Source organism: Pseudomonas sp. ATCC 43928 (assembly GCF_005938665.2).
Taxonomy (GTDB): Bacteria; Pseudomonadota; Gammaproteobacteria; order Pseudomonadales; family Pseudomonadaceae; genus Aquipseudomonas.
Genome location: NZ_CP041753.1, coordinates 3,926,707 through 4,038,902, shown reverse-complemented (window position 1 = coordinate 4,038,902; position 112,196 = coordinate 3,926,707). Strand labels below are relative to the sequence as shown.

At 60.0% G+C, this 112,196-nt stretch carries 110 protein-coding genes and 6 pseudogenes (2 of these 116 only partly in view); 65 read left to right on the top strand and 51 right to left on the bottom strand.

Annotation, left to right across the window (positions count from 1 at the left end; genetic code table 11):
- The 3 genes and pseudogenes from FFH90_RS18400 to FFH90_RS18390 form a co-directional block, all read left to right on the top strand.
- Window positions 1–1,357, top strand: partial view of a potassium transporter Kup gene (locus FFH90_RS18400; RefSeq protein ID WP_050563969.1) — the 3' portion only. 545 nt of this gene lie to the left of the window's left edge; only the last 1,357 of its 1,902 coding nucleotides appear in the window; its start codon lies beyond the left edge, outside the window; it ends in the stop codon at window positions 1,355–1,357.
- A 20-nt stretch (window positions 1,358–1,377) separates the two neighbouring features.
- A pseudogene (locus FFH90_RS30405) lies at window positions 1,378–1,548 on the top strand (LysR family transcriptional regulator); the annotation flags it as partial.
- A 235-nt stretch (window positions 1,549–1,783) separates the two neighbouring features.
- Window positions 1,784–2,833 carry an alpha/beta fold hydrolase gene (locus FFH90_RS18390; RefSeq protein ID WP_138867797.1) on the top strand — a complete coding sequence of 350 codons (1,050 nt, stop codon included), beginning with the start codon at window positions 1,784–1,786 and terminating at the stop codon, window positions 2,831–2,833.
- Between the two features lie 136 nt (window positions 2,834–2,969).
- Here FFH90_RS18390 and FFH90_RS18385 read toward each other — a convergent pair whose 3' ends face one another.
- A complete protein-coding gene (locus tag FFH90_RS18385; protein ID WP_018930247.1) occupies window positions 2,970–3,131 on the bottom strand; it encodes a DUF2986 domain-containing protein in 162 nt (53 codons plus the stop codon).
- 229 nt (window positions 3,132–3,360) lie between these two features.
- Here FFH90_RS18385 and FFH90_RS18375 point away from each other — a divergent pair, with 229 nt between their 5' ends.
- Window positions 3,361–4,083, top strand: coding sequence for a tetratricopeptide repeat protein (locus tag FFH90_RS18375; protein WP_064618422.1), 723 nt, complete (start codon window positions 3,361–3,363; stop codon window positions 4,081–4,083).
- Window positions 4,084–4,202: 119 nt separating this feature from the next.
- Here the strand turns inward: FFH90_RS18375 and FFH90_RS30400 are convergent, their stop codons facing one another.
- The 3 genes and pseudogenes from FFH90_RS30400 to FFH90_RS18360 form a co-directional block, all read right to left on the bottom strand.
- Complete coding sequence (locus FFH90_RS30400; protein WP_230139441.1) at window positions 4,203–4,601, bottom strand: hypothetical protein; 399 nt, start codon at window positions 4,599–4,601, stop codon at window positions 4,203–4,205.
- 227 nt (window positions 4,602–4,828) lie between these two features.
- A pseudogene (locus FFH90_RS18365) lies at window positions 4,829–5,056 on the bottom strand (transposase); the annotation flags it as partial.
- Window positions 5,057–5,419, bottom strand: coding sequence for a helix-turn-helix domain-containing protein (locus FFH90_RS18360; RefSeq protein WP_018930252.1), 363 nt, complete (start codon window positions 5,417–5,419; stop codon window positions 5,057–5,059).
- A gap of 112 nt (window positions 5,420–5,531) precedes the next feature.
- On the opposite strand from FFH90_RS18360, the gene FFH90_RS18355 reads away from it, so the two are divergent.
- The 4 genes from FFH90_RS18355 (at window position 5,532) to FFH90_RS18340 (ending at window position 7,901) form a co-directional block, all read left to right on the top strand.
- The gene (locus FFH90_RS18355; RefSeq protein WP_018930253.1) at window positions 5,532–6,266 is read left to right on the top strand and encodes an SDR family NAD(P)-dependent oxidoreductase; all 735 of its coding nucleotides are present in this window, start codon (window positions 5,532–5,534) and stop codon (window positions 6,264–6,266) included.
- A 59-nt stretch (window positions 6,267–6,325) separates the two neighbouring features.
- A complete protein-coding gene (locus FFH90_RS18350; protein WP_138867796.1) occupies window positions 6,326–6,925 on the top strand; it encodes an NADPH-dependent F420 reductase in 600 nt (199 codons plus the stop codon).
- A gap of 83 nt (window positions 6,926–7,008) precedes the next feature.
- Window positions 7,009–7,437 (top strand): ester cyclase, encoded by a 429-nt coding sequence (locus tag FFH90_RS18345; RefSeq protein ID WP_230139440.1) that lies wholly within the window; start codon window positions 7,009–7,011, stop codon window positions 7,435–7,437.
- Window positions 7,438–7,484: 47 nt separating this feature from the next.
- Window positions 7,485–7,901, top strand: coding sequence for a nuclear transport factor 2 family protein (locus tag FFH90_RS18340; RefSeq protein ID WP_111453437.1), 417 nt, complete (start codon window positions 7,485–7,487; stop codon window positions 7,899–7,901).
- A gap of 60 nt (window positions 7,902–7,961) precedes the next feature.
- On the opposite strand, the gene FFH90_RS18335 is transcribed toward FFH90_RS18340, so the two are convergent.
- Window positions 7,962–8,414 carry a helix-turn-helix domain-containing protein gene (locus tag FFH90_RS18335; RefSeq protein ID WP_018930255.1) on the bottom strand — a complete coding sequence of 151 codons (453 nt, stop codon included), beginning with the start codon at window positions 8,412–8,414 and terminating at the stop codon, window positions 7,962–7,964.
- A gap of 161 nt (window positions 8,415–8,575) precedes the next feature.
- On the opposite strand from FFH90_RS18335, the gene FFH90_RS18330 reads away from it, so the two are divergent.
- The 4 genes from FFH90_RS18330 to FFH90_RS18315 all read left to right on the top strand — a co-directional run bounded on the left by FFH90_RS18330 (window position 8,576) and on the right by FFH90_RS18315 (window position 11,466).
- The gene (locus tag FFH90_RS18330; protein ID WP_138867795.1) at window positions 8,576–9,211 is read left to right on the top strand and encodes an NADPH-dependent F420 reductase; all 636 of its coding nucleotides are present in this window, start codon (window positions 8,576–8,578) and stop codon (window positions 9,209–9,211) included.
- A gap of 47 nt (window positions 9,212–9,258) precedes the next feature.
- Window positions 9,259–10,224, top strand: a complete 966-nt coding sequence (locus tag FFH90_RS18325; RefSeq protein WP_138867794.1) for an SDR family oxidoreductase — start codon at window positions 9,259–9,261, stop codon at window positions 10,222–10,224.
- A 114-nt stretch (window positions 10,225–10,338) separates the two neighbouring features.
- Window positions 10,339–10,959, top strand: a complete 621-nt coding sequence (locus FFH90_RS18320; RefSeq protein ID WP_138867793.1) for an NADPH-dependent F420 reductase — start codon at window positions 10,339–10,341, stop codon at window positions 10,957–10,959.
- A gap of 90 nt (window positions 10,960–11,049) precedes the next feature.
- On the top strand, window positions 11,050–11,466 hold the full coding sequence (locus FFH90_RS18315; protein WP_086946188.1) for a nuclear transport factor 2 family protein: 417 nt from the start codon (window positions 11,050–11,052) through the stop codon (window positions 11,464–11,466).
- 91 nt (window positions 11,467–11,557) lie between these two features.
- Here FFH90_RS18315 and FFH90_RS18310 read toward each other — a convergent pair whose 3' ends face one another.
- Entirely contained in the window at window positions 11,558–12,172 is a 615-nt protein-coding gene (locus tag FFH90_RS18310) for a LysE family translocator (RefSeq protein WP_064618408.1), read from the bottom strand.
- Window positions 12,173–12,402: 230 nt separating this feature from the next.
- On the opposite strand from FFH90_RS18310, the gene FFH90_RS18305 reads away from it, so the two are divergent.
- A complete protein-coding gene (locus FFH90_RS18305) occupies window positions 12,403–12,981 on the top strand; it encodes a DUF4337 domain-containing protein (protein ID WP_018930261.1) in 579 nt (192 codons plus the stop codon).
- Window positions 12,982–13,190: 209 nt separating this feature from the next.
- Window positions 13,191–13,574: a tautomerase family protein gene (locus tag FFH90_RS18300; protein ID WP_138867792.1), complete on the top strand. Its 384-nt coding sequence runs from the start codon at window positions 13,191–13,193 to the stop codon at window positions 13,572–13,574.
- 166 nt (window positions 13,575–13,740) lie between these two features.
- Here the strand turns inward: FFH90_RS18300 and FFH90_RS18295 are convergent, their stop codons facing one another.
- Entirely contained in the window at window positions 13,741–14,199 is a 459-nt protein-coding gene (locus FFH90_RS18295; protein WP_230139439.1) for a DUF6196 family protein, read from the bottom strand.
- A gap of 127 nt (window positions 14,200–14,326) precedes the next feature.
- Here FFH90_RS18295 and FFH90_RS18290 point away from each other — a divergent pair, with 127 nt between their 5' ends.
- The 3 genes and pseudogenes from FFH90_RS18290 to FFH90_RS18280 all read left to right on the top strand — a co-directional run bounded on the left by FFH90_RS18290 (window position 14,327) and on the right by FFH90_RS18280 (window position 18,730).
- Entirely contained in the window at window positions 14,327–15,223 is an 897-nt protein-coding gene (locus tag FFH90_RS18290; RefSeq protein WP_018930328.1) for a LysR family transcriptional regulator, read from the top strand.
- 47 nt (window positions 15,224–15,270) lie between these two features.
- Window positions 15,271–15,950 (top strand): annotated as a pseudogene (locus tag FFH90_RS18285) (transposase); the annotation flags it as partial.
- 68 nt (window positions 15,951–16,018) lie between these two features.
- Window positions 16,019–18,730, top strand: a complete 2,712-nt coding sequence (locus tag FFH90_RS18280; protein WP_138867791.1) for an AAA domain-containing protein — start codon at window positions 16,019–16,021, stop codon at window positions 18,728–18,730.
- A 599-nt stretch (window positions 18,731–19,329) separates the two neighbouring features.
- Here FFH90_RS18280 and FFH90_RS18275 read toward each other — a convergent pair.
- Entirely contained in the window at window positions 19,330–20,271 is a 942-nt protein-coding gene (locus FFH90_RS18275; RefSeq protein WP_138867790.1) for a LysR family transcriptional regulator, read from the bottom strand.
- A 98-nt stretch (window positions 20,272–20,369) separates the two neighbouring features.
- Between FFH90_RS18275 and FFH90_RS18270 the strand changes: the two genes are divergently transcribed.
- From FFH90_RS18270 to FFH90_RS18245, 6 genes and pseudogenes are all read left to right on the top strand, one after another.
- Window positions 20,370–21,584: an MFS transporter gene (locus tag FFH90_RS18270; protein WP_064618398.1), complete on the top strand. Its 1,215-nt coding sequence runs from the start codon at window positions 20,370–20,372 to the stop codon at window positions 21,582–21,584.
- Between the two features lie 397 nt (window positions 21,585–21,981).
- Window positions 21,982–22,818: an AraC family transcriptional regulator gene (locus FFH90_RS18265; RefSeq protein WP_064618396.1), complete on the top strand. Its 837-nt coding sequence runs from the start codon at window positions 21,982–21,984 to the stop codon at window positions 22,816–22,818.
- A 108-nt stretch (window positions 22,819–22,926) separates the two neighbouring features.
- Window positions 22,927–23,523, top strand: a complete 597-nt coding sequence (locus tag FFH90_RS18260) for a LysE family translocator (protein WP_064618394.1) — start codon at window positions 22,927–22,929, stop codon at window positions 23,521–23,523.
- Window positions 23,524–23,741: 218 nt separating this feature from the next.
- Window positions 23,742–23,921, top strand: a pseudogene (locus FFH90_RS30395) (integrase); the annotation flags it as partial.
- A gap of 211 nt (window positions 23,922–24,132) precedes the next feature.
- The gene (fabV, locus tag FFH90_RS18250) at window positions 24,133–25,329 is read left to right on the top strand and encodes an enoyl-ACP reductase FabV (protein WP_018929787.1); all 1,197 of its coding nucleotides are present in this window, start codon (window positions 24,133–24,135) and stop codon (window positions 25,327–25,329) included.
- Between the two features lie 321 nt (window positions 25,330–25,650).
- Complete coding sequence (locus FFH90_RS18245) at window positions 25,651–27,510, top strand: ABC transporter ATP-binding protein (RefSeq protein WP_138867788.1); 1,860 nt, start codon at window positions 25,651–25,653, stop codon at window positions 27,508–27,510.
- Between the two features lie 122 nt (window positions 27,511–27,632).
- Here the strand turns inward: FFH90_RS18245 and FFH90_RS18240 are convergent, their stop codons facing one another.
- Window positions 27,633–28,151 carry a cysteine hydrolase family protein gene (locus FFH90_RS18240; protein WP_105345673.1) on the bottom strand — a complete coding sequence of 173 codons (519 nt, stop codon included), beginning with the start codon at window positions 28,149–28,151 and terminating at the stop codon, window positions 27,633–27,635.
- Window positions 28,152–28,542: 391 nt separating this feature from the next.
- Entirely contained in the window at window positions 28,543–29,397 is an 855-nt protein-coding gene (locus tag FFH90_RS18235) for a LysR substrate-binding domain-containing protein (RefSeq protein WP_138867787.1), read from the bottom strand.
- Between the two features lie 104 nt (window positions 29,398–29,501).
- On the opposite strand from FFH90_RS18235, the gene FFH90_RS18230 reads away from it, so the two are divergent.
- The 3 genes from FFH90_RS18230 (at window position 29,502) to FFH90_RS18220 (ending at window position 31,193) form a co-directional block, all read left to right on the top strand.
- Window positions 29,502–30,143, top strand: coding sequence for an FMN-dependent NADH-azoreductase (locus tag FFH90_RS18230; protein WP_138867786.1), 642 nt, complete (start codon window positions 29,502–29,504; stop codon window positions 30,141–30,143).
- A 404-nt stretch (window positions 30,144–30,547) separates the two neighbouring features.
- A complete protein-coding gene (locus FFH90_RS18225; protein WP_138867785.1) occupies window positions 30,548–30,823 on the top strand; it encodes a hypothetical protein in 276 nt (91 codons plus the stop codon).
- Window positions 30,824–30,905: 82 nt separating this feature from the next.
- The gene (locus tag FFH90_RS18220; protein WP_086946202.1) at window positions 30,906–31,193 is read left to right on the top strand and encodes a hypothetical protein; all 288 of its coding nucleotides are present in this window, start codon (window positions 30,906–30,908) and stop codon (window positions 31,191–31,193) included.
- 62 nt (window positions 31,194–31,255) lie between these two features.
- On the opposite strand, the pseudogene FFH90_RS30740 reads toward FFH90_RS18220, so the two are convergent.
- From FFH90_RS30740 to FFH90_RS18210, 3 genes and pseudogenes are all read right to left on the bottom strand, one after another.
- A pseudogene (locus FFH90_RS30740) lies at window positions 31,256–31,456 on the bottom strand (Lrp/AsnC ligand binding domain-containing protein); the annotation flags it as partial.
- 9 nt (window positions 31,457–31,465) lie between these two features.
- A pseudogene (locus FFH90_RS30735) lies at window positions 31,466–31,618 on the bottom strand (helix-turn-helix domain-containing protein); the annotation flags it as partial.
- 21 nt (window positions 31,619–31,639) lie between these two features.
- Entirely contained in the window at window positions 31,640–32,500 is an 861-nt protein-coding gene (locus FFH90_RS18210) for a LysR substrate-binding domain-containing protein (RefSeq protein ID WP_138867784.1), read from the bottom strand.
- A 240-nt stretch (window positions 32,501–32,740) separates the two neighbouring features.
- Between FFH90_RS18210 and FFH90_RS18205 the strand changes: the two genes are divergently transcribed.
- The 9 genes from FFH90_RS18205 to metC all read left to right on the top strand — a co-directional run bounded on the left by FFH90_RS18205 (window position 32,741) and on the right by metC (window position 42,831).
- Complete coding sequence (locus FFH90_RS18205) at window positions 32,741–33,583, top strand: transporter substrate-binding domain-containing protein (RefSeq protein WP_138867783.1); 843 nt, start codon at window positions 32,741–32,743, stop codon at window positions 33,581–33,583.
- Window positions 33,584–33,648: 65 nt separating this feature from the next.
- Window positions 33,649–34,500, top strand: coding sequence for a transporter substrate-binding domain-containing protein (locus tag FFH90_RS18200; RefSeq protein WP_138867782.1), 852 nt, complete (start codon window positions 33,649–33,651; stop codon window positions 34,498–34,500).
- Window positions 34,497–35,921, top strand: a complete 1,425-nt coding sequence (locus FFH90_RS18195) for an FAD-binding oxidoreductase (RefSeq protein WP_138867781.1) — start codon at window positions 34,497–34,499, stop codon at window positions 35,919–35,921. Before FFH90_RS18200 ends, FFH90_RS18195 begins: the two co-directional genes overlap by 4 nt.
- Window positions 35,918–37,129: an aminotransferase class I/II-fold pyridoxal phosphate-dependent enzyme gene (locus tag FFH90_RS18190; protein ID WP_018929772.1), complete on the top strand. Its 1,212-nt coding sequence runs from the start codon at window positions 35,918–35,920 to the stop codon at window positions 37,127–37,129. The genes FFH90_RS18195 and FFH90_RS18190 overlap by 4 nt, the downstream gene beginning before the upstream one ends.
- Window positions 37,126–37,860 carry an amino acid ABC transporter permease gene (locus FFH90_RS18185; RefSeq protein WP_086946206.1) on the top strand — a complete coding sequence of 245 codons (735 nt, stop codon included), beginning with the start codon at window positions 37,126–37,128 and terminating at the stop codon, window positions 37,858–37,860. Before FFH90_RS18190 ends, FFH90_RS18185 begins: the two co-directional genes overlap by 4 nt.
- Complete coding sequence (locus tag FFH90_RS18180) at window positions 37,850–38,638, top strand: amino acid ABC transporter permease (protein WP_111453457.1); 789 nt, start codon at window positions 37,850–37,852, stop codon at window positions 38,636–38,638. The genes FFH90_RS18185 and FFH90_RS18180 overlap by 11 nt, the downstream gene beginning before the upstream one ends.
- Entirely contained in the window at window positions 38,625–39,461 is an 837-nt protein-coding gene (locus FFH90_RS18175) for an amino acid ABC transporter ATP-binding protein (RefSeq protein ID WP_138867780.1), read from the top strand. The genes FFH90_RS18180 and FFH90_RS18175 overlap by 14 nt, the downstream gene beginning before the upstream one ends.
- A 17-nt stretch (window positions 39,462–39,478) precedes the next feature.
- Window positions 39,479–40,075, top strand: a complete 597-nt coding sequence (locus tag FFH90_RS18170; protein ID WP_064618368.1) for a hypothetical protein — start codon at window positions 39,479–39,481, stop codon at window positions 40,073–40,075.
- Window positions 40,072–42,831: a cystathionine beta-lyase gene (gene metC / locus FFH90_RS18165; RefSeq protein ID WP_138867779.1), complete on the top strand. Its 2,760-nt coding sequence runs from the start codon at window positions 40,072–40,074 to the stop codon at window positions 42,829–42,831. The genes FFH90_RS18170 and metC overlap by 4 nt, the downstream gene beginning before the upstream one ends.
- Here the strand turns inward: metC and FFH90_RS18160 are convergent.
- The 4 genes from FFH90_RS18160 to FFH90_RS18145 all read right to left on the bottom strand — a co-directional run bounded on the left by FFH90_RS18160 (window position 42,828) and on the right by FFH90_RS18145 (window position 46,186).
- Window positions 42,828–44,015, bottom strand: coding sequence for an MFS transporter (locus tag FFH90_RS18160; RefSeq protein WP_138867778.1), 1,188 nt, complete (start codon window positions 44,013–44,015; stop codon window positions 42,828–42,830). The two genes, metC and FFH90_RS18160, sit on opposite strands and share 4 nt — an antisense overlap.
- A 53-nt stretch (window positions 44,016–44,068) precedes the next feature.
- Complete coding sequence (locus FFH90_RS18155; protein ID WP_018929765.1) at window positions 44,069–44,767, bottom strand: dienelactone hydrolase family protein; 699 nt, start codon at window positions 44,765–44,767, stop codon at window positions 44,069–44,071.
- 47 nt (window positions 44,768–44,814) lie between these two features.
- Window positions 44,815–45,330: a DoxX family protein gene (locus tag FFH90_RS18150; RefSeq protein WP_018929764.1), complete on the bottom strand. Its 516-nt coding sequence runs from the start codon at window positions 45,328–45,330 to the stop codon at window positions 44,815–44,817.
- Window positions 45,331–45,544: 214 nt separating this feature from the next.
- Window positions 45,545–46,186, bottom strand: a complete 642-nt coding sequence (locus FFH90_RS18145) for a ferric reductase-like transmembrane domain-containing protein (protein WP_086946210.1) — start codon at window positions 46,184–46,186, stop codon at window positions 45,545–45,547.
- Between the two features lie 228 nt (window positions 46,187–46,414).
- Between FFH90_RS18145 and glsB the strand changes: the two genes are divergently transcribed.
- The 4 genes from glsB (at window position 46,415) to FFH90_RS18125 (ending at window position 50,616) form a co-directional block, all read left to right on the top strand.
- Window positions 46,415–47,323 carry a glutaminase B gene (gene glsB / locus FFH90_RS18140; RefSeq protein ID WP_018929762.1) on the top strand — a complete coding sequence of 303 codons (909 nt, stop codon included), beginning with the start codon at window positions 46,415–46,417 and terminating at the stop codon, window positions 47,321–47,323.
- Between the two features lie 89 nt (window positions 47,324–47,412).
- Window positions 47,413–48,531, top strand: coding sequence for a DUF3616 domain-containing protein (locus FFH90_RS18135; protein ID WP_138867777.1), 1,119 nt, complete (start codon window positions 47,413–47,415; stop codon window positions 48,529–48,531).
- Window positions 48,532–48,614: 83 nt separating this feature from the next.
- Window positions 48,615–50,117, top strand: coding sequence for an aldehyde dehydrogenase family protein (locus FFH90_RS18130; protein ID WP_138867776.1), 1,503 nt, complete (start codon window positions 48,615–48,617; stop codon window positions 50,115–50,117).
- A 148-nt stretch (window positions 50,118–50,265) separates the two neighbouring features.
- Window positions 50,266–50,616, top strand: a complete 351-nt coding sequence (locus FFH90_RS18125) for a BON domain-containing protein (RefSeq protein ID WP_081625598.1) — start codon at window positions 50,266–50,268, stop codon at window positions 50,614–50,616.
- A 118-nt stretch (window positions 50,617–50,734) separates the two neighbouring features.
- On the opposite strand, the gene FFH90_RS18120 is transcribed toward FFH90_RS18125, so the two are convergent.
- Both FFH90_RS18120 and cynS read right to left on the bottom strand, forming a co-directional pair.
- Window positions 50,735–51,394 (bottom strand): carbonic anhydrase, encoded by a 660-nt coding sequence (locus tag FFH90_RS18120; protein ID WP_019579449.1) that lies wholly within the window; start codon window positions 51,392–51,394, stop codon window positions 50,735–50,737.
- 92 nt (window positions 51,395–51,486) lie between these two features.
- The gene (gene cynS, locus FFH90_RS18115) at window positions 51,487–51,954 is read right to left on the bottom strand and encodes a cyanase (protein ID WP_018929757.1); all 468 of its coding nucleotides are present in this window, start codon (window positions 51,952–51,954) and stop codon (window positions 51,487–51,489) included.
- A gap of 118 nt (window positions 51,955–52,072) precedes the next feature.
- Between cynS and cynR the strand changes: the two genes are divergently transcribed.
- Complete coding sequence (gene cynR, locus FFH90_RS18110; RefSeq protein ID WP_086946213.1) at window positions 52,073–52,957, top strand: transcriptional regulator CynR; 885 nt, start codon at window positions 52,073–52,075, stop codon at window positions 52,955–52,957.
- A gap of 1 nt (window position 52,958) precedes the next feature.
- Here the strand turns inward: cynR and FFH90_RS18105 are convergent, their stop codons facing one another.
- The 4 genes from FFH90_RS18105 to FFH90_RS18090 all read right to left on the bottom strand — a co-directional run bounded on the left by FFH90_RS18105 (window position 52,959) and on the right by FFH90_RS18090 (window position 56,832).
- Entirely contained in the window at window positions 52,959–53,261 is a 303-nt protein-coding gene (locus FFH90_RS18105) for a hypothetical protein (RefSeq protein WP_018929755.1), read from the bottom strand.
- Window positions 53,262–53,413: 152 nt separating this feature from the next.
- Window positions 53,414–53,743, bottom strand: a complete 330-nt coding sequence (locus FFH90_RS18100) for a hypothetical protein (RefSeq protein ID WP_018929754.1) — start codon at window positions 53,741–53,743, stop codon at window positions 53,414–53,416.
- 537 nt (window positions 53,744–54,280) lie between these two features.
- Window positions 54,281–54,820, bottom strand: coding sequence for a GNAT family N-acetyltransferase (locus FFH90_RS18095; protein WP_138867775.1), 540 nt, complete (start codon window positions 54,818–54,820; stop codon window positions 54,281–54,283).
- A gap of 62 nt (window positions 54,821–54,882) precedes the next feature.
- Window positions 54,883–56,832, bottom strand: a complete 1,950-nt coding sequence (locus FFH90_RS18090) for a DNA topoisomerase III (protein WP_138867981.1) — start codon at window positions 56,830–56,832, stop codon at window positions 54,883–54,885.
- A 38-nt stretch (window positions 56,833–56,870) separates the two neighbouring features.
- Between FFH90_RS18090 and FFH90_RS18085 the strand changes: the two genes are divergently transcribed.
- From FFH90_RS18085 to FFH90_RS18075, 3 genes are all read left to right on the top strand, one after another.
- Window positions 56,871–58,523 carry an alkaline phosphatase D family protein gene (locus FFH90_RS18085; protein ID WP_138867774.1) on the top strand — a complete coding sequence of 551 codons (1,653 nt, stop codon included), beginning with the start codon at window positions 56,871–56,873 and terminating at the stop codon, window positions 58,521–58,523.
- A gap of 24 nt (window positions 58,524–58,547) precedes the next feature.
- Entirely contained in the window at window positions 58,548–59,309 is a 762-nt protein-coding gene (locus FFH90_RS18080) for a hypothetical protein (RefSeq protein WP_138867773.1), read from the top strand.
- Between the two features lie 131 nt (window positions 59,310–59,440).
- Window positions 59,441–59,803, top strand: a complete 363-nt coding sequence (locus FFH90_RS18075; RefSeq protein WP_018929751.1) for a DUF427 domain-containing protein — start codon at window positions 59,441–59,443, stop codon at window positions 59,801–59,803.
- Window positions 59,804–59,869: 66 nt separating this feature from the next.
- On the opposite strand, the gene FFH90_RS18070 is transcribed toward FFH90_RS18075, so the two are convergent.
- Together FFH90_RS18070 and FFH90_RS18065 are read right to left on the bottom strand one after the other, a co-directional pair.
- Window positions 59,870–61,492 carry an MFS transporter gene (locus tag FFH90_RS18070; protein ID WP_018929750.1) on the bottom strand — a complete coding sequence of 541 codons (1,623 nt, stop codon included), beginning with the start codon at window positions 61,490–61,492 and terminating at the stop codon, window positions 59,870–59,872.
- Between the two features lie 80 nt (window positions 61,493–61,572).
- Window positions 61,573–63,222, bottom strand: coding sequence for a GMC family oxidoreductase (locus FFH90_RS18065; protein WP_138867772.1), 1,650 nt, complete (start codon window positions 63,220–63,222; stop codon window positions 61,573–61,575).
- A 133-nt stretch (window positions 63,223–63,355) separates the two neighbouring features.
- Between FFH90_RS18065 and FFH90_RS18055 the strand changes: the two genes are divergently transcribed.
- Window positions 63,356–64,252, top strand: a complete 897-nt coding sequence (locus tag FFH90_RS18055) for a LysR family transcriptional regulator (RefSeq protein WP_018929748.1) — start codon at window positions 63,356–63,358, stop codon at window positions 64,250–64,252.
- 235 nt (window positions 64,253–64,487) lie between these two features.
- Here the strand turns inward: FFH90_RS18055 and FFH90_RS18045 are convergent, their stop codons facing one another.
- The 7 genes from FFH90_RS18045 to FFH90_RS18015 are packed head-to-tail and all read right to left on the bottom strand — an operon-like array spanning window position 64,488 to window position 70,791.
- Window positions 64,488–65,864: an ATP-binding protein gene (locus tag FFH90_RS18045; RefSeq protein WP_138867771.1), complete on the bottom strand. Its 1,377-nt coding sequence runs from the start codon at window positions 65,862–65,864 to the stop codon at window positions 64,488–64,490.
- Entirely contained in the window at window positions 65,861–66,523 is a 663-nt protein-coding gene (locus FFH90_RS18040) for a response regulator (RefSeq protein WP_018929746.1), read from the bottom strand. Before FFH90_RS18040 ends, FFH90_RS18045 begins: the two co-directional genes overlap by 4 nt.
- Before the next feature lie 11 nt (window positions 66,524–66,534).
- Window positions 66,535–67,179, bottom strand: a complete 645-nt coding sequence (locus tag FFH90_RS18035) for a tetratricopeptide repeat protein (protein ID WP_111453473.1) — start codon at window positions 67,177–67,179, stop codon at window positions 66,535–66,537.
- Entirely contained in the window at window positions 67,176–67,985 is an 810-nt protein-coding gene (locus FFH90_RS18030; RefSeq protein WP_138867770.1) for an SDR family oxidoreductase, read from the bottom strand. Before FFH90_RS18030 ends, FFH90_RS18035 begins: the two co-directional genes overlap by 4 nt.
- Window positions 67,972–68,646: a TenA family transcriptional regulator gene (locus tag FFH90_RS18025; RefSeq protein ID WP_138867769.1), complete on the bottom strand. Its 675-nt coding sequence runs from the start codon at window positions 68,644–68,646 to the stop codon at window positions 67,972–67,974. Before FFH90_RS18025 ends, FFH90_RS18030 begins: the two co-directional genes overlap by 14 nt.
- The gene (locus FFH90_RS18020; RefSeq protein ID WP_138867768.1) at window positions 68,643–70,124 is read right to left on the bottom strand and encodes an AMP-binding protein; all 1,482 of its coding nucleotides are present in this window, start codon (window positions 70,122–70,124) and stop codon (window positions 68,643–68,645) included. Before FFH90_RS18020 ends, FFH90_RS18025 begins: the two co-directional genes overlap by 4 nt.
- On the bottom strand, window positions 70,114–70,791 hold the full coding sequence (locus tag FFH90_RS18015) for a thermostable hemolysin (RefSeq protein ID WP_138867767.1): 678 nt from the start codon (window positions 70,789–70,791) through the stop codon (window positions 70,114–70,116). Before FFH90_RS18015 ends, FFH90_RS18020 begins: the two co-directional genes overlap by 11 nt.
- A gap of 186 nt (window positions 70,792–70,977) precedes the next feature.
- Here FFH90_RS18015 and FFH90_RS18010 point away from each other — a divergent pair, with 186 nt between their 5' ends.
- The gene (locus FFH90_RS18010; RefSeq protein ID WP_026286689.1) at window positions 70,978–71,550 is read left to right on the top strand and encodes a cytochrome b; all 573 of its coding nucleotides are present in this window, start codon (window positions 70,978–70,980) and stop codon (window positions 71,548–71,550) included.
- 83 nt (window positions 71,551–71,633) lie between these two features.
- On the opposite strand, the gene FFH90_RS18005 is transcribed toward FFH90_RS18010, so the two are convergent.
- Window positions 71,634–73,442: a monovalent cation:proton antiporter-2 (CPA2) family protein gene (locus tag FFH90_RS18005; protein WP_018929739.1), complete on the bottom strand. Its 1,809-nt coding sequence runs from the start codon at window positions 73,440–73,442 to the stop codon at window positions 71,634–71,636.
- A gap of 193 nt (window positions 73,443–73,635) precedes the next feature.
- Here FFH90_RS18005 and FFH90_RS18000 point away from each other — a divergent pair, with 193 nt between their 5' ends.
- Window positions 73,636–74,550, top strand: a complete 915-nt coding sequence (locus FFH90_RS18000; RefSeq protein WP_018929738.1) for a LysR family transcriptional regulator — start codon at window positions 73,636–73,638, stop codon at window positions 74,548–74,550.
- On the opposite strand, the gene FFH90_RS17995 is transcribed toward FFH90_RS18000, so the two are convergent.
- From FFH90_RS17995 to FFH90_RS17985, 3 genes are all read right to left on the bottom strand, one after another.
- Window positions 74,540–75,316 (bottom strand): substrate-binding domain-containing protein, encoded by a 777-nt coding sequence (locus FFH90_RS17995; protein WP_018929737.1) that lies wholly within the window; start codon window positions 75,314–75,316, stop codon window positions 74,540–74,542. The two genes, FFH90_RS18000 and FFH90_RS17995, sit on opposite strands and share 11 nt — an antisense overlap.
- A gap of 32 nt (window positions 75,317–75,348) precedes the next feature.
- Window positions 75,349–76,641: an MFS transporter gene (locus tag FFH90_RS17990; protein ID WP_018929736.1), complete on the bottom strand. Its 1,293-nt coding sequence runs from the start codon at window positions 76,639–76,641 to the stop codon at window positions 75,349–75,351.
- Window positions 76,642–76,812: 171 nt separating this feature from the next.
- Window positions 76,813–77,886 (bottom strand): sensor domain-containing diguanylate cyclase, encoded by a 1,074-nt coding sequence (locus FFH90_RS17985; RefSeq protein ID WP_018929735.1) that lies wholly within the window; start codon window positions 77,884–77,886, stop codon window positions 76,813–76,815.
- Between the two features lie 165 nt (window positions 77,887–78,051).
- Here FFH90_RS17985 and FFH90_RS17980 point away from each other — a divergent pair, with 165 nt between their 5' ends.
- The 3 genes from FFH90_RS17980 (at window position 78,052) to dmeF (ending at window position 79,919) form a co-directional block, all read left to right on the top strand.
- On the top strand, window positions 78,052–78,390 hold the full coding sequence (locus FFH90_RS17980) for an FKBP-type peptidyl-prolyl cis-trans isomerase (RefSeq protein ID WP_018929733.1): 339 nt from the start codon (window positions 78,052–78,054) through the stop codon (window positions 78,388–78,390).
- Window positions 78,391–78,705: 315 nt separating this feature from the next.
- On the top strand, window positions 78,706–78,981 hold the full coding sequence (locus FFH90_RS17975; RefSeq protein WP_019648873.1) for a metal/formaldehyde-sensitive transcriptional repressor: 276 nt from the start codon (window positions 78,706–78,708) through the stop codon (window positions 78,979–78,981).
- A gap of 11 nt (window positions 78,982–78,992) precedes the next feature.
- Window positions 78,993–79,919, top strand: coding sequence for a CDF family Co(II)/Ni(II) efflux transporter DmeF (gene dmeF / locus FFH90_RS17970; protein ID WP_064618335.1), 927 nt, complete (start codon window positions 78,993–78,995; stop codon window positions 79,917–79,919).
- Window positions 79,920–79,927: 8 nt separating this feature from the next.
- On the opposite strand, the gene FFH90_RS17965 is transcribed toward dmeF, so the two are convergent.
- Complete coding sequence (locus tag FFH90_RS17965; protein ID WP_138867766.1) at window positions 79,928–81,031, bottom strand: cytochrome P450; 1,104 nt, start codon at window positions 81,029–81,031, stop codon at window positions 79,928–79,930.
- An 81-nt stretch (window positions 81,032–81,112) separates the two neighbouring features.
- Between FFH90_RS17965 and FFH90_RS17960 the strand changes: the two genes are divergently transcribed.
- Window positions 81,113–81,877 (top strand): helix-turn-helix transcriptional regulator, encoded by a 765-nt coding sequence (locus FFH90_RS17960; protein ID WP_111453480.1) that lies wholly within the window; start codon window positions 81,113–81,115, stop codon window positions 81,875–81,877.
- On the opposite strand, the gene FFH90_RS17955 is transcribed toward FFH90_RS17960, so the two are convergent.
- Window positions 81,874–82,482 carry a LysE family translocator gene (locus tag FFH90_RS17955; RefSeq protein WP_138867765.1) on the bottom strand — a complete coding sequence of 203 codons (609 nt, stop codon included), beginning with the start codon at window positions 82,480–82,482 and terminating at the stop codon, window positions 81,874–81,876. The genes FFH90_RS17960 and FFH90_RS17955 overlap by 4 nt on opposite strands.
- 105 nt (window positions 82,483–82,587) lie before the next feature.
- On the opposite strand from FFH90_RS17955, the gene FFH90_RS17950 reads away from it, so the two are divergent.
- Entirely contained in the window at window positions 82,588–83,511 is a 924-nt protein-coding gene (locus tag FFH90_RS17950; RefSeq protein WP_138867764.1) for a LysR substrate-binding domain-containing protein, read from the top strand.
- Here the strand turns inward: FFH90_RS17950 and FFH90_RS17945 are convergent.
- The 6 genes from FFH90_RS17945 to FFH90_RS17915 form a co-directional block, all read right to left on the bottom strand.
- Entirely contained in the window at window positions 83,501–83,842 is a 342-nt protein-coding gene (locus tag FFH90_RS17945) for a hypothetical protein (protein ID WP_138867763.1), read from the bottom strand. The genes FFH90_RS17950 and FFH90_RS17945 overlap by 11 nt on opposite strands.
- A 135-nt stretch (window positions 83,843–83,977) precedes the next feature.
- On the bottom strand, window positions 83,978–84,997 hold the full coding sequence (locus tag FFH90_RS17940; RefSeq protein WP_018929727.1) for a branched-chain amino acid aminotransferase: 1,020 nt from the start codon (window positions 84,995–84,997) through the stop codon (window positions 83,978–83,980).
- 316 nt (window positions 84,998–85,313) lie between these two features.
- The gene (gene lpdA, locus FFH90_RS17930; RefSeq protein ID WP_064618326.1) at window positions 85,314–86,699 is read right to left on the bottom strand and encodes a dihydrolipoyl dehydrogenase; all 1,386 of its coding nucleotides are present in this window, start codon (window positions 86,697–86,699) and stop codon (window positions 85,314–85,316) included.
- A 3-nt stretch (window positions 86,700–86,702) separates the two neighbouring features.
- The gene (locus tag FFH90_RS17925) at window positions 86,703–87,977 is read right to left on the bottom strand and encodes a dihydrolipoamide acetyltransferase family protein (protein WP_138867762.1); all 1,275 of its coding nucleotides are present in this window, start codon (window positions 87,975–87,977) and stop codon (window positions 86,703–86,705) included.
- Complete coding sequence (locus FFH90_RS17920; protein ID WP_138867761.1) at window positions 87,978–89,036, bottom strand: alpha-ketoacid dehydrogenase subunit beta; 1,059 nt, start codon at window positions 89,034–89,036, stop codon at window positions 87,978–87,980.
- A gap of 1 nt (window position 89,037) precedes the next feature.
- Window positions 89,038–90,273: a 3-methyl-2-oxobutanoate dehydrogenase (2-methylpropanoyl-transferring) subunit alpha gene (locus tag FFH90_RS17915; RefSeq protein WP_018929723.1), complete on the bottom strand. Its 1,236-nt coding sequence runs from the start codon at window positions 90,271–90,273 to the stop codon at window positions 89,038–89,040.
- Window positions 90,274–90,458: 185 nt separating this feature from the next.
- Between FFH90_RS17915 and bkdR the strand changes: the two genes are divergently transcribed.
- Window positions 90,459–90,947: a Bkd operon transcriptional regulator BkdR gene (gene bkdR / locus FFH90_RS17910; protein ID WP_017339472.1), complete on the top strand. Its 489-nt coding sequence runs from the start codon at window positions 90,459–90,461 to the stop codon at window positions 90,945–90,947.
- A gap of 57 nt (window positions 90,948–91,004) precedes the next feature.
- Here bkdR and FFH90_RS17905 read toward each other — a convergent pair whose 3' ends face one another.
- Window positions 91,005–91,868: an MBL fold metallo-hydrolase gene (locus tag FFH90_RS17905; protein WP_138867760.1), complete on the bottom strand. Its 864-nt coding sequence runs from the start codon at window positions 91,866–91,868 to the stop codon at window positions 91,005–91,007.
- Between the two features lie 163 nt (window positions 91,869–92,031).
- Between FFH90_RS17905 and FFH90_RS17900 the strand changes: the two genes are divergently transcribed.
- From FFH90_RS17900 to nahK, 4 genes are all read left to right on the top strand, one after another.
- Window positions 92,032–92,838: a sulfite exporter TauE/SafE family protein gene (locus FFH90_RS17900; protein ID WP_111453485.1), complete on the top strand. Its 807-nt coding sequence runs from the start codon at window positions 92,032–92,034 to the stop codon at window positions 92,836–92,838.
- Between the two features lie 208 nt (window positions 92,839–93,046).
- Window positions 93,047–94,231 (top strand): porin, encoded by a 1,185-nt coding sequence (locus FFH90_RS17895; RefSeq protein WP_064618320.1) that lies wholly within the window; start codon window positions 93,047–93,049, stop codon window positions 94,229–94,231.
- Window positions 94,232–94,495: 264 nt separating this feature from the next.
- Entirely contained in the window at window positions 94,496–95,659 is a 1,164-nt protein-coding gene (nosP, locus tag FFH90_RS17890) for a nitric oxide-sensing protein NosP (protein WP_019648886.1), read from the top strand.
- Window positions 95,589–98,225 carry a hybrid sensor histidine kinase/response regulator NahK/ErcS' gene (gene nahK, locus FFH90_RS17885; RefSeq protein WP_372240827.1) on the top strand — a complete coding sequence of 879 codons (2,637 nt, stop codon included), beginning with the start codon at window positions 95,589–95,591 and terminating at the stop codon, window positions 98,223–98,225. The genes nosP and nahK overlap by 71 nt, the downstream gene beginning before the upstream one ends.
- A gap of 144 nt (window positions 98,226–98,369) precedes the next feature.
- Here nahK and FFH90_RS17880 read toward each other — a convergent pair whose 3' ends face one another.
- From FFH90_RS17880 to FFH90_RS17855, 6 genes are all read right to left on the bottom strand, one after another.
- Complete coding sequence (locus FFH90_RS17880) at window positions 98,370–99,035, bottom strand: response regulator transcription factor (RefSeq protein WP_111453489.1); 666 nt, start codon at window positions 99,033–99,035, stop codon at window positions 98,370–98,372.
- A 57-nt stretch (window positions 99,036–99,092) separates the two neighbouring features.
- Window positions 99,093–99,650 carry a PQQ-dependent catabolism-associated CXXCW motif protein gene (locus FFH90_RS17875; RefSeq protein ID WP_138867759.1) on the bottom strand — a complete coding sequence of 186 codons (558 nt, stop codon included), beginning with the start codon at window positions 99,648–99,650 and terminating at the stop codon, window positions 99,093–99,095.
- A gap of 124 nt (window positions 99,651–99,774) precedes the next feature.
- On the bottom strand, window positions 99,775–100,566 hold the full coding sequence (locus FFH90_RS17870) for an ABC transporter permease (RefSeq protein ID WP_064618314.1): 792 nt from the start codon (window positions 100,564–100,566) through the stop codon (window positions 99,775–99,777).
- A complete protein-coding gene (locus FFH90_RS17865; RefSeq protein WP_064618312.1) occupies window positions 100,563–101,306 on the bottom strand; it encodes an ABC transporter ATP-binding protein in 744 nt (247 codons plus the stop codon). The genes FFH90_RS17870 and FFH90_RS17865 overlap by 4 nt, the downstream gene beginning before the upstream one ends.
- Window positions 101,303–102,262 (bottom strand): YVTN family beta-propeller repeat protein, encoded by a 960-nt coding sequence (locus FFH90_RS17860; protein ID WP_138867758.1) that lies wholly within the window; start codon window positions 102,260–102,262, stop codon window positions 101,303–101,305. The genes FFH90_RS17865 and FFH90_RS17860 overlap by 4 nt, the downstream gene beginning before the upstream one ends.
- Window positions 102,263–102,295: 33 nt before the next feature.
- Window positions 102,296–103,480, bottom strand: coding sequence for an ABC transporter substrate-binding protein (locus FFH90_RS17855; protein WP_138867757.1), 1,185 nt, complete (start codon window positions 103,478–103,480; stop codon window positions 102,296–102,298).
- Window positions 103,481–103,730: 250 nt separating this feature from the next.
- On the opposite strand from FFH90_RS17855, the gene pedF reads away from it, so the two are divergent.
- The 9 genes from pedF to pqqC form a co-directional block, all read left to right on the top strand.
- Window positions 103,731–104,192: a cytochrome c-550 PedF gene (pedF, locus tag FFH90_RS17850; protein ID WP_018929707.1), complete on the top strand. Its 462-nt coding sequence runs from the start codon at window positions 103,731–103,733 to the stop codon at window positions 104,190–104,192.
- Between the two features lie 3 nt (window positions 104,193–104,195).
- Window positions 104,196–105,074 carry an ABC transporter substrate-binding protein gene (locus FFH90_RS17845; protein ID WP_111453491.1) on the top strand — a complete coding sequence of 293 codons (879 nt, stop codon included), beginning with the start codon at window positions 104,196–104,198 and terminating at the stop codon, window positions 105,072–105,074.
- Window positions 105,071–105,820: a quinoprotein dehydrogenase-associated SoxYZ-like carrier gene (locus FFH90_RS17840; protein ID WP_138867756.1), complete on the top strand. Its 750-nt coding sequence runs from the start codon at window positions 105,071–105,073 to the stop codon at window positions 105,818–105,820. Before FFH90_RS17845 ends, FFH90_RS17840 begins: the two co-directional genes overlap by 4 nt.
- Window positions 105,821–105,835: 15 nt before the next feature.
- Entirely contained in the window at window positions 105,836–106,774 is a 939-nt protein-coding gene (locus tag FFH90_RS17835; protein WP_138867755.1) for a quinoprotein relay system zinc metallohydrolase 1, read from the top strand.
- A gap of 183 nt (window positions 106,775–106,957) precedes the next feature.
- On the top strand, window positions 106,958–108,733 hold the full coding sequence (locus FFH90_RS17830; protein ID WP_018929703.1) for a PQQ-dependent methanol/ethanol family dehydrogenase: 1,776 nt from the start codon (window positions 106,958–106,960) through the stop codon (window positions 108,731–108,733).
- 302 nt (window positions 108,734–109,035) lie between these two features.
- Window positions 109,036–110,556 carry an aldehyde dehydrogenase family protein gene (locus FFH90_RS17825; RefSeq protein ID WP_019648895.1) on the top strand — a complete coding sequence of 507 codons (1,521 nt, stop codon included), beginning with the start codon at window positions 109,036–109,038 and terminating at the stop codon, window positions 110,554–110,556.
- Window positions 110,557–110,872: 316 nt separating this feature from the next.
- Window positions 110,873–110,944: a pyrroloquinoline quinone precursor peptide PqqA gene (pqqA, locus tag FFH90_RS17815; RefSeq protein ID WP_081499480.1), complete on the top strand. Its 72-nt coding sequence runs from the start codon at window positions 110,873–110,875 to the stop codon at window positions 110,942–110,944.
- Window positions 110,945–110,997: 53 nt separating this feature from the next.
- Window positions 110,998–111,912 (top strand): pyrroloquinoline quinone biosynthesis protein PqqB, encoded by a 915-nt coding sequence (gene pqqB / locus FFH90_RS17810; RefSeq protein WP_138867754.1) that lies wholly within the window; start codon window positions 110,998–111,000, stop codon window positions 111,910–111,912.
- A gap of 48 nt (window positions 111,913–111,960) precedes the next feature.
- On the top strand, window positions 111,961–112,196 hold the 5' portion of the coding sequence (pqqC, locus tag FFH90_RS17805; protein WP_018929700.1) for a pyrroloquinoline-quinone synthase PqqC. Its footprint extends 517 nt past the window's final position; 236 of the gene's 753 nt are visible here — the first part of the coding sequence; its start codon is at window positions 111,961–111,963; its stop codon lies beyond the right edge, outside the window.

The window sequence follows — 112,196 nt, the reverse complement described above, 5'->3', positions numbered from 1 at the left end:
GGTCATGGTGCTGTGGTTCGTGGTGTTGGGCATTCTCGGTACATTCGGCATTCTGCAACGCCCGGAAGTGCTGCAAGCGCTCAATCCTGCTTGGGCGGTGCGATTCTTCGTGGTTCATCCGGGCATTGGCATCGCCATTTTGGGCGCCGTGGTATTGGCATTGACCGGTGCTGAAGCGCTGTATGCCGACATGGGCCATTTCGGTCGCAAACCGATTGCCCGTGCCTGGTTCATGCTGGTGCTGCCTGGCCTGGTGCTCAATTACTTTGGCCAGGGGGCGTTGATCCTCGGGAACCCGGAAGCGGTACGCAACCCATTCTATCTATTGGCACCCGACTGGGCGCTGCTGCCGATGGTCGCGCTGTCGACACTGGCCACCATCATCGCCTCCCAGGCGGTGATTTCCGGGGCGTTCTCACTGACTCGCCAGGCTATTCAGCTGGGTTACGTGCCGCGTATGTTTATCCAGCACACCTCCAGTCAGGAGCAGGGGCAGATTTACATCGGCCTCGTGAACTGGGCGCTGATGGTCGGCGTCGTGTTGCTGGTCATCGGCTTCGAGTCGTCCAGTGCGCTGGCGGCGGCGTATGGCGTGGCGGTGACGGGGACCATGTTGATCACGACCATCCTGTCCTCGGCCGTGGTCCTGCTGCTGTGGAAAACACCGCGCTGGTTGGCGATTCCGATGCTGTTGGGTTTTCTCGTGGTCGACAGTCTGTACTTCGCCGCCAACATATCGAAGATCTTCCAGGGTGGTGCGTTCCCGGTAATCGCCGGTATTGCCCTGTTCATTTTGATGACCACCTGGAAGCGCGGCCGCAAGATCATTGTCGAGCGACTGGACGAAACTGCTCTGCCGCTGCCGTTGTTCATCAGCAGCATTCGCGCGCAACCACCCCATCGTGTGCAGGGTACGGCGGTATTTCTGACGGCCAGATCCGATGCTGTCCCCCATGCCCTGTTGCACAACCTGTTGCATAACCAGGTGCTGCACGAGCAGGTGGTGTTGCTCACCGTGGTGTCTGAAGACCGCCCGCGTGTGCCTGCGGATCAGCGGTTCGAGATCGAGTCTTTTGGCGAAGGGTTCTTCCGGGTCAGTCTGCACTTCGGCTTTATAGAGGAGCCCGATGTGCCGCTGGCGTTGAGTCTGTGCCATTTGAAAGAGCTGGATTTCAGTCCGATGCGCACCACCTATTTCCTCAGCCGCGAGACGGTCGTCCCGACCAAGCGTATCGGCATGGCCCGTTGGCGCGAGACCCTGTTCGCGTTCTTGCTGAAGAACGCCAACAGCAACCTCAAATACTTCAATTTGCCGCTCAATCGTGTGATTGAGCTGGGTACGCAGGTTGAGATGTAGCGACTCATCCCTGTGGGAGCGGCGGTGCGCTGCTCCCACAGGTAGACCTCGCCCATGGCACGCTGCGCAGAGTCTTGCCGCTGTGGCAGGCTCCGCCCGTCTCGGTTTATGCCCTCACCGAGACGCGACTGTTACCGGCGAAAACCCAACGGTTCATCGAGTTTCTGCGTGAGAAATTGCAGGATGCTTAGCGGGTGGTGACTGCCTTCCACTAGGCAAGACCCGCGGGAAAGCGGACGTTCAGCCTTCTCTCTAAAAGACCGCGAACAGAGTTAACGATGAAATTTATGCCCGTGGATTCGATTGTGGGCTTTAATGTCCATGCTCACTATGCAGCCACGTTAGCTTCGACTCCGTACGAAGGTGGATGCGCCTGACGGCGGATTCAGGTTGCTGTGCACTTGTCCAATCAAGGAAGAAACGACATTGAAAATAGCTTTTGGCGCCCTGTTGTTGATCTGCCTGACTCCTCTCGCACTCGCTGACGAGAACCCTGTCGGCTTCCAATCTTCCACACTGCCGGACCCGCACAGTGACCGCTCACTGGAGATGGTCGTTTGGTACCCCAGTGCGACTACCGCCGCCACGCAATTGATCGGCGATGATGTGGTGTTTGTCGGTGCTTCTGCCGTTCGTAACGCGCCGCCCGCTGCTGGCAAGCATCCCTTGTTGGTGCTCTCCCACGGATACAGGGGGAACTGGAGCAACCAGATCTGGCTTGCCAGTGCTCTGGCTCATAGGGGGTACATCGTCGCCGCAATCAATCACCCTGGCACCACCACTCATGACCGTAGCCCTCAAGCGGCGGCGCAGTTATGGCAGCGCCCGGTTGATTTACGCCGAGCCATAGATGCGGTCACGACTCAACCAGAAAAATTCGGCTTGGTCGCCAATGACCGAATTGCAGTAGTGGGCCATTCACTCGGCGGCTGGACCGCCCTGGAGATAGCCGGCGCTCGTTTCGATCCAGACCGCTTCGCCCTTGACTGCAAAGCTCACCCGCAGTTAGCGAGTTGCACCGTCTACGAAACGATAAACCCTGCAAGCACCTCAAAATCAAAGGCCGCGTTGGCCGCCGATTTGCGCGATAAACGCGTCTCTGCTGTGGTCACATTGGACCTGGGCCTTTCACGGGGCCTGACCGATGAAAGCCTGGCGGCGCTGCCGGTACCAACGCTGGTGATCGCTGCCGGTGTACCGTCGCGCGAGCTTCCTGCTGAGTTGGAGTCTGCCAACCTGGCCAAACGCTTGCCTGCGGCGACAAGCCGTTACGTCGAAATCAGCGACGCAAGCCATTTCAGCTTCTTGTCGATGTGCAAACCTGGCGCGCAGAAACTGCTCGAAGACGATGTACCAGGCGATGGCATCATTTGCCTGGATGGCGACGGCGGTCGCTCACGTGGGGTGATTCAGCAGCAGATCACATCGCTGATAGCAGAGTTTCTTCAGTCATCCTACAAAGAAGCAAGTTTGTAAACTCGTGGTGCGGGAACTGCTGCAGCTCAACAAAAAAACCGCTGTAGCAGTTTTGGCGTCCGCGCGATCTGTCAGATCGGTTGGGCAGGGAAGTGGGCTCTGCGGCGGAAGCGGTCGGTCGCGAAGGCTAGGTAGATCAGCTCTCAGCGCAAGTGATTGAGTCCTGACCGGCTTCAGCCGCCAGCTTCAATCGGTCAGCTTTACTAATGTATTTAGTCTTGCTTTTCGGTGCCAGTTTGGCGCTGGCCTTTTTGGCGTTAGCCTTTAATAACTGATTTATTTTTTTACGACGATTCATATTTTCTGCTCGGTTTGTCAGTGCTTGAATGATACCAGCTTAAAATTTCAGGTAAAAATTGATACCGGTTGCGGTGGCCCGCGGATTCCACTCCGTCTGCAGTGGCGGTTGCGGCGGGAACTTCAGGGTACTGGCCAGGTCAATGGGGGCCCTGTATCGCAGATGCCGAGCAGTGCTGGTGGCCTGTTTTACGACAGTGCCGTCCGAGATCAGCTGAGTCCGCCCCCTGATGCCAACCAAGATTTCTCTGCCGAGCCTCCTCCTGGCGTTCTGCGTCGTCACGTCGCTTTGTTCGGTTGCTGCCGAGCGAAGGGCGCCCTCGCAAAGCAACAGCGCATCAACCACCCTGATCGAAACCGCATCGCGGCAGTATGGAGATGGCCAGTTGGACCAAGCCGCTGCGACGCTGGAGCGTGCTCTGCATATCCAGCCGAACAATCCCGCGACGCTGCATTATCTCGGTGTGTTGCGTCTTCAGCAGGGGCAGTACCAACAGGCTGAAACGTTGGCGGTGCGCTCGAACATGAGAGTTGGTAGCAACGTAGCGTTACGCAACCGCAACTTCCAATTGATCCAGGCGGCGCAGCAGGCCAACGCATCGAGCACCTCACCCAACGCCAAAGAGGACCAGGTCGCAGTACAGAAGGGGCTTGAAGAGGAGGCCCAAAGGCTGCGCGAAGCAGAAATGGCCGCTGCTGAACAAGCCGCTCCGGATACTGGGCGCGATGCTGGCAACTTCGCTCGCGCAATGCCCGAAGGAGAATTGCAATCGGCTTCCGCCGAGCCAGCGCCCGCGTACGATGGTGTTGAGATTCCCCGTGGCCATTGGCCGCCTCCGGGTAAATGCCGAATCTGGTTTCCTGATCGTCCGCCCGGGCATCAGCCCCCACCGGGCAAATGCAAGAAGCTACGGCATCGGGTTCCGTTGGGAGCCTATCTGGTACACGGATGAGTTTCTGAGTGTCTTCTGGCGGGTCGGCGACGGTCCAGCTTCGACCGTCGCGTCACATCAATTGTCAGACTTCCGTCTGTTCCGCCATTCCCAAGGCATCATCGATATCTATTCTCAGGCTAGCGACGATAGTAGCGGTGATCGTCCTCGTAGGGGTGCCGCATGGGCCGATCATCGTGGCGCTCCCAATAACGATGGCGTTCAGCTTCTCGACGGGCTTGCTCTCTGCGCCACTGTTCTCTACGCCATTCGTCTCGGCGCCAATCGTCTCTACGATCGTGCCAACGGCCGTCATGCCAGTATCGGTCGTCATGGGCCAGCAAGGGGCCTGGCTGTTTGCCGGCCGTACTGGCCAAGGTTGGCCAAGGGTTACCGGCGGCCTCGACCGGAGCCTGAACGGCTGCCATTTCAGTTGTGAAAACAGGGGTTGAGGTCTTCATTTGTGTTGCTGATGCGGAGCCCATTGCCGCGAACGCGAACAGGCCGAAGAGCACCATCCGTGGGTCATGGAATTTCATGAGCGAAGACAACCTCTGATTGACAATGGACGTGTGGCCATCTGACTGCGGGAAGCCTGCGAGGTCGCGCTTACCGAGGATGTGCCTGTCCACATAGACCGATAAAAAGAGAAAAGTTCTAGGACCCCGCGGCTTAAATAGCCGACGACCTCATTGTTCGGCTTCTTTGAGGTTTGTTATCTAGTGGATTGGGTTAATTTGAGATTTATTACTTGGTGCAGGCGCACCTATCCCGTGACCGGTGGCCCTTGCGGTAAAAGTTTGGCCAGCCGGCGCAGGTTCTGCACTGCGGCGGCCAGCGTGAACTCATCGGTCGCGCCACTCATGCCACGTAGTCGTAAACGATCCACTTTCAAGATGCGCTTGAGGTGGGCAAACAACATTTCAAGATTCTTGCGTTCGTGGCGAGAGCGCATGTACTCCGGTGTCGCTGCAATATGCCGAGCCACATCCCGCTAGGGCAGCGTGTCGCGCTTGGCGAAGATGCTTGCCACTTCCGCCATGTTCTCGGTTCCCCAGGTGCACAGCGGGATGATCGCGTCAGCCAGGCTGCGACCGAGCGGGGTCAGCGTGTAATCCACGCGCGGCGGCACTTCCTTGTAGTCGGTCCGCGCCAGCACGTGATCGGCCTCCAAATCCTTCAATTGCTGGATCAGCACCTTGTCACTGACGCCAGGGATCAAACGCTTGAGTTCGCCATAGCGCTTTGGGCCGTCGCGCAGGAAAAACAGGACCAGCGGTTTCCACTTGCCCGAGATGATGCGCAGCGTGGCGTTGAGCCCGCAGCCGGGGTCGCAGGTTTCAGAAGGTGTGGTCATATTGGGTACTTACCTAAAAGTGCATACTTGTCGTTAGGTTATTAGATCCGCATAGTCGTTCTCAAGCAAGCAGCTCCCTGCTTCCATACAACGCTTAGGAAGGATGTACGACATGACCAGACTGAATGGAAAGACCGCTGTGATCACCGGTGGCGCTACGGGCATCGGCCTCGCCGCTGCAAAACGCTTCATCGAGGAGGGCGCCTTCGTCTTCATCTTTGGCCGCCGGCAGGAAGCGCTTGACGCCGCTGTGGCCGAACTTGGGCCCAATGCCCGCGCGGTGAAGGGCTCGGTCTCCGATGAGGCCGACCTCGACCGACTCTACGCAGCGGTGAAGGCCGAGCGCGGAACCCTCGACATCGTTTTCGCCAATGCCGGGGCGGGAGGCCCGCTTCCGCTCGGCAAGCTCACTGCCGAGCACATTGACGAAACCTTCGAAACCAATGTGAAGGGGACGATCTTCACGGTCCAGAAGGCGCTGCCGCTGATGGGCCAGGGCGGTTCGATCATCCTGACCGGGTCGAGCGCCGGCACCACGGGCGCCCCGGCATTCAGCGTCTACAGCGCGAGCAAGGCGGCAGTGCGCAACCTCGCGCGGACCTGGGCGGAGGACTTGAAGGGCACTGGCATCCGGGTAAACGTGCTGTCGCCCGGGCCGACGGCGACCGAACTCGCGAAGGCCGCGCTAGGCGAGGAGGGCATGAAGGTCTTCGCCTCGATGAATCCGCTCCAGCGCATGGCCGATCCAGCGGAGATCGGAGCGGTGGCTGCCTTTCTCGCGTCGCAGGACAGCAGCTTCATGACCGCCAGCGAGGTCGCCGTCGACGGCGGCCTGGCGCAAATCTGACTCGCCACGCCCGGTCCGCTATTTGGCGCCGCCGGGCGTGGTAAACCTGAGGAGAATATATGAGCTACGCAATCATCGGTTTCGGCAATATCGGCCAGGCCCTGGCCAAGGCGTTTGCCCGCAACGGCATCGAAGTAGCCGTTGCAACCACGCGCGCCCCGGAAAGCTTTGCATCCGTCGCAGCAGCGATCGGACCTCAGATCATTCCCAAAAACCTGGCGGACGCGGTCAAGGCGGACATCGTCTTTCTGGCTGTCCGTTTCGAGTCGCACCCGGATGTCGCTAAGGCGTTGCCGACCTGGAAGGGGAAGACCATCATCGATGTGACCAATGCCTACGGCGTGTCCCCTGAAGAACTGGGAGGAGAACCATCTTCCAGAGTCGTCGCGCAGGCCTTTACTGGTGGACGACTGGTCAAGGGCTTCAACCATTTGGGCGCCGCCGTCCTTGGCCAGGATCCGGCCGTACAGGGTGGCAGGAGAGTCGTGTTCCTGGCGAGCGACGATGACGGCGCCGCAACGGAAGTGGGTGCGCTTGCAGAAAATCTCGGTTTCTCGCCGATCAAACTGGGCGGGCTTTCGGAAGGTGGACTGCTTGTGCAGGCGCGCGGAAATACCTGGGGTCAACTGATCTTCAAGGACTTGGTCAAGTTCGGCTGATGAATCGCGATCGTAAATGTTGGTGCGGTCCTGGCCACAACTTATACGAGTTGGTAAGTGCTCAATAATGAAGGAGAGGAATGATGATGCTTGATAATGAAAGAATAATCAGAGAACTCTGCGCCGCCGCGGAAGGGCAGGGAACGGATATCGAGAAGTTTGTTTCCATGTTCTCTGAGGAAGGCTACATGTGGGATATGGCATCCGGCATGAAGTTTCGCGGCAAGGCCATTGGTGAGTCTATCGCGGGTATGGTCAGTGCGTTCCCCGATGTCCACCGTGAGATATTCAACGTCCATGTCGCGGGAGACGTCGTCGTTGTCGAACTCGCGATTCGGGGAACGCACAAGGGTGATCTGCCACTTGCTTCAGGGACGCTAGCTCCCACGGGCAAGAAGATAGATGTCCCGTCATGCGATGTTTTCCACCTCGAAGGCGGGAAGGTCAAATCTTTCCATTGCTACAACGAGGCTTCTGCGATGCAGCAACAACTCGGCCTCGTCCCCCGCTGAATGACGGACACTACGCGATCCTTTGTAAGAGCAAGGGAGAAGTCTTTATGAGCAATCAAGAGAATATCCAGATTGTGAAGGACTTTTTTGCAGCAATGGGCAGCGGCGATAGGCAAGGTCTGCTGGCGTTGTCTGCCGAAGATATCGAGTGGATCATTCCGGGAGAGGGGTGGCCGCTGGCCGGCACGCACCGCGGGCACGCGGGATTGGCAAACGTGCTTCAGAAGGCTTGCGCAGAGATGGAAGTTTCCTCCCCGCAGCCCCCCGAGTTCGTAGCGCAGGGAGACCGGGTCCTGGTCGTCGGCTTTGCTACGGGGAAAGTCAAAACCACGAACAGGACGTTTGAGGACCATTTTGTCTTCGCCATCACTGTTCGCAATGGCAAGCTGACGAACATCCGGGAGTACGTCGACACGCAAGCATTGGCGCGGGCCTCGGAAATGGTCGCGAGCCCTCGGACCTGAGTCATCGGAACTGATACCAACTCATTTGCGCGCCGTGACAGGGCGCGTTCGCCGCTTTGTTCATCCCCCGCTCTCAGGAAAGAGGCACCCGCCATTGCGGACCAGCGCCTTCACTTCCTCGCTCACCTGCATGGGGTTTTGACTTAATCGAGCAACCAAATCCTCGTGGCGCCGCACGTACGACTTCGAATCATGCTTCGCGCTCCAGAGCACAATGTTGATCACGATGGGAATGAGGTCCAGGCCCTTCTCGGTCAACGTGTAAAAGTCCTTGCGTCTGTCGTCGGGGCTGGGCGCCTTCGAGAGAACGCCTTGCTCCTCAAGAAAGGCAAGTCGGGAAGCAAGAACATTGGTCGCGATTCCCTCTTCCGATTTCAGAAACTGGCCATACGTCTTCTTTCCAACAAAAACGATGTCGCGAATGATCAAGAGCGACCACCGGTCGCCAAAAATCTCCACGCCGTAGTTCACCGCGCAATGGGATCGAAAGTCTTCTTTAAGAGTTGTCTTCATGGCTGGATCTTAGCATCGCTTGCATGTCGCAAGTAAAATTCCATAGATCACTTGCTATTTGCAAGTAAAGCGACCAGCATGGATCGCACGTTGAATGAGTTCGCCGGATCGCACCAGCAGCCATGGAATGATCAACCCCCATACCTGCAAGGAAACTGCGCATGAGCACTATCAGCATCATCGGCTCAGGTGGAATGGCCGCAGCGATCGGCGGCCTTGCCGCCCAAGCCGGACACACCGTCGAGGTGATGAGTCGTGACGCCATCAAGGCGCGGGCGCTGGCCGAGCAGATCGGAGCCGGCGCGACGACAGGAACGTTCGGCGCCGCGCCGGCCGGGGATATTGTCATTCTGGCGGTTCCCTATTCAGTCGTTCTCGACGTGGTGAAGCAGTACGGCGAAGAATTGGCAGGCAAGCTTCTTGTCGACATCACCAACCCCGTCGCCCCCGACTTCACAAGCTTTGTGACTCCTGAGAATAGTTTCGGCGCGCAGGAAATCGCCAAAGCAGCCCCAGCCGACGCCGAAGTCATCAAGGCGTTCAACACCCATTTCTCCCACGTCCTGGCTGCCGCTCCTGTCGAGGGCCACCCGTCGGACGTGTTCATCGCTGGAGACGACGCGCAGGCGAAGGCACGCGTCTCGGCATTCATCGAGAGCCTCGGATTACGCCCGATGGACACCGGGCCGTTACTCATGGCGCGAACGTTGGAGCACGCCTGCCTGCTTTCGCTGGGCCTCATTGCCCACTCCGTCAAGCACACGCACTTCTCAATCGGCGTCAGCCTTCTCGGCTGACCGCACCCGCAGCACCATTTTTTATCCCACTTACAAGGATCACCAACATGCGCGTTTTCGTAACTGGCGGGACCGGCCATTCCGGTCCATACATCATCTCCGACCTCATCGCTGCCGGCCACGAGGTCACCGCTTTGGCCCGGTCAGACAGCGCGGCGGAGGCGATCACTGCGCTCGGCGCAAAGGTGCGTCGCGGTGATCTCGATGATCTCGAGGGGCTCAAGGAGGCGGCTGCAGCCGCCGACGGCGTAATCCACGTCGCGCACCGACAAGACCTGCTTCCGGTCGGCGGGATCGACGCTGTTGCCGCAGCGGAGGTCCAGATCATGCTCGCATACGGTGATGCACTGGCTGGAACGGGAAAGCCGCTGGTCGTGTCGGGCAGCATTGGTTCGCCGACTAACGAGGGTTGGCCGGTTCCTGGGCCGCTCCAGAACCGACCGGCGACCGAGGAAGATCCGGCTCTTTCTCCGGCTGGCGATCAATATAAGGGCTCCCTGCGGGTTCGTAACATCGTGGAGCTGACTGTAATCGGTCTCGCAGAGCGGGGCGTACGGTCTTCGGTCGTGCGCATTTCTGAAATCATGCACAGCTCAACCGACAAGGCCGGTTTCCTTCAGGTCCTAATCGGGCAAGCAAAGGAAAAGGGCGTCGTTGGCTTCCCCGGCGACGGCTCCAACCGGTGGGCGGCAGTGCATGCCCGCGACCTCGCTACCCTGTTCCGCCTGGCGCTGGAGAAGGGGCCCGCTGGCAGATCCTGGCATGCGGTTGCCGAAGGGGCTATCCCGTACCGCGAGATCGCGCAGGCCATTGGCAGCCGTCTGAACCTTCCCGTCGTGCCCATTCCTGCGGACGTAATGATGGGGCCGGGTTTCTTCGGCTTCCTCGCGAACTTGGTGACGCTGGATACCCCGGCGTCGAGCGATATCACGCGCCGGATGCTCGGCTGGACACCAATGCAGCCGGGCCTGTTTGCCGATATGGACAATGGCCATTACTTCCCTGCCGCCTGAGTGAGCTGAGGATGTTCGCCGGGTCGCAACGAGCCCGGCACAACACGGGATACCAACCGGGGGAAGCCCGTTCAGAGATTGCGGGCAATACCCCAACTCATTTGGAGATTACACATGAGCACTATCAGCATCATCGGTTCAGGAGGCATGGCTGCGGCCATTGCCGGTCGTGCCGCCAAAGCTGGACACACCGTCGAGGTGGTCAGCCGCGACCCCACCAAGGCGCAGGCGCTGGTCGACAAGCTCGCAGCAGGAGCGACCACAGGAACCTATGGGGCCGCGCCCGCTGGCGACATCGTCATCCTCGCCGTGCCTTACACCGGTGCGGCCTCGGTGGTGACCGATTACGGAGACGCACTCGACGGCAAGGTGATCATCGACATCACCAACACGGCCTCGCCGGACCTCACGGGTCTCGTCTCTCCCGCCGGCAGTTCTGGTGCGCAGGAGATCGCCAGGATCGCCCCCGCCAGCGCGCATGTCGTGAAGGCATTCAACGCCCTTTTCGGCCACGTCCTTGCCAAGGGAGGCCCCCTCGATGCGTTCATCGCCGCCGACGATCCGCAGGCCAAGGCGCGCGTCTCGACGTTCATCGAAAGTCTCGGGCTGCGTCCGTTGGATGTTGGTGGCCTGCACATGGCCCAGACGCTCGAGGCGCTCGGCCTGATGATGATCGGCCTGGCGAAAAACGGCGCCGGCACTTGGGACATCGCCTTGAAAGTCGATATCGGCTGAGTCTCCGACACCACGCCCCTCACCGGCAGGTCCACAAGGTATCTGATTAGAACGGACGCGAGCAGATGCGAGAGAAGCGGAGAGATTTTGATGAACACACAAAAGAATGTTCAGGTTGTTAAAGACTTCTTTACTGCAATGGGCCGCAGCGATAGGCGAGGTCTAATGGCGCTGACTTCCGAAGATATTGAATGGATCATTCCGGGCGAGGACTGGCCGCTGGCTGGCACGCATCGCGGGCACGCGGGATTGGAAGATCTGCTTCAGAAGGCTTCCGAAAAGATGGAAACCTCTGTCATGGAGTTCCATGAATACGTGGCGCAGGGTGACCGGGTTCTGGTCGTCGGCTTCGCCAAGGGGAGAATCAAGGCCACGAATAAAACGTGGGAGGACGATTGGGTCTTCGCCATTACCGTGCGAAATGGAAAGCTGACGAACATCCGGGAGTATATCGATACGCAAGCACTGTCGCGGGCCTGCGAAATGGACGTGGGCTCCAGGCCCTGACCCATCGAGAAGAACTGTACGCAGCCGGGGAGGGGAGCGGGGAAGACATCGCGAAGTGTGTCTCCTTCTTCTCGGATAAAGGAGAGGATTGCTAAACCAGTTGGCGAATCCCCAAAGACAAAATCAACCCACCGCACAGTCGATCAATTGCTTTTTTCCTCCCTTGATACCCGGCAGCGATCTTGGGTTGCGAAAGAGCGATTGCGACCATTCCATACCAGGTCATTGAAACCACCACGACAACTGCCAGCATCGACAAAAACGTGCCTGGCGAAACGTGGGCGGGGGCTGCGGCTGAAAAGACAGCGGCATAGAAAGCCATGGACTTGGGGTTGCCAATATTGGTAACCACACCCTGAATGAAGGACTGCCGGCAACTGCCGGCGATGGCATCATTTAGCGGGCCAAGCGCATTCTTCCCTGCGTTGATCAGCAGTCGGAATCCGAACCACATCAGGTAGGCGGCGCCCAGAACCTTTACAACAAGCGCAGCCCAAGGGAGCGCAGCAAATACAACCCCGAGACCTGCAATTGCACAGGTGGACCAGAACAAGTTGACCAGTACGATGCCCGCGACCAAAGCCAGAGCTTCTGACCGCGTAGCAGCCACCGCTTTATGGACCACCGCAACGAAATTTGGCCCGGGGATAACGACGCCGGCCAAGTAGACCAAAAAGACTGTCAAAACGGCGGAACCATCGATCATGTGCTTCCTCGCGAGTCCAGTGGACGGTGATCGTCACGGGTGAGATGTACTAAGAGCTAAGGTCGTTTGTGACCTCAACGTCCATCGAAATAAGAGTCTTGCACAGCGTTATCGAGATCAGGGGCTTTTTACACACTTTGGACCACTGGCTGCCAGTCAATTGTGTCCAAAGAATCAGGGACAATTCATAATGCTGTCCATCTCCACTAACACCTCCAAGATCGACACCCATGCCTGAAGAGTTCGAAGTCCCCAGCCCTCACGAGCAACACATTGAGCACACCACCCATCATGCGCATGCACAAGGCGACAGCTTTGCCAGCAAGATTGCGGTGATGACAGCCATCATGGCGACCGTCGGCGCCCTGATGAGCTATCAGGCCGGCTCAACGGAGAATGAGGCGGCCATGGACAAAAACAACGCCGCTATCCAGAAAACCGAAGCCGCCAACGAGTGGAATTATTACCAGGCCAAGTCCAGCCGGCAGAACCTGTCGGATCTGGCAAGCCATCTCCCTGGGCTGGATTCCGCCCATTATGTTGCTGAGGCGCGGCGGTACGGGGAACAGAAGGAGGAGGCGCGCAAGAAGGCTGAAGCATTCGAACAACGGGCAAGGGAGTGGGACGAGAAGTCAGAGCAGGCGTTGCATCAGCATCACCGCTGGGCCCAGGCAATGACAGCGATTCAAATAGCAATTTCACTGGCGGCCATTACCTTGCTGACGCGTAAGGAATGGCTCAAGCGGCTCTCGTTTGGGGCCGCGGGTGTTGGCGTCATGCTGGGTTCGCTGGCTTGGCTGCATATCTGAGCGAGGCGCTCAGACGTTCACCTGTCGAATGCGACCGCTACTGGTCGATTTCTGCCCTTCACGAACGGCAGAAATCGGCCAAAAGGGACGGTGGACACGGTGATGGCAAAGCTAGACAAGGACTTACAGGACGACAAGGAACTTTATACGGCACGCCATCGCGACATGGCATGTCACCTATAGTAGTTATACGCTTGCAAGGAATCGCAATGATCACCGTCTATGGAATTGACTACAATTTAAATGCCAAAAAAGCACAGATGTCCGATGTGCTACATAATTGCATGACTACTGTTCTTGGGTTACCCGAAGACAAGCGTGCTCACCGTTTCGTCCCGCTAGATAAAACTAATTTCTATTACCCCGGCGGCAGATCTGAAAAATACACAGTAATCGAAATAAGCATGATTTCTGGGCGAACGGAAGAAACAAAAAAGAAGCTCATAAAGCAAATATTTACAGCCTTTGAGCGAAACTTGGCTATAAATCCGGTTGACGTTGAAATCACAATATTTGAGCAACCAAGTCATTGCTGGGGATTCCGAGGGATCACAGGCGATGAGGCAACCTTGAGTTACAGGGTTAACGTATAACAAGCGGTTCAAGCCGTTCGCTTCGCTCTCTGGGACCGCGTACCGCGGTTCCTTGATTTATTTTCTCGACTCAAATCATCCACTTTTTGGCCGGTTTAGGTCTTCCGGGAACGGCTGCTATTCAATCGGCCAAAAGCGAACACTTGGGCACGCGCGACCATATCCGCTACCGGGAAACTCCCATTTCCCCGGCCGCTCGGCCATCAACCAAAGCCTGGATCTCTGCGAAGACACCCGAAGCAAGGCTGGCCGGGACGCCCCAATAATCAAATATCCCGCCCTCATCTCTGTTTTGGCCGCAAGTGACGAAAACGCCAGTTCCAAAATGCCGCTTCAGACGCATCGCCAACCAGCCCACGAATCCGCTGTTGTCTACGTTTTCAGGGAAATGGAAACGGAAGACGCCGAACAGTTCTCGCTCGATGTCGTCGCAAGGGACCAGTTGACTCCATACCTTGTCGTCTCGAACGAGCGCCAGTGCGTCGGGATATGCCGCACCAGGAAACGATGACAAGGGAAACTCCAAAAACGTATATGTGCCAGGAAAGAACCGGACGCGCGCCTGAGAGGTCACGTGCAGTAGTCGGCGCTCGGTATCCGCTGCCGTTTCATGCGATATGTTCACCAATTCATAATCTCCGCTCTACGAAGCGCAACGCGCTTACTTTGATTGACCCAAGGCATGATGAACAGCAAGATCTTGAAGATAAATGCTCAAGATTTAATAACATTGACAACTAAAGGTTGTAGATATGGACAAGCTGAAAAGCATGGCAGCGTTCGTGGCGGCAGCCGAATCAGACTCGTTCTCGGCAGCCGCTGCCTTGTTAGGCGTGACCCCGCAATTGATTGCCAAACAGGTCGGCAATCTGGAATCTGAGCTAGGCCTCAAATTGATCACGCGAACCACTCGCCGTCAAAGCTTGACTGCCGTGGGCAGGGAATATTACTCACGCTGCAAGGCCATTCTGAGCGACGTTGATGACGCCGATGCTCTGGCCTTGGCAGCGAACTCAACACCGCGAGGAAAAATAAGGATCAGCGCGCCGTATAATTATGGCTCTCATCGACTGATCCCGTTCCTCACCCAATACCTGACGCGTTACCCCGAAACGGAAATCGAGTTGGAGTTGACGGACAGGTTCGTGAATGTCGTGGAAGAAGGTTACGAAGTCGTCTTCCGGCTGGGAAAACCTCAACTGGCCGACAGTGCAGCTCTGGTTCAACGCGGTTTGAAACCTTTCAGGATGTTAGCCTGCGCATCCCCCGCTTATCTCTCCCGCAAAGGGGTCCCGCTCCATCCTGAGCAGCTCGTGGACCATGACTGTCTGGGCTACCTGTTTTCCGATCGAATGACAGACAAGCTCTGGCGATTCACTAAAGATATGCAGACGTTCACGATCCCCATTGCGAGTCGACTGAAAGTAAACAACACCATGGCCAAGGTGAACGCCGCATTGTCGGGTTTCGGTATTACGCTCTGCGTCGAGGACGTGCTGACGCCCTACGTGCGACGAGGTGAGTTGGTCGTGCTTTTTGAGAACTTCGAAGGCCCCATCTACCCTGTCAACCTGATCTACCCCGCCGACCGTCGCCCTTCAGCAAAGCTCCGACACTTCGTGGATGAGGTCATCCAAAGCTTGGGTTGACCGCAGCTAGAGCTGATTGCACACAGCTTGAGCGAGCGTGCCAGTCGATGGATGGCGAGCACTGCGTGATCATGGATGTGGAACCCACACCGGCTCATCGAACCCCAGAAGTCGAGAGCACCAAGACGATAATCGATCGGGTCGAAGTGCAGTTCGACATCAAGCCAGAGCGCCTCATTGGCGACACCGCTTACGGTACTGCGCCGATGCTGGCCTGGATGGTGGAGAAAAAAGACATCGAGCCGCATATGCCGGTGTGGGGCAAAACTGAGCGCAAGAACGACAGCTTTTCGAGTAACGATTTCCACTGGAATGAAGAGGCCGAGGAATACCGCTGCCCGGCCGGCAACGTATTACGCAGCGAATGGCGAGCCTTCAAGACGAGCGTTCGCACGTCACCAACACCATCATCTTCCGATCCAGGCAGACCGACTGCGCGACATGCCTGCTGAAAGCCAAGTGCTGTCCGAACACCTCGATTCGCAAGATTGCTCGCAGCGTCCATGAAGCCGCTCGTGATGTGGCTCGACGCATTGCAGCAACGCCGGAGTACGTGCGCTCTCACCATGAGCGCAAGAAGGTCGAAATGCTGTTTGCCCGCTTCAAGCGCATCCTGAAACTGGATCGCCTGCGACTACGGGGCATGAGTGGTGCGGCCGACGAATTCACGCTGGCCGTCGCAGTGCAGAACCGGCTATCGATCCTGCACGCAATGATGGCAATATGACTCATCTTGGAGAAAGTAACATTCGGCGCGAGGCGAAGCCGGATGTCATGCGCATAGGGATAAGGAATATGGTTTCGATTCAGGTGGATGGTGAGGACAAGACCGCAAAGATCAGCGACTGGGCGATTCGCTGGAGCGACAAGTACGAAGCCCTGGAACTGACCTGTCACTTCCCCTCCAAGAAAAAATACACCCGTGCGCTCAGTAACTGCCAAGTTTCGCCCACCCGCGAGTTGACCAATGTATTGCTGCACAAGCCCGGCAGCACGATCGTCACGCCCATTGCCAAAGCTACGATTTACGGCGAGCGATATGCCGTCGTGCACTACCCGGGCGCCGAAAAGCCCTATGTCTACAAGATGGACGGTATCGGCTTTACCGCCCCGACATCGATGAAGGAAACACCGGTCTTCCGCTATTTCACTCTCGTGGCGAATGCCCGACAGGATCACGCTGAGTCGAAAACTGATCGTGAAATTGCCGACAATGTGGTGCGCCAGCTCGGAAAACTGCCCGCCATCGCTGGCACTGCCCTGCAAGCCTATTGTACGGGGCGCAACGGCACGCTGGCGCCGGGTCAGGGGCTCATCTATCCGTTCGGGCTTAACGAGAGTCAGCTTCAGGCGGTCGAGCGGGCGTTCAGCGCGCAAATCAGCGTGATCGAAGGCCCGCCAGGGACCGGCAAGACGCAGACGATCCTCAACATCCTCGCCAATATTCTGTTACGTGGGCAGACGGTAGCGGTGCTGTCCAACAACAACGCTGCCGTGGAAAACGTCTACGAAAAGCTGGAGAAATACGGCCTGGGCTACTTGGTCGCCAAGCTTGGCAACCAGGACAAACGTGAGGCCTTCTTTGCCGATCTGCCTGCTTGGCCATCAAACGCACCCGAGCCGGCACCATCCCTAGATGAAATCCAGGCCTTGCTGACCCGCTTGAAGCAGCACCTGCAAGACCACAACAGGGCGGCACAACTGCAAATCGAGCTGGACGAGCTGGTCATCGAGCGGCGCTACCTGCAGCAGTGGCAGGCAGAAAGCGATGTACAGGCCACAGTCTCGCTCGACAAGTACGGCCTGACACCGCGCAAGACTGCGGACCTCATGGCCTACCTGGCGTACCTCGGCGAGCAGCGCATTCATCTCAAAGACCGTATCGAGCTTCTGTTCAAATTCAGAATCTTTCGCACCAAGCCATTCACCGAGGGCGAGGCGCGCATGGCCGTTTTCCATGCACTGCAGATGCATTACTACGACAAGTCGCTACGGGACAAGGAAGCGGAGCTGCGGGCGTGCCGTGAATCGTTGGCACGCGCGAATTTCACGGCCCTGCTGAAAGAACTGACAACAGCATCGATGCACCATCTCAAGCAGCATCTGCAACTTCAGGTACCGCCGTCGGACAGCTTTGATGTCAAAACTTACCGCAGGCATTTCGATGTCTTCTTGCAGCGCTTCCCTATCCTGGGCAGCGGCACGCACTCCATCGTCAATTCGATCGCGCCGGGAGCGGTCCTCGACTACGTGATCATCGACGAAGCCTCTTTGCAGGACATCGTGCCGGGCATCCTGCCACTGGGCTGCGCAAAGAACCTGATCGTCGTTGGAGACAACCGCCAGTTGCCGCATATCCCTGTGGCACTGGGGCTTCAAGCGCCCGCCGAAGTCTACGATTGCGAGCACTACAGCCTGCTGGATTCGTGCATTGCCGTGTTTCAGGACACGCTGCCCAGAACCCTGCTGAAAGAACATTACCGCTGCCACCCCAGGATCATCCAGTTCTGCAACCAGCAGTTCTACGACAACGCACTGGTGCCGATGACCGAGGACAAGGGCGAAGCCCCCCTGCGCCTGGTGGTGACAGCCAAGGGCAACCACGCCAGGAAGAACACCAACCTTCGGGAATTGGACTCCCTGCTGAAGGTGCTTGGGGACGAGGGGCCGCCCGTCGGTATGGACGGTGAAGGCCGCGGTTACATCGCCCCGTTCCGGGCGCAAGTCAACCTTTCCGACACGCACTTGCCGACGGATTTCGTCAAGGACACCGTGCACAAGTTTCAGGGGCGCGAATGCGACGAGATCGTCTTCTCCACCGTGCTGGACAAGAAGCGCTACAACCAGGCGCGAACACGCCTGGATTTCGTCGACGACCCACGCATGATCAACGTGGCAGTTTCGCGGGCCAAACATCGCTTCACCCTGGTGAGCGGTGACGAGGTGTTCACTGACAACAATGGCCACATCGCCGCGCTGATCCGCTACATCAGCTATTACGCGCAGGACGATCAGATCGTACGCGCGCCGGTGGTGTCGGCATTCGACTTGCTGTACCGCGAGTACGACCAGTCTCTGGCACGCTTGGACGCCCGCCTGCGGCCCGAGGATTCACGCTACAAGTCCGAGCAGATCGTGGCACAGTTGCTGCGTGAAGCGCTGTCAGCCCCGGCGTGCCAGGCATTGAAGTACCACACACAGATCCAGCTGGATAAGCTTGCATCGCCGGGTAGCCTCGACTGGACGGAGCCCCAGCGGGCGTTCATGAGGCGCGCCAGTTGCGATTTCGTGATCTATTTCAAAGTGGGCAAAAAACCGATAGGGGTGATCGAGGTTGATGGCGGGTACCACGACCGACCCGTGCAGGCAGCTCGGGACGCCATGAAAAATGAGATTTTGGCTAGAAGTGGCATTCCTATTCTGCGGCTGCGGACAGTTGAGAGTGACATTGAGCGGAGAGTTGGCGACTTTATCGGGCAGTGGGCTAGTCCTACGCATGGCGCATAAGCACTGGGTCAGAGGTCGTCAGTCGTTGATGGTAGCAATCGACCCGAAGCTGCCTGTAGCCAAGCCGCAAGCTAGCCGATCGAAGGGTTACCGAAAGTATTCGCGACTCCTGTGGGAGCGGGCTTACCGGAGTGCCGCACCACCGCGAACACGGGCGAAGCCCTTGCCATCCAACACGATGCCAGAGACAGCATTTCGCATGTAAGGATCAGGCTTGGTCAGTAATCGCTTCAGGGATCGGGTCGAAAGCAGCCGCTGGTGAGGGACCGCTTTCGACCCAGGCTGTGTAAAAACGTTTTAGAGCAGGTTTGAAGGTTCGAATCGGAACGAAAACCGCGTTCCTACGCAAATTTCAGGACCACTGAACTGATCTGCCAATCACGGTCAGATTTTACGTAGCGACACAGACTTCAAAACGAGGCCTGCGTTTTTACACAGCCTGGACCCATAGCGGACACTCCAGCAGCCAGTCAGATGTGTCTACGAGACCAGAGGGCCATTCAACTTACTGGAAATTGTCTGCCCCCGACCTAGGCAACCTCATTGCGCACTTGACGGCAACTCTTATCCGGTATGGCGTGGCTTACAACCTCCTAACATCAGGCATTAGGTACTTTAAGGTCGAACAACAGCTCATCGGTTGCGCGATCAAAATGGTCGGTAAGGAAATCCAGCAATACACGCACGCGGGGAATCCGGTAACGATTGCCGTGTAATACCGCGTAGACGCCGGCCTCTCGGACACAAAAGTCAGGTAACAGGACCTTCAGTCGTCCAGCACGGATATCGGCTGCCGCATCCCAAATAGTCTTGCGTGCGATGCCATGTCCAGCCAACGCCCATGCGCGCGCGAGGGCGCCGTCGTTGGTTTCCCATGCCTGGCTCATGGGAACGGTGTGGTTCCATTCCTGACCATCCACCACAAAGTGAAAGGTGTTCAATGGACCTGCAGACGTCACCAGCACGATGAACTTGTGGCTAGGCAAGTCAGCAGGGGTTTGGGGTTTACCGTATCGCGCCAGATAATCAGGCGAAGCGCACAGTACTCGCCAGTTGGGAGCCAACTGCCTGGCGATCATCGAGCTGTCATGCGGCTGTCCAAACCGGATTGCCAGATCGACATCGTCCTGCACCAGATTTGACACCGAGTCCGACAACGTCAGTGCGACGTACAGTTCCGGGTGCAATGTACTGAATGTCTCAAGCCAGTCATTTAAAAGATTGCGGCCAAAATCGGCGGATGCGGATATCCGGACCTTGCCACGCACCTCTGTTTGACTGGCTTGAAGTCCAGCTTCCGCCTCATCGATAGCCCGCAATGCGACCCAGCATTGCTGCAAATAAAACCGACCTTCTTCCGTGAGGCGCAACTGACGCGTTGTGCGATCAAACAACTTGGTGCGCAGCGCCGCCTCAAGCTTGATAAGTCGCGCGCTGGCCGCGGCCGGCGACAGCGCCAGTTTGCGCCCTGCGGCAGACAAGCTGCCGAGTGCTGCCGCTTCGACAAACAAACGCATGTCGCCCAATCGGTCAGTAGCCATATTCAATTCAAATTTGATGGTTCATCAAATGGTAGACCAATTATCAAATCCGTAGCAATTCATCACACTCACGTCTCCCATTCCTCTGAGCACAGGTCATGACCAGCAAATCGCAATTTGAAAATGGCTCTTTCACGACATCGGGCAATACCGAATACCTCACTACTGGGCGTCTCCCATTGGCGGCCCTGTTGGCGCTGACAATGGGGAGCTTTATCGCCACCGCCAACGAAACGGTGCCAGCAGGACTTTTGCCGCAAATCGCCGAGGCATTTGGTGTGTCGCAAGCGTGGGCTGGTCAGATGGTGACCCTATGTGCGCTGGGCTCAGGGTTAGCGGCTATTCCATTGACTCTCGCGTTGCAGGGCTGGCGTCGGCGCTTGGTGCTATTACTGGCTGTCGGGGTGTTTTGCGCCTGTAATGCGGTGACCGCCCTGTCGCCCTGGTTTTCATTGACGCTGGCTGCCCGCTTCGTGGTGGGTATCGCAACCGGTCTGGCCTGGAGCCTGCTGGCCGGCTATGCCAGACGATTGGTCGCCCCACAGCAGCACGGTCGCGCAATGGCGCTGGCCATGCTCGGCATCCCTTTGGCACTTGCCCTAGGCGTACCGCTAGGTGCCTGGCTCGGCAAGCTGCTGGGATGGCGTTGTGTGTTCGGGACTCTCTCAGGACTCAGCCTTTTGCTGATGGCCTGGATATATCTGAAAGTGCCTGATTATCCCGGACAACGCTCCGATCGACGCTTGCCGCTACGCAGGGTCCTGCAAACCCCAGGCGTGCGGCCCGTGCTGGCGGTGGTCATGCTCTGGATCCTGGCTCACTACACCCTCTATACCTATATTGCTGCGTTCCTGGCTTCTGTTGGATTGGCCGATCAGATAGATCGGGGCCTTCTTTCATTCGGTATTGCGGCCTTGTTCGGTCTATGGATGATCGGCACGCTGATTGATGACAGGCTTCGGAGTCTGGTACTGCTCAGCCTGACAGCATTCATCCTGGTTTCGTTTGCCCTGGGCCTGGGTGAGCTGCCCGTCAGTGCGATCTATATCGGCATCGTCCTGTGGGGGATGAGCTTCGGTGGTGCGCCAACCTTATTGCAAACCTCCTTGGCTGATGTTGCCAGTGACGGCGCTGATATTGCGCAATCAATGTTGGTGACCGTCTTCAATCTGGCGTTTGCAGGCAGTGGTGTGATCGGCGGCATTTTCCTGGAAACATGGGGGGCAGGTGCTATTCCCTGGGTAGCGCTGGCATTGTTACTACCAGCGCTGTTGATTGTTTCGATAGCCAAGGGGCATGCTTTCAGGCGTTAACTACTGCCGAGGTGTTGAGGATTTATCAACCCTAAGAGGGTGGGCAGAGGTGATCATTGAGGCTTCATTTGATTTGGCCTTGATACACCCTTGGTTTAAGGGCGATCCCTTCAATGAGCCTCCGTAGTTGTGCTCGCGATCGCCCTCGTGATGAGCAAGTGACCGATCTCTACCTATAAACGCGGTCAGCTGCTGGTCGATTTCTATCCGCGAAAGGCTGTTTCTGGTCGCTTTCTGCCTATCACGACTGACGGAGATCGACCCGTTTTCTGCCTTTCAGCATAGGCAGCTATGGCTCAGCATCAAACCGCACAAATCTTCTAAACGTCCTTTTCAAAAGCGCGGTAATTTAGTCGCCCGCACAGTTCAAAGCTGAACCATACCTCTGGAGCCTTCCGTGGATAAACGCAACTGGATTGAGCTGTCCCAGGATGCCGATACCGGGATTGAATCGATTCGTGCCCATTTTCAGGGGCATGCCTACGATCCGCACTGGCATGACAGTTTTCTGGTGGGGGTCACCGAACAGGGGGTGCAGCAGTTCAATTGCCGACGCGTTCGCCATCTTAGTACGCCGGGCAAGGTATTCATGCTGGAGCCGGGGGAAATCCACGATGGGCATGCGCCGACCGAGGAAGGGTTTACCTATTCCATGCTCTACCTCGATCCGCACTGGCTTGAACGGGAGTTGCATGCGTTGTTCGAGCACGCGCCGGCCGATAGTCAGCCGGGCTTTGCCGACACCCTGAGCCAGGATCCGGGCCTGGCCACTGCCATTTATCAAGCCTTCCACGTGCTCCATGAGGGTGACTTGCGCATCGTGCGCCAGAGCGCCATCGATACCTTGTTGGGGGCGCTCACTTGCCACCTTGATTGGCGCAAGCGGCAGGCCTTTGATCCGCGTCTGCCGTTGGTGGCCCAGGTTGCGCGTGACTATCTGCATGCCCATGTCTACGAGGACATCGGGTTGGATGATCTGGCTCAAGCCTGTGGTGTTGATCGCTTTCGCTTGACGCGGGCCTTCAAGGCAGCCTTTGGGCTGGCGCCTCATGCTTATCTGATCCAGCTGCGCCTGGCCAAGGCGCGGCAGCTACTGGCGCGGGGCGAGTCGCCGGCGCAGGTGGCCAGTGCTCTCGGGTTCTCCGATCAAAGCCATATGGGGCGCTGGTTCCGCCGTGCCTACCAGCTCACGCCAGCGGACTACCGCAAGCGCTGCTCAAACCTTCCAGACTGAATCCCGCTGACCCGCGACCATGGCCTCCTATCTGATCAAGGAGTCCATGCCATGTCTTTTTCGCTGTTCCTTTCTGCGCCTTCGATGTGTCCTCAGGGAGTCTGAGCCATGGAATCGTTGTTGCCTTTCCTGCTGTTTGCGTTCGTTGCCTCGATCACCCCGGGGCCGACCAATATTCTGGTGCTGAGCCACAGTTCGCGGTGGGGGCTAGGTGCCACGCTACCCCTAATTTTTGGCGCATGCGTGGCGGCGGCGCTGATTGTGTTTGCCGTCGGGCTCGGCGTGGGCGAGACGCTGCTGCGGTTTCCGCGAGTGCAGCAGGCGATGGCCTGGGCCGGGGTGTTCTGGTTGAGTTGGCTGGCCTGGCAGATCTTTCAAAGCGCGCCGCCGTCCCTGAACCCGACTACCCCGCGCGACGAGGGCCTGAGTGTGTTCGGTGCCGCCACCCTGCAATTGCTCAACCCCAAAGTCTGGATGATGGCGGTGGCGGTGGTGAGCGTGTTTGCCGGTGGCGGCGACAAGACCATGCGGCTGGTGTTGTTGTCGCTGGTGTTCCTGTTGGTCTCTTTGCCGTGCATGACTCTGTGGGCGTTGCTCGGCGTGGGTAGTGCTCGGTTTTTTGGTTCGCCACAGGCGTTCAAACGCGTGAACCATGCACTGGCTTTTTTGCTGCTGGTGTCGGCCTGGTTGACCGTGCTGGTGTAGGTCGAACATGCCTGGGCAGGGCGCTTTAATCAGCAGCCAGACCCCGCCTGTCACGACAGGCAGAAAACGACCCAAAGCTGCCGGTGGCGATAGATAGTCAAAAACGGCCAAGTGCGGACTGACACACGGATTCCGTCCATTTGCGCGAGCCAATGGGCACTCCGTAACAACCGCTGAACCTAACGACTTTCGTAGAGAGGCTGCCGATGCAGGACATTCCAACCATGTACGGTACCCACACGCTACGGAGAATCAAGGTATCGCTAATCTATCGCAGGACGAAGAACCTGAGAGCAGTGCAACTCCTGCTTGGCCGTACGAAGCTTGAATGTACCGTTAGATACTTGGGGATCGAGGTCGATGACACCCTGGAAATGGCGGAACAGATGGACCTCTGACCACCCACTGCAACGGTCGAGGCTAGACCGTCGCAGTCTCTTGCCAGGCTCTAGGTTGCCAATGCTATATGACCAGTAGGAAGGATTTGTTCAAGCATTGCTTGGCGAGGCACCAATCGCTGCAGATCTTTCATCGTGACGTTCCAGCTATCCAGGCGTCTATAACTTCGTAGCCAAGGTTGGCTCTCATCCTGGAAGAGGGAGATCTTTTATGATCATTAAACCGCGCGTTCGCGGCTTTGTCTGTGTGACTACCCACCCCACTGGCTGCGAAGCCAACGTCAAGAATCAGATCGATTACGTTACTACGAAAGGATTGATCACCGGGGGGCCAAAGAACGTACTGGTGATTGGTGCATCGACCGGATACGGACTTGCTGCGCGGATAACGGCAGCTTTTGGTTGTGGCGCCAGCACTCTCGGTGTGTTTTTCGAACGTGAAGGCGATGAGGGCAAGCTCGGCACCGCCGGCTGGTACAACACAGCGGCCTTTCACACGTTTGCCGAGTCCGACGGCCTCTACGCCAAGAGCATCAACGGCGATGCTTTTTCCGATGAGATCAAACAGAAGACTATCGACGTTATCAAGCGCGACTTCGGGAAGGTCGACCTGGTTGTTTACAGTCTTGCCGCACCGCGCCGGACACACCCCAAGACGGGTGAAGTATTCAGTTCTACCCTTAAGCCGCTCGACAAGGCCGTGACCTTGCGGGGCCTGGATACTGATAAGGAAGTGGTCAAGGACACCACGCTACTACCCGCGACCCAAAGCGAAATCGATGGCACGGTGGCCGTGATGGGCGGCGAAGATTGGCAGATGTGGATCGATGCCCTGCACGAAGCGGGTGTTCTGGCTGATGGGGCGAAAACGACCGCGTTCACTTATCTGGGCGAAAAGCTGACTCATGACATCTACTGGAACGGCTCCATTGGTGCGGCCAAGAAGGACCTGGATCAGAAAGTCCTTGGTATCCGTGAACGGTTGGCTGTTCTGGGAGGTGACGCGCGGGTCTCGGTATTGAAAGCGGTGGTTACCCAGGCAAGTTCAGCTATCCCGATCATGCCGCTGTATCTGTCATTGTTGTTCAAAGTCATGAAGGAGCAGGGCACACACGAGGGATGCGTCGAGCAGGTCTACGCGCTCTACAAAGACAGCTTGTACGGCCATTCTCCAGTTATGGATCAAGAGGGTCGCCTGCGCGCGGACTACAAGGAGCTGGCTCCCGAAGTCCAGGATCGGGTCAAGCAACTATGGGATCAGGTCAGCAATGACAACCTTTATGAACTTACTGATTTTGTCGGTTACAAGGCGGAGTTCCTGCGTCTCTTCGGTTTCGGGATCGAAGGGGTGGACTACGAGGCTGACGTCGATCCGGACGTCAAGATCTACAACCTGCTCCAAGCTTAGGTCGTAAGTATGGATAGCTGCCTCGATGCCCATGCAGAGGCAGCTGCTGCCCAAGAGGGGTTGTAACGGGATGTCTGTTTTGGCCGGTTGAATCCACAGCTGAAAGCGGTGCTTCGATGAACGTCCGGTCTTGGCCAGCCCCCTTCGATACCGACAAATTTATCCCTGCCGACCGGATCTCTGGCAGCGTATAAGAGGCCGCCCCCGGCAGCCCAATCCTCAGAGCGACCTGCCTAAGCGCCATACCTCTAACTTCGCAACCCCCTCAAAGCAACCGTTCAATGGCAGAATCTCCTCAACTTGATCGTTTTGGAGAACACCATGCTTCGTGCGTTTGAACGAAGGCTCGACCCTTTTCCTCCTGACGAGGTACCACCGCCACCCGACGGCCTGGCTCGCTTCCTGTGGGCCTGTACGCGGGGTGCCCGCGGTTACATTCTGGTGTTTGCGCTGCTCAGTGCCGGTGTGTCGATTTACGAAGCCTGGCTATTTTCCTTCCTCGGGCAAGTCGTGGACCTGCTCTCGACCTGGCAGGCAGGCGGTGAAGCGGCTGCGCAGGAAAGTCGCGTGTTGTGGGGCATGGGCATCATCATGGTGGCCAGTGTCGGGCTGGTGGCGTTGCGCACCATGGTGCAGCATCAGATATTGGCGATTAACTTGCCGTTGCGGCTGCGCTGGGACTTCCATCGCTTGATGCTGCGGCAAAGCCTTTCGTTTTTTTCCGATGAGTTTTCCGGCCGGGTCACGACCAAGGTGATGCAGACGGCGCTAGCGGTGCGCGACATGCTATTCACCCTTATCGAGATCGCGCCCGGGATCGGGGTATATTTCATCGCGATCATCGCACTGGCCGGCGGCTTCGCCCTGAAACTGATGCTGCCTTTCATTGCCTGGGTCGTGTTGTTCGGGCTGGCCATGTGGTACTTCGTGCCCCGCCTGGGGAAAGTCGGGCAGGAACAGGCCAATGCGCGGTCGATGATGACCGGGCGTATCTCAGACGCCTACACGAACATCACGACGGTGAAGCTGTTCTCCCACTCCAATCGTGAAGCGCATTTCGCGCGTGCAGCGATGGAGGATTTCAAACAAACCGGCTTTCGCCAGATGCGCCTGGTAAGCCAGTTCGAGATCGTCAACCAGGCATTGGTGGTGGCGTTGATCATGGCAGCAGGGGGGTATGCCCTGTGGCTATGGCACCAGGGTGAGGTCGGCGCAGGAGCCGTGGCGGCAATCACCGCCATGGCGTTGCGTATCAACGGCATGTCGCACTGGATCATGTGGCAAATGACCTCGCTGTTCGAGAGCATCGGCACCGTGCAGGATGGCATGGCAACCTTTACCCGGGGCCCAAAGGTGCAGGATGCGCCGGACGCGGGCGTGCTCGTGACCTCCGGCGGCGCGGTCACCTTCGATAAGGTGAGCTTCAACTACAATGGCGAACGTCAGGTGCTCGATGGCCTGAGCCTGCACATCCGTCCGGGCGAAAAGATCGGTCTGGTTGGCCGCTCTGGCGCCGGCAAATCCACGCTTATCAACTTGCTGCTGCGCTTTTATGACGTCGACAGCGGGGAGATTCGCATCGATGGCCAGAACATCGCACAAGTGACGCAAGACAGCCTGCGCGGCGCCATCGGTATGGTCACGCAGGATACCTCCCTGCTGCACCGTTCCATTCGTGACAACATCGCCTACGGCCGCCCCGATGCGACCGACGCGCAAATCCGCAGCGCCGCGGCCAATGCCCAGGCCGATGAGTTCATCAGCCAACTGAGCGACCGGCAAGGCCATACCGGTTACGACACCCTTGTGGGTGAGCGCGGCATCAAGCTGTCGGGCGGCCAGCGCCAACGCGTCGCGATTGCCCGGGTGATGCTCAAGAATGCCCCGATCCTGCTTCTTGACGAGGCCACCAGCGCGCTGGACTCGGAAGTCGAAGTGGCCATACAGGAAAGCCTCGATGAAATGATGCAGGGCAAGACGGTGATCGCCATCGCCCATCGACTGTCCACCATTGCGGCCATGGACCGGCTCATCGTGATGGACAACGGACGCATCATCGAACAGGGCACCCACACCGAATTGCTCGGGAAGAACGGGATTTATGCGCGGCTGTGGCAGCATCAAAGCGGCGGGTTTCTGGGTGAGGATCAGGGAGTGGTCGAGGCTATGGATCAGGTGTGAGCGTGAAGAGGGCGCAGCCGGGGGCGATAGGGGCGGGCTACGACCATTGCCACTCGGCGACGGCTGCTGTCGGCCCAAAGTGGGCAGATCGGTCCTGACTCGGACCGGTCTGTCGATGGCGGTTAGAAACACCAGTCCTCAGCATATACGACGCGACAGAATGGTCCTGCCAGAGTCGCATTGTGATGAGCAACAATCTCTTCAGCCTTCAGCGCAGGGGTGCTGTTGCAGGTGTGGCCATCGGCGATCAGCACTGCATCGAATCCAAAATCCCGTGCAGCGCGGCAGGTGCTATCGACACAGTATTGGGTCTTCATTCCGGTAATGACCACGCCCTGAGCGCCACAAGCTCGTAGCTGATCGGCCAGAGCTGTCTTGGTGAAGGCGTTGGGTCGGCTTTTCTCGAAGATCACTTCGTCACCCTGTAGCTCCAGTTCCTGCACCAGTTGCGTCAACGGACTTCCGGACTCGATAGGCGAACCAGGTGGACCAATATGGCGTGCGAGAAAAATCGGCGCACCTGCACGCCGGGCTTTACTCAACAGGTTATTCAACGTGTCTAGCAGCGCTTCGCCAGCCCATGGTTTTTCCGGACCATGAAACAACCCAACCTGCATATCGAGAATCAACAGTGCATACATAGTGCTTTTCCTTGCGTTTGGGCCAGCGACACAAGGGCAAAAGAAAAGGCCCTATCCATCACTGGCGGGCCTTTGAAGTTCGTGTGTTATTGGCTCACGACACCTCTCACGACCCGCCTCTGGCGGTCGTGGTAGTCGTGGTCAAGGCAATTCGTGGCTGATTCATAACGCTGACAGTAGCTGCACGGCACCGGGTTGGCAAATGAGCGCATGAAGGTGAGGACTGATTCACCATCGTTAAGGTTCGCTTTTGGCCGATAGCCGTCCGCTGTAAAGCGCAACTATCGAATTCCTAGTCGCTCTGCTTCAGTCGCATTTTCCGAAAGCTGGATTTCTACAGACATGGCGCTCTCCCTGAGCAGTGAGTAACGGGGTCAACAAGGTATGATTCTTAATCTCTGCGCGTGGAACAATACTCCACAATGAGTTGAGTGACCGCTGTCACAATCGCCTGATCCGCTTCAGGAGCGCTGAACAACCGAAACTGCGCATCGGGCAAATCCGGCAATCCTTGTTCCGCACCAAGAACCGCCAGTCCTTGCCCCAACTGGCTGACTGGCATGGGCGCTACCGCGAAGCCAGCAAGCGCCGCGGCTCGCAATCCGGCCGTGCTGCTGCACAACATCGCCGTTCGTTGGGCGATCCCCGCCCGAGCCAGTTGTGTCAGGGCCACCTCGCGATAAGGGCACGGCTCGGGGAACAGGGCCAGCGGCAACGGCGTCGGTAACTCGGTGACGGGCTGCGCCGACCAGGCCCACACCAGCGGTTCTTGCCATAGCAGCAGCCCCGTGTCGCTGGTTTCGCACAGAGAGCCGATGACCAGTTCCAGATGCCCTTGTTTCATCGAGGCCAGCAACGTGCCCGGAATGCCCACCTGCACGTCGATCTCCATCCCCGGGTACTGCGCCGCGAAATCCTGAAAAGTCCGCATTAGTCGCGATTCGACAAAGTCTTCGGATACCCCGATCCGCAGCCTCCCGTGAAACGGCGTGCGTGTCAGTTCTGCCCAAGCATCACGGTTCAGCGCGAGTATCGTGCGTGCATAAGCCACCAGGCGTTCGCCATCGGGCGTCAGTCGCTGGGAACGGGTGGTACGCCTCAACAGGGGTTTACCAATCTGTTCTTCCAGTCGTCGCACGTGCCCACTGACCGCGGACTGGGTCAGGTGCAGCTTCTCGGCTGCACGGCTGAAGCCTTCTTCATCGACGACCGTGACAAATGTCTTGAGTAGCAGAGCATCGAACATAGTTTGATACGTGATTAATGGCTTATTTATTTACGATTTATATTCCAAATAAAACTATGTTGCAATGTTTACCGCCCCCCATCTCCCATTACCCGAGGCGTGCCATGACTACTCTTCTACATATCGAATGTTCCCCGCGCAAACAGCGCTCGGCCTCCCTTGAAGTCGCCCGCAGCTTCATTGCGCGCTATCAGGAAAACACCCCGGACACCGAAATCATCACCCTTGACCTTTGGAACATTGCGTTGCCGGAATTCAATGATCTGGTCATGGAGGCCAAATACGCCGGACTCAACGGCACGTCCTTGACCCCGGCGCAAGACGACGCCTGGAACACCTTGAAAGCGCTGGCCGCGCATCTGCACAGCGCGGATGTGCTGGTGATGTCCGTGCCACTGTGGAATTTCAGCATCCCGTACAAACTCAAGCACTTCATCGACCTGGTGTCGCAGAAAGACATCCTGTTCAGCTTCGACCCGGAGCGCGGTCTGGAAGGCATGCTGCACAACAAGACCGCTGTGGTGATGTATGCCCGCGGCCTGGATTTTTCGGCGCAGTCGATCACCCCGGCAGAGCGCTTCGACTTCCAGAAGCCCTACGTGGAAGCCTGGCTGAAATTTATCGGCGTGACGGATGTGCACTCGGTGACTGTAGAGAAGACCATCCTGGGGGAAGACGTTGACCTCTGCGCGCGTGAGGTCGCGACTCAGCAGGCCAGGAGATTGGCGGATAGTCTTGGTCGCTGAGGTTACAGAATCTTTCGCACGAAGAGGCCTGTTGGTCCCCCCAGTCACGGGGGCCAAGAGCAGTCATTGGACAGAGTGATGGCCCTGTACTAGCATCACCCAGAATGATGCCTATTTGAATTGAGTTGCCACGAACGCCTTTAGATGGATCGTTAGAAGTAGTAGGAGTAGTCCATGGACGAAAGAACTTTCTACGATAGTGGTAAATTAAAAGTCACTGGCGTGAGATCTGTCGTCAATGATCATATCTATACTTTATCGCCTGTGAACTCAACCTGATTGACCCCAGTAGCCATTGGCGCTTATTTGCTTGTCTACTCAAAAGCGGGGGGGTGGCGGTTCCCTCCTGCTCATCTCAGTCTCAGTAGTTCACTTAATGATTGCTTTAATCAGGATGGGGTCACATGATGCTACTCATAATTACCTGCTCAATTGTTATTTCAATGATGTTTGGGGCGCTATTTTACATCGTAAGGCAACCATTAAACCCAAGAAAAACTTTGCAAAATAGTATTTATAGTGGTGTCGCATTTACTGCGCTGGTAAGGCTTGTTGCAACAACTAATAAAGTTAACTCATCTATTCTCGTGCTTGTTGCGGCGGCGATAGGGGTTGTTGTCTGTTTTTTTCTTGGTTGGTCTTTGATTGGTATAATAAAAGAGAAAAAAGAAAGCGCTTGAGAAAAGCAGGAAAGGATTTATTTGGTGAGACTGGTGAGGAGGTTTTTGCTGGACAAACGAGCGCTGTTTCTGGATCGGCTGGATGTCCGTGGTGATGAGCATGAAAATGGTTTTTTTGGTTTCTAAATTTTTAGCTGGGACTTCTGGTGTCTTACTGTTTTTTTATCGAAATAGCTTGTTTGTTCAATATGCGGGGGAGGGCACGAAAAATCCAGACGCGACACATCAAGTCCTGATCAATAATCACGGGGCTTATTCATATATAACCTCGACGCAATCTGACCATCTTCGTATGTTGATTTTGGCAGCGGCTGCTTTATTTGCAGTAGCGATCGCCATCGATCTTTTACAAAAGAAATACCGTCGTTAAATTACAGAGGAAATGGGGCGCAGCCCCCCCCAGCGCTATAGTTGCGCATCCTGCACCGTAGGCTATTCAACGCCCAACGGGATATTCAAACCCAGCTTCACGGTGCTCATCGAAACAAGGGTTTTGAAGCGTTTGACGTTATTGTTCTCAAAGAGCAACTCGCGGGTCAGGTCGGTGTACTGCTGCATGCTCCTGACCGCGAGGATCAGCACGAAGTCCCACTCGCCCGCGACGTAGTAACACTGCTGCACTTGCGGACACGCGGCAAAGCTTTTGCACAGTACTTTGATCGACGGCACGCTGCGTCCGGATTCGATCTGCGCCAGCATCGCCCGACTCACGCCGCATTGCCGGGCCAGAGCGTCGAGGGACAAATGGCGCTTGCCCCGCAGCCGTTGCAGGTTCTGCGCGACCCGCTCGCAGATCGGGTCTTCTGAATGGCCGCGTCAAAGCCCTCGACTGCTCCTGATCAACTCATAGGCCCGACGCACCAGCGGGTTCACGGTGTTGGGCCGAATCCACAAGTGGTAGGTCACGTCCGGCAGCCGTGGCAGGCCATCGTTTTCGCCGAGCACGCGCATGTCCGGGCCAAGCATTTCCATGCTTCTGGGCGTGACGCCCAGCCCGGCACGCGTTGCGGCCTTGATGCCGATCAGGTTCGACGCCAGGTACGCCTGGCGCCATGGAATATTCGCGCGCTCCAGCGCTTCCAGGGCGTAGCGACGATAGATACTCGGTTCATCCACCAGAATCAGCGGCAAGGGTTCTTCGGGCGTATGAATGTACTGCGCCGAGCAGATCCACCACACCGGCGAAGTGCGCAAGGCGAAGCCTTCGAGCGTCGGGTCTTCGCGGGTAGAGATCACCATGTCGACCTTGCCCCGGTGCAGGTCATCCATCAGAAACGGGCTGCGGCCGACATCGATCTCCAGGCGCAAGCGCGGGGCCGAGCGGGCGATGTGGCTGAGGATCGGCGGCAGGATGGTGTCGGCGATGTCATGGGGCGAGCCGATCCGCAGCACACCGCTCAAGTTGCTTTCGCGCAGGGAATTCAGCGCATCGTCGTTGAGCGAAAGCATCTGCCGCGCGTGACGCAACAACTGCAAACCGGCTTCAGTCAGTTGCTTCTGACGCCCGCGCTTCTCGAACAGATTCACCCCCACTTGTTGTTCCAGGCGTTGCATGTGCTGGGTGACCGACGATTGTGTGCGGGCCAGTTGCGCGCCGGCCTCGGCAAAACTGTGGTGATCGACCACGGCAATGAAGGTGCGCAGCAATTCGAGATCGAGGGTAGGTGAGGTCGGCATGGCCATTTCCGGGCTGTTTTTATATCAGGGCTGCAAACATAAACATTACATTTGTTTATGTATTTTTGGCGATATTTTAGTGCTAATGCGGTAACTACGGGCGCTGTGAGGATTTTCGCTTAGCAGCAATACGGCAAGTTATAACGATATTAGATATTTGAATTTCCGTTACTTCAGGACTGTACCTAGGATGCCGCCTCATCAGGTCGGGGAACGCCGATCATCCATGAGGGGAAATCCATGTTGCTTGAGCGCTCACCTGTAAAACGCTGGTTGCCTGTAATGCTGAGCGCCTTGATCTCATTGGCCGCCAGTGCCGGGGCTCAGGCTGATGCCACGCTGGACAAGATCCAGCAACGCCATGTGCTGACGGTGGGGGTCGTACTGTCCGGCGGCCCCTTCGGCAGTATCGATCCGGGTACTCAGAAACCTCGGGGCTTGAACGTCGACCTCGCTCAGGAACTGGGTCGGCAGTTGGGCGCCGAGGTGCAACTGGTGCCGGTATTGCCCGCCAACCGCGTGCAGTTTTTGCAGCAGGGCAAAGTGGATTTGTTGATCGCCAACATGGAATGGACCGCCGAGCGCGGTGCGATCCTCGGTTTTGTGCCAACGCCTTTCTACCGTGTCGGCGGTACCGCGGCGCTGCTCAAGGACAGCAAGATCACCCGTTGGGAAGACCTCAAGGGCCAGCCCGTCTGCACCTCCCAGGGCAGCAGCTACATCAAGCCGCTCACCGAGCTGGGTGTGGAGATCAAGGCGTTCAAGAGCTCGTCGGAATCCTTGCTCGCGCTGCGTGGCAACAACTGTGTCGCGGCGGTGCATGACGCCACGCTGATCAACCCGTTGATCGCCGACAACGCCGAATGGCAGGGCTATCGCGCGCTGAGTCCGGAGCTCAACCCGGCCCCTTCGGTGATCTGGACCCGACCTGGCGAACGCGATACCCAGGCCCGGCTCGACCCCATCGTCAAGGAACTGCACCGCAGCGGCTGGCTGATCGACGCCCAGACCCGCAACCGCATAACGCCCGCGTCACCGGCCTTGGTGGAGTTGCAGAAACAGTTCCAGGCCAACGGCGCCTGAGCGGTTCACCTCATTGTTTTCAATAGACCGCCGACGGATTCGGCGGTCGTTCAAGGTAGTCGTGCATGAACCGATATTTTTCCGCTAGAAGCCTGGCCATGCTGTGCCTGGCAGGATGCGCCGTGCTGGGCGCCAGCCTCGCTCAGGCCGATGCCACGCTGGACAAGATCGAACAACGCCACGCGATCAGCGTCGGGGTGATGCTCAGTGGTCCGCCGTTCGGCACCCTCGACCCCAAGACCGGCGAACACCTGGGGTACAACGTCGAACTGGCTAAGGGCATCGCCAAGGCGCTGGGTGTCGAGGCCCAGACTGTTTCGGTGCTGGCACCCAACCGGGTGCAGTTCCTGCAGCAGGGCAAGGTCGACATCCTGATCGCCAATATGCAGTTCACCGAAGAACGCGCCGAGATTCTCGATTACGTGCCCACGCCCTATGAAGAAGTCGTTGGCGCCGCGTTGATTCGCAAGGGTGCGGGTATCACCCAGTGGAGCGACTTTAAGGACAAACCGGTGTGCGTGTCCCAGGGCAGCAACTTCATCAAGCCATTACAGGAAACCTACGGCGCGCAGATCAAGGCGTTTCGCAGCCAGTCCGAATCGCTGTTGTCGTTGCGCGGCAATGGCTGCGTGGCGGCGGTGCATGTCAGCCCGACCATGCATACCTTATTGAGCGATGCCGAGTGGGCCGGGTATGAAATTCCGCTGCCGGGTGACTTGATCCCGTCGAACTCGGTGATCTGGATACGCAAGGGCGAGCACGATACCCAGGCGAAGCTGGATGCCATCGTGCGCGACTGGCACCGCAGCGGCTGGCTGATCGAATTGGGCGAACGCACGGGCATGGCACCGTCGCAAGCCTTGCGTGACCTGCACGAGCAATACCGCAACGCGGCACCGCTGGCAGTGCGGTCATGAGTCGACCGTTGTTCGTGGCCTTGCAGCAACTGCTCGGCGCCCGGCATGTGCAGAGCAGCGAAGAAGCCGCGCCATACCTGACCGACAAACAGGGCCGTTACGTGGGGCAGGTGATTGCCGCCGTGCACCCGGCAAGCACCGAAGAAGTTGCGGCGGTGGTGCGCGCGTGCGTGGCCTGCGATACGCCGGTGGTGGTGCAGGGCGGCAACACCGGGCTGATGGGCGGCGCGACTCCGGACGCCAGTGGCCGCGCGGTGTTGTTGCTGCTCGACCGGATGAATCGCGTTCGGGCAGTGGACACCGACAACGACACCCTGACCGTCGAGGCGGGCTGCATTCTGCACACCATTCAGGGCGTCGCCCGCGATGCCGGGCGCCTGTTCCCGCTGAGCCTGGGCGCCGAAGGCAGCTGCACCATTGGCGGCAATCTGGGCACCAATGCCGGTGGCACGGCGGTGCTGCGCTATGGCAATACCCGCGAATTGACCCTTGGTCTGGAAGTGGTCACCGCCCAGGGCGACATCTGGAATGGCCTGCGCGGTTTGCGCAAGGACAACACCGGTTACGACTTGCGCGACCTGTTCATCGGCAGCGAAGGCACCCTCGGCATCATCACCGCCGCCACCCTGAGACTGTTCCCGTTGCCCAAGGCCCAGGCCACAGCGCTGTTGGCCTTCGACTCGCTGGCCCAAACGGTGACGTTCCTGTCCCATGCCCGCGCCGGTTTCGGTGCCAGCCTGACCGCGTTCGAACTGCTCAGTGCCGGGTGCCTTGCGTTGCTGCGCGAGCAATTTCCCGAAGGCCCACAACCCTTTTCCGGTGCCCGTCAGCCTTGGTTCGCGTTGTTGGAATTGTCCGATAACCACAGCGAAAGCCATGCCCGCGAAGCGTTTGAACAGGTACTGGGCGAGGCCTACGAGCAGAGCCTGCTGGCCGATGCGCTGATCGCCGAAAGCCTCGCCCAGAGCCAGGCGTTTTGGCTGTTGCGCGAGAACATGAGCGAGGCGCAGAGGCGTGCCGGTCGCAATATGAAGCACGACATCTCGGTGCCGATTTCCCAGGTCGTGGCATTTGTCGCCCATACCGATGCGCTGTTGCAGCGCCATTTCCCTGGTGTGCGGCATTACACCTTCGGCCATCTGGGCGACGGTAACCTGCATTACAACGTCGCCCATCCGCACAACTCAACGGTCGAGGCGCACATGGCCCATTACGCAGCACTCAGCCAACTGGTGCACGACAGCGCCCACGCTCACGGCGGCTCCATTAGCGCCGAGCACGGTGTCGGCCAGCGCAAACGGGACATGCTAGGGCGCTACAAAAGCCCGGTGGAACTCGACCTGATGCGCCGGATCAAGCAAGCGCTGGACCCGAACAATCTGCTGAATCCCGGCAAGGTTTTGAAGGGGAGTCAGTCATGACGCTTCGTCTGTCCAAACGCGTACAGCGCGTCTCGCTGTCGGCCAATGCCGCCGCGAAATCTCAAGCCACGGCATTGCGCGAGGCTGGTCGCGACATCCTCGACCTGACCACCGGCGAGCCGGATTTTGACACCCCGGAGCACATCAAGCAGGCCGCTTATGCCGCCATCGCCGCCGGTGCCACCAAGTACACGCCGACACCGGGCGTGAAGGCCTTGCGCATCGCGGTGCAACGCAAACTCCAGCAGGAAAACCAGCTGGACTATCCGCTGGAATCGATCGTGATTGGCAACGGTGCCAAACAGATCATCTTCAATGCCTTTGCCGCCACCCTCGACGACGGCGATCAGGTGCTGGTGCCAACGCCGTACTGGCCGTCGTTCCCCGACAGCGTGCGCTTCAATGGCGGCGAGCCGGTGTTTATCGAATGCGGGCTGGCGCAGGGCTGCAAACTGACGGCCGAACAATTGGAGCAACGGATTGGCGAACGGACTCGCTGGCTGATCCTCAACGGCCCCGGCAACCCCAGCGGCGCGGTGTACAGCGCGGCCGAGCTGCGCGCCCTGGCCGAGGTGCTGCGGCGCCATCCCCACGTGCTGATTCTGCTGGATGAGCTCTACGAACATATCCGTTTCGACGGTTTGCCTGCCCAGAGCCTGCTCAACGTTGCGCCGGATTTGCAGGCGCGCAGCCTGCTGGTGGGCGGGGTGTCCAAGACCTACGCCATGACCGGTTGGCGCATCGGTTTCGGCGCCGGACCGCAAGCGCTGACCCAGGCCATGACCGTGGTGCAATCGCAATCCACCTCGGGCGCTTCCTCGGTCGGACAAGCCGCCGCATTGGCGGCATTCGAAGGTGGACTGGATTTCTTGCGGTCGCAAGTCGCGGCCTATCAACAACGCCGGGATTCACTGGTCAGCGCCTTACGCGAAGTGGACGGTCTTGAAGTGCTCGAACCTCAAGGTGGTTTCTTCGTGTTTGTGCGCTGCGCCGGGTTGTTGGGGCGCTATCGCCCGGACGGTCGACGTCTGCAAAGCGATGCCGACGTCGTCGCGTATTTGCTGGAAGAGGGCGTGGCCGGCGTGGCGGGCAGCGCTTATGGCTTGTCGCCGTGGTTTCGCCTGTCCATTGCCACGGCGACTGACACCGTAGTCGAAGCCGGATGCCGCATCGCTCAAGCCTGCAGGCAATTGCGGGGCGAACCATGAGTCATTTGTTGGAACTGTTCGTCCACTGGGCCGCCGGATTCGGCCTGAACTACGGCTTTCTGCTGGACGCTTATCAGCGCGGAACCCTGGAGAAGGGCGCGCTGACCACGGTGCTGCTGTGCCTGTTCACCATCGTCGGCAGCCTGCTGGCGGGGGTCGGTTTGGCGGCGATGTTGACCTCGGGTAAACCCTGGCTGACAAAACCTGCTCGGGTGTTTGTCGAAGTCACCCGCAACACACCGACGCTGGTGCAGCTGTATTGCGCATTTCTGGTGCTGAATATGCTGCTGACCCAGGCCGTCGGCGCGGCCAACCCGCTGACGCCGTTCGCTTGGGTGGTGATCGTGATTTCGCTGCACAAAGGTGCGTTTCATGCCGAAGCCTTGCGTGCCGGGATCGAAGCGGTGCCGGCAGTGACAATCGAGGCGGCCAGTTCGCTGGCGTTCAGCAGTCGCCAGTTGTTGTGGAATGTGCAACTGCCGCTGGCCCTGCGTTTTGCCTTGCCATCGCTGATCAACAATCTGATCGACCTGGTGAAAATGACCGCCGTCGCCTCGGCCATCGCCGTCGGCGATATCACCTACGCGGCGATCATGATCTGGACCCAGAGCGATAACGTGTTGGAGCTGATGATTCTGATCCTGACGTTTTTCGGCCTGCTGAGTTTTACCGTCAATTGTGTGGGGCGCCTGCTCGAAGCGCGCCTGAGGATGCCCGGTTATGGCCATTGAATCGTCCGTCACCGCGCCGCTGGCCTGGCCGCGTCGGCATGTCGGCAAGTTGCTGCTGTTGGTGGGGGCCGTGCTCTGGCTGGTGTATTTCGCGCCGCACAGCCCGGTACTCAAGGCTTTGCTGCAATGGTCGCCAGCCTTGGTCGTCGGGTTTGGCCAGAACATTCTGATCAGTCTGGTGGCGATCGGGCTGGGCTCGTTGCTGGGGTTGTTGGTCGGTGCCCTGACGTTGTCGCCGTTGTGGCTGCTGCGCTTGCCGGCGCGGATCTGGGTGCAGATTTTTCGCAACGCGCCGTGGCTGGTGCTGATCTATTTCACCACCTATGTGTTCCCGTTCGAGATCCACATCGGCAGCGCTTATGTCGCGTTCCCGGACTGGGTCAAGGTCACGATTGGCCTGGCGTTGCCGGCGAGCGCCAATGTTGCGGAGATCTTCCGTGGTGCCGTCGCCTCGATCCCCAGTACCCAGTGGGAAGCGGCGCGATCCCTGGCCTTCACTCGCGGGCAGATTTTCCGCTCGATCATCCTGCCGCAGTGCTTCAAACGCATGTTGCCGCCGTGGATGAACCTCTACGCGGTGATCACCATGGGCACCGCACTGGCGTCTTTGGTGGGCGTGCATGACGTGATCGACACCGCGCAAATCGCCAGCAACACGGTGAACCTCACCGGCTTCACTGTGGTGATTTACCTGAGCCTGCTGGTGCTGTTCTTTGCTTACTGCTACCCGATTTCCCGACTCACCCAACGCCTGGAGCGACGTTATGCCTTCTACTGAAACCGTCGCCGAACCCTTGGTCAGCCTGCGCGACCTGCACCTGTCATTTGGCAGCAACCCGGTGCTCAAGGGCATAGACCTCGACGTGCATCGCGGCCAGGCCGTGTCGATCATTGGCCCGTCCGGCTCCGGCAAGTCGACGATCCTGCGCTGCATCACCGGCCTGTTGCAGCCCCAGCGCGGGAGCATCCGCGTCGGCGCCACCGAGGTTCACACCCTGGCCCAGGAAAGCCAGCGTATCGAGCTGCGCAAGCGTGTGGGGTTTGTGTTCCAGCAGTACAACCTGTTTCCGCATTTGTCGGTGCTGGAGAACCTGGTAATCGCCCCGCGCAAAGTGCTCGGGCGCAACCGCGCCGAGGCCGAAAAAGACGCCCGCGCCTTGCTGGCCAAGGTGCGCATGGAGCACAAGGCCGATGCTTTTCCGGGGCAACTCTCCGGCGGTCAGCAACAGCGGGTGGCGATTGCCCGGGCGTTGGCCATGCGCCCGGAACTGATTCTGTTCGATGAGGTGACTTCTGCCCTCGACCCGGAAACCGTTGGCGAGGTGCTGACGGTGATTCGCGAACTCACGGAAGAGGGCATGACCTGCGTGCTGGTGACCCACGAAATGCGTTTTGCCGAAGAGATCAGCGACATCGTCTACTTCACCGAAAACGGCGTGATCGTCGAACGCGGTAGTGCCGAGCAGATCTTCCAGCACCCCACCAGCGAGCGGACCCGGGAGTTTCTGCGTCACGCCCTGGGCGATCCGGGACGCCGTCCCCGTGTCGCCAACGATCCGTATCTGTTGAGTAACCTGAGCCGCTACAGCCTGTCCGTCTAATACCGAGGAGTCTGTTCATGAGTACCGATAACCGTGCCGCCGTCATCGAGGATTTCCTCAAGAAAATCCGCGTCATCCATCAGCGTGGCGTCGACCGCGCCGCGTTGACGGAGATCGTCGCCTTGCTCGAAACCCTGGCCGAGCGCCGTGATTTGTTTAATTTCGACGCGTTCCCGGCGCCCGTGCCGGGGCAGGGCAGCACCGCGTTCCGCTACCGCCTCAACGACGATGGCGACACGCCGACGCTGTACCTCAACTCATTGCTGCCGGGTAAAAGTACGATCCCGCACAACCACGAAACCTGGGCGATCATCAGCGCCATCGAAGGCCAGGAAATCAATTACGTCTACACCCGTGATGACGAGGGCCGCGAGCCTGGGTTCACCACGTTGCACCTGGAAAAGGAAGTGATCGTGCAACCCGGCACGTCGATCTCGTTTCTCGGTGAAGACCTGCATGGCATCCGTGTCGAAGGCGAGCAGCCGACCCTGCATTTCCACCTGTACGGTTTGCCGCTGGAATCGCTCAACGGCCGTTACGGGGTCGAGGCCGACGGGCGCATTCTCAATTACAACGCCTCGCAAATGGCGCCGTCGATCAAGGCCTACACATGAGCCAGACCGTAACCCCAGGGCAACTGCAGCAATGGCTGTTCGACGGGCAGGAAATTGCCCTGTTTGATGTGCGTGAGCATGGCCAATATGGCGAAGCCCACCTGTTTCACGGGGTGAACCTGCCCTACAGTCGCCTGGAGCTGGAGGTCCGACGCCTGGCGCCGAATCCTCAGGTGCGGCTGGTGATCTATGACCAGAACGGCGGGGACATCGCGGTGCGCTCTGCTCGGCGTTTGCAGGCGCTGGGGTACAGCCGCGTGCATATTCTCGACGGCGGTGCCGATGCCTGGCAGGCGGCAGGCCTGCAACTGTTCGCGGGTGTGCATGTGCCGTCCAAAGCCTTTGGCGAGTTGGTGGAAGAGGTCAGTGATACACCGCATGTCACCGCCAGGCAGCTGGCTGAATGGCAAGCCCGGGGCGAGCCTCTGGTGGTGCTGGACGGTCGGCCGTTCGACGAATACCGCAAGATGACCATCCCCGGTTCTGTCTGCTGCCCGAACGGCGAGCTGGGCTATCGCGTACAGGATCTGGTACCGGACGACAGCACGCCGATTGTGGTCAATTGTGCCGGTCGAACCCGCAGCATTATTGGCGCCCAGACCCTGATCAATCTGGGATTGAAGAATCCGGTCTACGCCTTGGAAAACGGTACGCAGGGCTGGTACCTGGAAGATTTCCGGCTGGAACATGGCAGCACCCGCCGCTATGCCGATGAGGTGTCATCGAAGACCTTGCCGCAACAACGCCTCGCCGCGGCACAACTGGCCGCACGGGCCGGGGTAGAAACCGTTACGGCGGCGCAAGTCGAGCAGTGGGCCGGGGAGGCCGCACGCAGTTTGTTTCTGTGCGATGTGCGCACCGCCGAGGAGTTTGTCGCCGGCAGTTTGCCCGGTGCGCAACACACGCCGGGCGGGCAGTTGATTCAGTCTACTGACCTGTATATCGGCGTGCGTCAGGCGCGGTTGGTGCTGATCGACAGCGATGGCATACGGGCGCCGATCGTTGCCAGTTGGCTTCGGCAGTTGGGGCATGAAGCTTATGTGCTGGAAGGTGGGGTGAGTAGCGGTCTGGCATTGCCCGCGCTTGAGGTATCCGTTCACGAAACATTGCCCGTGACCACCGCGCAAGCCCTGGCCGATGCGTTGAAGGATGACGCGGTGGCATTGATTGACCTGCGCCCGAGCATGACCTTCCGCAAAGGTCATATCGCCGGCTCGCGCTGGTCGATTCGTTCGTTGCTGGCAAGTGAAGTGGCCGGTGAACAGCGACCTCTGGTGTTGCTGGCCGATGACCCGCAGCTGGCAGCGTTCGCGGCGCTGGAATTGCCCGATGTTCAACGTGCGCAAACCCGGCTGTTGAGCGGCGGCGTTGACGCCTGGCGCGAGGCGGGTTTTGCGTTGCAAGAAGATGCCAATACGCCGCCCGATCAGCAGTGCATCGATTTTCTGTTCTTTACCCATGATCGCCACGCCGGCAACAAGGACGCGGCGCGTCAGTACCTGGCCTGGGAAATCGGCCTGTTGGCGCAAATGAGCGCAGACGAAATCGCCAGCCTGAAACCGCTGCGCGCGCCGTCTCAAGCGACTCGTGATGCGCGGGTGCGTACCCGTCTGGTGCAGGCGGCGCGTACCGAAAAGGGCAGTGGCAGTCGAGGTGTCAACGTGCCCGTCACTCGTTTGAGCACGGTGCTGTTCGACAACCTGGCGCAGATGCGCGATGCCCGTGCTCGCCGTGACCGGGAGCGGGTGCTGAGCTATGGCGCTCGGGGCAATCCGACCGCTTTTGCCTTGGAAGACCTGGTGACGGAGCTGGAAGGCGGTTATCGCACCCGCTTGTTTGGCACCGGGCTGGCGGCGGTGGCGCAGACGTTCCTGGCCTACCTGCGGCCCGGCGATCATGTGCTGATCAACGACGCGGTGTATGCGCCCGTGCGGCGTCTGGCTCGGGAGCTGCTTGGGCCGTTCGGCATCCAGGTCAGCTACTTCGCGCCTGACGGCAGCGGCCTGCAAGGGCAACTGCAAGCCAACACCAAAATGGTCTACACCGAAGTGCCCGGCTCGCTGCTGTATGAACTCTGCGACCTGCCGGCCATTGCCGCGCTGTGCAAACCACGGGGCATCCTGCTGGCCGTCGATAATACTTGGGGCTCGGGCTACCTGTACCGGCCGCTGACTCTGGGCGCGGACATCTCGATCATGGCGTTGACCAAGTACCTGTGTGGCCACAGCGATGTGGTCATGGGCAGCGTCTGTACCCGGCAAGAAGTCTGGCAGCCGCTGGCGTCCATGAGCGACACCTTTGGCAGCGCCGTCAGCCCCGACGACGCCTGGCTGGTGCTGCGCGGCGCCCGAACCCTGGCGCCACGCCTGGAGGTGCACGAACGCCAGGCCCTGGAAATCGCTCATTGGCTACAAGCGCAACCGCAGGTGAAACGGGTGTTCCATCCGGCGCTGGCCGATCATCCCCACCATGCACTGTGGCGACGGGACTTCACGGGCAGCAACGGCTTACTGTCCTTCGAACTGCGTGATGCCGACGCTACGTATGTAGAGCGCTTCATCGATGCGTTGCAGGTGTTTGGTCTGGGCGCGTCCTGGGGCGGCTATGAAAGCCTGGTCACCGTCGCCGACACCCAGGATCGCAACAGTGCGGCAGATCGCGCATTGAACCCGGTGCTGCGGTTGCACATTGGCCTGGAAGATGTCGACGCGTTGATCGAGGATTTGCAACGCGGGTTCACCGCGATCGCGGACTAGGACTTGCGCAGCACAAGCAACAACAGCGCCGCAGCCGCCAGCACCGCCCCGGCGATGAAAGTGCTGGCGGAACCCGAGGTTTCCCATAGCGCGCCAGCCAGCACGCTGGCGATCAACAGGCACACGCCGCTGATCAGATTGAACAGGCCGAACGCCGTGCCCCTGAGATGTTCGGGTGCGGTGTCGGCGATCAGCGTCGCGAGAATGCCCTGGCTGAAACCCATGTGCAGACCCCACAAGGCCACGCCCGCCAGCATGGTCATGATTGAATCCGCTTGCGCCAGCAGCAGGTCCGCCAGGATCAGCAGCCCCATGCCGACACACAGCAACTTGGTGCGGCTGATCCGGTCGGACAGCCAGCCGGCCGGGTAGGCGGACACCGCGTACAACAGCGACATGACCACCATCACCATCGGCACCCAAGTGGCCGTCAGACCTGTCTGCTGCGCTTTCAAGACCAGAAAGGCCTCGCTGAAACGGGCCAGCGTGAAGAGCCCGCCGACGATCACTACCCACCAGTAACCCCGGGAAAACTCCCGCAGAACCTTCCAGTGGATAGGCGAGCGAAAGGTGTGTTTCCCGGCGACATCGGTTGGTTCTTTGACGCCACCGACAATCAGCGCCACCGATATCACCGCCGGGATCACCGCGAACCACAACACCAGATGGATCTGCCCGAGCCAGAGCATCAGCACGATCGCCAGAACCGGACCCAGAATCGCCCCCACGGTGTCCATCGACTGGCGCAAGCCGAAGCAGGCACCACGGATTTCGGCCGGGGCGACATCGGCGACCAGCGCATCGCGCGGCGCGCCACGAATGCCTTTGCCGATGCGGTCCAGAAAGCGCGCGGTAAATACCACATCAACCGAGTGCGCGAGGGGAAACAGCGGCTTCGACAACGCCGCCAGACCGTAGCCCATCAGCAGCAGGCCTTTACGCCGGCCGATAAAGTCGCTGATGGCGCCGGAGAATATCTTGACCACCATCGCCGTCGCCTCGGCAATGCCTTCGATCACCCCGACGGTCAGTGCGCTAGCGCCTAAAGTAGTGACCAGAAATACCGGCAACAGGCTGTGCACCAGCTCTGACGAAAGGTCCATGAACAGGCTGACAAAACCCAGGGCCCAGACCGTGGAGGGAATACGCAGTGAGGCTGGTCTGGGTTTTGCTAGGTTGTCCATGCTGGTTTCCGGGCTGAATACTCATCGAGTATTGATAGCGCCAACCTCGGCTATCAAAGGTTCTGACTTAAAAAGATCAACGTATTGCCATGCGCCTCGGCCGCCGCCCGTTGGTTGTAGCTGTCACGGTGCGAGCAGTTGAAACCATGTTCGGCCCCCGGATACACCTCGATATCGACATCGTCGTTGAACTCGAAACGCTCGGCGATTTGCTTCACGGCGTCGATGGGGATGTGGCTGTCCTGTTCGCCGAAGTGCATCAGCAGCGGCACCTTGATTTCACCGGCCCGATCCAGTTGGTTCTGAATGCCGCCGCCGTAATAGGCGATCGCCACGTCGACGAAACCGTTGGCTGCGGTGTTGTACGACAGCATGCCGCCGAAGCAGTAACCGATGGAGGCGATCCTGCCGTCGAGCCCGGTATGCGTCTTCAGGGTATCGATGGCCAGTTTGATGTCAGCCTGGGCTTTATAGCGGTCGGTGGCGTTCATCAATTCGACGGCGCGTTTCCAGCCGGCTTCGTCGTAGCCCAGTTCGATACGGTGGCCGTGGCGCCAGAACAGATCCGGCGCTATGACCAGATAGCCATCGGCGGCGTATTGCTCGGCGACCGAGCGGATGTGCTCGTTGACCCCGAAGATTTCCTGAATCAGCACGATCCCCGGCCCTTTACGGGTGTGGGGGATGGCCAGGTAAGCGCCGAAGGTGCCTTCGGGGCTGCTGATTTCGATCCATTGGCTGGTTACGCTCATGATGGCTCCTTTGCATAAGTTGGATGGGGTATCGAGACGCTGGCGCCTCAGCGGTGACTGCGCCGCCAGAAGAGTCGAGCCAACAACGCGTCCATGCTGAGTTTGCCGGCCCCCGAGAACAACAACGGCATGAGGGCTACGAGGTAGATCAACGGCAGCTTGAAGTTGCCGTGGCCCTTGTTGCTGATGGCATAACCCTGGGCAAGTTCACTCAATGTAGACCAATCAGCCGGCCAGTGGACGGCAGCGGTCGCGACGACCGTGACCACCACGAGAATAATCGCCGAGAGCCGTGTCCCGAGGCCTGCCAGCAGGGTGAGGGCGCAGATCAGCTCGGCCCACATCGCCAGTTCCCAGTTCAGCGTGGCGGGAACGTGGTTGAAGGGAAACGGGAAGCGGTCCTGGATGTCCGCGAACCAGTTCTGGCCGTTCCATTTTTCCAGGCCAGACTCGAAAAACTCCCAGGCCAGAAACAGCCGCAGGGTAAGGGGCGCGATCCAGTTGCCGACGCGGTCGAGGTTCAGGTGCAGGCCTTTGACGGCTGATGAAAGGGAAGTGTTCATGGGTTTGATCTCCGTGAGTTTGATCGTTGGCAGGCAATCACCCGTAGCCGCTGTAGCAGCTGCCGAGCAGCGCGAGGCTGCGTTCGGCTGCGAAGCAGTCGTACAGCCTGACGTTGCGGTGCGTCAGGCTGACCGCGTTAGTCGAATTCACGACTGCTGCGCAGCCGAACGCAGCCTCGCAGGCTCGACAGCTGCTACAGCGAGCGCAGAGCTGCTACGGGGTGTTGTTGGTCAGGGGATAGGCGCGGGGCAGGCTACGTTTGTACTTCTGCGCAATCGTGCCCAGCAGCCGAATGACAATCGCTGAAAACATCAGGCCGAACGGCAGGACGTACCAGGCGCTCAGTGGGATGCGTTTGAAGTTGGAAAAGGCGAACACCGCCGCGATCACCCACATGCCGCAGGTGTGCAGGGTTTTCCAGGCTTTGGGGCCGATCAGGCGCGCCGTGGTTTTGAATGAGGTCAATGCCATCAACAGAATGAACAGGTAACCGACCGAACCCGGAATATTGCCGACCGTGGTGCGGCCGGGCCAGAACTCGGGGTTCAGTTGGCCGTAGCTGTAGATCAGGATGGCGTGGACCAGATGGGAAAACGCGAAGGCCAGGCCGATGAAGCGTCGTTCACGCACCAGCGAGTGGCTGAAAGGCGAGGGCACCAGCACCGCCAGGGCCGATGCAGTGAACGCGGCGAGAAACAGCGCAAACGAAGTGCGTGCGGTGGCGCGAATGGCGCTGCGGGTGGCTTCTACCAGATCGGGGTTGAGCAGCAGAATCAGGCCGGTCATCAGCAGCACCAGCATGGCCAGCAGGCCAAACAGCGACCAACCATGGTAACGGGGGACTTGGGTCATCATGACAACACTCCTGAGCAAGGGCCGACCCGGTTTACCGGTGGTCAGCGGACGACAGAAGTGTTGCAATCAGCTGTATTGGCGATATGTCTGAAAGACCGCCCGGTGCAAGTTGGTGTATCCCGGGCCGCGACAGATACATTCGCGTACAAAACTGTGATTCAGCGCCGTCCAGCGGCGTCTAGCGACAGTGTCCCCGCAATCCCATGGGGCGAGACTTCGGAACCCGGCATGCAAGCGCTGTTGAACGAGATCCTTGACGCAGTCCGACCGTTGATCGGTCAGGGCAAAGTGGCTGACTACATTCCCGCCCTCGGCGAGGTACCGGGCAATCAATTGGGCATTGCCGTGTATGGCAATGACGGCGAGTTGTTTTGCGCGGGGGACGCCGACACGCCGTTCTCGGTGCAGAGTATTTCCAAGGTGTTCAGCCTGGTGCAGGCCATTGAACACTCCGGCGAAGCGATATGGGAACGCCTGGGCCACGAGCCGTCGGGCCAGCCGTTCAACTCGCTGGTGCAGCTGGAATTCGAGCGCGGGCGCCCGCGCAATCCCTTCATCAATGCCGGTGCGCTGGTGATCTGCGACATCAATCAATCGCGCTTTGCCGCTCCAGCGCTGTCGATGCGCGATTTCGTCCGGCGCTTGTCCGGCAACCCGAACATCATGGTAGACGGCAAGGTCGCCGAATCCGAATACCAGCACCGCGCGCGTAACGCGGCCATGGCGTATCTGATGCAGTCGTTCGGCAACTTCCATAACGATGTCGAGGCGGTGCTGCGCAGCTACTTCAGCCATTGCGCGCTGCGCATGAGTTGCGTGGACCTCGCCCGGGCGTTCTGCTTCCTGGCCAACGACGGCTTCTGCAAACATAGCGGCGCACAGATCCTCAGCGCCCGCCAGACCCAACAAGTCAACTCGATCATGGCCACCAGCGGGCTGTACGACGAAGCGGGCAACTTTGCCTATCGCGTCGGTCTGCCGGGCAAGAGCGGCGTGGGCGGGGGGATCGTCGCGGTAGTGCCGGGGCAATTCACGGTGTGCGTCTGGTCCCCGGAATTGAACGCTGCCGGCAACTCTCTCGCGGGTATGGCGGCGCTGGAGTTGTTGAGTCAGCGGATTGGCTGGTCGGTGTTCTGATGGCGCTCCTTGACTTGCACCGGGTGGTCGCTAACGTGAAGTAGATCTTTTGACTGCTCACCCGATCGGGTGGAGGCGCGGGTGAATCCATGATGAAGTTCGGTTCCGCGCTTCTCGTCTTCAATGAGACGGACGCTCATTTGCGCGACGGGTTGTCTGCCGTGGTGCAGGTCGGCAACACCCTGTGGGTCGCCAATGATGAATCCTTGAGCCTTGAACGTTTCACCCAGCGCGAGCGCGCCAGCCCGGGCCAATTTCTGTTTGATCAGCAGAAGCGGTTCCCGTTGGCATCCCTGTTGACGCTGCCGGTCATGCCGGACGTTGGCAAAGAAGACGTTGAAGCAGACCTGGAGGGCATGAGCTACGACCGCGACACAGGGTATCTCTGGATCGTGGGCTCTCACAGCCTGAAACGGAAAAAGCCCGATAGCACCAAGTCCCTGAAGAAAAACGCTGAACGTCTGGCCATTGTCAGCCGTGATGGCAATCGTTTTCTCCTGGCCCGGATTCCTCTGGTCGAAGAAAACGGGACGTTCACTTTGGTGACGAGCACCACCAGCGATGATCGAGTCGCCGCTCAATTGGCCGGCAATCAACTGGGTAACGAATTGCTCGATGAACTCAAGGACGACGAACATGTCGGGGCATTCCTGCACATTCCCAGCAAGGACAACGGGTTCGATACCGAAGGCCTCGAGGTCAATGGCAAGCGTGTTTTTATCGGGTTGCGAGGGCCTGTGCTGCGGGGATGGGCAATCATTCTGGAGGTCGAACCCGAAGACCATCCCAAGCTTGCTCACACACTGAGGCTGAAGAAAATCGGGCCGGGTGGGCGAAAGTATCGAAAGCATTTTTTCCAGCTGAATGGACTCGGCGTCAGGGACTTATGCCTCGATGGTGACGATATGTTGATCCTGGCTGGACCGACGATGGACCTCGACGGGCCCGTCACTGTATTTCGATGGCGCGACGGCGCCAGGCCAGCAGATGAAGGTTTCGTTTTCAGCGAACAATTGACGTCGGTCTTGGAGGTTTCTTACGGGCAAGGAGAAGATAAAGGCTGCGATCATGCCGAAGGGATGACCTTTATCGGCACCGAAGGCGTAGAAGAGCCATTGTTGCTGGTGGTTTATGACGTGAATTCGGACAAGCGTAAACAGGGTAGCAATGGACTGGAGCAGGACGTATTTCGACTTGCGAAAAAGTAACCGCCACCGCGTCCCGGTGAATGACGCTCCACGGATTTTCCTATACATTTTCCGACCGCCCCCCTGCATGGTGAAACCGCTTCATGTCTCTTGCGCTCGAACGTCTAGTCGCTGGCACGCCGATCCCATTTGCCGGTAATCGTGTCACGGTCGTCAGCCCCGAACTGGCGGCGCGCTTTCAGCCCGGCGACCATCTGCTGGTGGAGCAGGTCAGCGGCGAGTTGTTGCTGATCCCGGTGGCGGATCAGCAGGCGGCGACGGTCGCCATCGAGCGCGCCGAGGCGGCGTTTGCCGCAATGTCCAGCGTTTCGGATCACGCCATCAGCGAGTTCTTTGATCGCTTCGCGCAACGCCTGGAAACCCCGGAATGCTGGGCTTTGATTGCAGCCGCCAACCTGGCCGACATCGAGCGGGCCAAGGCACGCGGGCGTTCCACCACGCGATTGCTGGCTGATGAGCGCATGCGCCGCGACATGATCGCCGGCCTGCGGGCCTGGCGCGATGCACCGGCCACCCGCGGCCAAGTCGTGAGCTGCCTCGAGCACGACGGCTGGAAAGTCGAGCAGGTGGTTTCGCCGCTGGGCATCGTCGCTTTTGTGTTCGAAGGCCGGCCCAATGTCTTCGCCGACGCCGCCGGTGTATTGCGTACCGGTAACACTGCGGTGCTGCGCATTGGCAGCGACGCGTTGGGCACCGCCCAGGCCATCGTCACCCATGCATTGAATCCGGCACTGGCCGATGCCGGGTTGCCGAGCGGTGCAGTGTCGCTGGTCGAAAGTGTCAATCACGCCGCCGGCTGGGCGATGTTCGCCGACCGGCGCCTGTCGCTGGCCGTGGCCCGTGGTTCGGGGCATGCGGTCAGCCAGTTGGGCAGCATCGCGCAACAGGCCGGCACCGCCGTCAGCCTGCACGGCACCGGTGGCGCCTGGATGATCGCGAATAAAGATGCCGATGCCCAGCGCTTCGCCGCCGTGGTGCGCAATTCGCTGGACCGCAAAGTCTGCAACACCTTGAACGTTTGCCTGATCCACCGCGACCGAGCAGCCGAACTGGTGCCGCTGTTTCTCGATGCACTGCAACAGGCCGGCACCGCGCGAGGCCAAGGCTGCAAACTGCACATCGTCGAGGGCAGCGAGCAGCATTTGCCGAGCGATTGGCGCACCGCGAGCGTCGAGGTGTACCGCGCCGAAGGCTATCAGACCGAAGCACAGGCCGAACCGCTGCCCGAGGACCAATTGGGCCGCGAGTGGGAATGGGAAGAAACCCCGGAAGTCAGCCTGAAGATCGTCGACGATCTGGATCAGGCCATAGCCTTGTTCAACCGCTACAGCCCGCAATTCACCGTGTCGCTGATCAGTGAGGATGCCCAGGCGCAGGCGCGGTTCTACAACGCGGTCAACGCGCCTTTTGTCGGCAACGGGATCACCCGCTGGGTCGACGGACAGTACGCGCTGAACAAGCCGGAACTGGGGCTTTCGAACTGGGAGAGCGGTCGCCTGTTTGCGCGCAGCGCGATTCTCTCGGGTGATGGCGTGTTCACGATCCGCAGCCGCATGACCCAGGTGGATCTGTCGGTCAAACGCTGACAGCGATAAGTTAAGCCACGCTCCCACGGATTTTCGTCGCTCATCAGGAGCCGCCGGCTGCAGGCAACGGCACGCACTATACTTATTGTGTGTCCGTGCCTGCGCGGGGACGGACAGCGCATCTGATTACGTGTGAGAGGATTGCGCCATGAAACTTCATGACTTCCAACATTACTCCCATGGTCTGGAAACGGTCGTTCACGACACGTGGATTACCACCCGGGTAAAGTCGGCCCTGGCATTGGCCGATACCACTCTTGGCCTGAATGTCCATGTCAAAACCCATGCGGGTGCGGTGGCATTGAGCGGTCGCGTCAATACCCATAGACAGTGTGAGCACGCTGTTGCTCTGGCCCGTTCGGTTCCTGGTGTCGTCAACATCGATGCCAGCGAATTGCTCACTCATGTGTTCACCCCAGGCAGTTTTCCAGAAGCGCCCAACGCTGAAGACACACCTGAACGTCGGCCACAATCGTCAGCCAAGACGGACGACAAATAACCAGGGCGACCGTGTGAGTGTCACATTCCCGGCCGGGAAACGAGGACGGGCGCAGTAGCGCGCCTGTCCACTTTGTAACGCTGCGCCAAGCCTGGTGCAGCTTGTGCGGTCGACACCTTCAGGCGGCTTCGACCGTTTTGCCGTGCACGGCGCAAGTGCCGGGGTGTTCGGCCAGCGACACGAAGCTGTGACTGCCGGCATCCAGGGCGTCGACCGAGCCGGTTTCGATGTCATAGACCCAGCCATGCAGGTTCAACAGGCCTTTTTCCAGGGCCAGGCGCACGCTTGGGTGGGTCTGGATATTGGCCAGTTGGGCGATGACGTTTTCCCGCACCATCGAACTGACCTTGGCCGCATCGCTGGCATGAGGGCGGGATTCGTTGATCACCTTGGCCGACTCGGCGTGCTGCAACCAGCCGCTGACGGCGGGCAGGTGATCCATGCATTTGCACTGGGCAATGGCGGTCATGGCGCCACAGTCCGAATGACCGCAGATCACGATGTCCGTCACGCCCAATACCGCGACCGCATATTCCACCGTGGCCGACACGCCGCCCGGATGCGGGCTGTAAGAGGGCACGATATTGCCGGCGTTGCGCACCACGAACAGTTCGCCGGGCTCTTGCTGGGTCAGCAGTTCCGGTACCACGCGGCTGTCGGAACAGGTGATGAACAAGGTGCCGGGATGCTGGGTGGTGGCCAGGTGTTTAAACAGGTCGGTACGTTGCGGAAACGCTTCTTTCTGAAACTTCAATAAACCTTCGATGAGCGCTTTCATGGCGGACTTCCTTGCAATGAATGAGGGGGCGTAGCAGCCTCGCAGGCTCGGCAGCTGCTACGGGGTATCGCTTGCTAAAGGTGGCCAGTTACTTAGAACGGGCGCAGCGGCAGGAACTTGCCGTCCAGGGTAATCACGGCGCGGGAGCCGCCTTCCGGGTCTTCGACCTTTTTCAGGTCCAGCTTGAAGTTGATCGCGCTGATGATGCCGTCGCCGAACTGCTCGTGAACCAGGGCTTTGAGCGTGGTGCCGTAGATCTGGATCATTTCGTAGAAACGGTAGATGGTCGGGTCGGTCGGAACACCCGACAGGCTGCCGCGCAGCGGGATGATTTGCAGGCGGGCCACGGAGTCGGCGTCCAGCTCGAGTTTTTCGCCGATTACTCTGGCGGCGGCTTCCGGCAGTGGATGCTGACCGAGCAGGGCGGCGGTGACGTAGGCCAGACCCAGGCCGGTGCCGTCAGTCAGATCCTGCCAGGACAAATTCTTGCGCGCCTTGGCATCGAGGATCGAAGTGGTCAGGGCCAGACTGGTGTCCTGGTAAGCGTGGGACTGTTGCATGGTGTGACTCCTATCGGTTGTGGCTGGAAAGTGGAGCCATCTTCGGTTGATTGATCCATAGCGTCCAAGATCGATATACAATGCTTTGCATAAGTCCTGCCTATAGATGATGAGCCCCATGCTGCTCCGACATTTGCGCTACCTGCTGGCGGTCGCCGACCATGGCGGCTTCACCCGCGCCGCGGAGGCATTGCACGTCTCCCAACCGACACTGTCCCAGCAGATCCGGCAACTGGAGGAAACCCTGGGTGTCAGCCTGTTCGACCGCACCTCGCGCACGGTCAGAGCGACCGACGCGGGGCAGGCCTATATCGAATGCGCCCGGCGGGTGCTGGTGGAACTGGAAGCGGGCAAACGCGCGCTGCATGATGTGAAGGACTTGTCTCGCGGCACCTTGCGACTGGCCATGACGCCAACGTTCATGGCGTATCTGGTGGGGCCGCTGGTGCGCGATTACGCGGCGAAGTTTCCGAACATCCATCTGCAGATTTTCGAGTTGTCGATGGATGACATCGAGACGGGGTTGCTTGATGACTCGCTAGACATTGCCATTGCCTTCACCCCGGTGAGGAGCCCGGATATCGAGTGCGTGCCGGCGTTTGTCGAGACTCTGGGTGTGGTGGTCGGGCACCGTCATCCGTTGTACGAGCGGCAGATCCCGCTATCGCCCAAGGAGATGGCGCAATTGGAATTCGCGTTGCTGACGCCGGACTTCATCACCCGATCCTCAGTCGACGAGTATTTTCGGCAGCAGAACATCACGGCCAAGGTGGCGATCGAGGTGAATTCGGTGAGTACGTTGCTGGAGGTCATTCGCCACACGCCGATGGCCACCATCCTCCCGGAGCCCATCGCCACGGCGGAACGGGCATTGCGCCGAATTGAATTACAGGGCGAGGCACCCCGGCGCGACGCGGCATTGCTGCGCAGGAAGAACAACTATCACAGTGCCGCGTCTGTGGCGTTCGCGAACCTGGTGATGGCCGGCAGCACCAGCGTGTGAATCAATCATCCACCGACTGGCAGATGCCATTGCCGCCTTTCTTGCTGGTATAGGTCACGGCTACCGTGTCGTCATCCGCGATGCTGATCGAGATCGTCACATCCGGCCCCTTGGCCTCGAAAAGGCGATCATTGATCATTTTGGTCTGGGCTTCTTTGCTGTTGATCATCACCGGACCATCCTGGTCGGCGTGGACCATGATTTTCCCGGGACAGTCCACATCGAAGGCGGGAATGCCGGGGAGACTGTTCGCATGGGCTGCACTCGCCAATGCCAGTAGCATGAATGTCAGGGTTGTTTTCATCGCAGACCTCCAGCGGATAAACCGATGTCCAGCGCACTGTTAACCATAGCCCTGTTCTTTTGACCCGGTGCAAAGTCAGAGGTGCAGACGGTGACGAATAAAAAAGGCCCCGCTCGATAAAACGAGCGGGGCCTTCTTGTGTTTGGGAGAGATCAGTACAACCGATCAATCACCCGAACTTCATTCTGGTTCTGCAGCGAGGCCCACGCCTGTGTCAGCGTTTGCAGCACATTACCGATGAAGTCCTTGTCGGCCGCGGCTTTCTTGCCGACATAGCCCTGGCCGCGACGGTACATCTTCATGCGGGCCAGCAGGTTCTGGTTGTTCTTGTCGAACTCTTCTTCGTGGGCATGGGGCGACAGGCAGTCGATATGGACCTGGCCCGATTTGCTGATCCACAGAATATGGCTGTCATGGCTGTCTTTTTGCGCAGCGAACAAACGAGCCAGTTCATCGATAGTAGGTTGATTGTTCAGATTCATTGTAAGCCCCTTGACCATTTGGTGATCTTTCAAAGTTGATTCGCTAATACAGGTAGCCCATCGGTTAGTTGATCCCTGGCACCGAAACCAGGACGTCAGCGGTCGACCGTCAATACGACGGGGTCGCGCATCTGTTGCATGTAGTCGTGTTGAATAACTGCTACGCAATAGCGTCACAACGAAGAGAAGCAGCGAAAACCTGGAGGCCACTGCCGACGTTTTCAGGGTCGGCCACAAGCTTCATGAGGATTGATCGCTAGCGCTTCTCGCCCTTGTTCTGGACGTTCAGGCCAGGTCAGCTTCTTCAATCTGCCTTGTGGGCAGCGTGTATCCGGGAAAAACAGCTCGGCGGTCAGACGAACTTGCTCAAACGTGTTGCCTGTACTCCCGATCGGGGAGACGTCTGCATCATGCAAGGGCAAATCGGAGGCGTCAACGGTTTTGTAGTGATTATTTTTGTTCACTACATATTGTCGGACAAAGTGGTTTTGGAATTAGAAAGTCAGCGTGGCCACCGTTTGGAGTCTTCGGCAGCGCTTACCCCGGCCCTGTAGGCGTTGCCGAAGGCTGCAATCTTTCAAAGCGGTAAACGGTGCATGGATAACCGTCGATCGGCAGCTGATGCACGGTGAATGCTCCGCCCGTGAGATCGGGCATCACCCTGGCCCAGAACAGCCGCGCAGGCTGGTTGGCATCGATGTGGAAAATCTGCCATTGACCGGGGAAGCGGCTCAAGAGGGCAGAGACGACAAACTTCGCGACACCTTGGCCACGAAAGCGTCGACTGACAAAAAAGTAGCCGATGTTGTACTCGGCGCCGACGATATGGGTTTCGTTATCCACGGTCACGAACCCTGCCAGCTCGCTGTCGACCTTGATCAGAAACGGCCGGGTTGCCGGGTTGCGCCAGTAGTCCAGTCTGGGCTGGATGTTGAAGAAACCATGTTCCCCGAGCTTCAGCGGCAGCCATTCGCTGAAATCGTACATGTAGAACTGCATCAGGTTTTCGATGGTTTCCAGTTCGTCGCGCTGGGCGGCGTGCAGTTCTATCGAGGGCTGGCTCCTGATTGTCGCCATGGTCGTACCTTCCGTGTCTTAACTGACATTGAAGAACACTAGACCATTTCGATTCGCTGCCCTCAAACCTTGCCCGCCGGTTTCGCCGCGCGCTTGGTTCCAGTCGAAGGCTTGCGTTTGGCGGGTTTGCGTTTGTTTTTCCACGGTGTGGCGCCACGCCCGGCCGGGCTTGCCGGCCCGCTGATGGTCAGGTTCAGGCCGGCGCAACGTGCCACTTGCTTGCTCATCCACGCGGCCTGTTTGGTGACGAATTCTTCCAGGCTCATTTCACCGCTCTGCACCATGTCCAGCGCCTGTTCCCAGATCGCCGTGGTGCCGGGGTCGGCAATCGCGCGCGGCACCGCATCGATCAGGCTGAAAGCCGCCGGCGTCGCGGCCAGGGCCTTGCCGTTCTTGATCAGATAACCACGATCCAACAGGCCCTGGATGATCGAGGCGCGTGTAGCTTCGGTGCCGATGCCGGTGGTGTCCTTGAGCTTTTGCTTGAGCAGCGGATCTTCCACCAGTTTGGCAACATTCTTCATTGCCTTGATCAGATCGCCTTCGGTGAATGGCTTGGGCGGCTGGGTCCAGAGGTCCTTGAGTTTCACGTCAGCCACCGCGCAGTCACGCCCTTCGGCCAGTGTCGGCAGTGTTTGCGGTGCCGGTGCTTCGCGGCCCTTGGCGGGCGCGAGGGCTTCGGGCAGGGCGCGTTTCCAGCCGGGCTCGACAATCTGCTTGCCCACGGCGCGCAAGGCTTCACCGGCGCAGTCGAAGTCGGCCTGGGTGCGGTCGTATTCATGGTTGGGCAGGAACTGCGCCAGGTAACGCGCACGAATCAGGGTGTAGACCGCCCGTTGCTTGCCCACCAGTCGATCAAGATTCTTCGCCGCGGCGGTCGGAATGATGCCGTGGTGTGCGCTGACCTTGGCATCGTTCCAGGCCCGCGATCGGCGTTGCGGCTCCAGATAATCGTGCAAGGCGTTCAGGGCCGGATCGGCTTGCCGGAGCGCCGCCAGAATACCCGGCGCTTCGCTGTGCTGACTCAGGGGCAGGTAGCCGCAGTCGCTGCGCGGGTAGGTGATGACTTTATGGGTTTCATACAGGGCCTGAGCGATATCGAGGGTTTCCTGGGCGCCGAGCCCGAGTTTTTTCGAGCAGACTTCCTGCAAAGTACCCAGGTCGAACGGCAGCGGCGCGACTTCGCGCATGCGCTCGGTACGTAGCTTGATCACCCGAGCGCTCGCCGCATTGCCAATGGCTGCAGCCGCCTGCTGGGCCAGCGCCTGGTTCAGGCAGCGATCCTGATCGTCACAAGCATCGGACGCCGCACGCCACTGGGCAGTGAACGCAGTGCCATCGTGCAGCAGTTGCACGTCGATGGCCCAGTAGGCCACCGGGACGAAATCGGCAATGCTGCGGTCGCGATCCACCACCAGGCGCAAAGTCGGCGTCTGCACCCGACCGACCGGCAACACGCCCTGATAGCCGGACTGACGCCCCAGCAGGGTGAACAGCCGACTCATGTTCATCCCGATCAACCAGTCGGCCCGGGAGCGCCCCAACGCCGAATGATAGAGGCTGAACGTCTCGGCCCCCGGCTTGAGCGCCGCCAGCGCCTTGCGGATCGATGCATCGTCCAGGGCCGACAACCACAGCCGCTGGATCGGCCCGCGATAACGGCAATGTTCCACCAGTTCCCGGGCGATCATCTCGCCCTCACGGTCGGCGTCGGTGGCAATCACCAGTTCACTGGCCTCGCCGAGCAGGCGTTTGACTGCCTTGTACTGGCTGGCCGTGCGCGGCTTGACGGTCATTTTCCATTTTTCGGGAATGATCGGCAGATCCGCCAGCACCCAACGCTTGTAACGCGCGTCGTAGGCATCCGGCGGCGCGGTTTCCAGCAGGTGGCCGATGCACCAGGTCACCGTGACGTCCGTTCCCAGCCAGCAGCCGTCGCCTCGACGCCTAGCGCCGAGCACGGCCGCGATATCTTTGGCCTGGGAAGGTTTTTCACAGAGGTACAGCCGCATAACCACCATCATCGATCAGTGTTCGAGAGGTGCACAGAATGGCGGTTGATGAGCGATGGAGCAATCTTTATCTGTATGGATGTACAGCTCATGCGTTGCGATTGATTGCGCGTTCATTGTGGAAGGCTGGCTGCGTGGTGTTCCTGCCAGTCTTTGCTTTAATAAACGGCAAGCAGCGACATCGGACTTCTCTGTATTCGAGCCATCTGGCCCAAGGAGCGGTAATGGCATATTTGATGGCTCGACCAGTACTTGGCGCCCTCGACGAGATCAAGTTGTGGGTCGGGATGTTTGGTGTGGCCCAACCGCCGGCCGTCGAATTTACCGTGGATGGCGCGCCGTGTTTACCGGCCACGGTGGATGGACTTCACCCCATCCGGGACAGACAGCGGGGCAAGGGGTACCTCAACTATCAGGGACTTTTCACCTTCAAAACCAGGGGCGCTGGTTGCGAGCATCACATTGTGGTCCGTGCGGGGGGTAGCTTTGAACCCTGCACTCTGCGGGTTTTTTCCTTGCCGGCCAAGGTGCCGCAAAAAATGGAAGGGAGCTTCAAGATTCTGCTCTCTTCCTGTTATTGCACCGAAACTGACGAGGCGGACGTAGGGCGGTTCATCCAGCGCCTGCCCATCAGGCCTGATATCGCATTGTTCGCGGGTGATCAGGTCTACCTCGATCAACTGCCCTTCGAGACCCTGCCGACGACGGAAGATGAACTGCGGCAGGTTATTTCCTCAAAATATCAACGCAACTGGACATCTGCATTCACCAATGTGGCGAGTCTTCAGTCTGCACTGGCCAAAGCGCCCGCCGTCTGCCTCCCGGACGATCATGAGTTCTGGAATAACTACCCTTGGCCTCAGTTCTGGAAAAGGGGGACTCAGACAGCCCCAACCCCCGGTGGCGGTGTGAATATTTGGGCCGATGCGGCGCTCGAGATGTTCCAGGACTACCAGGTGGGAGGCTCTGCGCAGAAGCCCTGGCTGCGCGTGGACATCGAGCCGTTGTTCATGCTGTTTCTCGATACCCGAAGTTATCGCAAGCAAGACTTCGACGACCCTTTCGGTCTGATGCCAGAGGAAGCCGAACAGGCGTTCAAGCACTGGGCAAGCGAACTTATCGATTGTCAGAAACAGGGGATACCGCGAATCGGCGTGCTGTCGACCGGGCAGGCTCTGCTGGTCAAGACGCCGTTCTTTGACGAGATGGGCGATGCTGAACTGTCCAGCTATAAGAAACAGTTCAAGGTAATTATCGAAACGCTCGAGAGGCTGGGACAACATGGCATCCAGGTGGTTTTCCTGACCGGGGACGTGCACTGGAGCCGTGTTGCACAGGCCACCTGTGTCAAGCGCGGGCAAATCACCCTGACCGAAGTCATCTGTTCGCCAATGAGTCTGCTGGTCACTCCGGGGGCCGATCAGGTGGCGCGACTCAAAGATCATCTAGGAAGTATTTTCGGCGAGCGAAAACGCTGGCCTCTTCATCCTGAAGTCGAGTTGGCTCCTGCCTACATTGGGGAGAAGTCTTTTCGCCCGGTCGGTCAGAAAGGTTGGAGTGGCAACCAGGTAGCCGTTCTTGAATTTTCCTGCCTGGGGCTTGGCGTGGAACTGAACGTCACGTATCACCCCGTCACCGCACCCGCTTCGCCTGCCACTAAAGCCGGTCCATTTACCTTGCTCAATACATAAAGCCATTGATGCTGGAGAAGAGTCATGCTCGCCAAATATACAACCGTATCCAAATCCAACCCCGAGATACAAAAACTACGGCGCAAGGGTAAAGAAGACAATGTTAAATGGATTGACAGGGCTATCAACGAACTGGCCGACAAAAAAAACACAGATCAATCCTATGTGTTGTTGCTGGGGGCCACCGATACGTTGGGGTGGCGCCTGAGACTCGGTCAGTCGCACCTGCGCTTCGACATGTTGCCGTCTTATTGGTCCACCTCGGCGTTTCTCAAGGTTTCACCTAAAGGCATTGCACAGTCCAGCATTCTCCATGTTCCCTTGTTCCAACCGGAAACCGGCATGTTTGCGTCCGAGCGAAACGGCGTGGTCGAGACGCCTCTCCAGCACCTGGAAGACCCCGATCACTGGAAAAACATTGCAGTCATTGCGTTACCCAAATCGCAGAAAGAAGTTTTGAGCAAACTCGACCAATTCGAGAAAGGACGCGCCTACGTAGATGCGCTGGAGAACGTATTGCGCTGGCTCGCTTTTTCTTGGGGCGTGGCGCGCACCCCGAACCCGATACATGACGGGATTGGATTGCCGTCGGCCTGCATGCTGGAAACCCTCTACGCCAGCGCAGGGCTGGATCTGACTCCAGGGCTCGAAACCCGGGCGTCGAGCCCGGAAGCCATCTGGGCGACGGCGATGTTTTGGTACGACTACTACACCAAGAACAATGTGCAACCTCCAAAGGGCAGGTATTGGACACCGCACGAATACAAAATCGAGGATGGCAAGTAGCTGGTCCCAAGGCGTTGGCGCTTGCGGCGAAGGCGTTGCTGCCGTTTGGCTGTGCAACCGCCGTGATCCCGGAACATGAGGTATATCTGATGGATCGCGGTTACAGCGAACAGCAAGGGAGGAGCCCTTTCATGAAAGTCCCAGGTGCCGGTAGTCCCATCTCCATCGTCCCCCAACCCGGCTGCGTGGTGGTGAAGTTCCATGGCATTCAAGTGGCGTCGTCCACTCGGGCGCTGGTCATGCATGAGACCAATTATCCTCCGGTGTACTACATCCCGCGGGAGGACATCGCCGAACAGTATTTCGCCCGCACCGACCACACCAGCTATTGCCCGTACAAGGGCGATGCCAGCTATTACAGCCTGCAGATCCCCGGGCATGAAGGTGCCAATGCGGTATGGAGTTATGAGCACCCCAAGGTGTCGGTTGCGCAGATTGGCGGGTATGTGGCGTTCTATCCTGACGAAGTGACGTTTGAGGTGCTCAAGACCTGATGTGCAGAAAACATTTTGTGGCGAGGGGGCTTGCCCCCTCGCCACAAACTAACCTCCCGTTAGCGCTCAGTTTTTATCGAGGTCCACGTTTTTCGTCTCCCGCAAACACATCATCCCCACCACCAGGCTCACCCCGGTAATCACCACCGGGTACCACAGCCCGTAGAAAATATCCCCGGTGTACACCACCAGGGCAAACGACACCGTCGGCAGGAAACCACCAAACCAGCCGTTGCCGATGTGATAGGGCAGGGACATCGAGGTGTAGCGAATGCGGGTCGGGAACAGTTCGACCATCAGCGCCGCCAGCGGGCCGTAGCACATGGCGGAGATGATGATCAGCGCGACGATCAACACCACGATCATCGGTTTATTGATCAGCTGGATGTCGGCTTTTGACGGATACCCGGCCAGGGTCACTGCGCCACGCAGGGCCGCTTCGTCAAAGCCGTCGAGCTTCACGTCACCGACGCTCACCTGCACACCGCTGCCGGTCGGGGCCGCTTCGCTGCTGTAGGGCAGGCCCTGTTTGACCAGGAAGGTTTTGACCTTGTCGCACGGGCTATCAAATTTCGCCTTGCCCACCGGGTCGAACTGGAAGGTGCAGGTGGCCGGGTCGGCCAGCACGGTGATAGGTGCCTGACGGCTGGCCTGGTCGATGGCCGGGTTGGCGTAGTGGGCGATGGACTTGAAGATCGGAAAGTACAGTGCAGTCGCCAGCAGCAGGCCGATCATCAGCACGGGTTTGCGTCCGACCTTGTCCGACAGCCAGCCAAAAAAGATGAAGAACGGCGCGCCAATGATCACGCTGACAATCAGCAGACTGTTGGCCAGGGCCGGGTCCATTTTCAGGAACTGCGTGAGGAAGAACAGCACGTAGAACTGCGCGGCATAGAAGGTCACCGCTTGCCCGGCGTTGATGCTGAACAGGGCGATCAGCACCACTTTAAGGTTTTCCCATTTGCCGAAGGAGTCGCGCAGCGGCGACTTGCAGAGTTTGCCTTCCTCTTTCATTTTCACGAACGCAGGCGACTCGTGCAGGCTCAGGCGAATCCAGGTGGAAATGCCCAGCAGCACGATCGAAAACAGAAACGGAATACGCCAGCCCCAGACTTCGAACTGGTCGCCGGTGAAGTAACGGCAGCCGAGCACCACCAGCAGCGACAGCAGCAAGCCGAGGGTGGCGGTGGATTGAATCCAGCTGGTGTGGAAGCCGCGCTTGCCGATCGGTGCGTGTTCGGCGACGTAAGTGGCAGCGCCGCCGTACTCACCACCCAGCGCCAGCCCCTGGAGCATGCGCAGCACCACGAGGATGATCGGCGCGGCGATGCCGATGCTCGCGTAAGTCGGCAGCAAACCGACGCAGAAAGTCGCCAGACCCATGAGGACGATGGTCGCGAGGAACGTGTATTTACGCCCGATCATGTCCCCCAACCGTCCGAACACCAACGCACCGAACGGGCGCACGATGAAGCCGGCGGCGAAGGCCATCAGCGCGAAAATGAACGCCGTGGTGTCGTTGACCCCGGCGAAGAACTGTTTGCTGATGACCGCCGCGAGGGCGCCGTAGAGGAAAAAGTCGTACCACTCGAACACCGTCCCCAGGGACGAGGCGAAGATGACTTTCTGGGTTTCCTGACTGGTGCCCGCGCTGCGGACGGCTTCCAGGGGCTGAACATGTTCTGACATATCGGTATCCCTCACAGTGATTGTTTTTGTTGTTCCACTGTCGACGCCAGCCTTGTGGGCGGGTGCCGCTATTCCTTTGCTCAAGAGACTGCGGTCAGTGCTTTTTCGTCAGGGGCAAAACTCCTTGCGGTTGTTTCGAGGATCAGTTGCGCGGCTTTCTCGGCGATCATCAATGTCGGCGAGCAGGTGTTGCCCGAGGTGATGCGCGGCATGATCGAGGCGTCGGCGATGCGCAGGCCGGGGATTCCATGCACGCGCAGCTCAGCGTCGACTACTGCTTCCGCGTCGTTGCCCATCCGGCAGGTGCCCACCGGGTGGAAAATGGTGGTGCCGATGCGGGCGGCGGCTTCGTGCAATTGCTCTTCGCTCTGCAAACTGTCGCCGGGCAGGTATTCCACCGGTTTGAACGCTTGCAGGGCGGGGGCGCGAACGATGCGGCGGGTCAGGCGGATGGCGTCGGCTGCCACGCGCAAGTCTTCGGGATGGCTCAGGTAATTGGGCTGAATCAGCGGAGCTTCCCGCGGGTCGGCGGAGCAAATGTCTATGCGCCCACGGCTTTGCGGGCGCAGATCGCAGACCGACGCGGTGAAGGCGGGGAAGGCGTGCAGCGGTTCGCCAAAGCGCTCCAGCGACAGGGGTTGCACGTGGTATTCGAGGTTCGCCGAGGTCTGTTCCGGCCCCGAACGGGCGAAGGCGCCGAGTTGGCTTGGGGCCATGGACAATGGGCCGCTGCGGTCATACAGATAACGCAGGCCCATGCCCATCTTGCCCCACAGCGTGCCGGCGATCTGGTTCAGGGTGCGGGCGTTTTCCAGTTTGTAGATCAGCCGCAGTTGCAGGTGATCCTGCAGGTTGCCGCCCACGCCGGGCAGTTCATGGGCAACGCCGATGCCGAGTTGTTGCAGCAGCGGGCGAGGGCCGATGCCGGAACGCTGGAGGATGCCGGGTGAACCGACGGAGCCGGCACACAGGATGATTTCCTTACGCGCCTTGAAGGTTTTCGCCTTATCTTGCCAACGGGCGCTGATCGCCGAGGCACGGCCGTTTTCCAGCAGCACGCGGTCGACTTCAACATCAGTCAGCACCGTGAGGTTGGTGCGGTGACGGACCGGTTTGAGAAACGCCTTGGCCGCGTTCCAGCGCACCCCGGCTTTCTGGTTGACCTGGAAATAGCCGCAGCCTTCGTTGTCGCCCTGGTTGAAGTCATCGATGCTGGCAATGCCGCTTTGTTCGGCAGCAGTGCGGAAGGCATCGAGAATCGGCCACGACAGACGTTGCCGCTCGATCCGCCATTCGCCAGCGGCGCCGTGAAACTCCGAATCGCCGGCAAAATGGTTTTCGCTCTGTTTGAACAGCGGCAGCACGTCTTGCCAGCCCCACCCAGGATTACCCTCGGCCGCCCAGCCATCGTAGTCGCCGGCCTGGCCGCGCATGTAGATCATGCCGTTGATCGAGGAACAGCCGCCGAGCACCTTGCCGCGCGGGTAGCTCAGGGCGCGGCCTTGCAGGCCCGGTTGCGACTCGGTCTTGAAACACCAGTCGGTGCGCGGGTTGCCGATGCAGAACAGGTAACCCACGGGGATGTGAATCCACGGGTAGTTGTCGCGGCCGCCGGCTTCGAGCAGCAACACGCGGTGTTGCGGGTTGGCCGACAGTCGATTGGCCAGCAAACACCCGGCAGGGCCGGCGCCGACCACGATGTAGTCGTATTCATCAAGGGAAGTCTGCATCCCTTACCTCGTATTGTTGTTCTTGTTGTCGGTCATCCTAGTTGTTAGCTTTCGTTAAAAGAATGTTAGTTTTTGCGCAGCTGCTGTGCGTTTTTAAACAGCGTTATTAACGGCATAACGTCAAGGATGGTTCATGTTCGACTGGAATGACCTGCGGTTTTTTCTCGAATTGCAGCGCAGCGGCCGCTTGCTGACCGCCGCCCGCCGCTTGAACACTACCCACGCCACCGTGGCCCGGCACATCGAGGCCATCGAAAAAAGCCTCGGCACCGCGCTGTTCGTCCAGCATGCCCAAGGCTACGAATTGACCCCGGCCGGCGAAGCGCTGCTCAAGCATGCCGAGGCCATGGAAAACGTCGCGTTGCTGGCCCAGGAAGAAATCACCCAATCCACCGCGCCGCTGGGCAAGATCCGCGTCGGGGTGACGGAGGGGCTGGGCATCATGTTCCTCGCCAGCCGCATGAACGGCTTGTTCGAACGCTACCCGGGGCTGGAAGTGGAGCTGGTGGCGGTGCCGCGCTTCGTCAGCATCCTCAACCGTGAAGCGGAGATCAGCATTCACCTGGAACGCCCGGCCGCCGACATGCTGGTCACCCGCAAACTCACCGACTATCGACTGGCGCTCTACGCCAGCCAAGCCTATCTGGACCGCTCGCCACCGCTGCGCAGCCGCGAAGACCTCGGCCGCCACGCGTGGATCGGCTACGTCGACGACTTGTTATTCAGCCAGGAACTGATGTTCCTCAACAGCTTCTGCCGCAATCCACAGGTGGTGTTTCACAGCACCAGCGTCATCGCCCAACAACAGGCCGCACGCTCGGGCCTGGGGATCGCCGTGCTGCCGTGCTACATGGCCAGCGCCGATCCTGAACTGGTGCCGTTGCTGCCGGACGAAAGCATCCAGCGCAGTTATTGGATCAGTACGCGGCGCGAGCTGCACAAATCGGTGCGGCTGCGGGTGTTGTGGGATTACGTGGTGGAGTTGTGTGAGCGTGAGCAGGCTCTGCTGCGAGGTTCCATTCCTTTGTAGGAACGAGCGGTGCGGCGATCCGACTTGCCTGCGAAGGCGTCAGGTCTGGCACACCGCGTTATCGTTCTTCGCGGGCTAGCCTCGCTCGGGTAATGGAATCTTGAGTCAGTGAGAAACCTGTGGCGAGGGAGCTTGCTCCCGCTTGAGTGCGTAGCACTCACAAAAATCGGTGATTGTTCAGATTTTGGGGCCGCTACGTAGACCAGCGGGAGCAAGCTCCCTCGCCACAGAGTGTTCAATGGTGCTGGTCAACAGGAATGGACAGCGTCGCCCGCAACCCGCCTTCTGGCGGATTGACCAGGGTAATCCGCCCACCCAGCTGCGTCGCGATGGTGTTGACGATGGCCAGTCCCAAGCCTGCGCCACCGGTGTTTCCACGGCTGTAAAAGCGTTCGAACAATCGTGCGCGATCCGCTTCGTCGATGCCCGGTCCCTGGTCCTGGACGCTCAAGTTGTAGAACCCGTCATCCTGGCTCAATTGCACGGTGATGACGCCATGCTCCGGCGAAAAATTCGCCGCGTTGGTGACCAGGTTGTTCAGGGCGATGTCGATGGTGCCGGCGTCGGCGAGGACTTTGAAAGGCCGGTCCTCGGCGTCGAAAGCCAGTTCCAGGTTCCTGCTCAGCAGCCAGGGTGTGAGCTGGGCCAGGCTGGCGCGCACGGTTTCACTCAGGTCGATGCTGTGCAGCACCGGCGTCACGGCCTTGGGTTCGAGACGGGCCATGGTCAGCAATTGATTGACCAGACGGCTGGCGCGGTCGACCCCGGCAATCAGAAACGCCAGGGACTCACGACGCTCCTGTTCCGTGCCGGCTTCCAGCAGGTTTTGCGCATGCACCCGCAACACGGCCAGTGGCGTACGTAATTCGTGGGCGGCGTCGGCGATGAAGCGCCGCTCACGGCCAAGCACCTCTTGAATTTGCGCGAGCATCCGATTGAGCGCCGCTTGCATCGGTTCCAGTTCGCTGGGCAACGGGGTCAGTTGCAACGGCTCCAGAGAACCGCTGTGCCGTGCCCGCAACGTTGCCGCCATATCGGCCAGGGGTTTGAGCCCCCAGCCAATGGCCAGCCAGACCATGGCCGCCAGCATCAGGCTGCCAAGCACATTGGGCCACAGGGTGTGACGCACGATCCGGTCGACCAGGTCTGCACGCACGTCGTCCCGTTCACCGACCCAGATGCGCAGGTCATTCTCTTTGTCTTCGAGCACGAACACCCGCCAATGACGGCTGCTCAAATCCACCACATCGCTGAAACCATGTGTCGTCGGCGGCACGGTGAAGGAGGGGGCGCTGGCGGTGTGCACCAGCACTTCGCCTTTGCTATTCCACACCTGAAAGGCAATTTTGCCTTCATAGGGGTGACCATCGACGCCCGGCACCGCTTCACTCAAGGCCTTGTTGAACGCTTGATACAGCTCGGCGTGTTCATGGCTGGCCAGCGGCATGCGCATCACACCCTGCAGCAGCCGGGCGTTCTGCGCCAGTTGGGCGTCGTAGACTTCGGCGATTTCGTGATTGCTGTCGTGCAGGTTGAACACGCTGAGGATTGCCAACCCCGTCAGCATCAGGCCGATGATCAGCGTCAGGGTACGACGCCGGATCGAAGTCATCGACGCTCCTCCACCAGATAACCCACTCCACGAATGGTGCGGATCAGGTCGGTGGAGAACTTCTTGCGCAAGTGATGGATGTGCACTTCCAGGGTGTTGCTTTCGGCTTCTTCGTTCCAGCCGTAAAGCAGTTGCATCAGGTGATCGCGGGTCATGACCCGGCCCGGAGGCGAGAGCAATTCATGGAGCAGTTGATATTCCTTGGGCGTTAGCGCCACCGGTTCGCCCTGATAGCTGACTTGCTGGGTGCCGGGGTTCAGGCAGATGCCAGCGTGTTCGATCAGCACTTGCGCGCGACCGGCACTGCGGCGCAACAAAGCTCGCAGGCGAGCCTTGAGTTCGGCCAGATCGAAGGGTTTAACCAGGTAATCGTCGGCGCCGGCATCCAGCCCGGCGATGCGGTCTTCAGTGGCATCCCGGGAGGTGAGGATCAGCACCGGCAGGTTCGAGCCGCTGTCACGCAAGCGGCGCAACACTTCCAGACCGTCCATGCGCGGCAGGCCGAGGTCGAGCACGGCCACATCGAAGGTTTCGCTGAGCAGTGAATGCAAGGCGTTGCTGCCGTCCTGCAGCCAGTCGACGGTGTAACCCTCACGGCCCAGGGCCTGATGAATGCCCTCGCCAAGGGCTACGTCATCCTCGATCAGTAATAAACGCACGCGGACTCCTGTCAGTTGAGTTTTTTGTTCACGTCCACCAGTAACGCTTCGATCTCTTTGCGCCGTCCGGCGTCGGCGCTTTCCCGGCCAGGGCGGGGCGCTGCTTGCAGGGCTTTTTGCAGTGCTTGCTTGGCTTCACCATAGCGCTTTTGACGGTAAAGGTGATCGCCCCAGAAGTACAGACTGTCGATGCCGGTCGGGTTAAGGTCCAGGGCCTGCTTCAACAGTTTTTCGGCCTTGTCGGCGTCGCCGAAACCGATAGGCCAGCCGGGCACCCGATCATACAGCGCCGCGAGGCTGGTGTAGGCCGAGCCTTGCAGGGCCTTGGGATCGATGGCCAGGGCTTTTTCCAGATCGACTTTGGCCGCCTTGGCCTTGCTCAGGGCACCGAGGCCACCCTGGGCGCCGGCCCAACTGCTGGTGACGATACCGGACCAGATCCACGCTTCGGCCAGGGATTGGCGTTCCCGGGTGAACGTCGAGGCCTGGGCTGCGAGTTTTTCGAAGGCGGCGCTGCGCTGTTCGGCGGGCAATTCGTACTGGATGTGCGCCCAGCTTTGTTGAATGGCATTGAGGCGCTGCTGATCGGCGGCGTCCAGCGCCCAGACGCTTTGGCTCAGTACCCCGAACAGCAAGCAGGCGAGAATTTTCTTCATGGTTTGAGGCTCTCTTTATCGGTCTTCTGACTCAGGCGACGGATCAGCGGCAATTGCTTGCGCAAGCCACGGTCCACCAGATGCGGCAACAGACTGTTCAGGCGCACGAAAAAGCGTTCCGGCCAGCCCAGGTACAAGTCGCGACGGTCACCGGCAATGGCGTGGATGACCGCCGAGGCAACGGTTTGCGGGTCGTCGACATTGGCTTTGAGCGCATCGTTCAGCGCTTGGGCCGCCGCACTGTTCATGCTGGTGCGGGTCGCCCGGGGGGCGACGTAGAGCACGTTGATCCGGGTATCGGCCAGTTCCCGGCGCAGGGCTTCGGAGAAACCGCGCAGGGCAAACTTGGTGGCGCAATAGCTGGCGTAACCGGGGTAGCCGATGGAGCCGTAGGTCGAACCGACGTTCACCACCATGGCACTCTCGGCCTGCTTGAGCAGCGGCAGCAATAACTTGGTCAGGCTGATCGGCGCGCCGACGTTCACCGCGAGCATGGCGTTGATCTCGCTGTCATCGAGCTGTTCGAGCATGGCGAAGTGATTGACGCCTGCGGCATTGATCAGCAGGTTGATGCCGCCGATGGCCTCGGCCGCCGCCAGCACTTTGCGCCGGTCGTCGGGCAGGGTCAGGTCCGCCCCGACCCAGCGCAACTGCTCCGGGTAGCGCTCAAGCAAGGGCTCCAGCGACTCTCGATGCCGGGCCACGGCCAATACGTGTGCACCACTGGCACACAGGGTGCCGGCGATGGCCAGGCCGATGCCGCCACTGGCGCCGGTCAATACCACGCGAGCCTCAGACGGGCGCATGCAGATTCTCCCCATCGCGCGGCAGGCCACGGAACATGTCGGTGTAGAGCGTGTACACGACCTTCGAGGCATGAATCACCGCAGCCTGGTCGGCCGGGTCTTCGAGCAGGTTCATCAAGCGGCGGTAGGTCTGCATGTGTTCGATATCCAGTGAGCCGTGGGAGCTCAGGTAGCTGAAGGCGGTCTCCGGCAGCGCCAGGCGTTCGCGGATGCTGCCGGCCGCGTGGGTGGCCAGAGCAATGCTGGTGCCTTCCAGCACGTTGACCATGCCGAACAGGCCCACCGGGTTGTCCCGGGCAATCAGGTCGTAGAGGAAGCTGATCATCAACTCGATTGGCAGCGATGGACGGCCGTCACGCACGGCGTCTTTGTCACCGCCACAGGCCGCGATGTCATCGAGTACCCATTGTTCATGGCCGTATTCGTCCTCGATGTACTCGCACACCGCTTTGCGCAACCATTCCAGGCGCTGCGGCAGACGTGCGCCGCATGCCATCATCAACGGTACGGTATGGCGCACGTGATAGTAGGCCTGGGCGAGGAAGGCGCGGTAGCTGTCCAGGCTCACGTTGCCCTCAAGGGCATCGAGGATGATCGGCAGGTTGAACAACTCGTGGCGTTCCTGCTGGGTGGCTTCTTGCAGAGTGTCGAAAAAACTCATGGTGCAGATACCTCGGGGAAAACGGATTCAGTGAGCAGCGCCCGGTAACGCTCGACAATGGCATCGCGGCGCGGTCGGCCATTGGCGGTCAGCAGGCCGTTGGCGGGGGTGAAGGGTTGATCGAGACGGGTCCAGTGATGAACCTGAGCGTAATCGGGCAAGGCCTCATTGGCCTGGGCCACGGCGGTAGCCAGCTCTTCATCGGTGCAGTCCGGTCGATGGGGCCAGAGCAGGGCGTGGTTGCTCGGCATCGCTTCGCCGTAGACGAACGCCTGAGCGATGTGGCGACGCTGGGTGAGTTCGGCCTCGACCCATTCCGGGTTGACGTTGCGGCCGAAACTGGTGATGAACTGATGTTTCTTGCGCCCGTTGAGGTAGAGAAAGCCTTCCGGGTCGAACTCGCCGAGATCGCCGGTCGGCCACCATTCATCGTGGTAGGGTGCTTGCCCCAGATAGCCGAGCAGGGTCGAGCCCTTGACCAGCACTTCGCCATCGTCGGCCAGGCGAATCCCGACATGGGGCAGGGGCCGGCCGACGCTGCCGGGGCGGTGTGCTCCGGGGCGATTGAGGCACACCACCGACGCGCACTCCGACAACCCGTAACCCTCGTACACCGGCATGCCGATGCGTTGGGCACGGTGCAGCAGCTCTTCGGAAACCCGCGCACCGCCCACGGCGGCAAAACGCAACGATTGGGGGGTGAACGCCTTTTGCTCGGCGGCGCTGACCAGCATCAGCAGCAACTGTGGCACCAGGATCAAGCTCTCGGGCGCGCGGGAGGCCAGACACCCCAACAAGCGCGGCACATCGACACCGCTGGCCCCCTGAATGCCCAGGGTTTTCTGGCTCGGCACGCTCAGGGTCGCGCCGGCATACAGCGCGGCATAACAGCCGAGGTTTTCCAGCAGAATCGCCAGGGGCAGCAGTGCCAGGTGATGTCGCGGATGGGTGGGCTTGCTCGCCTGATCCAGTTCACGGGCCACTCGCAAAAGGCTTTCGGCGCTCAGGCATACACCTTTGGGTGTGCCGGTGGTGCCGGAAGTGAAGGTGAGTTTGGCGGTGCCTTCGGGGATGAGGTTCGGGCCGCTGAAGGAACGACGCCAGAATTCGCCTGTGTGTTCATAGCCGGCCCCTTGCAGTTCGGCGTCCAGTTCCGGCTCGGCAATCACCCGTTCGGCCTGGCTCTGTTGCAGGCAATGAATGCGTTGTGCCGGGCTGAAGAAGGGCGGCAACGTCAGGCAGGTCAGGCCTTCGAACAGGATGGCCAGGTCCCAGAGCATCGCCTCGGTACCGTTGTCCAGAGCCAGCGCGACCACTTTGACGTGCTCATCACGAAGACGCTGTTGGCGATCCGTGACCTCGGCGTACAGCGTGGCGTAGTCGAGTTTCAACTGATCGCCCCACAGAGCGACGGCGTTGCCTTTGTGTTCGGCGTGATGGCGCAGGGTTTGTTTGAAACGCTCCATTTCAGGCGACATGGCTGGACTCCTCAAGGGAGGTTGGCAGCCCCAGGCGATTGAACAGGCCGATGTTGCGCAGATGAATGAAACCGGCGCGGATGTTGCCGACGTGCACCCATGGCTGGCTCTCGTAATAACTGCCCCAGTGGTGACGGTCCTCTCCCAGCCGCTCGGGGTCGGCGGCACACAGCGTCACCGGCTTCAAGCCCAGGCGATGGAAACTGTTCACCAGCCCGATATTGCCGGTGAACGCCACCCATTCCAGCCCGCCCATGGCCAACAGGTAGGTGATGGCGATGATGCTCAGTCGCGCGCTGCCGGTATCGCTGGCGGCCAGGTTACCGACCTCGACAATGCCGGCCCGGTCCACGGGTTGGCCAGCAGCGGCGCTGATCAGCGTATCGATCGCCTCGTCCAGGTAACGCTCCAGAAATAAGGGTTCGGTACTGGCCAGTCGTAAGCCGGCTACCGCACACAGCGTGCCGGACTCATCGCTCATGCCGAACAGTTGCGGCATGAAATGGCGGATATCGGCGCCATGGGCCTTGCGAAAACGCTGCTGGATAAAAGCTTCGAAGACGGGTCGCTGGGTATCGTCCGGCAAGGCCCTGGCCAGACTCATCTGCGAGGATTCGGCTTGACCGAAGTGCAGGGGCAGAGGAATGTTCCAGTCAAAATCGTGCATGGGTAAGAACGCCTCCCCGAGTCAGTTTGGGGGGAGTATCAAAGGCGATTCTTAACGAAGTCTGAAGGTTATCTTCAGATTGTCTTAAGACTGGACAGGCAGGGTGGCGCCGGTCGGTTCGACGAAACCGGATCCAGGCTGCACGAAATGAGTCGGCAGCCGCCACCGATCTTCAAGAGGCTCTGTATGACCCGAGATTCAGCAGTACACCGGTATGGAAAACTCTCGATCACCTTGCACTGGCTGATGTTGGCGCTGTTCGTCGGCGTTTATGGCTGCATCGAGATCAAAGGGCTACTGCCCCGTGGAAGTGATTCGAGGGGCCTTTTCCTGGGGCTTCACGGCTTATTCGGATTGAGCATTTTTGCGTTGGTCTGGGTCCGCCTGCTCGGGCGTCTCACGCCCCGGCCACCGATTACCCCGGCCCTGTCAACCTGGCAGACCGGCGTCTCGCACCTAATGCACCTGGCGCTGTATGTGCTGATGATTGCAACACCGCTATTGGCCTGGTTGATGCTGGCCGCCGGTGGCAAGCCAATGCCGTATTTCGATTTCTTCCTGCCGGCGCCGGTGGCGGTTGATCCCGTGCTGGCCAAGCAATTCAAACATTGGCATGAGTGGCTCGGCAGTGCCGGCTACTGGCTGATCGGTTTGCACGCGGCGGCGGGGTTGGTCCATCACTACTGGGTTCGCGACAACACGCTCACGCGCATGCTGCCCAAGGGCTTTGGTGCGGGTGTCAACGAGCGTCAGCGATAAGTTTCCCTGGACGTTCGGGCTGCCTCGAACACTGCGTTATCGTTCATCGCGAGCTTGCTCGCGATGAAGTCATCACTGTCACCTCAAACCTTGCCCGCTTGCTCTTCCAGCTGATCAGATTCAAACAACTTCGCCAGTTCCGCCCGCGCTTCCTGCGCCGTCTGCATCACCTTGGCCGCATCGTCATACACCGCGTGCTGAGCCTCCAGCACCTGTTCGTCGTGATGGGTAAAGCGCTTGATCCGCGCATCCGCCTGGGCTTGGGTCAGCCCCAGTCCAACGAGGGTGCGCCGGGTCATTTCCAGGCTGGAGTAATAGGTCTCCCGCACCGCCTGCGCCCCGACATCCACCAACCGGTGCACATGCTGACGGTTACGGGCACGGGCGATGATCTTGATGTGCGGATACAGCTTGTGCACCACCTCGGCCGTCTTGATGTTGGTGTCCGGATCATCGGTGGCGATCACAAAGAACTCCGCTTGCTCGACCTTGGCCGCGCTGAGGATTTCCGGGCGCATCGGGTCGCCGTAGAACACCGGCACGCCGCCGAAGCTGCGGGACAGTTCGATGGTTTCCACCGAGGTGTCGAGGGCGATGAACTTGATGTTCTGCGCCCGCAGAATCCGCGCCACGATCTGCCCCATACGGCCCATGCCGGCAATGACCACGCGGGGCGTATCGGCGTCGATTTCACGGAACTTCTGTGGCACCTCCACCGGTTGCACCTTGGGTTTGACCAGGCGTGCGCAGGCGAGCAGCAACAGCGGCGTCAGCGCCATCGACAGGGTGATGGTCAACACCAGCAAGTCGTACAGGCGCGGCTCGAACAAGCCCTGGTCCCGACCGATCTTGAACACCACGAAGGCAAACTCACCACCGGCCGCCAGCACGATCCCCAGACGAATCGCATTAACCTTGCCCAACCCTCCGGCCAGTCGACCGACCACAAACAGCAGCGGCAGCTTGATGGCGATCAGCAGCAGGGTCAGCCCCAGCACCACGACCGGCGCACTGAGCAGCAGACTCAAGTTGGCACCCATGCCGACGCTGATGAAAAACAGCCCCAGCAGCAGGCCCTTGAACGGTTCGATCTGCGCTTCCAGTTCGTGACGGTATTCGGAGTCCGCCAGCAGCAAACCGGCGAGGAACGCGCCGAGTGCCATGGACACGCCCACCAGATCCATCAGCCACGCCGTGCCGATCACTACCAGCAATGCGGTGGCGGTGGACACCTCCGGCAGACCAGTCTTGGCCACCACGCGAAACACCGGGCGCAACAGATAACGCCCGCCGATCACCACCACCGCGATGCTGCCCAGCACCCGCAAGCCATGGTTCAAATCTTCGGCCGCGCTGCTGGTGTGATCACCGCCGGCCAGCAACGGCACCATCGCGATCAAAGGGATCGCGGCGATGTCCTGGAACAGTAAAATCGCGAACGCCAACCGCCCATGGGGGCTGGTCAGCTCCTTGCGCTCGGCCAGGCTTTGCAAGCCAAACGCGGTGGACGACAACGCCAGGCCGAGGCCCAACACGATGGCACTGTTCAGGGACTGGCCGAACACGAACAACGCCAGCACACCAATCACCGAACCGGTCAACAGCACCTGCGCAAGGCCCACGCCGAACACCGATTTGCGCATCACCCACAAACGTCGCGGCGACAGCTCGAGGCCGATGATGAACAGCAACAACACCACCCCGAGTTCGGAGATGTGGCTGACGCTTTGTGGATTACCGATCAAACCCAGCACCGACGGCCCGATGATCACCCCGGCAAACAGATAGCCGAGCACCGCCCCCAGTTGCAGGCGCTTGGCCAAGGGAACGGCGAGCACCGCCGCGAACAAAAAGACGACAGCGGCTTGTAACAGGTTGCCTTCATGGGGCATGCGAAACTCCAAAAACTCGATACGGCGGGGGCGATAAGGATAAAGGCTGGAGCCGGATGCGTCAGCCATGAACGAAAATGTTTGGGCCTCGCGATGGCAGTTTTGCAGGCACCCAAGATGTCGTAACATTTAGCATCAATTAGTGACATTCATAGGATAAGCTGATCAATCTGTTCGTTCCCGAGTGCGCACCATGACCATCAACTTCGACCTTAACGATCTGCAAGCCTTTCGCGCCGTGGTGGAGCAGGGCAGCTTTCGCAAGGCTGCGGACACCGTACGCATCTCCCAACCAGCCCTCAGCCGGCGGATCGAAAAGCTCGAAGACGCTCTGGGCGTGAAATTGTTCGAACGCACGACTCGCCGGGTCAGCCTGACTCAGGCCGGGCGTGGTTTCATGCCCAGCGTCGAACGCCTGCTGGATGACCTGGACGTGGCGCTACTGGGCATCAGCGAAGTCGCCTCGACCCGGCTCGGGCATGTCACCGTCGCCTGTGTGCCGTCGGCGGCGTACTACTTCATGCCGCGTGTGATCGCCCACTACCATCGGCAATTTCCGCGGATCAAGGTCAAGGTGCTCGACTCCAGTGCTCACGAGGTATTGAGTGCCGTGGTCAACGGTGAAGCGGACTTCGGCTTGAGCTTCATGGGCACCCTGGAGGCCGAAGTCGAATTCGAGCCGCTGGTGCAGGAAGGTTATGTGGTGGCGTGCAGACGAGATCACCCCCTTGCAGGACGCAGCAGCGTGACATGGGATGAGTTTTATCAGCAGGATTACATCTCGCTGGACAAGACTTCGGGCAATCGCTTTTTGCTGGATCAAGCGCTGGCTGGCGTGGTGCCGCAGCGGCCGAGCATCTGCGAAACCCGTCATGTGACGACCATGATCGGTCTGGTGGAGGCCGGGTTGGGCGTGGCTGCCGTGCCGTTGATGGCGATGCCGGCGGCGGACCACCCGATTCTGACGCGGGTACCGTTGACCGATCCGCAGGTGATGCGCAATGTCGGGTTGATCAAGCGCCGGGGTCGTACGTTAACCCCGGCGGCATTGGCGTTGGAGCGCCTGGTGGTGGAAATGAAAGTCCAGCAACCTTCGGTCAGTGGCTGACTGAGTCCAGCCCCGTCGCTTTTACGTCCGGCTGGGCTGCGCTGGAGGCCAGGTACTCAAGCAGCGCCTTGGCCTCGGCCGGGTGTTGCGCATTGACCGGAATACCGGCGGCGAAACGGGTGACCGATTGCACCGATTCCGGAATTTTCGCCACAAAACTCACCCCAGGCACCGGTAGCAATTCGCTGACCTGCTGGAAGCCCAGTTGATAATCGCCGGTGGCAACCACCGAGCCCACCGGGATTTTCGGGATCATCTTCGATTTGGGTTTGAGCTGGTTTTCGATGCCCAGACGCTTGAACAGTTGATCCTCGATATACACGCCGCTGGCACTGTCGGAGTAGGCGACTGACTTGGCGTCGAGCAGGGTTTTTTTCAGGCCTTCCACCGAGCTGATGTCCGGCTTCGGCGCACCTTCACGCACCACCATGCCGATCCGCGAATCCGCCAGTTCGACCCGTGAAGCGGGATCGACTTTGCCTTGCTTGATCAGGTCGTCGAGGGCATAGCCGACCATGATGACCACGTCGGCTTTCTCACCGCGGGCCAGACGATTGGGAATCGCTTCCGGGGCCTTTCCCATGGATGGACCGAGGGCGGTGTCCAGGGTGTTGCCGCTAGACTCGGCGAATTTCGGACCGAGGATTTTGTAGGCCGCCGTGAAACCACCGGACGTCATTACGCGGATTTCTTCAGCCTGGGCGATCGAACTCAGACCGAGACTGGCCACCAGGGCCAGGGCGGTAAAGTTGAAAAACCTTTTCATCAAATAGCTCTCGCAGTTAGAGGTTGGGTGGTTCACGACACGGCCGGTTGCAGGCGGCCAGAGGCACGGCGATAGAGAAACAGCGTCGCGCACAGGGCACAGAACGCGGCGAAACTCATCCAGTAACCGGGTGCGGCCTTATCGCCGGTGTACTGGATCAGGAAGGTCGATATGGCCGGTGTGAAACCGCCGAACACCGCCGTCGCCAGGCTATAAGCCAAAGAGAAACCTGCGACCCGAACCTCGACCGGCATGATTTCCGTCAGTGCGGCGATCATTGCGCCGTTGTACAAGCCATAAATGAACGACAGCCACAGCAGCACCAACAGCATGTTGATGAAACTCGGTGCTTGCACCAGATAGGTCAGCGCTGGGTAGGCCGTGGCCAACGTCAGCAACGCCATGGCGATCAGTACCGGGCGACGACCGATGCGATCTGAAAGCGCGCCGCCAATCGGCAACCAGAAAAAATTCGAAACGCCCACCAGCAAGGTCACCAACAGCGCATCGGAGGTATTCAGGTGCAGCACGGTTTTGCCGAAGGTCGGCGCGTACACGGTGATCAGATAGAACGCGGTAGTGGTCAGGGCGACCATCATCATCCCGGCGAACACGATGACCCAGTTCTGTCCCAGGGTGCGGAACACGTCGCCCATGCTTGGCCGATGTTTACGGGCGGTGAACTCTTCGGTTTCTTCCAGGTTACGGCGCAGGAAGAAGATGAAAGGCACGATCATGCAGCCGACGAAAAACGGAATCCGCCATCCCCAATCGGCAATCATCGTCGGCGCCATCCATTGGTTCAGACCATAGCCCAAAGCCGCCGCGACGATGATCGCCACTTGCTGGCTCGCGGATTGCCAACTGGTGAAGAAACCTTTGTTGCCGGGAGTGGCGATCTCCGCGAGGTACACCGATACACCGCCCAGTTCCGCACCGGCCGAGAAGCCTTGCAGCAATCGGCCGATCAGCACGATGGCCGGGGCGAATAGCCCGATGGTTTCGTATCCGGGCACCAGCACAATCAGAATCGTACCGCTGGCCATGATCGACAGGGTGACGATCAGCCCTTTGCGGCGCCCCACATCATCGATGTAAGCGCCCAGTATCACGGCGCCCAACGGACGCATCAGGAAGCCCGCGCCGAACACCGCGAACGTCATCATCAGGGACGCAAACTCGCTGCTGGCAGGGAAAAATACGGCAGCGATCTGCGTGGCATAGAAGCCGAAAAGGAAGAAATCGAATTGCTCGAGGAAGTTGCCCGAGGTCACTCGGAAAATCGCACTGGTCCGGGAGCGACCGGAATGGATTGATGCTGTCATTGACGTGTACTCCACCGCTTTTATGACGTGCACTGCCTGGACGCGGTGCACGGTTCTTATTGGGGTGGATAGTGGAGCAGGGACATCGATATGTTAATTGCATAGTTGGTATGTATTGATGCATGAAGCGGATCAATGCTGCCGACCCAGAGACGCGGCGTTTACCCAAGGCTATTCGCTGTGTACGCGTATCGGGCTGATGTTCCCCAACCGATACTGATTATTCCCGCTGCGCTTGGCCTCATACATCGCCAGGTCGGCAATGTGAATCAACCGGTCCATGCTCGGCGCATGGTCCGGGAACACCGCAACCCCAAGGCTGCTGCCGATGTGGCGCTGGTCGTTGCCGATGGTCACCGGCGGTGCGAGTTCGATGAAGATTTTCTGGCAGATGCTGCGGGCTTCGTCTTGCAGGCTGTTGCCTTGGGGAAGTCCTTGGAGGATGACCACGAACTCGTCGCCGCCGATCCGGGCAACGGTGTCGGTTGAACGCAGGATCTTCTTCAGGCGTGTCGCGGTGGTGATCAGCACGCGGTCGCCGGCCGCATGGCCGTAGTGGTCGTTGATCGCCTTGAACCCATTGAGGTCGACAAACACCAGCGCCACCCGCGTGGCGCTGAGGCGGGCGTGTTCCAGGGCAGCGGACAGGCGCTCTTCGAGCACCAGGCGATTGGGCAGGCCGGTCAGCGGGTCGTAATGGGCCAGGTGTTGCAGGTAGCTGGCGGAGGCTTTTTCCTCGGTGATGTCGCGGACCACGCCCATCATCTTGATCGTTGCGTCATGCTCATTCTTGACCACATTGCCGGTCTCCCGCAGCCAGCGGATGCTGCCGTCCGGCCAGACCACGCGGTATTCCTCGTCGTGGTTTTCGCCGGTTTCCAGGCAACGCAATTCACCGGCGCGGACCTTGACCCGGTCGTCCGGGTGCACACAGGAACAGAACAGGGCGTAGGAGGGCGTCACCTCGCCGATCTTGAACCCGAACATCCCATAGATTGCATCCGACCAATAGAGCTTGTCGGTATCAACCTCCCAGTCCCAGGTGCCGATGCGGGCGAAGTATTGGCTGCGCTTGAAGCGCTCGGCGTCGCCTTCCTGGTGGATACTTTGTCCCTCGGTGAGGCTATCGATCAGCGCACGGCACTCGGCCAACTGCTTTTGCAGCGAACGATCGCGCCAAATCAGCGCGACGATCAGGGCAAGGGTCAGCGAGCCGATGGTGACGTCGGTCCAGAGCTGACTCATTGAGGAATTGCGCTCATGGCGTATCGAACCGTGGGGGAGGTGGCGGGTATATTAGTTCACGACCACTGCCGGATACAGAGCGAAACGGTTGCCAATGGCCCGCATTTCTGGGAAAACGGCGCCCATCAAGCCCGTTCGGGCAAGCGCACAGATAGAGTGAATGTAATGAATGATGAGTTGCAGGTAATCGACCTTGAAGTGGGCGACGGCAAAGCCGCCGTCAAAGGCGCGCTGATCACCACCCAATATCGTGGGTGGCTGGAAGACGGCACTGAGTTCGACTCCTCCTACAGCCGGGGCAAGCCTTTCCAATGCGTGATTGGCACCGGGCGGGTAATCAAGGGCTGGGACCAGGGAATCATGGGCATGCAGGTCGGCGGTAAGCGCAAGCTGCTGGTGCCGGCGCACCTGGCCTACGGCGAGCGCTCGATGGGGGCGATTACGCCGAATTCGAATCTGATTTTCGAGATTGAATTGCTGGAAGTGCTGACGCGGGATGATTGATGGGCGAGTGAATTGAAATGATTAACCCCGCTGTTTCTGAGAGGAGAGAGCGGGGTTTTTGCTATCTGTGGCGAGGGGGCTTGCCCCCGTTGGGTTGCGCCGCGACCCTGAAACCTGTGCATGCGGCGTGTCAGGGAATCTCCACTCGCCAGTTTTGCGGCTGCTGCGCACCCGAGCGGGAGCAAGCTCCCTCGCCACAATTCAGCCGCTATTACCGCGATACAAGCCGATGAGCCATGACGCGGTCAACCCGACTTGCCAGCCCCGGCAATATCGGTAACTATGCCCGCCTAAATAGGGGTAGGGGGTATAGGTATGTCGCACATCCACGAACACAAAGACGATTTGCTCAATCGCGTCCGGCGCATTGCCGGTCAGGTCCAGGCGGTGGAGCGGGCGTTGGAGTCCGATGCCGAGTGCGCCAAAACCCTGCACTTGGTTGCGGCAATTCGCGGTGCGGTCAATGGTCTGATGGACCAGTTCATCGACGCCCACGCCCGTGAACATGTGGCACGTCCCGGCCTCAGCGACGAAGCACGCGCCGAAGGCGTGGAAGACTTGTTGCAAGCCATCCGCCGTTACTCGAAATAGAGGCCTGCCCCATGACACTGACACCTCAGGCTTCGCGCTTTACCCACGACCATCTGTTTCTGGGGGCCGCCCACGATGAAAATGCTCGCCGCACGTTGTGGGTGGTGGCGCTGACGTTCGTGATGATGATTGGCGAGATTGCCGCTGGTTATATCACCGGCTCCATGGCGTTACTGGCGGACGGCTTTCATATGGCGACCCACGCCGTGGCCTTGGGCATTGCCGCGGCGGCCTACAGTTTTGCCAGGCGACACGCCAACAATTCGCGCTTCAGCTTCGGTACCGGCAAGGTCGGGGATCTGGCGGCTTTTGCTTCTGCCATGGTGCTGGGCCTGGTGTCGATCGGCATCGCCGGCGAATCGATCCTGCGGCTGTTTCAACCTATCACCGTGGCTTTCACCGAAGCGACGGTGATTGCGGTGGTGGGGCTGGCGGTGAATGTCGTCAGCGCATTGCTGCTGGCAGGCAACCATGGGGATCACGGCCATGATCATCACAACCATAACCACGGTCACCATCATCACGATAACAACCTGCGCTCGGCGTATGTCCATGTGCTGGCCGATGCATTGACGTCGGTACTGGCTATCGCGGCATTGTTGGCCGGGCGCTATTTGGGTTGGGTCTGGCTGGACCCGGTGATAGGCGTCGTCGGAGCCCTTGTTATCGCGAAATGGGCCTATGGCTTGATGCGCGATAGCGCCGCGGTATTGCTCGACGCCACCGACGAGCACGTCGCCGCCGAAATTCGTGAGCTGCTTGAATCGACGGACGATGTCCGCATCAGTGACCTTCATGTCTGGCAAGTTGGGCCCCAGGCGCGAGCCGCAATTGTCAGTGTCGTGGCTACGGCGAGCGTCAGTGCCGACGCCATCCGCGAACGTCTGGCGCCGGTTCATGAGTTGTCTCACCTGACGGTCGAATATCGCAACGCTTGAGGTGTTTTTCAGGCAAAGAGCGGAATGCGCCCGTTAAGGGAAGGGCGGTAGTGCCAGGTCAACCGATCCAAAGCCGGTTTCATTATCAGGATCTGAGTCAGCGTCGCGCGGGCAATGCTCAAGGCCAGCACCTGCCCTGGGCATTGATGACGGCCGGCGCCGAAGGTGAAGCTGCGGCGGTTTGGGCGTTCGAGCAGGAATGTATCGGGATCGTCATTGAGCAGCGGATCACGATTGGCCGAGGCCAGCAGCACCAGAATGACGTCGCCGGGGTTCAGGTTCACGCCGTCGATTTCGCAGGGCGCTGCGACGAAGCGGCGGGTGTTCTGTACCGAAGGATCGAAGCGCTGCACTTCGGCGATCAGGTCGTTGGCTTGAGTTGGGTCGATCTGCGGGTTTCGGCTCAACGCCAGCAGCGCATTGCCGATCAGCCCGGCGGTGGCTTCGTAGGTCTGGGAGAACAGGCCGATCAGGTTGGCGATCAAGGTTTCCGGGGCGGTCGAGGTGGCGAAGCGCAGCCGGATACCGGCGAGCAGGGTGCTTCGATTGTTCGGATTAGCCAGAAGCTCGATGAAATATCCCTTCAGCTGTTCTGCCGCAACATGGGCAGCGTCCAGTTGGGCCTGGTCGCTGAGGGGTGACAGGCAGGCGATGAAGTCAGCGGTCAGCTCGCTGATGGCCCGGCCCTGAGCCGGAGAAAAGCCCAGCAACGTCGCCACTACACAGACCGGCCCGCGAAACATCGCCGCGTACAACCCATCGGCCCCTGGGGTAATCAATCGAGCGCTGACCAGTGAGTTGACTTCGTTCACATCAATCAGCGTCAGCCCCGGCTCAATCGCTGCCCTCGGGCAACGCTGCCGCTCACCCTCGTTCATCCGCATTAGCTGACCGAACACTTTGCCCGCCATGCCCTGAGCAATTGCCTTGGGCACCGGCTCATGCGCCGGCCGCACATGGCAATCCGGATGCGCCAGCACGGCAGCAACCGCTCGGGCGCTGCTGGCCACCCACAGTTTCAGTCCCTGATGAAAAACCAATCCACCCTCGGCACGCAGTTGCGCGTAGTAGGGGTAAGGATCGGCGTGAGTCGCAGCGATGATCGGGTCCATGGGTCGCAGCCTTATCGATGGTTGAAAAGTGTTGCTACTATCTCCAGTCCTAAGGGGCCTTGATTCGTCCGGGAGCGAAATATGAACGCAGAGCAACACGACGTTGGCATCTCTCAAGTGGCCGCAGCGATTGCAGAGCCTGCGCGGACGAAAATCCTCTGCTCGCTGATGGACGGCCACGCCCGTACCAGCACCGAGCTGGCGGCGGTTGCCGAAGTCAGCGCCTCGACCGCCAGCGCACACCTGGCCAAGCTCAAGGAACTGGCGCTGGTGCGTTTGCACGTTCAGGGCCGTCACCGCTATTACAGCCTCGCGGACAAACGCGTGGCCCAGGCACTCGAAGCACTGATGGTGATCGGCCAGAACGCCGTGCCGACATTCAACCCGCGCACCCCGGACCGCCTGCAATTCGCCCGCACCTGCTACGACCACATGGCCGGCACGTTGGCAGTGGTGCTGCATGACCGGATGATCGACGCGGGGTGGTTGCTGCAAACCGATGAGCAGGCTTATCGATTGAGCGACAGTGGTGAAGCGTTGTTCGAAGGATTGGGCATCGACGTCAAAGACCTCGGCACTTTGCGCCGCCGCTTTGCCTGCCCGTGCCTGGACTGGAGCATGCGTCGGCCGCACCTGGGCGGTGCCTTGGGCGCGGCGTTGCTGCAAACGGCGATCAAACGCCAATGGGTGACGCAGGATCTGGACAGTCGGGCGTTGGCGTTGACGGCGGTGGGGCGAAAGGAACTCGGTCACCGGTTCGCCGTTGAACTGCCGATTCAGGGAATGACAGCGCCACTCACGTCCACCGGGAACAGGCGCCGCGCGATCGCCAGTCCTGCGACTTAGCGACTGGCCGAGGCCATGAGCACGCCAAAACCGGCGAAGGTCACGCCCGAAACTTTTGCGGTCAGCCAGGAACCTTTCGGGCTCGACAACCAGCCTTTGGCGGCATTGGCGAGCAAGGCATAGCTGCCATGCACCAGGATCACCAGTACGCCGTAGGAGGCGACCAGCTTGATGAACTGGCTGTAGAAGTGCGCCGAAGTGTCGATGAATTGCGGGAACACCGCCAAAAAGAAAAACACCGCCTTGGGGTTCAGAAGCTGCATCGAAGCCGCTTCAAGGAAGCGATAACCCGGGCTTGAAGGGCGCGTTTCAAGCAGCGTGCTGAAACGATCCGAGCGCCAGCTTTTGTAGCCCAGGTACAACAAATAGGCGGCTCCTGCGTATTTCAATGCGATAAAGGCGTTCGCCGAGGTGCTGAGTATCAGGCCAACACTGGTGGCGCTGATGGCAGCGACCGCAAACGCCCCCGACGCAATTCCCAGAATGCCCGGCACGGCCCCCCTCCAACCGTGGCGCACCGCGTTGGACAGGGTCAGGACCACACCAGGTCCCGGGCTCAAAATGGTCAGGGTGGCGAAGAGTACAAAGAGTCCGTAACTGTTCATGGCTTGCTCCGTCAGGTGGCATTGGCTGCGTGCTGGCAGATTGGCGTGGCGAGGAGGGCGTGACAAACGCTTTAATTACAGCGCATAGGTGACTAAATTAGACGCATGAATCCACTACCGCCTCTTAATGCCGTTCGCGCCTTCGCCGTTGCTGCTCGTCATCAGAGCTTCAGCTTGGCGGCCGAAGAGCTGCATGTCAGCCACAGTGCCGTCAGCCGGCATATCAAATTGCTCGAGGAATACCTGGGGGTGCTGCTGTTTGAGCGGCGTATCCGGCAATCTGTGCTGACGCCGGCCGGCCAGCGCTTTTATGAGCAGGTCAGCGCCGGGCTGTCGCAGATCGCCAATGCCGCCACTGCGCTCAAGCAGCATGCCTCGCTGCCTACCGTGAAGATCAATGTACGTCCGTCCTTCGCCATGCTTTGGCTGACGCCCAGGCTGGCGGATTTCGTTGCGCGGCACCCCGGCATCAAGCCGCAGGTGATCACCCAGACCCAGGCACCCGATCAGGCACGCGACGGGTTCGATATCGTCATTCGCCGTGGTCGTGACGATTGGGCACCGGCGATTGAGGCGCGAGCGCTGTTCGAAGACGAACTGTTGCTGGTCGCGGCCCCTGCGCTGATCGAGCGCCTGCCACTTGAAGACCTCACGTCCCTGAGTCGGCATACGTTACTGACCGCCAAGGCACGCCGTGAAGACTGGCACAATTGGGCCATGCACTTTGGTCAAAGCCAGTCAGCCACTCAGGTCACCCGGCAGTTTGATCACATGCACCTGGTGCTTCAGGCCGCAGTGGATGGACAGGGCGTTGCCCTGTGCCCGACCTCTTTGTTGGGCAGCCATATCTCGAGCGGACGCCTGATCTGCCCGTTACCCGAGTTGCGCATGCCGTTGCCGCGTTATTACTACGGTGTTGCGCCGGACGTGACGGCGCACACGCGGATCTTTGTAGAGTGGTTATTTGCCCGGATCGCTCAGGATGAGCTGAGTTGGCAAACACCTCGTGCCGTGACCGCTACGCCCTGAAATCCCACACAATCTCCACCACCCGCACTGCGAGCACCAGGTAAACCAGACCCAGGATGATCTGGAACGCCGTGTGATACGGCAACCTGGACAGCCGGCGCAAGCCGTCGCTGACACTGAGCAGCATCAACAGTGCTGATATTGCAATCAACCCCCAGCCGGCAAGGTTTGAGGCGAGCATTCCCATGAACAGCTGATGACCGCCGTGCAACGCGTTGGTGCCCGCCGCGAATAGCAGGGCGCACACCAGCAGGTTCTTGATGTTGTCGAACACCTGCGTGGTGAAGTCGGTTTCCAGCAAGGCCAGATACTTTCGCCAGAATTTATCCATGGTTGTGGTGGCACCTGTTGATGGCGGTTGCACGTGGCAAGTCTAGTGGCGTTTTGCACGAAACGCGGGCGAAAAAAAGCCCGGCCTTCAATGTGATGGCCGGGCTTTTGTGTTCAAACGGACTGTGGCGTCAGATCAAACCTTGACGATCCAGCCCGCTGGCGCTTCGATGTCGCCGGTCTGTACACCGGTCAGCTCTTTGTAGAGTTTCTGGGTGACCGGGCCGACTTCGGTTTCGCTGTGGAACACGTGCAGCTTGTCGTTGTAGCTGATGCCGCCGATCGGGGTGATCACCGCGGCAGTACCGCATGCACCGGCTTCCTTGAAGTCGGACAGCTTGTCGATGAACACGTCACCTTCAACCACTTCCAGGCCCAGACGGGTCTTGGCCAGTTCGATCAACGACAGACGGGTGATGCCCGGCAACACCGAAGGGGAATTCGGGGTGACGAACTTGTTGTCGTGGGTGATCCCGAAGAAGTTGGCCGAGCCGACTTCTTCGATTTTGGTGTGGGTCATCGGGTCCAGGTAGATGGCGTCGGCGAAGTGCGCCTTCTTGGCTTGGGAGCCTGGCATCAGGCTGGCGGCGTAGTTGCCACCGACCTTGGCCGCGCCGGTGCCTTGTGGAGCGGCACGGTCGTAGCTGGAGATCTGGAAGTTGTGTGGGGTCAGGCCGCCCTTGAAGTAGGCGCCGACCGGGATGCAGAAGATCGAGAAGATGAACTCGGGTGCGGTACGCACGCCGATGTTGTCACCCACGCCGATCACGAACGGACGCAGGTACAGCGCGCCGCCGGTGCCGTAAGGCGGAATGAAACGCTCGTTGGCGCGGACCACGTCCTTGCACGCTTCGATGAACTGTTCGGTGGACACTTGCGGCATCAGCAGGCGCGCGCAGCTGCGTTGCATGCGGGCGGCGTTCTGGTCCGGGCGGAACAGGTTGATCGAACCGTCCTTGCAACGGTAGGCCTTCAGGCCTTCGAAGCACTGCTGGCCATAGTGAAGGGCAGTCGAGCCTTCGCTGATGTGCAGCACGTTGTCTTCGGTCAGGGTGCCTTTGTCCCACTCGCCATTACGCCAGTGCGACAGATAGCGCTTGTCTGTCTTGATGTAGTCAAAACCCAGCTTGTCCCAATTGATGCTTTCGTTACCCATGACACCCTCTATCACTTAACAACCGTCGAAACGGTTCAAGGCTTCTGACATTTTTCTGGATGGGGACAACAATACTTCATTCCGGGCCTAAATCGCAGCCCGGACTATCGGGTGATTGGCAGATTTCTTAGCCAGCTCATGAAACTTGTCGCCGATCTTTCATCATTCGAAACCCTGTGGCGAGGGAGCTTGCTCCCGTTCCGGTGCGCAGCACTGGTAAAACCGGACACTGCGGTGCATCAGGCAGATCGCAGTGACGCGGTTGGGGCCACTTCGCAGCCCAGCGGGAGCAAGCTCCCTCGCCACAGTTGAGCGGTTACAGATGCAGCGCGTGCCCCAACGCACGCAGCGCCGCTTCCTGCACCGCCTCGCCGAGCGTCGGATGCGCGTGGATGGTGCCGGCGATGTCTTCCAGTCGGGCGCCCATTTCCAGGCTCTGACCGAACGCGGTCGACAACTCCGAAACACCCACACCCACCGCCTGCCAGCCAACAATCAGATGATTGTCACGCCGCGCCACGACCCGAACGAAGCCACTTTTGGACTCCAGTGTCATCGCCCGGCCATTGGCGGCGAACGGGAAGCTGGACACGATGCAGTCCAGCCCCGCAGCCTTGGCCTCGTCCGGGGTCTTGCCGACCACCACCAGTTCCGGGTCGGTGAAACACACGGCGGCAATGGCGGTCGGGTTGAATTCGCGGTGTTTGCCGCTGATCAGTTCGGCAACCATCTCGCCCTGGGCCATGGCCCGGTGGGCGAGCATCGGTTCGCCGCTGAGGTCGCCGATGGCGTAGACGTTGCGCATGCTGGTCTGGCAACGGTTGTCGATCTTGATCGCCGAACCGTTCATGTCCAGGTTCAAGGTTTCGAGGTTCCAGCCCTGGGTGTTGGGTTTGCGACCGACGGCCACCAGCACCTGATCGGTTGCAAGATTCAGGATGTCGCCGTTCGGGTCGCGAACTCGCAGGGAATTTCTTTGTGAATCAAAGCCTTCAACGCTGTGCTTCAAGTAAAGCTTCACATCGAGTTGTTTGAGTGCTTCGTGCACCGGATGGGTCAGTTCGGCATCGTAGGCCGGCAGAATACGATCCTGCGCCTCGACTACGCTGACCTCGGCGCCGAGCTTGCGATAAGCAATCCCCAGCTCCAGACCGATGTAACCGCCACCGACCACAACCAACCGTTTCGGCACGCTTTTCGGCGCCAGGGCTTCGGTGGAGGAGATGATCGGCCCGCCAATCGGCAGCATTGGCAAGTTGACGCTTGTCGAACCGGTGGCCAGCACCAGGTGCTCGCACTGAATCCGCGTGTCGCCGACTTCAACGGTTTTGCCGTCGATCACTTTCGCCCAGCCGTGGATGACCTGGACCTTGTGCTTCTTTAATAGTGCCGAGACGCCAGTGGTCAGGCGATCGACGATGCCGTCCTTCCACTCGACGCTTTTGCCGATGTCCAGGGTCGGCGCCGATACGCTGATGCCCAGCGCCGAGTATTGGCTGTGGTGCTGTGTCTGATGGAACTGTTCGGCGACGTGAATCAACGCCTTGGACGGAATGCAGCCGATGTTCAGGCAGGTGCCGCCCAACGATTGGCCTTCCACCAGAATGGTCGAAATGCCCAATTGACCGGCACGGATCGCCGTCACATAGCCGCCAGGGCCGCCGCCGATGATCAGCAGCGTAGTATTTAGAGTCTGTTGCATTCCTTACTCCACAAACAGCGTTGCGGGTTGTTCGAGCAAGCCACGAATGGCCTGGATGAAGAGCGCCGCGTCCATGCCATCGACCACGCGGTGATCGAAGGAGCTGGAGAGGTTCATCATCTTGCGGATCACGATCTGGCCTTTGATCACCATTGGTCGCTCGACGATTTTGTTCACGCCGACGATCGCCACTTCTGGCAGGTTCAGCACCGGCGTGCTGACGATGCCGCCCAGGGCGCCGAGGCTGGTCAGCGTGATGGTCGAGCCGGACAGCTCATCGCGGCTGGCCTTGCCAGTGCGTGCGGCAGTTGCCAGGCGGGAGATTTCCGCGGCGTTGTCCCACAGGCTGCGGGCTTCGGCGTGACGCACCACCGGCACCATCAAACCGATGTCGGCTTGCGTGGCGACGCCCACATGCACCGCGCCGAGGCGGGTGATGACCTGGGCCTCGTCGTCGTAACGGGCGTTGATCTGCGGGAAGTCGCGCAGGGCCACGACCAGGGCGCGCACCAGGAACGGCAGCAAGGTCAGCTTGCCACGGGTCGCGCCGTGTTTTTCGTTCAGGTGCGCACGCAGCTCTTCGACGGCGGTGACGTCGATTTCTTCGACGTAACTGAAGTGGGCGGCACGCTGGGTGGCGTCCTGCATACGCTGGGCGATCTTGCGGCGCATGCCGATCACCGGGATTTGCTGTTCGTCGTTGCGCTGGGCGTAAGCGGCGGTGGCCGTCGATGCGTTCGACTGACCCTGAGCCAGATAAGCCTCGAGGTCTTCGTGCAGAATCCGCCCGGCAGGGCCGCTGCCACGCACCAGTCGCAATTGAATGCCAAGGTCCAGCGCATGCTTGCGCACGGCCGGGGAGGCCAGCGGACGTTCGTCGGCTTCACGCGCGACCATCGGTCCTTGGCAAGCGGCAGCCGGACGCGGGGCCGCTGCAGCCGGTGTGCTTTCTACGACGGCTTCAACTTTCGGCGCCGCCACAGGTGCTTCTTTAACAACAGCCGCTGGCGCAGTCGATTCCTTAACGTTACCCGCGCCTTCGACTTCAATGCTGATCAGCACGCTGCCGACCGCCATGACTTCGCCCGGCTGTCCGCCCAGTGCAATCACCTTGCCGTTCACCGGCGAGGGGATGTCGACCATCGCCTTGTCGGTCATGACATCGGCCAGCACCTGATCTTCGACGACCATGTCGCCGACCTTGACGTGCCACTGAGACAATTCAACTTCTGCAATGCCTTCGCCAATGTCCGGCATTTTAATAACGTGCGTGCCCATTCAGACCTCCATAACCCGATGCAAAGCCGCGCCCACACGGGACGGACCAGGGAAATACGCCCACTCTTGCGCGTGCGGGTAGGGGGTGTCCCAACCGGTCACGCGCTCGATTGGCGCTTCCAGGTAGTGGAAGCAATGCTCTTGCACCAGCGCGACCAGCTCGGCGCCGAATCCGCAGGTACGGGTCGCTTCGTGAACAACTACGCAGCGTCCGGTTTTCTTCACCGACTTGACGATGGTTTCCAGGTCCAGCGGCCACAGGCTGCGCAGGTCGATGACTTCGGCGTCGATGCCGGTTTCTTCAGCGGCGACTTGCGACACATAAACCGTGGTGCCGTAGGTCAGGATGGTCACGTCTTTGCCCGGACGGGTGATGGCGGCAACGTCCAGCGGTACGGTGTAGTAACCGTCCGGCACTTGCGCGGCGGGGTGTTTCGACCACGGGGTTACCGGGCGGTCGTGGTGGCCGTCGAACGGGCCGTTGTACAGGCGTTTTGGCTCGAGGAAGATCACCGGGTCATCGTTTTCGATGGAGGCGATCAGCAGGCCTTTGGCGTCGTAAGGGTTGGATGGCATGACGGTGCGCAAGCCGCAGACCTGGGTGAACATCGCCTCGATGCTCTGGCTGTGAGTCTGGCCGCCGTAGATGCCGCCGCCGCAGGGCATGCGCAGGGTCATCGGCGCGGTGAACTCGCCGGCCGAGCGATAACGCAAGCGCGCCGCTTCGGAAATGATCTGGTCCGACGCCGGGTACACGTAATCGGCGAACTGGATCTCGGCCACCGGCCGCAAACCGTAAGCACCCATGCCCACGGCGACGCCGACGATGCCGCTTTCGGAGATCGGTGCATCGAATACGCGGGAGGTGCCGTACTTGTTCTGCAGCCCTTCGGTGCAACGGAATACGCCGCCGAAGTAGCCCACGTCCTGGCCGAACACCACGACGTTGTCGTCACGCTCAAGCATCACATCCATGGCCGAGCGCAGGGCCTGGATCATGGTCATGGTGGTCGTGGTCATGGCGGTTTCCAACTGAATATTATTGTTGTGATCGTTCATGTCAGATCCCCAACTCCTGACGCTGGCGCTTCAAGTGCTCCGGCATCTCTTTGTAGACGTCTTCGAACATGGTCGCGGCGCTCGGAATCTGGCCGCCGGCGAGGGTGCCGTACTGCTCGGCTTCTTTCTGCGCGGCGATCACTTCGGCTTCCAGTTCGGCGCTGACAGCGGCGTGTTCCTCCTCGGACCACTGACCGATTTTGATCAGGTGCTGCTTGAGGCGAGCAATCGGGTCACCCAACGGGAAGTGACTCCAGTCGTCGGCAGGACGGTATTTGGAAGGATCATCGGAGGTCGAGTGCGGGCCGGCGCGGTAGGTGACCCATTCGATCATGGTCGGGCCGAGGTTGCGCCGCGCGCGTTCGGCAGCCCAGGCGGATGCAGCGTAGACCGCGTAGAAATCGTTGCCATCGACCCGCAGGGAGGCGATGCCGCAACCGACGCCGCGTCCGGCAAAGGTGGTGGCTTCACCGCCGGCAATCGCCTGGAATGTCGAGATCGCCCACTGGTTGTTGACCACGTTGAGGATCACCGGCGCACGGTACACGTGGGCGAAGGTGAGGGCGGTGTGGAAGTCCGATTCAGCAGTGGCACCGTCGCCGATCCACGCCGAGGCGATTTTGGTGTCGCCCTTGATCGCCGAGGCCATGCCCCAGCCCACCGCCTGGACGAATTGGGTGGCGAGGTTGCCGGAAATGGTGAAGAAACCGGCTTCCTTGACCGAGTACATGATCGGCAGCTGACGGCCCTTGAGCGGATCGCGCTCGTTGGACAGCAGTTGGCAGATCAGGTCCACCAGCGGCACTTCGCGAGCCATCAGGATGCTTTGCTGACGGTAGGTGGGGAAGCACATGTCGTCGATGTTCAGGGCCAGGGCCTGGGCGCTGCCGATGGCTTCTTCGCCGAGGCTCTGCATGTAGAACGACATTTTTTTCTGGCGCTGGGCGACCACCATGCGGTTGTCGTAGATCCGTGTCTTGAGCATGGCGCGCATGCCTTTACGCAGGATCTCGACGGGTACGCCTTCAGCCCATGGGCCGAGGGCATTGCCCTGGTCGTCGAGCACGCGAATCAGGCCTTTGGCCAGATCAGCGGTATCGGCCGGTTCTACGTCGATTGGGGGTTTGCGCACCGTGCCGGCATCGGTCAGATGCAGGTAGGAGAAGTCGGTTTTGCAGCCGGGACGGCCCGAAGGTTCGGGAACGTGCAGGCGCAGCGGTTCGTACGCTTGGTTCATGGCTTCTACGCTCGATCTTGTGAATTTCTTGTAGTGAGCTGGCAGTCATTCTTCGGTAAAAGAGTTCTTGTCCTACAACAATCATAGGCCGGGCCAAGAAGAATATTTCTCTGTGTTTCGTTGCGCTGGAGGTCATTTGAGGATAAAAAATCTGCATAAACATAAAAAACAGGTGTTTTTGTCTCATGCGCAAACTGGACCGTACCGACATCGGCATTCTCAACAGCCTTCAGGAGAACGCGCGCATCACCAACGCCGACCTCGCGCGCTCGGTGAACCTGTCGCCCACGCCGTGCTTCAATCGGGTCAAGGCGATGGAAGAATTAGGGCTGATTCGCGAGCAGGTGACGTTGCTGGATGCCGACTTGCTGGGGCTGCATGTGAATGTGTTCATTCACGTCAGCCTGGAGAAGCAGGTGGAAGAGGCGTTGCAGCATTTCGAAGAGGCGATTTCTGATCGCCCGGAAGTAATGGAGTGCTATCTGATGGCCGGCGACCCGGACTATTTGATCCGTGTGTTGGTGCCGACCATCCAGTCGCTGGAGCGCTTCATGATGGACTTTCTGACCAAGGTGCCGGGAGTGGCGAACATTCGTTCGAGCTTTGCGCTCAAGCAAGTGCGCTACAAGACGGCGTTGCCGTTGCCGGCGAATGGTCTGACCCTGGCCAATTGAAGATCGCAGTTGTAGCGGCCGTAGCAGCTGTCGAGCACCGCGAGGCAGCGTTCGGGGCTAGAGTTGGTTCAGGGGGATTTTCAGGTAGGTCACGCCATTGTCTTCCGCCGGCGGCAAATTCCCTGCCCGCACATTCACCTGAATCGCCGGCAGCAACAGCGTCGGCATGCACAAACCGGCGTCACGCTCGGTGCGCATCGCGACGAAGGAGGCTTCGTCGACGCCGTCGTGAATATGAATGTTGCTTTTGCGCTGCTCGCCAACCGTACTCTGGCATTGCGGGGCGCGGCCCTCGGGCGGGTAATCGTGGCAAACGAAGAGACGCACACTGGCGGGGAAGGCCAGCAGTTTGCGGATCGAGGCGAACATCTGGTTGGCGTTGCCGCCGGGGAAGTCGCAACGCGCGGTGCCGACGTCCGGCATGAACAACGTGTCGCCCACCATAATCACATCGCCGTCGATCAAATAAGCCATGTCCGCCGGGGTATGTCCGGGCACATGCAGGGCCGTGGCCTTGAGGTTGCCAATGCGGAATGACTCGTCCGGTGCGAACAGGTGATCGAACTGCGAACCGTCGACCCTGAATCCCGGTTCAAGATTGAACAGTGTCTTGAACACCCCCTGAACCTTGCTGATCGACTGACCAATCGCAATCTTGCCCCCCAGTTCCCGACGCAGGTACGGCGCGGCCGACAGGTGATCGGCATGGGCATGGGTTTCCAGCAGCCATTGCACCTGCAACTGGTGTTGGCGAACGAAGGCGATGATCCTGTCGGCCTGGACGGTCGAAGTGCGCCCTGCGGCGGCGTTGTAATCGAGCACCGGGTCGACAATCGCGCAGTGCCCGCCATCGTGCTCGTAGATTACGTAGCTGTAGGTCTTGGATGCGGGGTCGAGGAAGGCTTCAATCAAGGCGGGCATGGTGGCTGTTTCTGTTTGGACAAGCCTTGAGGGTAGTTTCATTTTCCCTGCGTTGACCAGCCCCGCATCAATTCAATTAATGAAAAAAACTGTGCGGGCTCTATCCTGTCACTCAATCGATACCGGGCGTCCCCGGCCTTTTTTCGCGGATCATGAGTGTTTTATGTTGTTGGCAAGTTTTTTTGGCCTGGTCATGGGCCTGGTGCTCGGCTTGACCGGAGCCGGTGGCGGTATTCTTGCGGTGCCGGCCCTGGTGCTCGGGCTGGGTTTGACCATGACCCAGGCGGCGCCCGTCGCCTTGTTCGCGGTGGGCAGTGCGGCGGCGATCGGTGCGATCGACGGGTTGCGCCATGGCCTGGTGCGCTATCGCGCGGCGCTGTTGATTGCTTTGCTCGGCGCGGTGTTTTCGCCGGTGGGTATCTACTTTGCTCATCAGTTGCCGGAAAAGATCCTGAAAATCTTGTTCAGTCTGCTGATGGTCATGGTGGCCTGGCGGATGCTGCGCCCGGAAAAGCTCGATGCCGGCCCCAGCGACCACGGCCACGCCAACTGGGGCCAGAAGAACTGCATGCTCGATCAGCAGACCGGGCGTTTTTCCTGGACCGCCAAATGCACCGCGACCCTCGCCGCGCTCGGCGCGGTCACTGGCGTGGTCTCGGGGTTGCTCGGGGTCGGTGGCGGTTTTCTGATAGTGCCTGCGTTCAAGCAACTGACCGATGTGCAGATGCGCGGGATCGTCGCCACGTCGTTGATGGTGATCAGCCTGATCTCGATCATCGGGGTGATTGGCGCGTTTCACGCCGGGGTGCGGATCGATGGTTTGGGCGTGTCGTTCATTGTCGCCAGCATCGTCGGGATGATCCTCGGCCGAAAACTCTGCGCGCGGGTGCCGGCCCGAGGGTTGCAGATCGGCTTTGCCAGCGTCTGCGTGGTGGTAGCCGTTTACATGCTGTTTAGAGCACTCGCCTAGCGCGCACCGGTTCCTGTGGACGTCTGTGTGGCCCGCAGGCTTACACCCTAAGTTCCGGGCCTGGCCGACGGGCGGTCTTACGCCGAATTTGCCGCGCGCTACCGGCCAGCCCAAAGCACCCGACAACCGCCCCCAAGGCAGCGTATGACGCCGCCTGTCCGCTTTCGATAATCGCCTCCGACATCAAGTCCCCGTAGCGGAGCGCGTCATGCACAACAATAAGAATTTCAAGCATCGTTTCTTGCCGGCTTTCATCGTTAGTCTGTCATCCCTGGGCCTGAGCTCGATGGTCCAGGCCGAGATCATGCTGTACGACAAGGACCAGACCACTTTCTCCACCGATGGCTACATCAACGCCTTCTACGTCAATAGCAACGTGGACCGGGCCGGCGATCAGTACGACCGGCGCCAGGCGCGGGTGAAGATGGGTTTTTTGCCTAACTATCTGGGTTTCAACATGGGCAAGCAGGTCGATGACCTCAAGCTCGGCGCCCGGGCCTCGTTCTGGGTGACCATCAATGACAGCGAAACCAACGGCACCAACACCGCCATTGACGTGCGGCAGTTCTACGGCACGGTGGCCAACCCGGAGTGGGGCGAGGTGCTGATCGGCAAGGACTTCGGCCTGTTTGCCCGTTCCAACATCCTGCTCGACGAACTGCTCGCCGGTTACGGTCAGGTCAGCGATACGTTGGGCCTGGTGGACGGCGGGGGGGTGTCGTTCGGCAACATCGGCAGCGGTTATCCGTACCCGTTCCCGACCTCGCAGATTACCTATCGCACCCCGATGATGGACGGCTTGCGGGTGGCGGTGGGGATCATGGACCCGGTCGACACCAACGACAGCAGCGCAACCGGCAAGGCGTACCAGAAGAACCCGCGCACCGAGAGCGAGATCACCTATCAGTTCGACCTCGGCGGGGCGAAGATTTACAGCTGGCTCAACGGCAGCTACCAGACCTCGGACAACACCGATTCCAGCGTCGGGTCCGTCACCTCCAAAGGCGTCGGCTATGGCTTGCAGGCGAAGATGGGCGGGCTGTCGCTGACCGGCTCCGGTTTCCAGGCCAAAGGTATTAACCCGTTCTTCACCAACAATGCCGGTGAACCGACCCTGCGTAATGTCGACAGCAACGGTTACCTGTTGCAGGGCTCCTACAAACTGGGCAAGAACCGACTGGCCTTGTCTTACGGCAAGACCAAGGACGACGGTAACGGCGTGGTCGGCAGCGGCGCCGATTATGAGACTCGCGGCGTTGCGCTGTTCCATGACGTCAACGACAACCTCAAGCTGGTGGCCGAGTACAACCAGTTCGAAATCAACGGCCACGACACCAGCGCCCAGAATGAAAACACCGATACGTTTGCGGTGGGGGCGGTGTTGACCTGGTAGGGGTTTGACTAACCACTCCTTGTGGCGAGGGAGCTTGCTCCCGTTGGGTCGCGCAGCGGCCCCGATCCTGGTCGCGCATCGGCCAGTATTCGGGGACTGCTTCGCAGTCCAGCGGGAGCAAGCTCCCTCGCCACAATTGCGCTAGTCACCCACTGATCAGGCCACCATTCTCATCCCATCGAACCACCCACCCGCTACCCAAGTAGCATTCGTCGCCGCCCGCAGGCTTCGTACACTCGAGCCTCATACAGGCGAGGGGCGACGATGCAGCAGGTTCAGAGCGACGGTGTGGTCAGTGCCATGTCCCAGGCCATCGATGCCCAGCAAGCGGCGCAGGATCTGGCGCGACAACTCTTGCACCCGCATTTGGGCTTCGTGCTGTTCTTCTGTTCCGCCGAGTACGACTTGCAGGCGCTGGGGCAGGCGTTGCAGCAGAGCTTCGGCGGCATTCGGCTGGTGGGCTGCACCAGTGCCGGCGAAATCACCCCCCAAGGTTATGGCCGCAGCTGCGTGACGGCGGTGGGCTTCGATCATCGGCACTTTTCCATCTCTACCGAACTGATCGATGAGATGGAGCATTTCAGCCTGATCGATGCCCAGCAAATGGTCGAGCGCCTGGTCAGCGGTTGTCGCAGCAATACCCTGGCGCCGATCAAGGGCAACAGCTTCGCCCTGACCCTGCTCGATGGCTTGTCCAGTCGTGAAGAAATGGTGCTCGCGGCCTTGAGCGCGGCTTTGGGCGATATTCCGCATTTCGGTGGTTCGGCCGGCGACGACAATTACCTGACCCACACTCATGTGTATTTCGGCGGCGAGTTTCACAGCGGCGCGGCGGTGGTGGTGCTGGTCAATACCTGGCTGGACTTTGAAGTCTTCACCACCCACCACATCCTGCCCAGGGCCGAAAAACTGGTGGTCACCGCTGCCGACAGCACTTCGCGCCGGGTATTCGAACTCAACGCCGAACCGGCCGCCGAGGAGTACGCCCGGCATATCGGCGTGCCGGTGGCCGACCTCGATTACCGGACCTTTGCCGCACACCCATTGGCGGTACGGATCAACGATCAGTATTACGTGCGGGCGATCCAGCAGGTTCACCCAGACCTGAGCCTGAGTTTCTACTGTGCGGTGGAAAACGGCATCGTCCTCACCGTCATGAAACCCGGCCCCATGCTGCCGAATCTGCAAGGCCTGTTCGAGGGCTTGCGCGAGCGTCTCGGGGACTTGTTGCTGACCATCGGCTGTGACTGTTTTCTCCGGCGCCTGGAACTGGAAGACGCCGGCAGTCTCGAGCAGATCGGCGCGTTTTTGCGGGACCAGCGGGTGATGGGTTTCAACACCTACGGAGAACAGTTCAATGGCATGCACATCAACCAGACCTTCACCGGGGTTGCCATTGCCCGAGGACGCGCCCCTGGACAGCGCTGACCTTCAGGCGCAAATCGCCAGCCTGCGGCACGAAAACCAAAAATTGCAGCGTATCAATGACGCGCTGATCGAACGCATCGAGTCCGGAATCACCCGGGGCAACGACCCGTATGCGGCGTTCCAGCATTCGGTGGTGCTGGCCGAACAGGTGCGTGAGCGCACCGACGCCCTGAACCAGGCCATGGCCGAACTCAAGGCTGGCAACCATTTGCTCAGCGAAGCGCGGCTGCGGGCCGAAACCGCCCACCAACACTTGATCGACGCCATCGAAAGCATCTCCGACGCTTTTGTGCTGTTCGATGCCGAGCAGCGGATCGTGCTGTTCAACAGCCGTTTCAAGGCGTTTTGGGGTAACAGCCGGGTACGGATCAACGCGGGCATGCGCCTGAGTGAGGTCAAACGGTTGATGACTTCGACCGGGTTGTTCAGTGAAGAACCCCGGTCGCCTGTCGACGAAAGCCTGCTCTATCGCCTGCACAATGGCCGTTGGCTGCAAGTCAGCGAGCGGCCGACCCAGGAAGGCGGGCGGGTGATCCTGTTCACCGACATTACCGACGTCAAACTCAGCGAAACCCTGCGCCGCGAGCAGGCGGTGGCGCAGAAATCGCACCTATTGCAACGGGCGGTCGACAACCTGTCCCAAGGGGTGGCGATGGTCAACGCCGAGGGCATTCTGGAGTTGTGGAACCGGCGCTTCCTGGAACTCAGTGGCCTGGCCCCGGTGGCGGCTCATCGGCCGTTCGCCGAAGTGATCGCCGACAGCGAATTGAACCTGCTGACCCCGGCCAGTCGCGATGCCAACGGGCGGTACGTGCAGGAATGCGAGCAGCGCCTCTACGATGGCCGGGTCCTGGAAATCCGCACCCATCCGTTGCCCACCGGCGGCTTCGTCAACACCTTCACCGACATCACCGAACGCTATCAGCACGCCGAAGCCCTCAGCGAAAGCGAGCGCTGGATTCGCTTGATCACCGACCATGTGCCGGCGCTGATCGCCTACCTGAATGCCGATCTGGTCTACGAATTCACCAACAAAGTCTATGAAGAATGGTACTGCTGGCCCCGGGGCGTGATGCTCGGGCAGAGCCTGCGCGAAGTGCACAGCGAGCAGCACTATCAGCGCCTCGAGGCCTATGTGGCTCGTGCCCTGGCCGGCGAGAGCGTGACGTTCGAGTTCGCCGAAACCAACATCAACAATCAGGAGCGCTACATGCTGCGCTCCTACGTGCCCAATCGCCTGGCCAGCGGGGAAGTGGTGGGAATCTTCGTGTTGATCCGCGACATCACCGAGCGCCGCCGCACCGCCGAGGCGTTGCATCAGGCCTATCAGAACCTTGAGTTGCGGGTGCGTGAACGCACCACCGAACTGACCACCCTCAATGACCAATTGCTGCGCGAAATCGACGAGCGCCGCCGCGTGGAATCACGCTTGCGCGAGGCCAAGCTCGAGGCCGAGCAGGCCAACCTGTCGAAGACCAAATTTCTCGCTGCCGTCAGCCATGACCTGCTGCAACCGCTCAACGCCGCGCGGCTGTTTACCAGCGCGTTGCTGGAGCGCCGGGAACCGGTGGCCAACGAAAATCTGGTGCGCAATGTCAGCAATTCCCTGGAAGACGTGGAAAACCTGTTGGGCACACTGGTGGACATTTCCAAACTGGATGCCGGGGTGATCAAGGCCGACATTGCGCCGTTCGCCCTCAGCGAATTGCTGGAAAACCTGGCCGCCGAATACACCCAAGTGGCCCGCAGTGAAGGCCTCGAGCTGCATTTCATCCCGTGTTCGGCGCTGGTGCGCAGTGACATTCAATTGCTCGCGCGGATCCTGCGCAACCTGCTGAGCAACGCAATCCGCTATACCTACAGCGGGCGGGTGGTACTCGGTTGCCGGCGCCATCACCAGCGGCTGACCATCGAAGTCTGGGACAGCGGCATGGGCATTGCCGAGAACCGTCTGGAGGAGATTTTTCAGGAGTTCAAACGCGGTGACGTACAGCGCCCCGATCAAGATCGCGGCTTGGGGCTGGGCCTGGCGATCGTGGAGAAAATCGCGCGTATTCTTGGCCACCGGATTCACGTGCGTTCATGGCCGGGCAAGGGCTCGATGTTTTCCGTCGAAGTGCCTTTGAGCGCCACGGCGCCGAAGGCATTGCCGAGTCTGCTGATGAGTGAACCGATGCTCGAGCGCCTGCGCGGTGCACGGGTGTGGGTGCTGGACAACGACGCGGCAATTTGTGCCGGGATGCGCACCTTGCTCGAAGGTTGGGGCTGCCGGGTGGTCACGGCACTCTCGGAGGAGGACCTGGCGCGGCAAGTGGATAATTATCACGCCGAAGCCGACCTGTTGATCGCCGACTATCACCTGGATGACGAGCAGAACGGTGTCGACGCCGTGGCCCGCATCAACGCCCGTCGCGCTTCGGCGATCCCGGCGATGATGATCACCGCCAACTACAGCAATGAGCTCAAACAACAGATCCGCGAACTGGGCCACACCCTGATGCACAAACCGGTGCGGCCGATGAAGCTCAAGACGGCGATGAGTCATTTGCTCGGCCCATCCAGATAACACCGAACCTGTGGCGAGGGAGCTTGCTCCCGCTGGGGCGCGAAGCGGCCCTTTACAAACCACCGAGTCGCCTGGATTGACGACTGCTTCGCAGCCGAGCGGGAGCAAGCTCCCTCGCCACAGGTCAGCTTTCAAACCGGGCAGTTACCGCCGCAAATACGACCCGAAATCAATATCCCCGGCACTCAATATCGCCTGCACCCGGTTGTGCACATTGAGTTTGCGCAAGATCGCCGAGACGTGGGCCTTGACCGTGGTTTCGGCGATTTCCAGGGTGTAGGCGATCTGTTTGTTCGACTCGCCCTTGGTCATGCGTTCAAGCACCAGCAGCTGTTTGCGGGTCAGCGCCTGGAGCAGCTCCGGCGGGAAGCTCGGGGTCTCGCTCATGCGCCGGCTGGCACCGCTCTTTTGCGTGCGGATGATGTCTGGCGGCAGGTACACATTGCCATTGAGAATCTGCTGGATGGCTTCGGTCATCTGCGCCCGTGGCGAGGACTTGGTGATGAACCCCACCGCGCCATAGGTGATGGCTTGCAGCACGATCTGCTTGTCCTGTTCGGCCGAGACGATCACCACCGGAATGGTCGGCGCCTCGTTGCGCAGGTTGATCAGGCCATTGAGGCCGTGCATGCCGGGCATGTTCAGGTCGAGCAGGATCAGGTCCAGGTCGTCGTGTTCCTGGGTCAGGGCCAGGGCGCTGTCGAGGTCGGCGGTTTCCATGACCTCGCTGCCGGGGAAACCGTCGCTGATGACGTTATGAATGGCTTCACGAAACAGCGGGTGATCGTCGGCAATCAGAATTTTGTACATGGCCTTTCACCTCATTATTTTTTTTCAGGGTGTGGCAACAACACGCAAATGCTCAAGTCAGGGAAAAGGCTCGGGCTTCGCCTGTGTCACGGGCAGATTCGCCGCTTGCCAGGCATCCAGTCCGTCGCGGTACCAATACAGTGTTTTATAGCCCATGGAAGCAGCGCGTTTTACCGCGTTCCAGCTCAACCAGCAATCGGAGCGGCAGTAAAAGACCAACGGTTGCGTGTGATCGCCAGCGGTCAATGTGTTCAGGTTACGCGCAAAATAGTCTTGCCAGTCGGGCGTCAGATCGCCGTCACCGGTATTGGCCAGCCAATGGCTGCCGGGCAGGTTTTCGTGGGGCTGATCGTCGATAAAGCGGCCTTGCAGCCATTGTCGGCGGTAGACGTCGATCAGCACCGGCGGGGGTGTCTGCTTGAGCAGGTCTTGCAGGGCGGGCGTGTCGATGATGCTCGCGCCCTGAAGCTGAGTCGGGGTCGGGCTGCGGTACAGGCCGATGCGATAACCGTCGGCGGAGAACAGCGTTGTTTCGGCCTGCGCGGTGCCCAGCAACAGGCTCAGCGACAGCGCAGCGAGAGCAGGGCGCAACAGAACACGTCGGGCACGCGGCATAGGGGTCAGTCCTTATAGTTATGAACCCATTACATGCCAGTAGCGATGCGTTGTGAATGCGACGATAGACAGGTAAACCAGTACCAAAGTAGTAATTTTGTCCTGTTTTTATCGTTCGGAGTAGTCAGCCGGATTTACGCAAGGCCGCATGTTGCGGGTTGAAGGTGAGCACGGCGAGCAGGGCGAACACCAGCGTCAGCCCCGCGCACACCGCCAGCGCCAAGAGGTTGAAGCGTTCGTACAGCGCGAAGCGCACCAGCTCCACCGCATGGGTGAACGGGTTCAAGGCGCACAGCCAATACAGCCACTCGCTGGAATCGCGCATTTTCCACAGCGGATATAGCGCCGACGACAGGAAAAACAGCGGGAAGATCACGAAATTCATCACCCCGGCAAAGTTCTCCAGTTGGCGAATCGCATTGGACAGCAACAGGCCCAGCGCACTGAGCATCAACGCCACCAGCAGCAACGCCGGCAACGCCAGCAACAGGCCCATGGCCGGCGGTTGCACGCCGTACAGCCAGGCAATCGCGAGGAAGGCGTACACCTGCAACAGCGAAATCAGCGACGTCGCCAGTAATTTGCTGCACAGCAGAAAGGTCCGGGGCAGGGGGCTGGTCAACAGCACGCGCATGCTGCCCATCTCCCGGTCATACACCATCGACAACGAACCTTGCATGCCGTTGAACAGCAGGATCATGCAGGCAAGGCCGGGGATGATGTAAACCTCATAGGGAATGTAGGTGTCGTAGGGTTCGATGATGGCGATGCCCAGTGCCGCGCGGAACCCGGCAGCGAACACCAGCAGCCACAGCAACGGCCGCACCAGCGCACTGAGAAACCGCGTGCGCTGCAACACGAAGCGCAGCCATTCGCGCAGCACGATACCGCTGAAACATTGCCAGTAAGCGTTCATCTGCTGACTGCTCCTGAAGGGGTCGAGGTGGTCAGGCGAGCGAAGGCCGAATCGAGGTCGCCGCCATGTTCCAGGCTCAGCGCATCAGCTTGTCCGCTGGCGACCAAACGGCCTTGATGCAGGATCAGCAAGTCGTCGCTGGGTTGCACTTCATCCAGCAAATGAGTGGTCCAGAGCACGCTGATGGTTTGCTCGCGGCACAGGCTGCGGATGTGCTGATTGAGCGCCAGGCGACTGGCCGGGTCGAGGCCGACGCTGGCCTCGTCAAGCAACAACAGGCGTGGTTCGTGCAGCAACGCGCGGGCGATTTCCACCCGCCGCCGGTGGCCGCCATTGAGTTCGCGTACTCGCTCGCGACGGCGCTCGGTCAGGGCCTGACGCGCCAGCTCCGCGTCGACCCGCAGCCCGGTCTGGCGTCGGGACAGACCATGCAGCGCGGCGTGATAACGCAGGTTCTGCTCGACGCTGAGGTCCAGATCCAGCGTGCTTTGCTGAAACACCACTCCCAATTGCTTGAGCGCCGGGCGTGCCGCGTCGCGCAACGAGCATCCGCCGACGCGGATATCACCGCGTTGCAGATCATAGAGGCGGGTGAGCAGGGCGATCAGGGTGGATTTGCCCGCGCCATTGGGCCCAAGCAGCGCCGCAAAACGCCCCGGTGCCAAGCTGAAACTCACTTGGCGCAAGGCCTCGCGCGGGCCGTAGGCGAAACTCAGGTCGCTGACCTCAAGGGCGTTCATGGTGTCACCACCACGCCCCACGGATAGCGCCCGACCTTCACCGATTTGCTGACCTTGAGGGTACCGACATCGATCACCGACACATCGCCACTGACGCCATTGGTGGCCAGCAATTGCCGTTGATCCGGGGTGAACGCCATCTGCCAGACCCGTCGGCCCACCAGCAGGTAATCAACAATTTCGAAGGTCTTGGCGTCGATCACCGCCACATGGTTGGCCGGGCCGAGGGCGACAAAGCCGTACTTGCCGTCGGCGCTGAGCTTGATGCCCACCGGCTGGACTTTGTCCGGGTGCACGCCTTTGATCTGGAAGGTCAAGGTCTTGAGGATCTTGCGGCTGGCGACGTCGAGAATCGTCACCGTGCCGCCGATTTCCGCCGAGGCCCAGAGCTGCGTGCCATCGGGATTGAATTCGACGAAACGCGGTCGTTGATCCACCAGCGTGTTGTCGGCCAGGGTCTGGGTGCTGGTGTCGATCCAGTGCAGCATGTTGGTGGTTTCACTGGTGTTCACCGCCCATTTGCCATCGGGGCTGACGGCCATGCCTTCGGGCTCGACGCCGACGTTGATCTGCCCGAGCACCTTGGAGGTTTCGGTGTCGATCACCGTCACCAGCGCATCGTCTTCGTTGGAGACATACAACCAGCGATTGTTGGGGTGCAGGGCGAATTGTTCAGGGTCTTTGCCCGAGGGCAGTTCCTTGATGATCTTGCGAGTGGCGACGTCCATCACCTGGACCCGGTCCGAATCGCTGGCGCAGATGTACAGCAGCTTGTTGTCGTGGGACAGCAACAGGCCGCGCGGGCGCTGGCCGACGGGCAGGGTGTCGGTGACTTGCAGGGTCTGCATGTCGATCAGGCTCAGGCTGTTGTCCTTTTCGTTGGAGACCCAGGCGGTGCTGGCCGCCGCATGCCCGGCGGCGAGCAGTAGAGCGCATGAAAGCAGGGTGCGGCGCATGGCAGATTCCTTGTTGTTGTGGTGGTAGGGCTTTCAGGGAAAGCGGCAGCTGACCTCGGCTTTGTCGTAACCCAGGCTGTCCATTTCGTTGAAGGGGTGCAGGAAACCGTCTTGCGGCGACGTGCTGACCAGCGCCCGGGGTTGCACGATGGGAATCGGTTGGCGCAACTGACCGTTCCATGGCCGATAACTGAGCTTGCGACCCTTGAAGCCGTCCAGCGGCAATTGCTCGCTGATTTCAAGCGTACGAATCGCCATCGCATCGACCTGGCGCAATTTGCCCACCGCGCTGGCGATGCTGCGCACCGCCATCCACGCGGCGAAGTCCCTATCGTTCATCCAGCGCCCGGCCAGGGCTTCGAAGCGTTTTTGCAACTGCGCGGCACCGTAGGTTTCCACGGTCTTGTGCCAGCCCACCGGGGTCAGGCCCTGGGTGCCGGCGACCGGCCGTGGGTACCAGGTCTGGTAGGGCACGTACTCGCCGAAATCGCCGCGTTCATCGGCGACCAGCACCACGTCGTACTCGGCGGTTTGGGTGAACAACGGCATGTCGGCCTGGGCGCTGCGCCGTTGATCGTTATCGAAGCTCCAGGCTTTCTCCGCCACCAGTTGCAGGCCGAAGCGTTTCGCCGCCCGGCGCAGGGCGGCGGCATAGGCTTGATCGTCGGCGGTCGGGCCGACGATCAGCAGCGCCCGTTGCCATTTGCGCAGCACCAGAAACTGCGCCAGCGCATCGGCCAGCATCGCCCGGCTCGGCAGGCTGTGCAGCACGTTCGGCAGGCAATCGGTAGTGCGCAGGCTGTCATCGGGGCTGCCGGCATTGAACAGCAGGCTGTCGGGTAGCACAGCGCTGAGTCGGCGCAGGTTTTCCGCCGGAGCATTCACCACAAACAGGCGCAGGCCTTGTTCGTGTTGGGCTTTGGCGGCTTCGAGCAAGGCGTCGGGGTTGTCGACATTGGCGCTGACCAACTCGTAGCGCTGGTTGAGAAAGTGCCCGGTGCTGTTGCTGTCGATGATTGCCAGTTCAGCGCCCCGCAGGCCGGCATCGGTCGGTTCAGGAATAACGTTCGACAGCAATGGCCCGGGATCGGGGCGATACCCTAGGTAGCCGATCCGCACCTGCAACGGAGCATCCGCCGCCTGACTCTGGGTCGCCAACCCGGCGGCGCAGGCGATCGCCAGCAGGTAGATCAAGGCATAAGGGGCGAGCTGGCGCATAAGGCACTCCATCACAGGTAGCGCCAGCATAGGAACCCTGGACGGGCGGGGAAATATGCAGAAAGTACCGATGGGCCAGTACCAAGGTAGTAACGGCGTGGGAAACACTTGGGCGGCTCACCACAAGCCCTACTACCAAGGGAGTAGGTCGCGACCACCAAAGCAGCATAGGGCTGGTGCGACGGGGTTCCTAAGATGGCTGCCATAGCCTCTGTAAAGAGGTTCTGCGTGCAATCTTGAGGGCATAACAATGACAACAAAACGCAACGCCTTGCTCGTTGCCGGACTGCTGGCCGGCTTCATCAGCGCAGGTTCCGTCTGGGCTCACGGCAACGTGGTACCCCAGGCCGTCGAAACCAAGGGACTGACCCCGATCAAGGATGCCGGTGTGCAGGTCGATGCCGATGGTTGGGCGGCGGTGAACCCGTATCGTTCCTCTCCGGAGCACGATAAAGCGTTGGAAATCGGCTCTTCGGCCTACAACCAGAACTGCGCGGCCTGTCATGGTCTGGAAGCCAAGTCCGGCGGCATCGCCCCTGACTTGCGCAAGCTCGACGTCGCCGAAGCCGGTGACGAGTGGTTCGTCGAACGGGTGCGCCATGGCGCCGTGCGTGATGGCCGAGTGTACATGCCGAAGATGGCTGACTATTTGAGTCAGGAAGCCTTGTGGGCGGTACGCACCTACCTGGACAGCGTGCACGTCGAGGAGTGACCCATGCGCCTGCTCGCGGTGTTGATCAGCGCTGTGTGGTTGTGCTGCCAGGCAGCGCAGGCACAGGTCCGGACCTATGACGAAATGATCGCCGCCGCCGAGCTGAAAGTCGCGGTCTACAAGGACTTCGCGCCCTACAGTTTCGAAGATGCCGGCCAGCCTCGTGGAGTCGATGTCGAACTCGCCCAGGCCTTGGCCAAGGCCATGGGGGTACGCCTGAAACTGATCTGGGCGCCCGCCGGAGAGAAGCTCGACGACGACCTGCGCGATTACATCTGGCGGGCCAGTCAGCTGCACAATCAGCAACTGGCCGACCTGATGATGCGCGTCCCCTACGACCGCGATTACTCACAGAAACGCAATGAGCTGGGCGAACTGGAGAACGGCCATGTGGTGATGTTCGGGCCGTACCAGACCGAGCAATGGCAGGTGGCGTATGACCGTCGTCGGCTGGACTCGGTGGCCAGCGTCGCGGTGTTCCAGCAGCACCCGATTGGCGTCGAAGTCGACAGTGTGCCGTCGTTTTACCTGACCTCGGTGTTCAACGGCATGCTCGCCGCCAAGACCCACCATTACCCCGGCGTGCCCCAGGCGTTTGCCGCGATGAAGGCCGGTGAAGTCGACGCGGTGATGGCGATGCGCGGCGAGATCGACTGGCAGGTGCATCAGGCCGCCGACCCGCAAGTGGCGCTGGCGGAAAACGCCTATCCGAACATGGGCAAGCAACGCTGGGAGATCGGCATGGCGGTGCATGAAAGCAACCGGCAACTGGCCTATGCCGTGGAAGAGGCGTTGGAAACGTTGATTCGCGAGGGCACGCTCAAAAGCATTTATGCCCATTACGGCCTGCGCTATGACGTGCCCGAGATGTATCAACAATGAACTGGCGCGCGCGTTGGCTGTTGGCCTGCTGGTTGCCCTTGGCCGCGCAGGCGGTTGAGGTCGATCCGGTGCCGTCGGTGATGTGGGCGTTCTATCACAAGCAGATGCTTGGCGACGCACCGTTCGTGTTCGACGAGCGGGTCAAGCTGCTGGCACCGCCGTTCGCCGAAGACGCCCGGCAAGTGCCGTTGGAAATCGACGCTCGGGCGTTCAAGGGCGAAGTGGTGCGAATCCTTGCCTGGGCCGAACTCAACCCGCTGCCGAAAATCGTCGACTTCGAGCCTTTGACCGGTGTGCTGCCCTGGCTGTCGATCCGCATCCGCGTTGAACAGGCCACGCCATTGCGCGCGGCGGTGTTGACTCGCGACGGGCTGTGGCATGTCGGCTCGACCCTGATCGACGCGGCCGGCGGCGGTTGCACGGCGCCGAGCGTGGTGCGCACCCAGCCGGGCTGGGAAGAACACATCGGCGAAGTGCTTGGCGGTCATTATCCCCGTGGTGAGTTCAGTCGCGTGCGTTTGCAGGTGGCGCATCCGATGGACAACGGCATGGTCAGCGGCATCCCGGAATTTTTCCTCAACCAGGCCGAGCTGCGGGACTCAGACGACCGGGTACTGGCGCGTCTGGAGCTGTTCCCGGCGGTCAGCGAGAACCCCAACCTGGCTTTCGACATCGAAGGTGCGGGGCAGACGCGCCTGATACTGCGCGACAACAGCGGCAATCAATTCGATGCGGCCATACCCTGACCCAAGGAGCGTGTGATGCGCTGGATGCTGTTGTTGTTCATCTGTGTGAGCCTGCCGACCCTGGCCGATCCCGATTACGCACTCAAGCCCCGACAGATTGCCGAAGACACCTGGCTGCTTGAGGGCAGCACCGATAACTTCGCCAAGAACAACGGCGGCAACATCGTCAACACCGCGTTCATCGTCACCGGGCAAGGGGTGGTGGTGATCGACACCGGGCCATCGAAGCGCTACGGCGAGGCCCTGCGCAAAGCGATTGCCACAACCACCGATAAACCGGTGATCCAGGTGTTGCTGACCCATCACCATCCCGACCATGTGCTGGGCAATCAGGCCTTCATCGACGTGCCGATTGGTGCACTGGCCGGCACCACCGAGCTGTTGCATCAACAGGGTGATGCGATGGCCGAGAACATGTATCGACTGGTGGGTGACTGGATGCGCGGCACCGAAGTGGTGTTGCCGACGCAGACGCTGACGCCTGGCGTGCAAAGTTTTGGGAACCACGATTTGCGGCTGCTGAGTCTGGGTGGGCACACCGGCGCGGATCTGGCTATTCTCGACCAGAAAACCGGCGTGCTGTTTGCCGGGGATCTGGTGTTTTATCAGCGGGCCCTGACCACGCCGAACAGCCCGGGGTTGTCGGTGTGGCTGGCGGATATCGCCACGCTTCAGGGGCTGCCGTGGACGCTGATCGTCCCCGGTCATGGCCCCGTGGCAACGGACAGCAAACCGTTCGAGCAAATGCGCGATTACCTCTCCTGGCTCGATCAACTCATGCGCGAGGGTGCGGCGAACGGCAGCGACATGGCCGAGATGATCCGCAGCCCCATTCCTGAACGTTTCGCCGGGATCAACCTGAGCCGTTATGAGCTGATCCGCAGCGTCAGCCATTTGTACCCGCGCTATGAGCGCGCGCAGATGACGCGGGTGGATTCCGGCAAGGATCAGTAGTCCGTCTCAGATACGACGCATCCTTTGTGGTGAGCCTTCGTTGATTGGCATCATCCGACCCGCTACCAAGGAACTAGAAATCTCCGCATTGCGGGCAATTGTTGCAAGGGCGGCGGCGCCCAAGAATCTGCACCAGACCGGGAAAATTTCCCGGGTATAACAAAAACCGCAGAGGTAGCCGTCATGACCCAACCCGCACGTCGCCAACCCTTCGTCTTGAGCGTGCTGCTCAGTGCCATGCTGTTGTCCGGCCAGGCAATGGCCGCAGTCTCCGATCAAGACATCCTCCAGGATCCGAAGAATCCGGAACAGGTCGTCACCAATGGCCTGGGCGTCCAGGGTCAGCGCTACAGCCCGCTGGACACCCTCAATGTCGACAACGTGAAAGACCTGCGCCCGGTCTGGGCCTTTTCGTTCGGCGGTGAAAAACAGCGCGGTCAGCAAGCGCAGCCGATGATCAAGGACGGCGTGATGTACATGACCGGTTCCTACTCACGGGTGTTCGCCGTGGATGCGCGCACCGGCCGCAAGCTCTGGCAATACGACGCGCGCCTGCCGGATGACATCCGTCCGTGCTGTGACGTGATCAACCGTGGCGTGGCGCTGTATGGCGACCTGGTGATCTTCGGCACTCTCGACGCCAAGCTCGTGGCCCTGAATAAAGACACCGGCAAAGTGGTATGGAGCAAGAAAGTCGCCGACCACAAGGAAGGCTACTCCATCAGCGCCGCGCCTCTGGTGATCAACGGCAAACTGATCACTGGCGTTGCCGGTGGCGAGTTCGGGGTGGTGGGCAAGATCGAAGCCTACGACCCGAAAAACGGCGACCTGCTGTGGACCCGGCCAACGGTCGAAGGCCACATGGGCTACGTCTACAAAGACGGCAAGGCCGTAGAGAACGGCATCTCCGGCGGCGAAGCGGGCAAGACCTGGCCGGGCGATTTGTGGAAAACCGGCGGCGCGGCGCCGTGGCTGGGCGGCTACTACGACCCGGAAACCAATCTGCTGCTGTTCGGCACCGGCAACCCGGCACCCTGGAACTCGCACCTGCGCCCTGGCGACAACCTTTACTCGTCCTCGCGCCTGGCGCTGAACCCGGATGACGGCACGATCAAATGGCACTTCCAGAGCACCCCTCACGACGGCTGGGACTATGACGGCGTGAACGAACTGGTGTCGTTCAACTACAACGAAGGCGGCAAGGAAATCAAAGCCGCGGCCACCGCGGACCGTAACGGTTTCTTCTATGTGCTGGATCGCACCAACGGCAAATTCATCCGCGGCTTCCCGTTCGTGGACAAGATCACCTGGGCCAGTGGCCTGGATAAAAACGGTCGGCCGATCTACAACGAAGACAGCCGTCCGGGTGCACCGGGCTCCGAGGCCAAAGGCAGTTCGGTGTTTGTAGCGCCGGCGTTCCTGGGGGCGAAAAACTGGATGCCGATGGCCTACAACCGCGACACCGGCTTGTTCTATGTGCCGTCCAACGAGTGGGGCATGGACATCTGGAACGAAGGCATCGCCTATAAAAAAGGCGCGGCGTTCCTCGGCGCCGGTTTCACCATCAAGCCATTGAATGAAGACTACATCGGCGTGCTGCGCGCCATCGACCCGAAAACCGGCAAGGAAGTCTGGCGCCACAAGAACTTCGCGCCGTTGTGGGGCGGGGTGCTGACCACCAAGGGCAACCTGGTGTTCACCGGTACGCCGGAAGGTTTCCTACAAGCGTTCAACGCCAAGACCGGCGAGAAAGTCTGGGAATTCCAGACCGGCTCCGGCGTGCTCGGCTCGCCCATCACCTGGGAAATGGATGGCGAACAATACGTTTCGGTGCTCTCCGGCTGGGGCGGCGCGGTACCGCTGTGGGGCGGCGAAGTGGCCAAGCGCATCAAGGACTTCAACCAGGGCGGCATGCTGTGGACCTTCAAGCTGCCGAAGGACCTGGTTGCCAAGCACTAACCCTGGCAACCACAACCTGAGTGGCGATGAATGACCTGTGGCGAGGGAGCTTGCTCCCGCTGGGCTGCGAAGCCGCCCCCAACGTTCCCGGCCCCAACCGAGTCGTTTGGATTTACGACTGCTTCGCAGCCGAACGGGAGCAAGCTCCCTCGCCACAAAAGCCCGCTGACACAGCGGCGCCTTCTACTACCAAATAACGAGAGTCCCCCTGCCAACGGCGCATTCGTCTGGCACTCGGGGCTCTCTACTATCGGTTCATCGCCTGTTGGCCTGACAGGCATCGACCCAGACAGAGGCCCATCATGATCTACGCACAACCCGGAACACCTGGCGCCATCGTTTCCTTCAAACCGCGCTACGGCAATTTCATCGGCGGCGAGTTCGTCGCCCCGGTCAATGGCGAGTACTTCACCAATACCTCACCGGTCACCGGTGAAGTGATCGCCGAATTCCCGCGCTCCAGCGCCGCCGACATCGAAAAGGCTCTCGACGCCGCCCATGCCGCCGCTGATGCCTGGGGCAAAACCTCGGCGCAGGACCGCTCGCTGGTGCTGCTGAAAATCGCTGACCGCATCGAACAGAACCTGGAAATCCTCGCCGTCACCGAAACCTGGGACAACGGCAAGGCCGTGCGCGAAACCCTCAACGCTGACGTGCCGCTGGCCGCCGACCACTTCCGTTACTTCGCCGGTTGCATCCGCGCTCAAGAGGGCGGTGCCGCTGAAATCAACGAACTGACTACCGCCTATCATTTCCACGAACCACTGGGCGTGGTCGGGCAGATCATTCCGTGGAACTTCCCGCTGCTGATGGCCGCGTGGAAACTCGCCCCGGCGCTGGCGGCCGGCAACTGCATCGTGCTCAAACCCGCCGAGCAAACACCGCTGTCGATCATGGTGTTCGCCGAGCTGATCGCCGATTTGCTGCCGGCCGGCGTGCTGAACATCGTCCAGGGCTTCGGTCGCGAAGCCGGTGAAGCGCTGGCCACCAGCAAGCGCATCGCCAAGATCGCCTTCACCGGTTCCACCCCGGTGGGCGCGCACATCATGCATTGCGCAGCCGAGAACATCATTCCAAGCACCGTCGAGCTGGGCGGCAAGTCGCCGAACATCTTCTTCGAAGACATCATGAACGCCGAGCCACAGTTCATCGAAAAAGCTGCCGAAGGTCTGGTGCTGGCGTTCTTCAACCAGGGCGAAGTCTGCACTTGTCCGTCGCGGGCACTGGTGCAGGAATCGATCTACGAGCCGTTCATGGCCGAGGTGATGAAGAAGATCGTCAAGATCAAGCGCGGCAACCCGCTGGACACCGAGACCATGGTCGGCGCCCAGGCGTCCGAGCAGCAATACGACAAGATCCTCTCGTACCTGAAAATCGCCCAGGAGGAGGGCGCCGAACTGCTCACCGGTGGCGCGGCCGAGCGTCTGGAAGGCGACTTGTCCAGCGGCTATTACATCCAGCCGACGCTGCTCAAGGGCCACAACAAAATGCGCGTGTTCCAGGAAGAAATCTTCGGCCCGGTGGTGGGTGTCACCACCTTCAAGGACGAAGCCGAAGCCCTGGCAATCGCCAACGACAGCGAGTTCGGCCTCGGTGCGGGCCTGTGGACCCGCGACATCAACCGCGCCTACCGCATGGGCCGGGCGATCAAGGCCGGGCGCGTCTGGACCAACTGCTACCACCTGTACCCGGCCCACGCCGCGTTCGGTGGCTACAAGAAGTCCGGTGTCGGCCGTGAGAACCACAAGATGATGCTCGACCATTACCAACAGACCAAAAACCTGCTGGTGAGCTACGACATCAATCCGCTGGGGTTCTTCTGATCCGACCTGAAACCGGGTGATGGCCTTCGCGGGCAAGCCTCGCTCCTACAGGTTATGTGTTGGCCGTGAGGTCCGCGCATCCCTGTAGGAGCGAGGCTTGCCCGCGAAGGCGTCGTCACATTCAACACATTCGTTGACTGACATTCCGCTATCGCGGGCAAACCCGCTCCCACAGGATTTTGTGTGGTGCTTAAGATCTGCGCGCCCCCCTACCAACGCACGCCGCCACCTCCTTCGAAAGTAGCATTCGGGCAGTCGGCGCCCCGTGCATTAATGGCTCCACCGGAATCGTCCGGCACAAGAAGAGGAATGACCCATGTGGCATAAACCCGCGTTTACCGATCTGCGCATTGGCTTCGAAGTGACGATGTATTTCGCCAACCGTTGATTGATCGCCCGGTCAGCCGTCGCGTTGGCCGGGCCTGCTTTCTGGAGCCTGCCATGCACATCCGCGTTCTCGGTTCCGCCGCCGGCGGCGGTTTTCCGCAATGGAACTGCAACTGCCGCCAGTGCGCGGCGATGCGTCACGGCAACCTGCGTGCGCAACGCCGTACGCAGTCGTCCATTGCCCTGAGCGACGACGGTGTGGAATGGATACTCTGCAATGCTTCACCAGACATCCGCGCCCAACTCGAAAGCTTCCCGACGCTGCAACCGGCCCGCCGCGTGCGTGACACGGCGATTGCCGGCGTGGTCCTGCTGGACAGTCAGATCGACCATTGCACCGGCCTGTTGAGCCTGCGCGAAGGCTGCCCGCATTCGGTCTGGTGCACCGAGCGGGTGCATGAAGACCTGAGCAGCGGCTTCCCGTTGTTCACCATGCTCAAACACTGGAACGGTGGTTTGCAGTGGAAACCGATCGAACTGGACCGTGAGCCGTTCAGCATCGCAGCCTGCCAACACCTGCAATTTCGCGCCATTCCATTGGTCAGCAACGCACCGCCGTATTCCCCCAACCGTGGCAACCCGCAGCCGGGGGACACCATCGGCCTGTTCATCGAAGACCTGCGCAACGGAGCATCGGTGTTCTATGCGCCGGGTCTGGGGCAGGTTGACGCCGAGGTATTGAGCTGGATGCAGCGCGCCGATTGCCTGCTGCTGGACGGCACGCTGTGGCGCGACGATGAAATGCGCGTATGTGAAGTCGGCCAGAGCCTGGGCCGCGAAATGGGCCACCTGCCGCAAAGCGGTCCCGGCGGGATGCTCGAAGTGCTGGAGGGCTTCAATCGCCAGCGCAAGGTGCTGATCCACATCAACAACACCAACCCGATCCTCGACGAAGACTCGGCCGAGCGGGCGTTGCTGGAACGGCGGGGGATTGAAGTGGCTTATGACGGCATGAGTATTGAGCTGTAGCGGATGGCCTCATCGCAGAACCCAACGGTTATTCCCCGGAGAACCGCAATGACTGATACTCCCATGACCCCCACTGAATTCGAAGCGGCCCTGCGCGCCAAAGGCGCCTATTACCACATCCACCACCCATTCCACCAAGCCATGTACGCCGGGCGCGCCACCCGCGAGCAGATCCAGGGCTGGGTCGCCAATCGCTTCTACTATCAGGTGAACATTCCCCTGAAGGACGCGGCAATCCTCGCCAACTGTCCGGACCGCGACGTGCGGCGGGAATGGCTGCAACG

Coding starts and splice junctions, on each gene's coding strand:
- FFH90_RS18340 (WP_111453437.1), top strand. CDS start 7,485: ATGAGCAATCAAGAGAATATCCAGATTGTGAAGGACTTTTTTGCAGCA.
- FFH90_RS18270 (WP_064618398.1), top strand. CDS start 20,370: ATGACCAGCAAATCGCAATTTGAAAATGGCTCTTTCACGACATCGGGC.
- FFH90_RS18155 (WP_018929765.1), bottom strand. CDS start 44,767: ATGAGCGTAACCAGCCAATGGATCGAAATCAGCAGCCCCGAAGGCACC.
- fabV (WP_018929787.1), top strand. CDS start 24,133: ATGATCATTAAACCGCGCGTTCGCGGCTTTGTCTGTGTGACTACCCAC.
- FFH90_RS18275 (WP_138867790.1), bottom strand. CDS start 20,271: ATGGCTACTGACCGATTGGGCGACATGCGTTTGTTTGTCGAAGCGGCA.
- FFH90_RS18020 (WP_138867768.1), bottom strand. CDS start 70,124: ATGTCGCCTGAAATGGAGCGTTTCAAACAAACCCTGCGCCATCACGCC.
- FFH90_RS18070 (WP_018929750.1), bottom strand. CDS start 61,492: ATGTCAGAACATGTTCAGCCCCTGGAAGCCGTCCGCAGCGCGGGCACC.
- FFH90_RS17860 (WP_138867758.1), bottom strand. CDS start 102,262: ATGCGCCGCACCCTGCTTTCATGCGCTCTACTGCTCGCCGCCGGGCAT.
- FFH90_RS18315 (WP_086946188.1), top strand. CDS start 11,050: ATGAACACACAAAAGAATGTTCAGGTTGTTAAAGACTTCTTTACTGCA.
- cynR (WP_086946213.1), top strand. CDS start 52,073: ATGCTGCTCCGACATTTGCGCTACCTGCTGGCGGTCGCCGACCATGGC.
- FFH90_RS18010 (WP_026286689.1), top strand. CDS start 70,978: ATGACCCGAGATTCAGCAGTACACCGGTATGGAAAACTCTCGATCACC.
- FFH90_RS17900 (WP_111453485.1), top strand. CDS start 92,032: ATGTTGTTGGCAAGTTTTTTTGGCCTGGTCATGGGCCTGGTGCTCGGC.
- FFH90_RS17875 (WP_138867759.1), bottom strand. CDS start 99,650: ATGCCGCGTGCCCGACGTGTTCTGTTGCGCCCTGCTCTCGCTGCGCTG.
- FFH90_RS17950 (WP_138867764.1), top strand. CDS start 82,588: ATGAATCCACTACCGCCTCTTAATGCCGTTCGCGCCTTCGCCGTTGCT.
- FFH90_RS17945 (WP_138867763.1), bottom strand. CDS start 83,842: ATGGATAAATTCTGGCGAAAGTATCTGGCCTTGCTGGAAACCGACTTC.
- FFH90_RS17830 (WP_018929703.1), top strand. CDS start 106,958: ATGACCCAACCCGCACGTCGCCAACCCTTCGTCTTGAGCGTGCTGCTC.
- bkdR (WP_017339472.1), top strand. CDS start 90,459: ATGCGCAAACTGGACCGTACCGACATCGGCATTCTCAACAGCCTTCAG.
- FFH90_RS18085 (WP_138867774.1), top strand. CDS start 56,871: ATGGCGGTTGATGAGCGATGGAGCAATCTTTATCTGTATGGATGTACA.
- FFH90_RS18030 (WP_138867770.1), bottom strand. CDS start 67,985: ATGCGCCCGTCTGAGGCTCGCGTGGTATTGACCGGCGCCAGTGGCGGC.
- FFH90_RS18065 (WP_138867772.1), bottom strand. CDS start 63,222: ATGCAGACTTCCCTTGATGAATACGACTACATCGTGGTCGGCGCCGGC.
- FFH90_RS18240 (WP_105345673.1), bottom strand. CDS start 28,151: ATGTATGCACTGTTGATTCTCGATATGCAGGTTGGGTTGTTTCATGGT.
- FFH90_RS17915 (WP_018929723.1), bottom strand. CDS start 90,273: ATGAACCAAGCGTACGAACCGCTGCGCCTGCACGTTCCCGAACCTTCG.
- FFH90_RS17925 (WP_138867762.1), bottom strand. CDS start 87,977: ATGGGCACGCACGTTATTAAAATGCCGGACATTGGCGAAGGCATTGCA.
- FFH90_RS18055 (WP_018929748.1), top strand. CDS start 63,356: ATGTTCGACTGGAATGACCTGCGGTTTTTTCTCGAATTGCAGCGCAGC.
- FFH90_RS17865 (WP_064618312.1), bottom strand. CDS start 101,306: ATGAACGCCCTTGAGGTCAGCGACCTGAGTTTCGCCTACGGCCCGCGC.
- FFH90_RS18130 (WP_138867776.1), top strand. CDS start 48,615: ATGTCTCTTGCGCTCGAACGTCTAGTCGCTGGCACGCCGATCCCATTT.
- FFH90_RS18245 (WP_138867788.1), top strand. CDS start 25,651: ATGCTTCGTGCGTTTGAACGAAGGCTCGACCCTTTTCCTCCTGACGAG.
- FFH90_RS17975 (WP_019648873.1), top strand. CDS start 78,706: ATGTCGCACATCCACGAACACAAAGACGATTTGCTCAATCGCGTCCGG.
- FFH90_RS18185 (WP_086946206.1), top strand. CDS start 37,126: ATGAGTCATTTGTTGGAACTGTTCGTCCACTGGGCCGCCGGATTCGGC.
- FFH90_RS18135 (WP_138867777.1), top strand. CDS start 47,413: ATGATGAAGTTCGGTTCCGCGCTTCTCGTCTTCAATGAGACGGACGCT.
- FFH90_RS18205 (WP_138867783.1), top strand. CDS start 32,741: ATGTTGCTTGAGCGCTCACCTGTAAAACGCTGGTTGCCTGTAATGCTG.
- nahK (WP_372240827.1), top strand. CDS start 95,589: ATGGCATGCACATCAACCAGACCTTCACCGGGGTTGCCATTGCCCGAG.
- FFH90_RS18280 (WP_138867791.1), top strand. CDS start 16,019: ATGGTTTCGATTCAGGTGGATGGTGAGGACAAGACCGCAAAGATCAGC.
- FFH90_RS17835 (WP_138867755.1), top strand. CDS start 105,836: ATGCGCTGGATGCTGTTGTTGTTCATCTGTGTGAGCCTGCCGACCCTG.
- FFH90_RS18200 (WP_138867782.1), top strand. CDS start 33,649: ATGAACCGATATTTTTCCGCTAGAAGCCTGGCCATGCTGTGCCTGGCA.
- FFH90_RS18300 (WP_138867792.1), top strand. CDS start 13,191: ATGATCACCGTCTATGGAATTGACTACAATTTAAATGCCAAAAAAGCA.
- FFH90_RS18150 (WP_018929764.1), bottom strand. CDS start 45,330: ATGAACACTTCCCTTTCATCAGCCGTCAAAGGCCTGCACCTGAACCTC.
- FFH90_RS18195 (WP_138867781.1), top strand. CDS start 34,497: ATGAGTCGACCGTTGTTCGTGGCCTTGCAGCAACTGCTCGGCGCCCGG.
- FFH90_RS18160 (WP_138867778.1), bottom strand. CDS start 44,015: ATGGACAACCTAGCAAAACCCAGACCAGCCTCACTGCGTATTCCCTCC.
- FFH90_RS17880 (WP_111453489.1), bottom strand. CDS start 99,035: ATGTACAAAATTCTGATTGCCGACGATCACCCGCTGTTTCGTGAAGCC.
- FFH90_RS17985 (WP_018929735.1), bottom strand. CDS start 77,886: ATGAGTCAGCTCTGGACCGACGTCACCATCGGCTCGCTGACCCTTGCC.
- FFH90_RS18310 (WP_064618408.1), bottom strand. CDS start 12,172: ATGATCGATGGTTCCGCCGTTTTGACAGTCTTTTTGGTCTACTTGGCC.
- metC (WP_138867779.1), top strand. CDS start 40,072: ATGAGCCAGACCGTAACCCCAGGGCAACTGCAGCAATGGCTGTTCGAC.
- FFH90_RS17920 (WP_138867761.1), bottom strand. CDS start 89,036: ATGAACGATCACAACAATAATATTCAGTTGGAAACCGCCATGACCACG.
- FFH90_RS18220 (WP_086946202.1), top strand. CDS start 30,906: ATGTCCGTGGTGATGAGCATGAAAATGGTTTTTTTGGTTTCTAAATTT.
- FFH90_RS18105 (WP_018929755.1), bottom strand. CDS start 53,261: ATGAAAACAACCCTGACATTCATGCTACTGGCATTGGCGAGTGCAGCC.
- FFH90_RS17905 (WP_138867760.1), bottom strand. CDS start 91,868: ATGCCCGCCTTGATTGAAGCCTTCCTCGACCCCGCATCCAAGACCTAC.
- FFH90_RS17845 (WP_111453491.1), top strand. CDS start 104,196: ATGCGCCTGCTCGCGGTGTTGATCAGCGCTGTGTGGTTGTGCTGCCAG.
- glsB (WP_018929762.1), top strand. CDS start 46,415: ATGCAAGCGCTGTTGAACGAGATCCTTGACGCAGTCCGACCGTTGATC.
- pedF (WP_018929707.1), top strand. CDS start 103,731: ATGACAACAAAACGCAACGCCTTGCTCGTTGCCGGACTGCTGGCCGGC.
- FFH90_RS17955 (WP_138867765.1), bottom strand. CDS start 82,482: ATGAACAGTTACGGACTCTTTGTACTCTTCGCCACCCTGACCATTTTG.
- FFH90_RS18320 (WP_138867793.1), top strand. CDS start 10,339: ATGAGCACTATCAGCATCATCGGTTCAGGAGGCATGGCTGCGGCCATT.
- nosP (WP_019648886.1), top strand. CDS start 94,496: ATGCAGCAGGTTCAGAGCGACGGTGTGGTCAGTGCCATGTCCCAGGCC.
- FFH90_RS18225 (WP_138867785.1), top strand. CDS start 30,548: ATGATGCTACTCATAATTACCTGCTCAATTGTTATTTCAATGATGTTT.
- FFH90_RS18260 (WP_064618394.1), top strand. CDS start 22,927: ATGGAATCGTTGTTGCCTTTCCTGCTGTTTGCGTTCGTTGCCTCGATC.
- FFH90_RS18230 (WP_138867786.1), top strand. CDS start 29,502: ATGACTACTCTTCTACATATCGAATGTTCCCCGCGCAAACAGCGCTCG.
- FFH90_RS18290 (WP_018930328.1), top strand. CDS start 14,327: ATGGACAAGCTGAAAAGCATGGCAGCGTTCGTGGCGGCAGCCGAATCA.
- FFH90_RS17855 (WP_138867757.1), bottom strand. CDS start 103,480: ATGCGCCAGCTCGCCCCTTATGCCTTGATCTACCTGCTGGCGATCGCC.
- FFH90_RS18170 (WP_064618368.1), top strand. CDS start 39,479: ATGAGTACCGATAACCGTGCCGCCGTCATCGAGGATTTCCTCAAGAAA.
- FFH90_RS17960 (WP_111453480.1), top strand. CDS start 81,113: ATGAACGCAGAGCAACACGACGTTGGCATCTCTCAAGTGGCCGCAGCG.
- FFH90_RS17870 (WP_064618314.1), bottom strand. CDS start 100,566: ATGAACGCTTACTGGCAATGTTTCAGCGGTATCGTGCTGCGCGAATGG.
- FFH90_RS18175 (WP_138867780.1), top strand. CDS start 38,625: ATGCCTTCTACTGAAACCGTCGCCGAACCCTTGGTCAGCCTGCGCGAC.
- FFH90_RS18035 (WP_111453473.1), bottom strand. CDS start 67,179: ATGAAGAAAATTCTCGCCTGCTTGCTGTTCGGGGTACTGAGCCAAAGC.
- FFH90_RS18000 (WP_018929738.1), top strand. CDS start 73,636: ATGACCATCAACTTCGACCTTAACGATCTGCAAGCCTTTCGCGCCGTG.
- FFH90_RS18325 (WP_138867794.1), top strand. CDS start 9,259: ATGCGCGTTTTCGTAACTGGCGGGACCGGCCATTCCGGTCCATACATC.
- FFH90_RS17990 (WP_018929736.1), bottom strand. CDS start 76,641: ATGACAGCATCAATCCATTCCGGTCGCTCCCGGACCAGTGCGATTTTC.
- FFH90_RS18095 (WP_138867775.1), bottom strand. CDS start 54,820: ATGGCGACAATCAGGAGCCAGCCCTCGATAGAACTGCACGCCGCCCAG.
- FFH90_RS17965 (WP_138867766.1), bottom strand. CDS start 81,031: ATGGACCCGATCATCGCTGCGACTCACGCCGATCCTTACCCCTACTAC.
- FFH90_RS18120 (WP_019579449.1), bottom strand. CDS start 51,394: ATGAAAGCGCTCATCGAAGGTTTATTGAAGTTTCAGAAAGAAGCGTTT.
- FFH90_RS18355 (WP_018930253.1), top strand. CDS start 5,532: ATGACCAGACTGAATGGAAAGACCGCTGTGATCACCGGTGGCGCTACG.
- FFH90_RS17825 (WP_019648895.1), top strand. CDS start 109,036: ATGATCTACGCACAACCCGGAACACCTGGCGCCATCGTTTCCTTCAAA.
- FFH90_RS18075 (WP_018929751.1), top strand. CDS start 59,441: ATGAAAGTCCCAGGTGCCGGTAGTCCCATCTCCATCGTCCCCCAACCC.
- FFH90_RS18210 (WP_138867784.1), bottom strand. CDS start 32,500: ATGCCGACCTCACCTACCCTCGATCTCGAATTGCTGCGCACCTTCATT.
- FFH90_RS18335 (WP_018930255.1), bottom strand. CDS start 8,414: ATGAAGACAACTCTTAAAGAAGACTTTCGATCCCATTGCGCGGTGAAC.
- FFH90_RS18180 (WP_111453457.1), top strand. CDS start 37,850: ATGGCCATTGAATCGTCCGTCACCGCGCCGCTGGCCTGGCCGCGTCGG.
- FFH90_RS17895 (WP_064618320.1), top strand. CDS start 93,047: ATGCACAACAATAAGAATTTCAAGCATCGTTTCTTGCCGGCTTTCATC.
- FFH90_RS17995 (WP_018929737.1), bottom strand. CDS start 75,316: ATGAAAAGGTTTTTCAACTTTACCGCCCTGGCCCTGGTGGCCAGTCTC.
- FFH90_RS18350 (WP_138867796.1), top strand. CDS start 6,326: ATGAGCTACGCAATCATCGGTTTCGGCAATATCGGCCAGGCCCTGGCC.
- FFH90_RS18145 (WP_086946210.1), bottom strand. CDS start 46,186: ATGATGACCCAAGTCCCCCGTTACCATGGTTGGTCGCTGTTTGGCCTG.
- dmeF (WP_064618335.1), top strand. CDS start 78,993: ATGACACTGACACCTCAGGCTTCGCGCTTTACCCACGACCATCTGTTT.
- FFH90_RS18360 (WP_018930252.1), bottom strand. CDS start 5,419: ATGACCACACCTTCTGAAACCTGCGACCCCGGCTGCGGGCTCAACGCC.
- FFH90_RS18025 (WP_138867769.1), bottom strand. CDS start 68,646: ATGAGTTTTTTCGACACTCTGCAAGAAGCCACCCAGCAGGAACGCCAC.
- FFH90_RS18235 (WP_138867787.1), bottom strand. CDS start 29,397: ATGTTCGATGCTCTGCTACTCAAGACATTTGTCACGGTCGTCGATGAA.
- FFH90_RS17840 (WP_138867756.1), top strand. CDS start 105,071: ATGAACTGGCGCGCGCGTTGGCTGTTGGCCTGCTGGTTGCCCTTGGCC.
- pqqB (WP_138867754.1), top strand. CDS start 110,998: ATGCACATCCGCGTTCTCGGTTCCGCCGCCGGCGGCGGTTTTCCGCAA.
- FFH90_RS17980 (WP_018929733.1), top strand. CDS start 78,052: ATGAATGATGAGTTGCAGGTAATCGACCTTGAAGTGGGCGACGGCAAA.
- FFH90_RS18100 (WP_018929754.1), bottom strand. CDS start 53,743: ATGAATCTGAACAATCAACCTACTATCGATGAACTGGCTCGTTTGTTC.
- FFH90_RS30400 (WP_230139441.1), bottom strand. CDS start 4,601: ATGAAATTCCATGACCCACGGATGGTGCTCTTCGGCCTGTTCGCGTTC.
- FFH90_RS18375 (WP_064618422.1), top strand. CDS start 3,361: ATGCCAACCAAGATTTCTCTGCCGAGCCTCCTCCTGGCGTTCTGCGTC.
- FFH90_RS18080 (WP_138867773.1), top strand. CDS start 58,548: ATGCTCGCCAAATATACAACCGTATCCAAATCCAACCCCGAGATACAA.
- FFH90_RS18345 (WP_230139440.1), top strand. CDS start 7,009: ATGATGCTTGATAATGAAAGAATAATCAGAGAACTCTGCGCCGCCGCG.
- lpdA (WP_064618326.1), bottom strand. CDS start 86,699: ATGCAACAGACTCTAAATACTACGCTGCTGATCATCGGCGGCGGCCCT.
- FFH90_RS18125 (WP_081625598.1), top strand. CDS start 50,266: ATGAAACTTCATGACTTCCAACATTACTCCCATGGTCTGGAAACGGTC.
- cynS (WP_018929757.1), bottom strand. CDS start 51,954: ATGCAACAGTCCCACGCTTACCAGGACACCAGTCTGGCCCTGACCACT.
- FFH90_RS17940 (WP_018929727.1), bottom strand. CDS start 84,997: ATGGGTAACGAAAGCATCAATTGGGACAAGCTGGGTTTTGACTACATC.
- FFH90_RS18385 (WP_018930247.1), bottom strand. CDS start 3,131: ATGAATCGTCGTAAAAAAATAAATCAGTTATTAAAGGCTAACGCCAAA.
- FFH90_RS18090 (WP_138867981.1), bottom strand. CDS start 56,832: ATGCGGCTGTACCTCTGTGAAAAACCTTCCCAGGCCAAAGATATCGCG.
- FFH90_RS18045 (WP_138867771.1), bottom strand. CDS start 65,864: ATGACTTCGATCCGGCGTCGTACCCTGACGCTGATCATCGGCCTGATG.
- FFH90_RS18190 (WP_018929772.1), top strand. CDS start 35,918: ATGACGCTTCGTCTGTCCAAACGCGTACAGCGCGTCTCGCTGTCGGCC.
- FFH90_RS18305 (WP_018930261.1), top strand. CDS start 12,403: ATGCCTGAAGAGTTCGAAGTCCCCAGCCCTCACGAGCAACACATTGAG.
- FFH90_RS18015 (WP_138867767.1), bottom strand. CDS start 70,791: ATGCACGATTTTGACTGGAACATTCCTCTGCCCCTGCACTTCGGTCAA.
- FFH90_RS18005 (WP_018929739.1), bottom strand. CDS start 73,442: ATGCCCCATGAAGGCAACCTGTTACAAGCCGCTGTCGTCTTTTTGTTC.
- FFH90_RS18330 (WP_138867795.1), top strand. CDS start 8,576: ATGAGCACTATCAGCATCATCGGCTCAGGTGGAATGGCCGCAGCGATC.